The organism is Mesorhizobium sp. WSM3862 (assembly GCF_002294985.1).
GTDB lineage: Bacteria > Pseudomonadota > Alphaproteobacteria > Rhizobiales > Rhizobiaceae > Mesorhizobium.
In genome coordinates this window covers 332,425-423,975 of the sequence record NZ_NSGE01000006.1, presented here as the reverse complement: position 1 = coordinate 423,975, position 91,551 = coordinate 332,425, and the positions used below count along the sequence as shown (strand labels likewise).

The window sequence follows — 91,551 nt, the reverse complement described above, 5'->3', positions numbered from 1 at the left end:
CGAACTGCTTGCAGGATCGACAAAACAAGCCGCACTCGGGCCTCCTCTGCTACGAGAAAGCCTCTCAAGAATCCTTCTTTTGCGGCTTGGCAATAGCCAATCAACTTATCTGCGATTCCCCTGACCATGAAGCCGTCCACGTCCTTCTCCAGGTTCCGCTTCAGGGCTTCATTGCGTTCCGACATGAGGGTACCCCAAAGGGCCTCGTAGTCGATGTCCCTGCCGGTCGCGCGGGCGTCACCTCCGGCCTTGCTGATGTGGTCGGTCATCGAGGCACCCGTGGCGGCCAAGGCTCCCCCGTAGACGGTATCGGCGCGGTCCTTGGTGAAGTTCGCGTAGCCGCCCGAGAAGATTTGCTCCAGGTGCGGGTTGAGGCCGGCCAGGACCTCGGGGTCCGTATCCTCCCCGACATGCTCCTTGAGGAACGTGCCGACGAACTGCTTGAACTTCTCCGGGTCTCCCGAGTTGCGGTCGGGCCACTGGTTGTAGGCCACGTCGAACTGGTCGATGAGCTGGCGGCCTCGGACATCGCCCTGGGTCGCCTTGTACCACTTCATGTAGGTGGTGGACTCGTGCGGAGGTATAAGTCCCCGCTTCACAGCCTCGTCCTGGCCCTCGCCGTTGTTGAGGTATGAGTCCCGGATGGCCCGCTGCTTATCGGCCTCGTCGGTCTTGGCCTTGCGCTTGGCCATGAAGGAGCCCAGGCCGTCATCCAGCCCGGCGAGACCCTCGGCCAACTGGTGGAGGCTGCTCGGGGCCGGATCGGCGGGGCGGACGTATGTGTTGACCGGGGCGGCGATGCCCTGGAGTGCGGAGGGCGCGGAGATTTCGCGCACGGGTGCTCGTGTCATGGTTGGCGTTGTCCTTTCTGGAGGAGAGGCTGGGCGCTGGTTGCGCAAAGTGGTTTCGACGCTGCCGCGTCTTCATCAGCGGGAGGGCGTCACTCCCGGACCGTTTCCGGTCTCCCGTCCGGTTCACCACCGTCCGTTTGTCCTAGCGCTCTTCACGCTTGGGAGGCGGGCGCTTTATCCTTGGCGGCCCATATCCCCCTCGCCGTCTTCATGGCGTGGGGCATCCTTGTACCGTGCCCAAATAGAGGGCGACTCCCCGGACGCTTGTCTGGGGCATATCCTGGAGCCCACCCTGTAAGTGATGGCGGCCCATGAGTATTGTACGAGTTTTGGGAGCGAGGTATTTTGATATACGTCCTTCAAATAGCGAAAGACGCTCGGATGTTCAATATCAAATCATAAATGCCGTTGAATAATTCTAACCAGTGGCAGAGTTACTAGAAGAACTACTTTCTGCGCCGGAATGATTTCAATGGGTTGCCCGGCTGCATTCCGCAAACCATGCCACTGGCTCCGATCTTAGCTCGGGCTAGCGATAAGCGGGAAAAGGGCCTCGTCCACCAGAAGCGAGTACACCTCAGTAGCCGCTAGCTGCCTCCGCCGCATCAGCTCGCCAGCCACGCATTCTGCTGCTGCGCACATACGCCGCTCCTGGAGCAGCCGCACCGTCGCGGCCTCATACTGCCGGTATCGAGCTAGGGTCTCCAGATCGTCGGCCTCTCCATGCTGGGTCTTGATGATCGACACGGCGTCCTCATCGTCATCGATGCCATGAGGTCGGAAGGCGGGGCGGGTGATAGCTCGCCATACGTGCTCATCGGGCCGGCGTGGCTCCAGGCGGCGGTGGACGCACTCCGCCAGGTAACCGGCCAGGGAGACCGCAATGCACTCCTCGGGGGTGGCTGGTCGCATCGGCAACAGTCTCCATCTGGCGGGCGGCCCTAGGCGAAGCTCTTTGATGGACCACCAGTAAAGCAGGGCCACGACCGCTCGGCCCGCGAGGCTGTAGGCGGCATGACGCTCGGCCCTCTCGGCCTCGGCAGCCAGGGTCTCGACCGTGGGGTCCGGCACTGAGGCGATCCCGTGGATCACCATCCAGTCGCCCCTTGAAGCCAGGTTGCGAATGGCCTCGGTCTGGGCGGCCGTCAGTCTGGCAATCGGTATTTTCTCCGCCAGGTTCCAGCGAAGTCTATGCCCTGTAGCCCACTCCAGCCAATGCTTGGGGCAGAGCCCTTCGCGAACCTCCGGGCGCTGGCAACGTCGGCACTTGGTGCGAGGTGGAGGACCTAGGCGTGGAGGAGCGTCAGAAGCCGGGACGGGGGTCGCGGCTACGAGGGCGCGAGATACTTCGGATAGAGGGGCATCGACCGAGAGCTTGGATATGGCACCGAGTTGCCGCTGAGTTAGCTGAGTGCGCGGCAGCTCCCGATGCTATTGGGCAACCTCCAGCCTTTCCGCACACTGAGACGATAGTGGAACTGGCAGTATCCGGTCGGGTCGGGGCGCTGCCGGCATCCCTTGAGGAAGCAGTCACCCCGCCGTCGCCGCATCAGTCCGCCGCCGTTCCTGCCTGTGCCCTGAGTATCCTGAAGACACTCGCTCTGCCGATCCCCAGCTCCTGGGCGATGGCGTCCCCGGTCTTACCCTCTGCCTTGAGCCTGATCACCTCGGCGGCCTTGCGCTTCGCGGTGGGAGCCCTCCCCTTGTACTTCCCCTCGGCCTTGGCCTTGGCGATGCCCTCCCGCTGCCGCTCCAACATCAGCTCCCGCTCGAACTCCGCGATGGAGCCCAGGAGGTTGAGCATGAGCTTGCCTGTGGGGGTTCCGGTGTCGAGGTTCATCGCGAGGATGCGGAGGGCGACCCCCTTGGCCCGGAGCCTGGCGGTGATCTCCACCAAGTCCGCCACGGAGCGGGCCAGCCGGTCGAGCTTGGTGACGATGAGGGTGTCCCCCTCTCGCACGTAGTCCAGGGTCCTCTCCAGCTCCGGTCTGTTGGCGGCCACGGAGGACAGCTCCTCGCGGAAGACCTTGGCGCACCCGGCTCCGGTGAGGTCCCTTAGCTGGGCCTCAAGCCCTGCCTTCTGGTCGGTGGTGGAGGTGCGGGCGTAGCCGACGAGCTGGCCGGCTCCGGTAGGCGTAGTCGCTGGGGTCTTCATCGCGAGGGCTCCTGCTGGGATCACTGGACTCTTTGACCCTCTGATCCAACAGTCTCAAAATGTCAATACCCATTCTTATGATACGCGTTTGCACACAGTCCTCGCGGACTCGCTAGGGCAAGCCCTATTGATACGCACGGAGTGTCGTCCCCTGACGGGTGGCCGCTATTGTATCACAAAGTCTTTGACTTCTATGATCCTATTGGTACTATGAAGCCCTAGACGCAACCAACACACGGAGCCTGAAAATGTCCCATGCCGAAATGCACCGCCTGCCGCCCCGCGCCGCAATCGCCTTTGCGCTCGACCGCCTTCAGGATTGGGAGGTCGCTGAGTTCCTGAGGGAATGGCGCGAGGGGAAGCCGCTGGGGCCGTGGGTTGCGGCGGTAGAGCAGGATCAGCAGATGGCGGCGGCATAGAGCAGGCCCTGGCACAACAAAGGCCCTCAGTGGTGACACTGGGGGCCTTTCCTTTTGGGTCCGCTGGGCTGCTAGATGAGCCGGAGTAGCGCGGCCCCCAGCACCGCAGCGAACGCCACCACGCCGCCGAGAGTGAGCGCCCGCGTTCGGCGCTCAATGGCTTCCCTCAGGCTGGCGATGTCCGCCTTGGTGGCGACTTGATGCATGGCCCCTCCCGGCGTTCCCAGTCCGCTGGCCCTTCGCGGGCGGGAGGAGTGTAGCGGAGTCTGGGTTCCTGTCACCCCCACCGGGGGGAAACCCGCGAGCTGTCTCGTAAATTGGAGCCCTCGCGTGAGCGACCCCTTGGCACGATCCGGCTTCCCACCTTGAAGTGCGAGCGCTCGGCCAATAAGAAAGGTAGATGTCATAGAGGGAGGGGATATGGCAAATCTTGAAGTGACTGGCATCAAGGAAGACACGCCAGCAATCTTGACGCTTACAATTGATACTTATGGCCCAGCAACCGCCGAGCTGGCGGGGGAACTGCTTGTCGATATCTCCAGGGCTTATCGGGCTTTCACTCGGCGTCTATACGGACCCCGCGTCGACAGCCGCCTTGTAGTCGATCGTATACGAGTTAGCTCGATCATCGCCGATCTGATCGCCGTCGCATCCGCGCTCGAAACACTTTGGGACCAGCGTGAACTCTTGGGAGCCTTTGCGGCCCATCTTAGTGATGCGGCGGGGATATTGACCGGGAAGGCGCTCGCGAAGTCACTGGAAAGTGTTCCTAGGGAGACCCAAGCTTTTTTCAAAAGGGTCTCATCCGACATCACGGCGCACAAAATTAAGGGAACAACCATTCAAATCAATGGCGATGTAAACGCGCCGATCACAATAAATATCCAGCAGCCCGAAGCGCAGGACATCAAGAAGACGCTGAAAGCCAGAAAGCGCAAGCTGAAAAAGCCCGGTGACCAAGGCGGGGACAGCACAAAACTGCCGATGTGGGATGACCTACTTCAAAGTGGTCCAAAAATGTTGGTCCCTCGCCCCTCCGGGTTGCCCGTCGCTGCTGATGGGCTGACCTATGCTGGCGGCGGCGGAAAGCTTACCACGTTCTTCGTAGACGGGCGATGGTATGGCCGGCTGGAACATGGATCAGGGACTTTGCTTCCTTTATTCGCCGACAGCTTCTGGCTTGAATGCAAACCGGTCGATGGCCAGGAATACTTGTGGCAAGGAGTCGTTGTCAGTGATCCTCGCGGGTCTCCGGCAGCCGTCCGTGTGACATCGCTGAGAGCTATCTAACCATCTGGAGGGGAGCTTGACGGTCAAAGAGCGTCACCGCTCGCTCCGCCCTGCCGCCTCGATCTCCGACTGTCGCCCCACGCGCCGAACTCTTGTATGCTTACCAGAAAGACGGAGCGATGATGATGCCAATCTACGAGAAAGAGTTCTATCGGAGGGGCCTGGCTTGGGGGAATCATGTAGCTTGGACGTTGCGGTTCGACAGTGATACCGGCGCATTGCGCGTGCTAGTAACGCGGTCCTCAAAAGCTGATTGGAGGAATGACGAATTGACTCCCGGCAAGTTCCTCGCATCTGGCAATGCGCGAGCCCGCATTATGTTCAAGCGCACGTTATCCTCGCTTATCGTTGGGGCTGGCCTAGAGGAAGTTAGCCCTGACGCCTCCCGAGCCTCGCCGACGTAATCGGCAACCATGGCCCCTGCAAAGCGGCCGGAGTAGGCTATGCTGACCTTCATACTGTGAGGGGTGAAATGGATTGGGCCTGGAGCTGGTGGGTTTTTGTCCCCGCCGTCGTTGTCTTTAGTTTTTTCAGCATGTTCTCCCGTGGCGCTATGAACGCGCAGAACGTTTCCCGTCATGGACAGGAAGCCGACTATCGGAACGATGTAGGCGGTGCGATGCTGGGATGCATAGTTGCGGGAACAGTCTATGCCGCAATCCTAACTGCCGTCGTTGGATTCTTCATATAATTTCATCGAGACATTGCCCAGCAGCGGATCGATCTTGCGAATCTCCGCCGCGAGCCCAGGCAGCATGACATCAGAGGAGCCGTATTTGGCGTGGACGGCCTGGGTGGAGTGACCCGCGAGATACTCCGCCGCACTCCCCTCAAGCCCATAGCGACGGGACAGGCCGACGAACAGGTGGCGCAGGCCGTGGTTTGGGGACAGCCCAGGCCTCACCAGACCCACCGCCTTGCTCCGCACCCACCGCCCGATGAGGGAGGTAGCGCCATCCCTGAAGAGCTGGCCTTCAGGAGCCGCCTCCACCCACACCAGGAAGCCCTCGGCCTGCAACGCCGGATGGACTGGGATGCGCCTCTCGCTGTTTGCCGTCTTCAGGGAGCGCTTCCCGGCGCTGGTCACCTTAAAGAACCAGAGGCCCTCCGCCTGAAAGAAATCAGACTTCCGCAGGGTGTTCGCCTCGCTGATCCGCAGGCCGGCATAGAGGCACAGCCAGGGCAGCCACCGCTTGCTTGCGTCCTCCTCCCTCCGAGCCGCCAGCAGAACCGTCCGGGCCTCCTCCATGGTATAGGAGGTCTCGTCTGCCGGCTTCTCCATATAGCTGGGCAACTCCACTTGCCCCGAGATGGTCTCGGCCTGGGCCATGGCGTCCCGGTGGTCGCGCTGCTTCTTGCCCCAGTTGATGATGGTCCCGATGGCCACCAGCCTGTCCGCAATGGTACGGTTTGAGACCCCAGCCTCCTCCTGCATGGAGTCCAGCCAGGCCTCGACCTCCCGCACCGTCACCGTGGCGGCATTCTTTGAGTTGCGATGAGCGGCGAAGGCTTCCGCTATCCGCTTGTACTTCTTGACCGACTTATCGGGCATCGGCTTGGAGCCCTGCCCCGCCTTCTTCTTGGTGACCTGGGCGTCAATGATCGCCTCGAAGGTGACCCCTTTGGCACTCGCCCCCTTCGGTCCCGACGAAGGAGGAGCCGCCTGCTTCGCATCGGCGACCCAAGCCGGTTCGCTAAGGTCCCCCGATAGACGCGCCTCAAGGCTTGCCGCCAACCGCCCCTTAGCACCCATTCCCTCAAGGCCGACCAGGAACCGTGACCATTCATCCGCCGCCGTGATGCCCGCCGCCCCCAGGTCTTCAGATATGGCCGAGCCCCGCGCGTCTTCCATCATGGCGAGTCCGACTGCGCGGAACTCGGGGAAGCACCACGGAAAGCCCGTGCCGTCGCGGACATCTTGTAACGCCTTGGCCCGCTCAATAGGCCCGCCATCAAGCAGCCGCCGAGCACTGGCAATGCCTTCCAGCCGGGCCGCCTCCCGTGCCTCTGGTGACAAGGCTGCGAGATGGATTCTCGTGGTGTCAGATGGAACGAAGACCGGGCGAGAGAAGGAGCCGTGGGCCGCAACGGGGGCATCCAGCGGATTATCCTTAAAGGCCTCCCACCGCCGAGCGGCCCCAAGCGCGGCCACCCTCACCGCGTCCATCTGGCTAAGGCTTTGCGGGCCGTGGTCTAGCAGCGCCTGCCAGGCTTCCAGGAGCCGCTCCCAAGCATCCAGCCGTTCGCGGTAGACGCGTGTTGCTTGGCTTCGATCCCGCTCCCCAAGCGACTTGGTGAACTCCTGGCTTCCGCCGATCCCGGAGGCCCCCAGTTTCAGCAAGTCGTCGCGCCGATCCCAGAGCCGCTGCGGGATTCGGAACTTGCCCTGCCAAACCTCAGAGCCCTTGCGCTTGGATAGACCCCGCATTCTCCACCGACTTCCAGCCATCTCAGAGCATATTCCCATAACAGTCCGCATTGGCGGAAGCCACGGAAAACCCTAAGTTTTTGATGCTGCTTCGGAAAATCTGGTGCTGCGAGAGAGGATTGAACTCTCGACCTCTCCCTTACCAAGGGAGTGCTCTACCACTGAGCTACCGCAGCAACGGGCGTCTGAATAACCGCAGACGCCTTGAATTGCAAGGCGTAGCGGCCCCCTTTCACACCCTGCGCCGTTTCGGCCCGATGTTGCCAATGTGGTTCCAAACGGGCTCGGCACGTGCTCCAGCCTACACCGGTCGGCCGAGAGCTACACCGCTTTTGTTGCCGGATCGTTGCCAATCTGGATGCGAATTGAAATAGAGCCCCGTACAGAGGTTTTTCGCACCCCCGCCCTTCACTCACTACCTGCGAAGGCCTTCGCGCGCGTCCTTGCCCTGTCCCCGTGGCGAATGCATGCGGTTTCGAGAATTGGCCTACCCCTGATTTGTGGCGCGCCGATACAAGGCGTACCTGCGAACGACCTTGTCGAGAGTCCGGCTCGGAGGGGAATAACAAATGTAAATGTGGATGGGGGTGATCTACGCCACAATGAGCCAGGGCCTATCGCAACGCAGTTTGCTGATCATATGGCCCCTTGTCTTCCGACGACCGTCGACACACCCTGGTCCCCCGCCCCGCTCGGCGGTCGTCTTCTTGTTGAGCGACGACGCACCAGCGCTGCTCAGGGCCGGAACCTTTCCGTGTGCCAGACGATCTTGCCGTCGACCTTCATGGGCTTGTGGATCAAAAGATGCTCGGGGTGAACCTCGACCAGGTACCTTGATCTCCGGCTTGCACCGACTGCAGTCGAACCTTAGGCGGAAGCGATTGGCGCCCCCCGCCGTAAACCATCATGAGGTCAGCCGATCGGCGGTAGCGCACGTTTCGGCAGGCGCATTCCACCTTCAAAAGCATGTTGTGCCGAGTCGCTTTGGCCAGCGTCGATCCTCTTCAACTCCCTGGAAACCGGCCGGGGCATCTGAGCCACCTTGTCTGGTCCGAATGGTTTGTTTGTACAGCCAAGAGAGCGCTTTCCGGTGAGCTGTCCGACTATGCCGTCGCGATCTCCTAGGCCACTCTCGCCACCGCTACAGCAAGCGCGATCGGGTCGGGATGGCGGCAGCCTGATAATTGCCGGCTCGGTGTTGTATGCGCCGCTGCGGTGACATGACAAGAGCTCCCTAGATTGCTCGGCCAGTCTGGCGCTCTCGGCAATTGTAGCGCGGGTCTGGTCAATCAGATCTCGGTTCCGCATGTCCTGCTGGCGGAGTTCGCTCAGTAAGCGATGGGTATTTTCCGTCTCCATTGCCTCCATCCGACGGGCACCAACAAGATGAACAGCTACGGCCCGGGCTGGATGTAAGCGGGCAACAGCCTTGCCTGCATTAACCTTTGTGACTTGCGCCTCAAAACCGCAACGGAACGACCTGGGGGATTTCGCGTTGTGGGCGATGCTTCTCCACGACCACATCAGCATGGCGCGACGCCACGTCCGACAGGGCGAGCGGCATATCGCGCTTCAGCACGAGCGGATTGCCTGCCTAAGGACCAGCAGGCTGCCGACGGAGGATGCATTGAGGTTCCTAAGCCTGTTGGAAGAGGTTCACGCATTGCAGAGGGAGCACCTGTCGCGACTGCTATCGAAATCGGCCCCTTCGAAAGCAGTCTCGGAGCTTTCGCCGAAGACGCAGCTGGTGGCGGGCCGGAATGACGTGATTGCGATTCCTGAGCCCATTGTCGGGCTCGGGCTGGACCTGGAGCAAGCGCTTAAAGAAATCTTGAGCGAGTCGGCCGCCAAACCTTCCAAGGTCAAACTTCACTAGCCGCTGGCTCTCTCCTCGGCGTTGCAGAAAGCGGTGCTCGCTTCAGCCTGCCTTCTCAAGTTCTTCGAAAAGCTGGTGACGGTCAGTTACACCACGTCGGAAAATACCTATGACGTTGAGCGCGACCCTTTCGCGTTCAGCCTCGCGTTCGATCAGTGAATTGAGCAGTGATCGCTCACTGCCTTTGCTAGAATGCTGATTTCGGCAGGCTCAATTATGCCGTACGCCAGCATGCCCACGTTCCTGAGCGGGACAGCACTATGAAGGCTCTCACACATTCGTTCACCCTCTACGATGGTGGCCAGGGCCACCCAGGCGTCTCCAAGGCTCTCCCCATTCCAAACGACTTCGAACCGATAATGCGGCATACCCTATCGTGATCTGCGCCAGACCAGCCCGCATTCAAATTTGAGGGTCAGGAGAAGTCCGGCGGTTCCATTTTTGGTGGCCGGTTACGTCCTCTGCGGGGATGGTCTTTCGGGCTGGTGTCGGGCGAATAGGTCAGCGTGATACGCTTGCCGCCGCACTTCGCGGCGTTCATCTTCGGCCGGAGAGCGTCAGGGCCGAGGCGATCGGGGGGCGCCGGATATCAAGCTTCTGATGGCGATAGCAGTCGAGACAGCCGGGCGGTGACGGACATTCGCTCTTCGATCAGCTCTTGCGGCGTCCAGCGGTTGCCCATGCCCAACTGATGTAGGCTGCGACCATCCAGACCTCCAGGGTTAGGTCCTGCTCCGCTTGGAGAGGGAGCGCCATGGGCCTAACGCAAGGTCATGCTGGTACAGCGTACATACATGCCTCAACCCCTAGTGCTGATCCCCCTCAGCGCTGGGGCTTTTCGATTCAGCCTGACCTGATATCAGTTCCCAGTGGGCGACGTGCTCCGCTTGCGTTTTCATGAACTTGCGCAGGAATTCTTCGGCCTCCTCTGTCGGATGCCCATCCCGTGCAAGCTTTTCTATGAGAGCGCGCTGGCGGGCGATTATTGCCTCGCCTTCGACGAGTGCCGCAGCGAAGTCTCGCCGTTGGCTCTCGGGGAGTTTCTTGTCCTTGTGAAACGCTGATTTTAGGATTTCGGCATCCATTGCCGACAAGGATTTTGAATTCGCCATGTTGCCCTCATTGCGGGGGCGAAGACCATTCGCCGCGAACGAGCGGAGTATATGTCTACACGATTAATTTCGCGAGTCCTTATGAAGAGGAAGCGTCGTACCGGCCTGTCCTGATTATATTCCTATCGCACAACCAGATGCTGCCGGGTCGACTTGGCTTTTGAGCCCTGCGGCGTTTGGGCCATGTCCGCGCAGTCCGCTATAAGCGCGCCAAGTCGGCTAGTGGAGCGCTCTTGTTCATGCGTGGCCGGGCAAGGGCTCGAAGGCTTCTGTTCGGGCAAGGGGGATTTCAAGCAGGCACTCCAGGCCGGTGGGCCGGAAGTTCAATTCGACACTCCCCCTCAGCTCGTACTCCAAACTCTGCTGAATGAAGGCGACTCCAAAATTCCTGCGGGATGGTTCTTCCACGGCCGGACCGCCGACTTCTTTCCAGCTGATCGACAGCATGCCCGGCTTCACAACGACCCAGGAGACTTCGACGCGGCCGGTGTCGACGGAAAGCGCGCCATATTTGGCGGCGTTGCTGGCAAGCTCGAAGAACACCATGCCGAGCGCCGCCGCCGTTGCCGCATCGAGATGAAACGGCGCCCCATGCAGGACGAGGTTCTGGCGTTCTGTGCTGTTGTAGGGCGAAAATGTCGCCCTGAGCAGCTGCTCGAGGTCGGCGTCGCCCCAATTGTGGGACGACAGGACCTCATGCGTGCGCGCCATTGCGTGCAGTCGCTCATGGAACGAGGTCGCGGATTCGCCCATTGAGCTTGACGAGCGGATCATGCGCGAGGTCAGTGCGGTGATCGTGGCTAGGATGTTCTTCACACGATGCTGCAGCTCGTGAAGCAGCCTCTCCTGAGCGCGCTCGGCCTCCTTATGGTTCGAGACATCGACCAGGGCCGCAATAGCGCCCCGAACCCTGCCGGACTCGTCAAACAGCGGATTGGCCGACATCATCACGTCGATGCTTGAGCCGTCCCCCTGCGCGATTCGGGCTTCGTAGCCGGGGACGGGCTTGCCCGTTCGCATCGCCTTCTGCAAGGGCTGGTCGTTCGCTTCCACCGCGGCGCCGTTGATCATCAGTGGGAGCCCGGCCGGCACAGTGGTCAGCTTGCCGTCGGCGGCGCGCCGGCCGGCGAGCTCGGCCGCGCGGCGATTGGCGCGGATGGCATCCACGTCGTCGTCTTCGGCGATGAAGATGCCGACAGGCACAAGGTCGAGAACAGTCTCCAGACTTTCGAGGCGGTTGCGCAGGTCGTGCGACAGCGCACCGATTTTTTCTTCCGCCAGCGAAACCCGGGTGACGTCAACGAAGGTGACGACCACGCCGGCAATGACATTGTCGACCGTCCGGTAAGGCATGACGCGCATGATATAACGCTTGCCGCTTTCGGTGCCTTGGACCGGCCTTTCTACTGTTCCCAGCCGCTGCAGCACCTGCTCCATGTCGGGCTGCAGCCCGTCGGCGGCAAAGCGGGGCCGCACATGCGCGAGCGGCCGGCCGACATCGCTTTCGACCAGCCTGAACAGATCGCGCGCCGCCGGAGTGAAGCTCTTGATGCAGAGGTCGCGGTCCACAAACACTGTCGCGATCTGTGTGCTTTCGAGAAGGTTGGACATGTCGTTGTTGGCGCGAGTGAGCTCGTCGACGCGGATGTTGAGCTCGGCATTGATGGTCTGCAGTTCCTCGTTGATCGATTGGAGTTCTTCCTTCGAGGTCTCCAGTTCCTCGTTGGACGACTGCAGCTCCTCGTTGATGGAAGACAGCTCCTCGTTGGAGGATTTCAACTCCTCGTTGGAGGATTCGAGCTCTTCCGTCGTGATCTGCAGCCGTTCCCTGGTTTCCCGCAGCTCTTTTTCGAGCTGACTGACATTGGCGCTTTCGACATCGTCGGTCGTGTGGACAGGCTCGTCTTCTGCCTCCGCCTTGATCCCGCCGATATCGCGGAAGACCAGCATGTAGAGCGGATCCGAATTGCCGTCGACCGGCAGCGGCTGCACGGCGAGGCTGATCGTCTGGCGTCCGCCATTGGTGCCGATGCTGATCTTGTTCTGCACCGCCACCTGTCCGGTGCTGACGGCCTTGTGTAGCGCAGCGCGCAAATCCATGCGCAGCCCACGACGGGCCATTGAGAAGACGTTGTGGTCGGGCGCGCCGGCGGCAAGTTCCAGATATTTGCCTGTCCCGCCCGAGCTGTGCATCAGTTCGCCCGCCGCGCTGACGACCACATAGGCCGGCGCATAGCGCTCGACCAGCAAGCGCTCGGCAATCTCCTGCAGGGTTCCTGTCGTTGCGCGCGGGCGTGTGCTCGGAACAGCCTGCCTGGCCGCGGCGGCAAGCGGGAATTCGGGCAGGCGCTGGCCGACCCCGCTGCGCTTCTGGAAAATGCGGGTCGGCTTGTCGATGGTCGAGAACAGGCGCACATGGCGCGTGACGTTCTCGGACGAGCCGAGGAAGAGATATCCGTTGTTGCGCAGCGCATAATGGAAGATCGGGATGATCTTCTCCTGCAGCTCCGGCCCCATATAGATCAAGAGGTTGCGGCAGGCGATGAGGTCGAGCTTGGAAAACGGCGGGTCGCGCAACAGATTGTGCGCCGAGAACAGACAGGCTTCCCGCAACTCAGCGGAAACGCGATATGTGCCGTCCTCGCGCGAGAAGAATTCCTTCAGGCGCTTGGGGCTCACGTCACTTGCGATCGTTGCCGGATAGCGTCCGGCCCGGGCCACTTCAAGCGCGCGCTCGTCGATGTCGGTGGCAAAGATCTGCAGCTTGGGCGAGGCGGCGCCGCGCGGCGCGTTCTCCCTCAAGAGCATCGCGATCGAATACGCTTCCTCGCCCGTGGCGCAGCCAGGCACCCACACCCTGATCGTCTCGTCCGGCTTGCGGCCCTCGAAAAGCTTCGGAATAACCAAGCTCTCTAGGGTATCGAAGGCCTGCGGGTCCCGGAAGAAGCTGGTCACGCCGATGAGCAGGTCCTGGAACAGGAGATCGACCTGCTGCGGCTCGTCGCGCAGCCGCTCGTAGAAAGCCGTGGGATCGTGGATCTGCAGCACCTGCATGCGGCGCTGGATGCGCCGCAGGATCGTATTGTCCTTGTAGCCGCTGAAGTCATGGCCGGTACGCATGCGCAGCAGTGCCGCGATCCGCGAAAGCTGTTCGGCTACCTCGCGCTTGCGGCGGTCCCGTTCGGTTTCATCGCGGTTGGCGTGGCTGAAATAGCCGACCAGCTTTGCAGCCATCTCCTCGGCCGGCAGCACCACGTCCACCAGCCCGCTCTGCACGGCGCTGCGCATCATGCCGTCATATTCGGCGCCCTGCTGCGCCAGCGTTAGGCCGCCATGTTCCTTTATTGCCCTCAACCCGATCGTGCCGTCGCTGCCGGTCCCGGACAGGATCAGCCCGGCCGCCTGCTCCGACTGCTCCTGCGCCAGCGAGGTGAAGAAATCGTCGATCGGCGTCCGCTTTACGCGCGTGGCGGCCATCTTGGCCATGTTGAAACGCTGTCCCCGGATGGTCACCGAGACGCCCGGCGGGATGACGTAGATGTTGTTCGGCTCGACTTCCGCGCCTTCGATCGCGGTCTGCGTTTCGATCGCGGTGGAGCGCTGGATGATACTCGCGAGCACACTCTCATGCTCGGCATCGAGGTGTTGGATCACGACATAGGCAAAGCCGCTGTCGGCCGGCACTTCCGGAAAGAACTTCTGCAACGCCGCGATGCCGCCGGCCGATGCGCCGATGCCGATGACAGGGAACAGCGCGGGCTCTCTCTCACTCTGGCGCGGGCTAGTCCGTGCCTTCCTTGTGCTTGCCTTCCTCGCCGCCTGCGCCATTGCCTGCTACCTGTGTCCGCCTGCTTTCCAGGATGCGCTCGATGACAGAGGCATCCGCTTCGTATTCCCTCGCCCGCTTGCCGAACTCGCTGGCGAGTTGGGAGCGATGTCGCGTCTTTTCCCGCTCGGCCATGCGCCGGGCAAACTCCGCCCGCTGCTGATGCGACCGCAGCAGGCTCCACAGGATCTCGTCCGCCTCGATCGCCTGCGCCTCCATGATCGCATCGGCGGTGAAAGCGTGCCCGGTATGGCACCGATAGCGCAGCATGTCACCGTCTTCGATCTCCCACAGCGGCCCGTGGCATTCCGGGCATGTAAACATCGACAATTGGCCAAGTCGATCTGCTTTTTGCATGGTCGAATGCTCCTGTGCCGCGATCGCGGCCTCCAGCCTGACCCTTGGCGGGGCCAGCAAGGTTTCGCCCGCCGGCTCGGCCGCCAGCCTCCCCAGCAAGCCGCCAAGCTTGGCGGCGGGTTCGCAAAGATCGATGTCGACATAACGCAGCGCGCTTTCCACCATGGAAGGCACCAGCGCATCCTTGGGATGCTGGATCACCGCAAGGCCGCCGACCGCCTTGATCGCCCTCAGGCCGGCGGTGCCGTCGGAAAGCGAGCCCGACAGCAGCACCCCGATCACGCTGGCGCCATAGCTTAACGCTGCCGAACGGAACAGAGGGTCTACCGCTGGCCGGGCGAGGTTCTCGCGCGGGCCGCGGCGCAGCATCATGTGATCGTCATGCAGAAGAAGATGGAAGCCGGGCGGCGCCACATAGATGTTGCCGGCCTTGAAGGACTCACCGTTCTTGGCGACGGAGACCTTCAGCGCTCCCGCCCGGTCGAGAATTCCCGGCAGATAGCTGACCTGGCCGACATGAAGCACGATAAAGACGGCCGCCGGCAGATCCGCAGGCAAGTCGCTTACGATCTTCTTCAGCGGCTCGACGGCACCCGCCGAGGCGCCGATGACGATGATGCAGCGGTTGCGCGCCTTGGCTCGCCGCGAGTTCATTGCGTTCTCGCGGCCGGGTGACATTTCTTTGCGGAAGTTGGCCATGTCGACCTGGGTTGCGCCCCACCTCCCATAAGTCGGTCAGGCAGACTCGGTTCCATGGGGAGACGCGGTGCGGGGGAATACCGGCCTATTTTCTTCATTAACTCGCTCCGGCATTGATGCAGACGGCGCGCGGGTCTAGCCGCCGGTGTCGATCAAGGCGTTGCCGACGAAATGTCCCAGTGTAGAGCAAGGATCCGGATTCTGTCGCTGAGCTCGGGGTAGCTCTCGATCCGGCTCAATAGGCCGGCGGCTTGTTGCCGGCCGCTTCGCGCAAAGCCCCGCGATTGCCATGAACGGAGAGCCGTTGAGCGTAAAGCGGTGCTTCGCCTTCGGGTATTTCGTTCCGGTGAACTCGAAGAATGCCGATGCCGGCACAAGACAGCGCCTGCTGTTTGCGAATTGTCGCCCCTCCGACCGAAAATTAAACACCGGCCCGAGCGGAGGGCGGCAAGCTGAATGTGATCCAGGCTAGCTCGATTGCATCGCCGGCAACGCGCACTATCGGAGCGGGGTCGTTGATGCGGATATCGTCAGCTGGAGGGAGGTCGAGCTCGGTCTGAAGGCTGGGGACCTGCAAAGCGAGCGACTCCATCATGCGTTCAGCCCAAGCGATGTGCTGCTCGTAATCGTTGCAATACCCAAACGCCGGAACGCTCGCTCTCAGCCGAACTTTCCGTTGTGGCCAGGCAATCGAGGCAGGCCCGCCGTGGCAGACAATGCGCGCGGGTGCTCGGAGTGTCCAGCCGCTACCGAGGCCCGGTGGTTAGACCGGTTGGGCCTCGCCGGGCGCGATCTGACTATCGCGGATTGCTTGGATTTCCAGTCGGACGCGCTGCGCCCGTTCCCGCTCAATCTTGACGGCAGCCAGTATCAGCTGGCGCTCGGCGCGAAGCCGGAGCGTCTCGCTGTAGACAGACAGGAAATAGCCGGTGTCGTCCATTGTCCGAACCCACTTTGGCGACCAACGGATGGAAATGGCCTGTGTTCCACCCAGTTATCCGCCAACGCGGGATGCAGGCCGCTGGCAGTTGTCCGTCATTTTATCAAGACCAAGCCGCATCATCTGGGCTTCGGCAAAGTTAAAGGCTGCCACCCGCTCCCTGAATGAGCTGGTGATCGTGCCTACACCGCATTCCTCTACCACGACGCGCCATCCATCCTTGGTTCCAGATATCGAGACCGCGTTCCCGGTGATAAGGGGGCTTAACCGGTGCGGGTCAATCAGCGGCCTGGTTTCACGCAATTTCTGACGGGAACGGTCGATAGCTTCCCTTGTCTGGGCGACCAGCCAAAAGTCGTTGTTATAGAGTGTGCGCGGGAAGGGATTGACAGGGTCATCGGACATAGCCGCCTCCAGTCGCAGACGGGAGCTGTCTCTCAGCCGCCGATATCCATTGGCTGTTACCGGCGGTGCGCATAAACTTACAGGAACCGCGTTCGGTTCCCGACTATTTTATCAAATTGGCTTGTGAAGACCTGATTGCTGGAAGGGCAAGCGCCCGCTCGCGGGAGGGTCGAGCGGGCTCCGTCGCTGCTTATCAGACGGCTCGGATAGAACTGGGACACCAACCGTGCCGCCGAGTCCATAACCGCTTACACGTCGCGATGTTCCCCGTTCAGACAGAGAAGTCGGAGAGACTGCGCCGGCCCAACCTAGGACAGGGCGGACCCGGCCTATCGCGGGTGGGTGGGGACGTAGGATCAAGCCGGGCCTCTTACCCGTTACGAGCCGGGGCAGAGATGCATTATGCGGCGTCTTTGCAGCGAACTGACATTAATATTCTAAGGCTTAGCTAATAAACAGCCCGCCCCGCCGTTAGATGAGCGCGTTCCACCACAGCCAACTGTGCGCCAAGGTCCCTCCTCGGCAGGCCGGGCACGCCATATCTAGGCTGCATCGTGCCGCTCCGCCTTTGCCAGCAGCCGCGTCAGGTGCTGTTCGTGAAGCTCCTGCATGCTTTCGAGAAGTTCGAGGAATTCAAGCGCCTTGGTGATGGGCGATTCGAGCGTTCCAATTGGTCTATGTGCTCCCGCTGCTGGGCGATGTGTCGTCTACCCAGGCTAACATGCCCGCGCACCATGCGGATGTCATCGGCAAGAGCCATTGACTGTAACGGTATCACGCATGCCGCGTTCTTGCACTGATTCCGGCAAACAAGAGCCCGCTCGCCTGAGGGGGGTCGAACGGGCTCCGGGGGAAATGCCCCCACGCGGCGCGGTGAACCTTGGCCGGGGACACACGCCGCGACACCCAACGGGATGGTTGATGGAATTGTTCCCTTCCGCCTGATGCGACCGAAGTCGGAGGAACTGGCGCTTTAGTCCCTGCCCTAAAACCTTCGCCTCGCTCCATCATCTGATAGAGCCGGCGAACATGTGTCCCTTCGTTTGGCGGCATGAGAGAGTGGATAGATGCCCGCCATTCCGTTGCTTGGGTGACGGGCATCTCTCGTGAGAAACGAGTACCGCGTAATGGCCAAGGACCCCAGCGCTGATCACCGCTCAGTGCTGGGGCCGCTCATTCTGTTCGATGACAACCGGCGCGCCCGATTCAATCTTGATCTTCATAATCGGGTGCCCGCCGACGTCGCGGATTGTGCAGAGCAGATCTCGGCTCTCGTCCGTGGGATCGTGCGTCCCCACAACGAGTCTGGTCGCGATTTCGCAGCCTCGAAGCCCCTGCGGCTCGAGACGTCACCGTCACCCACGGGCCGCACCACGGGCAACTGGTGCGTAGCAATGGCGTCGTTTAGGTAATCCTCGCGCTGTTGCACTTGGCCAAAAACCGGCTAAGAGACTTCAGCTATTGTTGCCGCGATCGGAGATACTGCATGCCCGAAGAGATTGAGAACAGCCGAAGCCAATTGATCGAGCTCACCGCCGACATCGTGTCCGCCTACGTGAGCAATAACCCCGTGCCGGCTGCCTCGCTCCCGGATCTTATCGCGAGCGTGAATTCGTCGCTCTCGAAGATCGGAGGACCGGCTGCACCCGAGACGTCCGTCCAGTCGCCAGCGGTCAACCCGAAGCGGTCGGTGTTTCCCGACTACATCATCTGCCTCGAGGACGGGAAGCAGTTCAAATCGCTGAAGCGGCATCTTGCGCTGCACGGCCTGACGCCAGACGAGTACCGCGAGAAATGGGGTTTGGTGCGCGACTATCCGATGGTGGCGCCGAACTATGCGGAGCAGCGGTCAGCGTTGGCAAAGGCGAGCGGGCTCGGCAGGAAGGCGCCCGCCGAGCCCGTCAAGAAAGGCAGCGCGAAGCGGAAGGCCAGCTAACCAAGAATCAGGGCGGAGGCATCAACCGACGGTGTCAGTACTGTTCAAACTGCACATCCGGATCAACCAGCCTCCTCCAGCCTGGCGCTCAAAGACACTGAGCGACGTGCCGTTGCCAACAGACTCCCCTTCCGAGTAGGCGGCTAGTGTCCAGGCAAGGTTTTCCGAGCTGCCTACTTCGATCACCTGAAGGGTCTTGTTGGGACCGGCATGCTGAACCCAACTGCCGTGCAACGCCTCTATTGCGGGTCGGCCGCGTGCCGGCGGCCCGTACGGTGAATGCACTTCTGCGTCGTCGGTGAAGATAGCAGCGCAGCCGGCAGCATCCCCCGATCGATAGGCGGCAACATATAGGTCCCAAATCTCCTGTAGGTCGTCTCGGATCGACATGGTCTCCTCCTTCGCTGCCCGACGCAGTTTAGCGATAGCTAATGCTTGCGACTAGGGCCGTCGGAAGCCCTCATTCATCCCGCCAGATCACCCGCTTCTCCCGCCAGATCTGCACCAGGCGCCGAAAGCGGATCGTGTGGGCCTGTTCGCCAGTTGGATGGAGTAGCTGCGGGCTCATGCCACTCCCGGCTCTTGCACTGCTGGCAGTGGACCGACCGGAGCGGCGCTTCGTGCGATCATGGATCGTTGTCGCGGATGATCCGCCATACAAATGCTAATAAGGTCGGCAGCGATATCCGCGCCGAGATGTTCTGTCGGAGCAGCCGTCGGCTACCCCGCGCAGGAATTGGGCGCGGTTCCGTGTCATAGTCTGCAATGGCACTGTTTGGGAACTGCCCCAAGGCCAAATTCCTATGCCCTGATTTATTCCGGGAGCCTTAAATCGCTGCTCTCAATCGGCATCTTGCGGATGCGTTGTCCAGTGGCGGCAAAGATCGCATTGGCGACGGCCGGGACGATCGCTGAGGTTCCCGCTTCGCCCATTCCACCTGGCGCTTCGGTGCTGGGAATGATGTAGACCTCCACAGCCGGAGCTTCGTCAATCCGCAGAATTTCATATGCATCGAAGTTGGACTGCTCCACCCTTCCCTGCTTGACGGTTATTTCCCCATGGAGCGCAGCGGTGATGCCGAACATAATGGCACTTTGGATCTGCGCCTCAATCGTGTTGGGATTGACTGGAACTCCACAGTCGACAGCGCACACCACCCGTCTGACTCGGATCTTCCCGTCCTTCGAAACTTCGACTTCCGCCACCTGTGCGAGGTAGCTGGCAAACACATTTTGCACCGAGGCGCCGCGACCGACACGGTCGGGCAGTTTTTCCCCCCAACCCGCCTTTGCTGCTGCCAGTTGCAGCACGGCCTTCGCGCGAGGCGCTTTGTCGAGAAGGGACAGCCTGTAAGCTACGGGGTCCTGTTTCGCGGCAGCGGCAAGCTCATCCATGAAGCTCTCCGTCACGAAGACGTTGTGAGATGGCCCGACGCTACGCCAAAAGGCAGTCGGTATGCCCGGAGGCTCCGCCCGCACGTATTCGACATGGAAATTAGGTAAGTCATAGACGAGATTGATCGCACCTTCGATGGTATCGGGATCGAGCCCGTTCTTGAACGCTGGAGGGGCCCATCTTGCGATGATTGAGGAACCGGCAAAACGATTGTTCCAGGCGATCGGCCTCCCTTTTGCGTCGAGCGCGGCTGACAGCCGGTCGACGAACATTGGACGATACATGTCGTGTTGAATGTCTTCCTCGCGCGTCCAGACGACCTTCACCGGACCATCGACATGTTTGGCGATCTCCACGGCACGAGCGACGCCATCGACTTCGAGCCTGCGGCCGAAACCGCCACCGATCAGGTGATTGTGCACGACGACCTGATCCAGGGGCAGGCCCGCTACCTCCGCGGCGACGGCCTGAGCTCGACCGAGGACCTGACTGCTCACCCAGATTTCACAACCATCATTGCGCAGGTGGACAGTGCAATTCATCGGTTCCATCGTCGCATGCGCCAGAAACGGCACATGGTAGCTCGCTTCGACTTTGACAGCGGCGTTTGCCATCGCGGCATCAATGTCGCCGGCAGTCGCAGCAACTACACCTGGATCTACGACCGCCTGCTTAAGCATGTCAGCGAGTGCTTCCGTAGTCAGAGCGGCGTTGGGTCCGTCATCCCATTCAATCACTAGCGCATCGAGGCCCTTTTTCGCCGCACCCATGTGGTCCGCCACGACCGCGACGGCGTCGGCGAGCCGAACGATTTGTCGTACACCTCTGACCGCCTTTGCCGCGGTGTCTTCCACGCTTTTCACGCGACCGCCGAAGACAGGCGATTGCGATAGCGTCGCAATCTTCACGCCCGGTGGGCGGGCGTCGATGCCGTAAATGGCAGTGCCATCGACTTTCGCCGCCAAGTCCAGTCGCCTGGCCGGCGTGCCGATCAGTTTGAATTCTTGCGGCTTCTTCAGTGTAACGTTTTCCGGAACCGGCATTCGGGCCGCTTCCGAGGCCAATGCACCGTAGCTGAGACGTCGTCCCGTAGCCGCGTGGACCACTTCTCCATGCTCCGCATGGCAACCGGTGGGATCGACGTCCCAGCGCGTTGCCGCCGCCGAAACGATCATTTCACGCGCTGTCGCTCCGGCCTGGCGAAGTGGCTGCCAGGCTCCGCGGATCGCATTGGAGTTGCCTGTTGCCTGCACCCCAATCAGCGGGTTGGCATAGAGCTTCTCATTGGGCGGTGCATGTTCCAGACTCACCTGCTTCAGATCGACTTCCAACTCTTCAGCAATCAGCATCGGAATGGATGTATAGGTCCCCTGGCCCATCTCCACGTAAGGCATCGTCAGTACGATCTGCCCGTTGTTGTTGATACGGATAAAGGCATTGGGCGAGAACGTCCCGGTATCGGCTTGCGCCGCTTCGCCGTTACCCAGCGGGAGACTAAGACTGAGAACTAGGCCTCCGCCCACAGCCGCCGCTGCCCGCAGGAAGTTGCGCCTTGAGATGTCATTTACGTGACCCGATCCAGCGGAAGTTCGGGGTAAGTTGGGACTGATCATGTGAGCGCCCCGTTCAGCTTGCTGCAGCTAGCTTGATTGCATCGCGAATGCGGATGTAAGTGCCGCATCGGCAGATGTTCCCCGACATCGCGTCATTGATGTCGGAATCTGCCGGGTGCGGATTATTCGCGAGCAGTGCGGCTGCGGACATGATTTGCCCAGACTGGCAGTAACCGCATTGCGGCACCTCGAGGTTTAGCCAGGCGCGTTGAACCTTGGCGCCTGCCTCGGTCATGCCGATCGCCTCGATCGTAGTTATCGAGGACTCACCGATACTGTCGATCGTGGTGATGCACGACCGCACTGGCTCGCCGTCGACATGCACGGTGCACGCACCGCAGAGTGCCATGCCGCATCCGAACTTCGTGCCTGTCATGCCGAGTACATCGCGCAGCACCCATAGGATCGGCGTATCACCGTCGACATCGACTTCATGGGACTGGTCGTTGACTTTGACAGTGAACGGCATAGCTGTCTCCCGAGCTTTCGTCGCCAGGGCTGATTGCCTGGCATATGAGAGCATGCAGCGGGAGAGCGTCCTCGATCGATTATACAATGGTGTCGGCGATACGTTGGTCTCATTCCGGCGGGATGCCGTGGGGTGTAGAAGAATTGCGTCGCGCCTTCTGGAGAGAGCTGATGCATCCGCTACGAAAGTTGCGAGAATCTGGTCGGCCTACGCCGGCTCAAGTACGTGAGTTGCTTGCCGACAACATCGTCTTCAACAGTCCGATCCTAGCTCGACCGATCGAGGGGCGCGAAGCCATTGCGGCAATTTTTGCTCAGTCGAGCTCAACGCGCGGATCTGGAGCCTACACGACTGAGTACAAGATTGATGAGCGCACGACCTTCTTGCGCTGGGTAGGAACCATGGATGGCCACAAAATCGAGAGCCTCGAGGTCATCGTGGACGATGAGCAGGGCAAGATTGTAGAGCGCACAATTGCTCTTCGCCCCTACCCGGCGGTGAAGCTGTTCCGCGATGCCATGTATGCAGCGCTGAAGGACAAGCTGCCGGCCGATGTTTGGGACTACCCGTCGCACTGACATGATTGCAGGCCTAGGCGCCATCTTCCTGCGCCGTTGTCGGGGTGGACTGCGGCCTGGCAATCCCGACCCCGAACGTCGTCGGGACTTGAACCTACGTACTCGGACCACCAGCGGTTGACCGAGTCAACGCGACCCTCGGGGTCCGCGGTCCATACCATGGCCGGCAACTCTTCCACGACGCGGTCGAGACCGATTCTCATTCGTATCCCTTCTCGTCAAAGGACTATGAGCCAGTCCAGAACTTCATTCCATTGTGCTTAGGTGTCGGTGGGGCGCAAGATGGCGCTCGGGCCGGTCGAGCGGCACAAAGCTGACGACCCGCACAGGAAAAAGGGAAACTCCGCGACCTGTCCCGCCACGCGCATGTCCCCGCGCAGAAATCGCGGCGATCTAGCGATTGCGCTTCGCGATGTTTGTTCTAGTGCCTGATCTCGAGTTTGGCGGCAATGGTGACAAGGTCGGCAAGCGATCCAGCATTCATCTTTCGCATAACGCGGCCCCGATGCGCCTTAACCGTGATCTCGCTGATACCGAGTTCGAAAGCCACCTGTTTGTTCAAAAGACCCGACACGACAAGAGCCATGACTTCCTGCTCGCGGCGTGACAGCGAGGCGTGCCGGTCCACCAATGAGCGCATTTCTGTTTGCAGTGCGAGCGAAACTCGGCTGCGCTCCAGAGCCTGTTCGATAGCGCTGAACAAAACTTCGTCTGAAAAAGGCTTCGTGAGAAATTCGACGGCGCCAGCCTTCATGGCTCTCACCGTCATCGGCACATCGCCATACCCTGTCAGGAAAATGATGGGCATTTCCGACCGTTCGGTGGACACCATGCTCTGCAGATCGAGACCGTTGAGATCGGGCAGATTGACGTCGAGTATGAGGCAGTTTGGAACAGACGCGCGCGGATGATCCAGGAACTCCTGCGCGGACGCAAAAATTCTCGGTTCCCAACCTGCCGATCGGACTACCAATTCCAGAGATTCACGAACAGAGATGTCGTCGTCGACGACGAACACGATCGGCGTTTCTTGTGCCATCGATGCAGATCTCCCCTCATTTCGCAATGTCTCGGAATACATCGCAACCATCCTCCAATGCTTAGCCGAATCGAGTTCGCATTATCGGAACGCAAGGCTCAAGGCGCTCTTAAGTTCCGTATCGCCGAACGGCTTGAACAGACAGTCGATCGCGCCAAGACCAATCAGGTCCTGGCGCACCGTATCACCTCTCTGCGCTGTAATGAAAATAACAGGAATAGCCCGACCCAGGCCTGCCAATTCCTGGAGCAGCTCGGGTCCTGTCATGCCCGGCATAGCCACGTCAAGGAGCAAACATTCGGCATTGTCCATACCATCCGACGCGAGAAAGCTCTCGGCCGACGAGAAAACTGCCGGTCGATACCCAAGCTCGATGAGCAGGTCAGGTAAGGATTCGCGCACCGACTCGTCGTCGTCGACAACGGCGACAAGCGGACGTGAGGCGCTCATGCGACCTTTACCATCGCTGGGCATAGCCGCCTCCCAGCTCAAGGAAGGCACTCCCCGCGGATAATCGCTCCATTTCCGAGCGACCTCCAAAGGCCAATGCTGGCAAGCACAGTTCGCCCTATGTCCATTACGGATCGGGTATTTCGAGGACCTGGCTGCGAAGCCGGGAGAGCAGAACCATAAAGTTCCCGAATTGGCGAACGAACTCGCGGCTCTTTCACCACCCTACGATCGGACCAGCAGCAGCCAAACTTCATAACCATTGTCGTCCTTTCAGGTACGCATATGCCCCCAACAATGCGCCTTTCCCTCTCCGCGTCTATTGTCCCATAGTGTCGGTTCAGTGGTTTCATGCCTGACCAGGCCGAACCTATACAAAGGCATCGGCGACACCTTTGTGTAATGGCTTTGCCCCCGACTATTTTGTTTATGTCTGACAATCAGCCTAGACGCAAAATCACCGGAGGAAGCCATGCCAAAAAACGATCTTGCGGTAACAATGCCGATATATTCGCGCCCTCCACGGCCCGCAATTTTGGCACGAACTTCTGCGGCGGACGGCGAGGCCATTGAAATGACTGGAACGACCATCGTTCGAGCACCTATCCAGGACATTGATCTTGCCAAATGGTTCCACGGCTCTGTCGAGCATGACAGGCGCGCTGCGGATGATCTGGCGCCCGGTTTCATCAGGGCCCCGGACGGCAAGCTTATGTCGATACAGGTCGAACTGATCGGAGGAAGCTTGATAACGCACTACTATATCGAAACGGACGCCAGCAGAGATAAGCTGGTGCTGGAATCGCGTTCCGACCTCGCCACCGCTCGCGGGCCAGCGTCGGTCTACATCCATTGGGAGGTAAGCGTGACGGCCGTGGACGGCGGAAGGTCCAAGCTCACCAACCGCGTTCGATCGAACGTCTCACAGGCCTTCGTGACGTTCCTCGAAAGGCAGGACATCGAAATCGACGCGTTTCGCTTGCAGCGACTGCCAGCGCCAGGATTGCGAGCGCTGGCAACTAGCATCCGCCAAGCGGCTGTGGGCATCTGAGACGATTTCAGGATTTCCGGCGCGTTTGCCTCTGAGGCTCGTGCGTCCGGTAACCTGTGTGCATGCAGTGAGCCGTCCCAGAGGATTTCCATGAGGCCATGACGGCCCTCTGCCAATCAAAGCTCGGTTGCAACTGGCAACAGCTTTCGAAACATGGAGAATAAGCGCCCTTACCCGCAGCGAGCCGCCTCCGGACAGTTTCCTAGACGAGGATAGGACGACGGAGCATAATGAGCGCCTAATGCGCTGGCGCAGGTCGCACACGCGAGGGGATGACAATGGAAGTGGATCTTGGCAGCGTCTTTGACGCGCTACCGGCCATGATCTGGATCGCTCTTCCCGACGGGTCGCTCGATTTCGTCAATCGACGCTGGTCTGAATACGTTGGCCTTGGATTGAAGGACGTTCGTGGGTCGGAATGGCAGGCTTTCGTCGACCCCGATGACCTTGACCACTTGCTCGATAGATGGCGGACGATCCTGGCATCCGGGGCGACCGGAGAGATGGAGGTGCGTATCAGGCGCTTCGACGAGCAGTTTCGCAGGGTGCTGTTCCAATGCTCTCCAATCCGTGACGCAGCCGGTGGCATCCAGAAATGGTGCGGAACGGCGACGGACGTTGAGGACATTCGACTTGCTGAGGAAAAACTGCGGCGTCGTGAGCTCGATTTTCAGAACATCGTCGACAGCATCCCCATTCCTGTCGCGGTGACTACGCCCTCTGGCGAAGTCGAAGGACTCAATCAGCTCACGCTCGACTATTTCGGCAAATCGTTCGATGAGCTCAAAGGGTGGAGGAGCTCGGACGTAGTGCATCCGGAAGATTTGGAACGAACGGTCACTGCCCAATTGGACGCGCACCACAGAAGTGTTCCCTACAATATCGAGAGCCGGCATCGCCGCGCCGACGGTTTCTACCGCTGGTACAATGTTCTGGGCCTGCCTCTTCGAGATGCGGCAGGCAGTATCGTCCGCTGGCTGCACCTGCTGATCGACATCGAGGACCGAAAGGTGGCCGAGCGAAATTCGAGGCTGATCTTCGATACGATTCCGGCAGGGCTTACCGTCCTATCGCCGAGGGGCGAAGTTTTGGCGATGAACCCTCGGCAGCTCGAATATTTCGGTAAATCGCAAGAGGAAATGAGACATTGGGAAACCGCGAACGTCGTTCACCCAAACGACCTCCAGCGCGTAATTCAAAATCGACAGCGCTTCATCGCCGCCGGGGCTTCCTACGAGACGGAGCAAAGGCTTCTCGGCAAGGACGGAATCTATCGGTGGTTTCGAGTTAGCGGATGGCCTGTCCGAGACGCGGATAACCGGATCATCGGGCGGTACGCCCTCCATATCGATATCGATGAGAAGAAGCGCGCAGAAGAGGCGCTTGCTGCCAGCGAACGCAGTTTGAAGACAACCATCGACACTATTCCCGCATTGGCATGGTCCGCCCGACCTGACGGAAGTGCTGAGTTTTTCAACCAGCACTATCTCGACTATATCGGGATGTCCGCTGATCAGGCTCAGGGCTGGGGCTGGACAGCTGCGGTTCACCCCGATGACATGTTGGGGCTCGCTGGCGCTTGGCAGACAATTTTGGCATCGAGCGCCCCTGGGGAGGCAGAGGCTCGCCTTCGTCGCCATGATGGCAGTTATCGATTGTTCCTCTTCCGCGCCAATCCGCTCCGCGACGACAAGGGTAGCGTCGTCAAATGGTATGGCGTGAACACCGACATCGAAGATCGCAAGCGCAGCGAAGAAGGTTTCCGCACCATCGTTGAGACCACGCCCGAATGCGTCAAGGTGCTTGCCCGTGACGGGACGGTGCTTAGGACAAACCAGGCTGGCGCAACGATGGCTGGAGTGCCCACCCCGGACGATGTGGCGGGGCACAACTTCTTTGATTTTGTCGTGCCGGAGCATCGGCAGCAGTACCGCGAATTTCACGAGCGCGTCTGTGCCGGAGAGAAGGGCTTCCTGGAATTTGATCTCGTAAGCATAAATGGGGTTCGCCGGCATATGGAAACCCATGGCGCTCCCATGTTTGACCGCGACGGATCGATCGTGCAGCTCGGAGTTACCCGCGACATTACGGAGCGGAAGAAGGCTGAGGAGAAATTGCGACGCAGCGAAGCCTTCCTCGCCGAAGGACAGCAATTGGCTCGAATGGGAAATTTTTCGTGGCTGGTAGCCACGGGCGAGATCGTTTGGTCAGACCAACTTCGCCGCATCTTCGCATTCGACACGAATGAATTGGTTACGATAGATCTGATCGCGTCCCGGATACATCCGGACGACTTGCCCCTTATGTCCGATTTTTTGCAACGGGCGCAGCGCGGCGATCGAGACCTGGACTATCAGCATCGGATCCGTATGTCCGACGGGACGGTCAAATACCTGCATTTGATCGCCCATCTGGCAGGAGATTCTCCCGAGCGGCTCGAATACATCGGAGCTGTTTTGGATATTACCCAGCGCAGGTTGGCAGAAGAGGCGCTCAGCAAAGCCCAATCGGAACTCGCTCGTGTCACGAGGGTTACAAGTCTGGGAGTGTTGACCGCCTCTATCGCACATGAAGTCAATCAGCCGCTTTCGGGCATTGTCACAAATGCCAGCACCTGCCTTAGAATGTTGTCTGCTCACCCGCCAAATATAGAAATGGCGCAGGAGACCGCACGTCGCACCATCCGCGACGGCAACCGCGCCGCCGAGATGATCGCACGATTGCGCACGCTGTTCAGCAAGAAGACCATCCAGATCGAACCTGTCGACCTAAACGAGGTGGTGCGCGAGGTTATCGCCCTGGCGCGCAACGACCTGCAGCGGGACCAGGTCGTTTTGCGTACCGAACTCGCGAACGGCATCAGACCCGTTGGCGGCGACCGTGTCCAGCTCCAGCAGGTGATCATGAACTTGCTGCGCAACGCCTCCGATGCAATGATAGGCGTCGACGACCGTCCGAGACGTTTGCTCGTTCAAACGGAGCCCGCCGCAAACGATCAGGTCAAGTTAACAGTTCAGGACGCCGGCGTCGGCTTCGGGCCGGAGGGAACGGCACGTCTCTTCGAAACGTTTTATACCACGAAGAGCGACGGCATGGGGATCGGGCTATCCATCAGTCGATCGATCGTCGAGAGTCTCGGCGGGCGTCTATGGGCTGAACAGAATGTTGGACCCGGAGCCACGTTCTCGTTCTCCATCCCCGAATATTCCGGAGATGGACTTCTGGAAAATCTCACACTGCACCCATCTGTCAAAAAGGCGAGCGGGGCCATGGAATTTCGTGGCAGGCCCCACTGAAACGGGCAGGCACGACCGAGCTGAATAGAGGCTCGATTGTCATGCTGATCGGCGTTGTCGGCAGCGTAGCCTGACTCCCACCAGCCTGTGACACAGGCTGCGTAATCGTCGGCAGCGTCTTCCCATATGAAGTGTCCTGCCTCGACGATGGCGAGAGCACAGTTGGGTAGGCGATCGACAAGGAATTCCTCATTGGCCAGGGGAACAACCTGATCGTATCGCCCAACGATCACACGCACCGGAGTCTGGATCTGTGGGAGCAGGTCTCGAAGGATTGGGAGTTCGCTTGGTACGCCCTGACGAATCCATCGATTGAACAAAGCGAGTGCCTGCGTAGGAAGCCAGGTAGTCCTCGAACGCGGCCTCTGTGAGCGTGTATCGTTCGAGCTTGCTCGTAGCGGCGCGGACAATTTCGCGCTTGGTCCACACAGCCGTGAAGCTTCCAGCCGAGCCACACGCCCCGTCAGATCCGGCTTCGACCATGTCGAGGGTTTCCAATAGCGCAATGCAGTGAGATCCATCGCGACGAACAATGGCGCCAGCAGGCCTCCCGCTGTCACCGGATCCATCACGAGCGACCGGACCGGGATGCCGATAAAAGCAAACCCGCCCCGAAAGCGCCCCTCATGAAGCTGATCAGGAACACCGCGGCAAAGCGACAACGATTGTGTCGGCTGCCAACGCCAAGTGACCCTCCTTCGAAGACCGCCAGGGGTTTCATGCATCGTTACCCCGCACACGACCCCGCCGCAGGAAGACAGAGCACGATATTTGTTCAAGCTCTTGCTGACGTCTGGGTCCGCGAAGGAGACCGAGCACAGGTGGTCCATTTCGGCATGAACCGTTATCAGACCAGCGATTGGGGGAGGGAATGATCTCCATCCGCCGCGCGGATCTGGATGCCCCCTTCGACCTCCTGAGCTTTGTAGACGTTTAGTGGCCTGGTCGCCGGGCCATCGATCACGGCTCCGGTCGTGATATCGAAGCGGGAGCCATGGCATTGGCACATGATCACCTTCCCGGTGATCTGGCCACCCGAGAGGGGACATGCCTGATGGGCGCATGTGCAAAGGTCGTCGAACGCGTAAAGGCGGGCGTCGACACGTGCAATTGCGATTCGTCGCTTGCTGTCTTCCAAGTAGAAGGGAACAACGAAAGCGTTAGGAATCGCGACCTCCGGTCCGACCTGGAGCAAGATATCAGTAGCGGGCGCAGCCATCGCGTTTTCCTTCAGTATGGGTATTCGGGGATGATGTCGGACTTCTTCGCGTCGAGCCTCAACGCGCCGGGGGCGCTCGCTGGGACGCATGGTCGACGCGGCATGACCGGGTCTATGCGCTCGTAGCCGGAACCCAAAGGTGGCCTCCGGTCCACCTCCCCTTTGTTCGGCCAAAGCGACATTGCGCGCTCCGCAAGGGCCGTGATCGTCAGCGATGGGTTCACCCCAGGATTGGCCGGCATCACGCTCCCGTCCATGACATGCAGGCCGGGCTGTCCAAAGACGCGTTGATAGGGATCAACGGCGCCGCTGGTGCCGCTCTCACCAATCGGAATCCCGCCTGTAAAATGGGCAGTGGCAGTGCGGTTTATGACCTCCGTTGCCAACCCACCTTGACCGCTGTCCATTTTCTTCGCCAATCGGTCGGCGAACTCCTCGACCACCGGGATGTGCACCGAGGGAGGACTGCCGGAGCCGCGTCTGCTGCGCAGCAAGCCGTCGTGCCAGAACAGATCGATCGAGGTGTCCGTTGTCTGCATGCATAGCATAATGGCCGCCCGCTCAGCCCATCGGCGTGGATCCGCGACCCCAAGCACTTGGCCCGGGTTTTCGACCAGTTCCTTGACCCAGGACAGCGTCGGATGTTTCTGTTCGCCATGCTGATGGTAGGTGAACATCAAAGCCAGGAGAGTGCTTCCGATCCCATAGTAGACAGGCTCGATGCTCGTCACCGGGTCCGGCCAGACGCCTGAAGTGATTGCCACTGATCCCGGGGTGATGTGGATCTTTTCCGGATTGCGCTTCCACTCTGCATGGGGACGGGTGATCACCAAAAGCTGCTCGGAGTTCGTGCGCGCCCGCTGCCCGAGTTGGTCCGACAAGCCCGTCAGTCGGCGTTTGTGCTGCATGTGCTGAAGGAGTTTGGACGAACCATAGGCATGCGCAGCGACGATCACCTGCTCGGCGGTATATGTGTGACGGTAGAGGTGCGCGGCGCGCTGCGCCCAGCCGGGATGACGCGCATGCACCTCGAATCCCCCTCCATCGAGGGGGGCGAGATTGTACACCTCATGCAATTCATGGATCTCGACGCCGAGCTTTTCCGCCAAGTAGAGATAGTTGGTCGTCACCTTGTTCTTGGCATTGTGGCCGCAGCCTACTTGGCAATTGCCGCATGAAATGCATCCGGTGCGGCGGGGTCCTACCCCGCCGAAATATGGATCATCGGCCTCGACGCCCGGACGGCCGAAGTAGACACCCACGGGGGTCTTGTTGAACGTTTCTCCTCTCCCCATCTCGGTGGCGACCTGCTGCATGTACCGGTCAACATCGGTAGGCATGTATGGATAGCGAACGACACCGAGCATGCGTCTCGCCTGATCGTAACACGGCGCTAGTTCGTCGGCCCAGTCTGTGATGCCCGCCCATCCCGGCGAGTCGAAGAACTGCTTCGGAGGAACGTAGAGCGTGTTGCCATAGACATGCGAGCCGCCGCCAACGCCCGCGCCACAGAGGACGAGCACGTCGTCGAGATACTCGATCCTCTGGATCCCATACATTTCTGCCGCAGGGAACCACAGATAGTGGGGAAGATTCCAATTGGTCTTTGGAATGTCCTCGTCTTTCCAGCGCCGCCCGGCCTCCAAGACGCCCACCCGGTACCCCTTCTCGGCGGCACGAAGCGCGGCGACACTTCCACCGAACCCGGAGCCGATGATCACGACGTCGTAGTCGAAAACCGCCATAACCTTTTTCCTTCCCGGCTGTTGTCAGGCCCACAATCGGCACTGGACCCCGCTCGATATCCGAGCAGATCGAGGACCGCGGCTGGATCTTTTTTCACCATCCGGAGCGCGTTGCGGGTGCTCGGCTCAGAAGAACGCGGCTCACGACCAGAACCCAAAGGAAGAGGAGAATGGGAGAAACGAACCGCGAATATGCACCGTCGGGCGCCCAGATTCCGTCGCTGAGCCAGGTCGTGCCGCCAAGCACTCCGAGCACGACAGTTGCTACGCCCGCTGCGAAGAGTGCATTGGAAATCAGCCTAGCTCGCCAAAGCCCGAAGGCTCCCGACATGATAAGCATCGCGCGCGGGAACGAAGTGAGCACCCCGAGAGTCCACGCAAAGGCGTTCAGCCCTGATATGAGTGTGCGATCCTGTGATCCGGCGACCAAGTACGCAAGTGTAGCACCTACCGATATCTGCAGGAGCAATAGTGCTCCAAGCATTGCACTGGCGGCGGTCGCGGCCGCTCCCCAACCGTCCTGGCCGGCATCAGCCAATGTGGTCCGCAGCGCCGCCACGAACCACAGAAGATTGAGTATTGCCAAGCCGGAGAAAATAGCCGCGATCAGGATACGGGGGCGTTCTCCATCGTAGAACGCGACCACGGTATCGGCCGGGGCAGAGATCTGCGGCTGAAATCCACAAACGACAGAAGCGATGATGAAGAGGCCGATAGACTGAATGCCGCTCGATCGCCACAGACGCTCCCAGAACGCCGGGGTGACATATACGCTTGTCGACGGGGTTATTGGTGCTGTGGCCGTGCTCATGAGTATCTCCGAATGTTTGGGCTGACTGTATTGATGGTAGTGCCGCAGGCGCCCGGGCGGCCTGCAGCACGGGTGCCGAGCCGACTGAATACGGCGGCCTTACCGAGGGTTTGATCGAAGCTCATCGCTAGGTCCCCTGGACTAATCGCGCTGTATGCCCGCCGGAGACTGTGGCGATAGACGATGCTTGCCATTGGATAGCTCATCGGCGTGGCGGCAGCTCGGCCGTGCGCGCCCAGCGCCATGTGTCGGACAAAGAAGCAGGATGATTAATACCTGCATTTCACCGCCATTTTAAGTTTTGTTCCAAGATGTAATCTAGTTATCTAGCAAAGAATTGACAATTATACCTAGGTATCGGCCTAACTCGTAAGAAAATCAACTATGGATATTGCGTCAGATCGGAAGCGTCCCACAGCGAGCTGGCGGGGATCAGCATCCACTATTTCATCGGTCGGCGAAGGACGACAAGCTTGGCTTTGAGCGTCTGCACAACATCGGCACGCTGGTTCAGTGTACGGCTTACGACTGTAACGATGCCGCGATCAGGCCTGGAACGGGATGGTGTGATCTCGACCACTTCGTTTTCCACATGAAGGATGTCGCCGACACGTGTTGGATACGGCCAGTTGATCTCTCCCCCTGCTCCGATAATACCGCCGGCAAACGGCAGGCCGCCCTCCACGTTCAGACGCATCGTAATGGCGGCAGTGTGCCATCCGCTTGCTGCCAGGCCTCTGAAGAAAGTTTCGGCAGCGGCTTCTGTGTCTGTATGAAAAGGTTGCGGATCGAATTGAACCGCGAAGGTCTTGATCTGAGCTTCGTCAATGGCGTGGGTTCCGCTTATGAACGTTTGACCGATATGGAGGTCGTCTAGGAACAAGCGGGCAGGTGCAGGCATTTCACTCACGGCTTCCTCCGAGCTGCTTGCTGACAGGGGTCCCAGTCCACCCTTCCAAACGTCATGCCGACAACCTCGATGCCTCCGCTGCCCTGGATTGTTGCGATTCCCTGATGACGCATCCATCGGCTCGACAGTCAGGAGAGACGGACCGGGTCCGATTGACCCGGTCCGCATCCCTGGGAGGAGAACGGGTGGATGCCCGTTCGCTGCGATTGTCTGCCCTCGCTTAGCATGCATCCAATAGCGGCCGGCCAGCGGAGAAGTGCGACAGAGTTAGCGATTGCTCAAGTCGGGAGCGGCTTGCCGGCGTGCTCGTTGACCATGTATTCGGCGTACCAGTCGGGCCAATTCTGATCATATTGGCCCCCGGTCCGCTTTTCATGGTCGCCATGGGCAACCGATGCTCGTCTCAGCGCGCCGGCGAGATCACCGACGGAAGCGAAGCTGGTAGCGTCAGTATTGATCCTGCCAGGAAGCCGCGCTGTAATCTCCTGCAGAATCCATTCGTTTCCGTCGGGGTCGCTGAACTTTGCAAATGACGAATAACTGTGATGCTCGGGGTCCGGACCGTCGACACGTGGCGTCCCCGGACCGGCGGTGTGAAAGATATCGCTTACTTCTGCGCCACGGCTGATGAGCTCAGTGCGCGCAGCCTCGATATCGGCTACGACGAGATAAATTCCCTTGGCGGAGCCGGGCGTGGCGCTGGTAATCCCAATGCCGAAATGGATCGAGGCGGGCGAGCCAGGTGGCGTGAATTGCACGACGCGGAAGTTGTCACCGACCGGGAAATCCGCATCAAGCCTCCAACCCAGGCCGCCATAGAACCCCTTCGCACGCTCCACGTCCTTTACTGGGATAACGACGACTTCGAGCTTCATGTCGACTGCACGTTCTCGGGCTCCGGTTTCTCTGCTGGTCTGAATAACGTTCATGTCAATCTCCAATTGTGCTGCTCCGGCGACGTTGGTGGGATGATCTGCGGCGCTCAGGATTGAGCTAGCCGCGCTGGCCATTTCACCAATCTGCTCGGACATGGGGGCAAATATCAGGGGTGCGCCGGATCGAATCCATTGCACGATGGTGTCGGCGATACCTTGGTATAGGCAGCCGATCACGGCCTTAATTTCGCGATAGCAAACCTTTCAGCTTCCCAAGATCCGCTACGGAGCCGCGTAGCGTCTCTCCTGGCAGCGCGCCAAACAGGCGAGCGTACTCGCGGCTGAACTGGCTAGGCTTCGTAACTGATGCTGAAGCCGACGCCGGCTCATCGTCAGGCCGCGCAAGCAGGCGTGCGCGCACTTGGCAACTGCTCACTCGCGAAGGAGAGTTGCTGCGGAACGGTAGCGTCGAGTTCTAGCCCGGTCGCTAGGATGCCCCGCCAAAACCATGCCCCGGGCGCTCTTCCGAACGCTCGATGCGCACCAAAAAAGGCCTCATTTCCGCTAGGACTTGGCGGCGTTTCGTCAGCATCGGATCAGGAGACGGGCCGGAGATTCCCGAGAACAGTCGGTATCAGCTCCGAGACTGTCGGATGGATTGGGACAGCCCATTGCAGCTCGGGATAGGAGGAGCCAGTGTTCATGGTGTCGAGGATCCCGTGTATTGCCTCATCGCCATTGACGCCCAGGATTGCAGCTCCCAGGATCTTCTGCGTCTCGGCGTCGGCTACGACCTTCATGAACCCCTTCATTTCACCGCGTTCTACCGCGCGGCCGACACGAGTCATGGGACGGGTGGACACGAGCAACGGCCTCCCGGTTTTGCGAGCCTCGGCTTCTGTCAGCCCGACACGGCCGAGAGGAGGGTCGATATAAAGCGCATAGCCAGGGATGCGATCACTGACGCGACGGTTGGCGCCTTCGAGCAGATTGGCAGCGACAATCTCGAAGTCGTTATAGGCAGTGTGCGTGAAGGCGCCGCGGCCATTGCACTCCCCGAGCGCCCAAATTCCGGGGACGGAGGTCACCAAGCCATCGTCAACGATGATGTACCCACGGGCGTCGGTGGCGACACCGGCCTTTTTGAGACCAAGATCATCCGTATTCGGCCGGCGGCCCACCGCCAGCAGGACGTGGGAACCTACCGCCTGGGGCTGTCCAGAAGTGCAATCGATACGCACCTCGATCCCGTCCGGGCGAGGGCTGAACGCGATGCAGGTGGCGTTTGTCCGCACCGCTATTCCTTCGTCTGTTAGGATCTGCTGTATAGCCTCGGAGATGTCCTCGTCCTCGCGTGCAATCAGCCGCGGTCCCTTTTCGATCACGGTGACCTGGGCACCAAAACGCCGGTACATCTGGGCGAATTCCAACCCGATATAACTTCCACCTACAACGACCAAATGTTCCGGAACGGCGTCGAGTTGGAGGATCGAGGTGTTGGTAAGATAATTGACGGCGTTGATGCCGGGCATGTCGGGTACACTGGCGCGCCCGCCGACATTGATGAAAATGCGAGGCGCTTGCAGCACGCTCTCGCCGACCCGAACGCGATCGGGACCTTCGAAATGCGCATGTCCCTGGAATACGGTCAGGCCGCTCATGCCGCGCAGCCACGTCTCTACGCCCGTGCGCGCATTTGTTGAGACCATATCCGCGCGCGCCCTCGCCCGCTTCATATCGATCTGGATCGGTGGTTCGATCGCGACGCCATATTCGCTCCCCCGCCGCGCCAGATGCGCCGCATAGGCGCTGGCGACGAGCGTCTTCGTCGGCATGCAACCCGTGTTGACGCAAGTTCCTCCAAACAGCTTGCGCTCAACGAGCGCGGCCCTCATCCCGGAAGCTGTCAGCCGCCCAGCCAGCGAAGGGCAGCCTGGCCAGCCCCGATAACTATTGCGTCAAAGCTGTGGTCCATGGGTTCTGGCCGCGTTCAAAGTCGATCGACGTCGAAAACAGCTTTGGCGAATTCCTGCGGCGCCTCCTGCGGTGCATTGTGGCCGATGCCGCCCTTAAACAGCCGATGCTCATACTTGCCGGTGAAGCGCTTGGCATAGGCTGCTGGATCCGGATGCGGCGCGCCGTTGGCATCACCCTCGATGGTGATGGTTGGCACGCCGATGCTGGGGAAGGTCGCGAGCTTCTCCTCGAGCGCATCGAACTGTGGTTCGCCCTGTGCCAGGCCGAGCCGCCAGCGGTAGTTATGGATCGTGATCGCCGCATGATCAGGACTGTCGAAGGCGGTTGCGGAGCGCGCGAAAGTGGCGTCGTCGAACTTCCACTGTGGCGAGGCCAGTTCCCAGATCAGACGCGCGAACTCACGCGTGTATTTGGCGTAGCCGGCCGCGCCTCGTTCCGTGGCGAAGTAGAATTGATACCACCACTGGAGTTCGGCCTTGGGTGGCAGCGGGATCTTGTTGAGCTCCTGATTCCCGATGAGATAACCGCTGACCGAGACCAGCGCTTTGCAGCGCTCGGGCCAGATGGCGGCAATGATGTCGGCGGTCCGCGCTCCCCAATCATAGGCGCCAAGGACCGCCTTATCGATCTTGAGCGCATCCATTAAGTCGACGATGTCGGACGCTAGCGCCGCCTGCTGGCCGTTTCGCGGCGTTTCTGCGGACAAGAATCGGGTGGTGCCGTAGCCGCGCAGATAGGGCACGATCACACGATAGCCGGCCTTGGCCAGGACCGGAGCGACGTCGACATAGCTGTAGATGTCGTAGGGCCAGCCATGCAGCAGGATGACCGCAGGCCCATTTTCAGGGCCGTCCTCAGCATAGCTGATATTCAGCGCGCCGGCGTCGATCTGTTTGAGCGCTGCGAACGAAGTATGCGATCCCGCTTTGGATGTGGCACTCGCCTCTGTTTGTTGTGCTGCTGCCGATGATCTAATCATGCCGAGTTGGGCTGCAGCCAGGCCCGCTGTGGCAGCCGCGAAGAAGCCGCGCCGGCTTTGGCTGATCTGGTCCAGGTTATTGAAGCTGCTCATCGGTTGGTCGTCCCATGTGTTTGATGGTTCCAAATCAGGCTGCGCCTGCCACGGCCCCCGACATTCTACGCCTACTGTCCTTTGGCTGCGTCCTCGATAACCTTCGCGACCGCCGGCGCGTGCGAGATCATCACCACGTGCGATGCGCCTTTGACCACAACCGTCTCGCGCGCGTGGGCTCTCTCGGCCATGAAGGCCAACGCCTTCGGTGGAATTGCGGTGTCGTGGTCACCATAGACGAACCATGACGGAATGGTCTTCCAGGCCGGCTCGCTCGCCGCTTCGCCAAATGCGATGTCAGTGATCGGTCTTTGGGTGGCCGCCGCAAGCTTGGCAGCGGCTTCGGGTAAGTCCGGCGCGAAGGCGTCGCGGAACTTGTCCTGTTGGACATAGAGGTCATGGCCTCCTCCGGACAACGGCACTGGCATCAATGCCGGACCGAGCAAACTGCCCGGGAACTTGCCGTCGAGCGCGCCGGCATTCTCACCGGACTCCGGCGCGAAAGCGGCCACATAGACCAGCGCCTTCACATTTGCCTGGTTGTGCGCGGCGTCGCTGATCACCATGCCGCCATAGGAGTGCCCGACCAGAACGACAGGCGTTGTGATGGTCTTGAGAAGACTGCGCACGCTGTCGGCGTCGCTCTTCACGCTTCGCAACGGGTTGGCGGCCGCAACGACCGTGTAGCCGTCCTTCTCCAGAATGGCTACAACCCGATTCCAACTCGAGGAGTCGGCGAAGGCGCCGTGCACGAGCACCACGGTCGGTTTGGCCGGCTCCGCAGTTGCCGCGAAAGCGGATGTCGCCAAGAAGGTGACGAACATCAAAACAGCTGAGCAGATTTTCATCGGTAGAACTCCTTTCAAGCTCTGTCGTGAAGTTTGTTCGCGCGGCTCTAGGCCGGCTTGCGCAAAGACCGGAATGACGAACGCATTTCCTGGCAAAACAAGTCCGTCTGTTCCCACGCCGCGAAGTGGCCGCCCTTCGGGGCCTTGTTGAAGTGGATCAGCTTGGGGTAGGCCTTTTCGGCCCAGCTCTTCGGCGCCGTGTAGATTTCATCGGGATAGGCTGTCACTGCGACCGGGACCTGGATTCCGCGCACGTCGAAGAACCCACCGGTTGGATGATGCGCATTGTCCCAGTAAAGCCGAGCCGAAGAGATCGCCGTGTTAGTCAGCCAGTAGAGGGTGACGTTGTCCAGCACATCGTCCTTCGATAGGCCTTCCTTCTGGCCGGCAAAAGCCCGGGCGATCATCTTCTGGCTGCTGTCGTCATGGTCGATCATCCACGCCGCAAGGCCGATCGGCGAGTCCGCGATGGCGTATAGCGTCTGCGGGCGGTTGTTCATCTCGATGGCATAGCCCAGGCCATTCTTGTTGAAGGAGTCGAGCTGGTTCCATGCTCTCAACTCGTCGGCGGTAAGATTGGCGGGTGGCGTTCCTTCGCCCAGCGACTTGTTGATTTCGGCCGGCACCGCCGCAGGCATGTTTGTGTGGATGCCCAGCAACCCCGGCGGCCGTTGCAAGGCCATGTGCTCAGTGACGGCATTCCCCCAGTCGCCGCCCTGGGCCACATACTCCTTGTAACCGAGCCTCTGCATCAGAACGGCCCAGGCCCTGGCAATTCGAGGGGGATTCCAGCCGACTCCTGTTGGCTTGCCCGAAAAGCCGTAACCTGGCAGTGATGGGATGACGAGATGGAAGGCGTCTGCGCCTGTCGCGCCGTGAGCGGTAGGATCGGTCAGCGGGCCAATGATCTTGAGTTGCTCGATGATCGAGCCAGGCCAGCCATGTGTCACGATCATCGGGAGCGCGTTCGCGTGCTTCGACCGGACGTGGATGAAGTGAATATCGAGCCCGTCGATCTCCGTGACGAAATTCGGCACCTCGTTCAGCCGGGCTTCGATCTTGCGCCAGTCATGGTGGGTCGCCCAGTGCTGGGCCAACTGCCGCATCGTTTTGAGCTGCACACCTTGCGTGGTGTCCGACACCTGCTCCTTGTCCGGCCACTTCGTCGCGAGGACGCGCCGGCGCAGGTCGGCCAGATCGGATTCCGGGAAACTGATCTTGAGGGGTCTGATGGTGTCATCGGTGGCCGCGCGCAGCGCCCCGGGCAGCAGACTTACGACACTGCCTGCGGCCGCAGCAGCAAGAAGTTGACGACGAGTGGGTGACAGTTTCGACATGATAACCTCCGATGTCGATCCGGCGAAAAGTTCGAAGCGAAGATCGGTGGGAGCCGCGAGAAAATCTATTACACCAAGGTGTCGCCAATACTTTAGGATTGGTGCGAGCGGGAGCTTCCATCAACTCGGCACGGCAGATCGAGCTCGATGCAACGGTGCGACTCTCACTTAGCGAAGAGCTTGGTCGGAGATCAAATGGCCCATAAACGATGAACGGCGGGCCATGCCCGCCGTTCATCTGTCTGAGTCCGGGGCAGATCGTCAATTGCCCCAGGGCCCCTTGTTGAAATCAGGCCACGAATGATGGCTTTGATCACCGCTTGCCTTGGGGACAACTTTGTTTTTGCTGGAGTTATGTCCGCTGATCGACCCGGTGAGCGTCGAGTCGGTAAGGTTCGAACCGTTATCACCGACCGTGCCATAATGGTCACTGCCTGCGAACGCCATGCCCGTCGAAGCGAGGATGACCAAGGTTAACAGCGCTACCTTGGTCATTAATGCCCCCAGATCCCCTGGCCGGGCTCAGGGTCGAAGGGCGAACCGAGGCTGACATGCCGCTTGTGGTGGTCGATCGAAGCCGTGAAGTTGTGGTCGATGTTGGTGCTTACAGGCGCGGTCGGCCTGTAGACATTGTCAGAACCATAGTGATCGCTACCGGCAAACGCGGCGCTTCCGCTGACGAGAAGCGCAGCAGTGGCGAGGGATGCTCTGGTCATTTCAACGTACTCCTTTTCCATCTGTTTCTGTTCATCACGGTGGCGCGCCTTGGGAGGGTACGCTTGCCGGATGATCTCCAGATGGATGGGAGCATCTTAAATTCCAATTATACCAAGGTGTCTTGTGTTGTTATTTTAATAAGAAAATATCGGAATACTTTCTTACATACTTCCTTCTATACTTTCGGTGTACGTCATCAAGATGCAGGCCACGCCGCTTCTCAGCGCCACCGACAGCCCGCCATCGGATTGAGATCGACTCAAGGAAAATCGGCATGGCTTGCAACGAATCGGCAAATACATTTGAGATCTCGCTGCAGTTCAACATTGCCACTCGCAACCATCGCGGCTGTTGTCGCAGCCCAAGCGTCCGCCAACCGGCCTAGAGGACCCACGCCATGCGATACGAAAGTATTGGCGACACTATCGTGCAATAGATTTGCCGCGGCCGTCAGTCGATCTGTATGGCATCTCAACCACGGAGATGCATCATGGGCGACCATCAGATCAACAATCCAAGCGTCTCTGTGATTGTAAGGGCGCCGAAGGAGAACAGCGTCCACCAGGCACGCTGGATCCTCCTTCCCTTGTTCGGATTGTGGATCATATTCTCGGTCGCTGGTGTGATCCTTGGATGATGCTCGAGGATTCCCTGCTATGACCGCGACCACAAGCGCCCTGCCCCTGACTGTCGCTGGATTTCCTCTCCAGTCGTGGGCCTTTGCGGTCCGCATCTGGATTGCTGCGATCGTCGCCTTGCTGGTGAGCTTCTGGCTCCAGCTTTCGACGCCCTCTTCGGCCATGCTTACGGTCATGATCCTGGCGGAGCCGACACGCGGGCAGGCGCTTGAGAAGGCCGGCTATCGCCTAATCGCAACCGTCATAGGGGTGGTCGCTTCGATCGCGATCGTGGGCTCCCTATCCCAGACGAGAGATTTGCTCCTCGTGGCCTTCGCGGCATGGATGGGTCTTTGCATCTATGCCTGTGCGTTGCTTGACGGCTATCGCGCATATGCGGCGGTGCTATCGGGGTACACCGTTGGCTTGGTCGCGCTCCAGCAAATCGACAATCCGCTGCATGTTTTTGAAACGGCCATGGACCGCGGCGCGGCCATTGCTGTGGGCGTGCTGTCGATCACGCTCGTGAACGATCTGTTGTCGGCGCCCGACCGTCATCAGCAGATTGGGGGGCAACTCGCAGTCCTTCACCGGCGAGTACAGAACTATGCGCAAGCCGTTATTCGCGGCGAGCCAACTGGCGCGGAGGCGGTGGCGGCTCTAATCCGAGAGATCGTTGCGCTCCGCCCCGACATCTCGAGTCTCGCCGCCGAATCCAGCAGCGGTCCAATTAGGAGCGCTGCGGCTCGCAGCGCGATCGTGGCGCTTGTCGGCGAGCTGCAATCGGTGCGCGCCTTGGCGGAGCTTCCTGCAATCACCGATCGGGTGCTGTGCGAACGGCTGGCGCACGCCTTCAATGCGGACGCCGAAAAGTCTTTGTCGTTCCCGACCGACGAGGATTCAGCCGGTCTGACCGGCACCGCGCCGACATCCCTCGAGGGGGCGCTACGCGAGTTGCTGCGGCGGGACGCCGAGGTCCACCTTTATCTGTCCTCGCTGAAATCTGAAAAGCGTCTATCGCGCTCTTGGCGAGCGCCGCTCTATCGGTCGCAGCGTGTCGCAATCGAAAGTGGATGGCGGGCGGCAGCATGCATTGCGGTGACGTCGGCTCTGCTCGTCCTGGCGGGCTGGACGAACGCGAGCTTCGCACTATCGCTGATTGTGGTCATTGTCGGACTGGGTGCCACGACCCCCGCGCCTCGAGCCTTTACGGCACTCGGCCTTGTCGGGACACCGATTGCGATCGCTTTGACCGGCATCCTCGAGTTCTTTGTTCTCAATGGCGCCTCCGACTTCCCGCTTCTGGCGATCGGTCTTGCTCCATTTCTGATTGGGGCCGCCCTCGTGGCAACGCTGCCAAACCCGGTGCTGTCGGGCCTAGGGAAAGTCAACCTGATCTTCATCTCGGCCGTCCTCGCGGCGAGCAATCCGCAGACCTATAACCCGCAGGCCTTTCTCTTCACCTCGTTGTTCCTCTGTATCGCCTCCGGTTTGCTACTAGGGGCGCAATATCTCATTCCGCCAGTCTCGGACGCCCAACGCAGACGCTGGCTGCTTGCCTCGGCTCGGCACGAGCTTCTGTCAGGTCGCATCGATCGACACTACGCAGCCGAGGAAGCGACGTTTCGCGATGCCGTTCGGGTCGCGCGGGTCACCGCGGCAGGTCCGACCGATGCAGAGTATCGGGATTCCGTGGAGGAAGCGCTGGCGTACTTCGATCGGGCCGCGGCAATTCGCTTCGGCCGCAACCACACGCAAGGACGCTTGCCATGACACATGATTTTCATGAACTGACGATTGGCGGCGTGCTGTTCGCACCCTTCGTGACTTACGCACTCGGAGCGTTCGCCATCATCCTTGTTCTTCGCCCGATCCTGCACCTGATCGGCTTCGCAAAGATGTTCAGTCACACGTCGATTGCCGAGCTAAGCCTCTACGTGATGGTGCTCGGCACTATCGTGCTTCTTATCTAATGGAGACCGTCATGGAAGCGCAGCTCAAAGACCAGCCGGTTCGGCCAACGCCGTCGACGCCCGAAACGGGGTCGGCCAATCCGACACGAACGGACGATGCGCCGCCACCGGCAAATCTGAAGATCGTGCCGGAGGTCACACCGAAGGATCGCGATCTAATGCCTTTGCCGCCGCAACCGCTCTCCATCCAGAAGCGGCGTCCTATACCGCAAGGGCTGATTGCGTCAGGAAGAACGCTTGCGACTCTCGTGATAGCACTGGCGGCCGTTCTGGTATCGCTCATTGCCTGGGACCAGTACCTGACCACCCCGTGGACCCGCGACGGCCGCGTCCGCGTTCAGGTCGCCAGCGTAGCTCCTGAAGTCTCCGGCCGGATCAAGGAACTGCGCGTTGCCGACAATCAGTTCGTGCGCAAGGGCGATGTCCTGTATGTGATCGATGCCTTCGATTTCAACGTGGCGCTGGACATCAGCAAAGCCGCGCTGCAGCAACGAGCAGCCGACCTCCAGGTAAAGCAGCGGCAGTCTGAGCGACAGGGCAGATTGTCGAGTCTTGCCACTACCCCGGAGCAGCAACAGATCTATGCCGGTAATGCGATCCAGGCTGAGGCTGCGTTCGAAGCTGCGCAAAGCCAACTCACTCAAGCTCAGATAAACCTGGAGCGCACCGAGGTTCGCAGTCCGGTGAACGGATACGTGACGAACCTCCTGCTGCGCGCCGGCGACTTTGCTCGCCAGGGTATCACCAATCTTTCGGTCATCGATTCGGACAGCTTCTGGATAGATGGATACTTCGAAGAGACCAAAATGGCGCGAGTCTGCACTGGAGCCCACGTCGAGGCAAAACTGATGGGCTACTCAGCGCCGATCCTCGGCCACGTCAGCACAATCACCCGCGGTCTCAGCGTTTCCAATGCGGCCGCCGGCACGCAAGGTCTCCCAAACGTGGATCCGATCTACACCTGGGTCCGACTGGCGCAGCGCGTTCCGGTTCGCATCGCAATCGACGAAGTGCCGACCGGTGTACCGCTTGTATCCGGCATGACTGCAACCGTTACGATCCGGGACGACTCTGCCAGCGACCATTACAGCTGGTTCGACAGCGCACGTGCGAGCCTGATCAATGTACTCAGCGGCCCGGCGGCGCGCCCGGACTGTATTTCGCCGGCCACGGCCGCCGTTGCGCCGGCGCAATCAATCCCGGCGTGGACAGCACGAGCAACTCAGGAGCCGGAACAGATCAATCCCAGCCTGGCCACCGGTATAGAGGCGTCGCCGCGCTACGAATAAGTCACCACGACGCGAGCTCTTCGCGTCACAGCATGCTCGAGATCGAACACACGGAAGGATCAGGTCTTCGGCGCCAAAGCGCAGTCCCTGCGACCGGCACGGCGGCTGTGGCCGGTGATAATGCGCGGCTTTCTCGGAAACTGCCCCCGTTGCAGCCATCGTATGCTGTTCGCCACTGGCTCAAGTCGGTGTTTGAATGCCGTCATTGCGGCGAAGCGATCCATCACCACAGCGCCGACGATTTCCGCCCTATCTAGTCATGGTGATCGTCGGACACCTTGTGGTCGGCGGATTCCTTAGCACCGAAACGTTGTTCAAATCGTCCCTCAGGAGCACCTCGCAATGGGCTCCCGCAGCGATCCTGTTAGGCCTGATTCTGCTTCAGTGGGTCAAAGGCGCAGTTATCGGCATGCAATGGGCGCTCGAGGTGCACGGCTTCGGCGGCCGCGACGATGCAATGGAAGCCTGAGCGCTCGGGCGGACTGGGCAGGGCCGAAAATGTTGGACCGGATCTGTCGGGGCAACTGTCGCTGCGCGCCGACAGGATGGCGTCGCTCTTTTTATAGCGGAAGCAGGCACCCGTCCACCTCACCAGGCTTGCCGCACCTAGGAATGGATCGGCTTGAGCAATTCCTGATGGTCCGGATGAACGCTAGGGTCTGGTGTCCGCCTATCGCACCTTCGATGATCGACTTCGAACAATACAAAAGTATTGCGCACACCATCGTATAGTGGATCCTGTCCCGCTCAGGAATAAATGTGAGATGAAGCAATCAAAACTAAGGATAGGACAATGTCTACAATCGACACAAAGTCCGGCGCATCTCGTTTCCCCGTCAACTCCATGTTGGCAAGGCTGGAGTGGCAGTTCGGTAGGCGACGTTCGCGCTCGGCGCTGCTGGATTTAAGCGACGACCTGCTGAAGGACATCGGCGTTTCGCGCCTTGACGCCAATCGCGAGGCGCGCCAGCCGTTCTGGAGATAGAGGTCCGTGCCTGGCCATGAGCCGGCGCGAACTGCTTCCGTACAAGCAAACCCGCGATGTCGGATTCGATGGTGTTGTCTCATAAGCGCCTTGCTGCGTAGAGGGCCGAGTATGTCAGCCGTGATTCTGTATTCGTCCTCCACGTAACGCGGCGAACACCGAACTGCAGCCGGTTGAAAACCCAGCCGAGGATCGTCGTTATTGGAGTGTTGGCGGAGCAACTCGTCGGTTGCGTGGCCGCCCTCACGTGATGGCGTGCCCACGAACTATATGGCCGCCGCTAAAGTCAGATCCCGGCGACATACGAGTTTGTTGGTCAGCTCTGGCCGCGCGGCTCATGTTGAGCCAGCAGTTGAACAGCTTGAGGAGGACCTCGCGTCCGGTCAAAAAGCCACCGCGCTTCGAGGACCGCAAGGTAGCTTGCAAGCCCGATCGAGAACGCGGGCAATACGCAAGTGCTGCCTTTTTCGATCTTGCGCACTCGCCCCCACTCTCCAACGGAGAAAGAGCGAGAGTTCCTCCTCGCTGCTCAAAGGCCACTTTCCGTGCCGGAACTGTTCGCTGCGTTAGGATCGGTCGCGCACAACCGGACGCCCCTGCCTGTGCGACGCCGACGGAGGTAGGTCTGACAACGACGGTTTGCCGTCTTGCCAGGGAAACTCGCTCCAGGACCGTTTCTATGGCTCAGAAGCCTTTCGGAGGTACAAAGAGACAGATCGTGTGGCCGGCATCAATGCCGGCTTGGTGCGCGCACCAATGAAATTCGCCATCTGGCGAGCTTTTCACCCGTTTATCACCATAAGCGACAACCTCGCCGGTGCTCTGGATAACGTAGCCCTGCGGCTTCTCACTGATCGACTTGGCCTCAACTTCCTGGCAATCAATGTTCGCACAACAGGCCCAGGGATATGTCCATCCAGTCGGCGCCTGATGAGCATCAACCGGGAGCGCCGCAAATGTGATTGCGACGAACCAGGACAAAGCTGCGGCATCTGCGCAGGATGCTATTCTTGAGAGGGGCATTGCGGTCTCCAGTTAGCATTTGGTCCAGCTAAGATCCGTGTGACTATCGATGCGGGGTGCGTAGAATTGGCGGAGCGTGCCGCGATTCCACCATCACAGCCCGTCGCGCGAACGCTGGGCCAGGACCGCGCATGTAGTGAAGTTCGGGGCGGTAGCGAGGTGCAACGAACTCGCGAAATGCCGACGTAAGTTGCACGATCGAATTCCAGGTTGTCATAGGTCGTCTCCTACCTTTGTAATGTGGGATACGAGGACATTTTGGTCGAGTTCGACCGCTGGTCCATTACACAAAGGTGTCTTCGATACCTTGGGATCATTCAGGTCGATCGGGCTGAGGTTGTTCTCGCGCGCTATTGGCCGGTGATCTGTTTGTCCTCAGGGTGCAGCGATGAGTCCAGCTTCCGCCACACGCCCCGTCTCCACTTACAGTCCGCAATGTGCCTCCACGTCTGACAAGAGGTTCAACTACCTAAACAATGACTCCGCGCGATAATAAGCAGCTCGCATCCGATCGCCCAGCTTCGGCCCGGCCGTAGAGCGTTATGACGTCTATCTACTCTGTGGCTTCTCCAACACCAAAGTATTGGAGATACATTGGTACTATAGGATCCGCGGATCTCTCATCGCATATTTCGGACAGCAACGCGCTGACCACGGAACGGTCAGGTCAACGCCGCCATTGCGGTCGGTGATCCGGAACGGAGATCCAGGATGCCTTCAGCAGCCGCCATGAAACGGGTCGAGCAGCACAAGCCACTGCCGGCACTGAACAGCTGAAGCCCCTGCTTGTCCAGCCTCGGTGGCCTGGAGATCGCGCGAACAGACGTTTCGTTCAGCACCCTCCGTCCACGCTGATCTCGAACATCGGAGTAAAAGGAATGGAAAACACCAAAGGAAGAGCGGTCATTACCGGCGCATCTAGCGGCATCGGAGTGGTATATGCCGATCGGCTCGCCGCGCAGGGCTATGACTTGGTCTTGGTTGCACGCAGCGCCAACAAGCTGGTGACAGTTGCGGACCGGATTCGCACCAAAACTGGCCGTAGGGTTGATGTACTGCCTGCTGATCTCGCCAATGCGAAGGACCTGTCGCGCATTGAGCATTTTCTGAAGACGGCCCCGGACGTAACACTGCTCGTCAACAATGCAGGTCTGGGCAGCGCACTGAAGTTGGTCGACTCAGATGTCGAGCAGATGACCTTTATGATTTCGCTTAATGTGACTGCGCTCATGCGGCTGACCTACGCCATCGTTCCTATATTCATAGAGCGTGGTGCCGGAACAATTATCAACATCGCGTCGATCGTTGCGATCAACCCGGAGTCGCTGAACGGTGTCTACGGCGGCACGAAGGCCTTTGTCGTCGCGTTCAGTCAGAAATTACGACAGGAATTAGAGGGGACCGGCGTCCGTGTGCAGGTCGTCCTGCCGGGCGCCACGGCTACGGACTTCTGGGCCATCGCGGGCCGGCCGATCGAATTATTGCCAAGCGCAATCGTAATGAGCGGCGAGGATCTGGTGGATGCGGCGCTGATTGGTCTCGACCGCGGCGAGTTCGCGACCATCCCCTCACTCCAGGACGGCAGCCTGTTTGATACATACGAGACCGCACGTCAGGCGATGATCGGCAAGCTGTCGAATTCTATGACCGCGCCCCGCTACCAGACGGCCTAATTCTCTGCGGGTCTTTAGGTAGAGCCGCGTGGAGAACTAACGTTCTCAAAAGCGCACGCTGTGCTGTGGCGCGGGCTGGTAATCCTGTTCCTGCTGGTGCCGATCCTGATCCCGGTGCCGCTGTCCTTCAACAGCGGCTCCTTCTTCATCTTCCCGCTCGAAGGCCTTTCGACGCGCTGGTACGAGGTGGTGCTTGGCACGCAGCGCTGGCAGGCGGCAATCGGCAACAGCCTTATCGTCGCCTTGGGCACGACCGTGATCGCGACGACGCTCGGCACGCTGACGGCGATCGCGCTGTCGGACGAGAAGTTCCCCGGCCGGCGCATTATCATGCCGCTGCTGCTGTCGCCGCTGATCGTGCCGGTTGTGATCACTGCCGTCGGCTCGTACCTGTTTTACGCGCGCGTCGGTCTGGCCAGCACCTATGCCGGCATCATCCTGGCGCACACCGCTCTGGCCAGCCCCTTCGTGGTGGTGACGGTGGGCGCCAGCCTCACCGGTTTCGACCGCAATCTGATGCGGGCCGCGGCGATCTCCGGCGCAAAACCTCTGACATCGTTCTTCCGGGTCATGTTGCCGCTGATCCTGCCAGGCGTGCTCTCGGGCGCCGCCTTTGCCTTTGTCCCGTCCTTCGACGAGGTTGTCGTCATGCAGTTCCTGGCCAGCGACCCTGATGATGGCGCTGTCAATCGTTCTGTTGGTGGTTGCCAATCTGTTGACGCGACGGGACCAACGGCCCTGAATGAATAGCTGCGCAGCGCAACGCGTCGGGTGTTGGTTCCACAATGGGACCGTATGTTAAGTCTCGTCCGCGGTGCGCTCCGCGATGGCGAAAGCCTGAAGATTTCTGGCCTTCCCCTGATCTTCATCGGCACGCGCTATGATCGAGTAGAAAGCGGCCCTGGCTATGTCTTTCTTGGAGGCGTTCGGGTGCTGCTTCTTGACGGCCTTGACCAGCTGTTTCGGCTTCATCTCAGGGGTCACTAAGCGCATCAAAGTGTCCGCAATGGCCTGCATCTCATTTGTGTCCATGTCCTCTCTCCGACTTTCCCGACATAGCTATTGTGCATGGGAGTGCGACAAGGTTGCGGCATAGGCCCACCGTAGTTGTCAGACTTAATCACACTTGAACGCTCGGCCGGTTTGCGCGATGCTCACTCGCCCCCCCACAAGCAAGGTGAACGATGAAGCGTAGGCAGAAGGCGTCTCCTTTTGTGCCGACTGAAATCCATGTCGCCACCGTGAAGGACGACGCAGGCGCTCTAGGCATCCTGTCCATCCATACGACCGAAGGCCTTTTGGACATCGCGCTCGACCGACAGGCCGCGGAGGCGATCATAAATGCGATCGGCTCGATAAGGGCCAAACTAGCCGAGGTCTGAAAGGCGAGCGCGAGGCAGGCTGCATTCTAGCCTATCTGCCTTTTTTGGTGGGCCTTGGAGCTTACGATCCCCTTCGGTGCACTGGCCGTTCTTATGATCCTAAGAGTTTCGTCTCGGGTAAGACCGCACCTGCGGGCATAATAGTCCGCCTCGCGCGCTAAGTCGTGATCCAACGGGATGCTTTGAATTGCATGTTTTGCCTTCTTTGCCATGCGGCGAAACTCAAGGGCGAAGGATTTGTTCCGCGCACATCCCGGTCCGATCAAGCTGGCCGTCTTTGAAGCAAAAAAATGCCCGGACGAAACCGGGCACGAGGCCTTTGTAGGAGCCGATGATGGGACATTCGGCTTCGCTAATGTATTCGCAATTAATGACGGGCTCATGAAGGCCGCCTTCGTCGAGGAACAAAGCCCCGACTGGCGCGTAAAGGCTAACAGTCACGCCGGGTCCAGAGGGCACATGTCCGTTCGCAAGAAGCTTCACTCGCAAAATGTATCTTCGCTTTACGGAGACCTTATGCTGGCGCCGGCCGTCGTGGCGATGCGCCTTCCGCTAATCGCTTTGGATGCAAGCAGCAGCGCCCCAAAAGGGGTTGAGGTGATGCTTGCGATCAACGAGAAGGCGTTGGCTTACGCAGAAGGCTTAGCCGGTGCGCAATTGGCCATCGTACGATCGGCCTTAAGGTTTTGGCCTGAAGTTCTCTCCGGTCAGAGTCCGTCTTTTCTGAACGGAGGCGCGGCAAGGGAGTCCCTGGTCGCGGCACTAAAGCCTTCGGGCCGTCGCGTCCGTGCCAACTTCACTCGACTGCTGAAGCCGGGCTGATTGCGGCCGGAATGCTCTAGCTGCCTGACCGAGCACGTCGCCGCCTCACCCGCCGCCTTGACGGTGTGCTGGGGGCATATCGTGCCATCTGTCGACGTAGGCGCCCTAAGCGACGAGCCTCATGTTGCCACCAGATGGCTACACCTCACGGGATCGACCGCCTCGAGAACGGATAGAAGGAACATTATCGCCTCATCAGTCTTTCCTTTAGTCCGGAGAGAGGAGGAGAACCATGGCGGATGACAAAAGCAAACGCGACTCGCGCGACCGCGACCGCGTGTCCGGGGATCAGGAATATGAGGTCGGCTACTTCGCCAGCAAATTCGGACTCTCGATCCCTCAGGTCCGCGAGCTGATCGCCAGGCATGGAAATGACCGTGAGACTCTAGAGCGTGAGGCAAAGGCGCTGGGCACTCGATGAGCCGCTATTTCTTTGACATGTTCGGTGGCTCAGCTCATGTGACCGATGAAACCGGCGCGGAACTGAGTGACATCCAGGCAGTAAGGCGACAAGCATCGATGGCGTTGGCCGAGATTGCGGCCGAGGTTGTTCCAATTGAAGACCGGCTCGAACTCTTCGTCGATGTTCGGGATGAAGCGGGTGCCCGGGTTCTTAAAGCTCGCGCGATTTTCGAAATGTTCCAGTGAACTGGCTGCATGCTCAAGGCATGACGCTCGCCGCCTCTGGTTGCGGTGAGTCCGGTGTAGCTACCCTTGTAGGTCGGCGATTCGACAACGAGGACGACCGCGGCGACAACGTGAGCAACTAGGAGCTGGGCCTGCGCTCGAGGTCGCGCCAAGGTATGGCATCGCCGTGCCAAGGAACATTCCTGATGCAAAGTGGTTCGGGCGGATCCCAACCTGGAGAACCCTCATGTTCATGCACAATAAGCGACTGCAATACACCGTCCGTGTGTCGGAGCCGAATCCGAAACTGGCATGCATGATAATGGAGCAATTCGGCGGAGCCGATGGCGAGCTGGCCGCCGCTATGCGCTATTTCACCCAAGGGCTGGGTGAGGACGATGTCGGCCGGAAAGACATGCTGCTCGACATCGCGACCGAAGAACTAAGCCATCTCGAGGTGGTCGGGTCAATTGTCACAATGCTGAACAAGGGCCTCAAGGCACAGCTTGCAGAGGGACAGATGAAGGAAGCCGAGCTGTATTTGATGGTTGGCGCCAGCGGCACAACGGCCAAAGAGTCAATCCTGTTTGGCGGCGGACCCGCATTGTGCGACTCGGCCGGAGTGCCTTGGACCGCCGCCTATATCGATTCTCGCGGCGAACCAACGGTGGACCTGCGCTCCAACATCGCGGCCGAAGCTCGTGCCAAGATCGTGTACGAGCGACTGATCAACATCACCGATGATCCCGGCGTCAAGGATGCCCTCGGCTTTCTGATGACGCGCGAAGTCGCCCACCAGAAGTCCTTCGAGAAAGCGCTGTACGCGATAGAGAACAACTTCCCGACGGGCAAACTACCGGGCATCGAGAAATATGCCAGCATGTACGTCAACACCTCGCAGGGCGAAGGAGACGCCACGGGACCCTGGAATTCGGGAGGCGAATGGGACCGCATCGATAATCTCGAAGAGGTGATGCCTGCCGACGGCGGTGACGGGATGGCGACTGTCAAGCTAAATGCCAAGGACAAGAAGCTCGCGGCCAATATGGCGGAGCGGACACTCTCGGACCCCGCTTCCGATCCGATGACGGGCGCCGATATTGGAGCAGGACCGGGGGCGGGCCGTACCAAGAATGGTGACATGGGCGGCGCCGCCAACATCCAGGAGGCGCCGGCGCGGGCAGCTGCCGCTCGCAAAAGTAGGTAGAATTAGGCGGCATGCAACGACGGAAAGCCGGTGAGAACGTTTTTGCCGTGCCGAAGCCAAAAGAAACACCTGTCGCGACCGAGCATGGGAGCTCCCCTGCCCCGTCGGCGCGACCAACTTCAGAAAGTCTGAAACTCTTTGGGCGAGTTGCCTTCGCGCCTCGCGGCCGCCATTCCCGGCCGCCTTCGGTCGGGGCGAGCCGGCGCCACAGACAGGGGCCTGGAATGGCCCGATTACTTGGAAAACTGTTTCAGGTAAGCGATGACGTTGGCCACGTCCTGATCGTTCTTGAGGCCGGGAAACGCCATCTTCGTTCCTTTGATCATCCCCCTCGGGTCCTGAAGATACTTTGTCAGCGTGGGCTCATCCCATTTGATGCCGGATTTTCCGGCCTCGGCCATGGCCATGGAATAAGTGAAACCGGGATGCGTGCCCGCGGTGCGCCCGATGACACCGTGCAGAGAGGGGCCGACCTTGTTCTGGTCCTGGTCGGCAATGTGGCAGACCTTGCACTTGGTGAAGACCTTCTCGCCTGCGGCGGCGTCCTGCGCCCGCGAAGGGCTTGCAATGAAGATCGTGGCCGACGAGGCGATGAAAAATGCGATTGCGCGCATGGCGGCATTCCTCTCTGATCGATCGTCATCTGCTGGATCCGCTTCTTAGTCAAGCTGGCCGGCTGTCTTGGGTTCCATCCTTAAAATCCTGAAATGTCGCATGACGCAGCGTGTGCTCCCCGCGAAGGAACTTCACCCTGCCCGTGATGCCGGGTTTAACCCACTCGCGAAGGCGCTCGGCACCCGCTGCGCAGGCTTGGATACCCTGGCCGCTTCGACACGTTTCCAAAGCCGCTCCCTGAGGCCGCTGGGCAGCGTTATGAACGCCGTGCCGGCATATCGGCCACCGCGCGCCACGATCGCCGCAGCGGGCTTTCCAGGCTTTCGCTTGATGCCCAGCAGTTCGAAGTCGCCGACCTCCCAGCATTTCGTCTTCACCCAGAAATCCTGCTTGCCACTGCGATAGGAGCTCGTACGGCGCTTCGACACGATGCCCTCAAGGCCCCTCTTTTCGACGGCTTCGAAGAAGGAGGCGCCGTTGCCTTCGACATGATCCGAATACTGGATTATGCCCTCAGCCGGCTTGATCAGGTTCCAGAGCTTCGCCTTGCGTTCGATCAGCGGCAGCACCCGAACGTGCTCGCCGTTGAGATAGAGTAGGTCGAAGGCGACGAAGGCGAGCAGCTCGGCGTTCCAAGTCATACGCGAATGGATGGCGTGGAAGTTCGGCCGCCCGTCCGGCTCCGGCGCGATCACCTCGCCGTCGATGATGAAGGACTCCGCTGGCAGCTTTTCTGCCGCGTTGACGATCGGCCAATAGCGGCTCGACCAGTCGTGGCCGTTGCGGGAGAACGCGCGCACGCCGGCCCAGTCGCGGACGAGCTGGGTGCGGAAGCCATCGTATTTGATCTCATGCAGCCAGTCGTCGCTGACCGGCGGTGTTTCGACCTGGATAGGCTCCAGCGGCTTGATGAACTTCAGCCGCTCTCTGGCGTTACGCATGCACATACCCCAACGGCGATAAAAGCCGCGCAGCGGCCTTCCGGTTCCGGGCATTTTAGCAAAACTGTATAGAGAAGAGGTAATGCAGAACGATCCTGAGTGCCGCGCCGCGCTCCAGCTGATCACGGCGACGATCGAGGAGCACTGTCCGCCGGCCTAAAAACCCGCCGGCCGGAGCCAGCGGGCCTATCAAGAATCGTCCGAAGTCCGCTAGCATGGTGCACGAGCGGCACGGAGACGCAGGTGCTACCTTCATCGGGACTCGAACGGCTGAACGCATTTTCCGATGGCGTGTTCGCCGTATTGATCACAGTTCTGGTTTTGGATTTGCGCCCGCCCGAGGCGCCGACCTTCAAAGCCCTTCTGGCATCATGGGAGACGTGGCTTAGCTACGGTGTGAGTTATCTCTTCATTGCGATCGTCTGGGCGAATCATCATCACCTCCTGCGGCACGCGAAACAGAGCTCGGCAACTTTAATGTGGCTCAATTTCGCGCATCTTTTCTCAGTTTCGTTGCTCCCCTTAGCGACCGCTTGGATGGCCGTCAGCGAGTTAGCACCTCAACCGGTCGCCTTCTATGCGGCCGTGTTTTTTCTGGTCAACCTGACATATCTCTTCTTGATCCGCGAACTTATTGACCCGATGCCAGACAACGAGGTGTCACCACAGGCGCGGAGGAAGATGCGTCTCCGTGCGCTGGTCACGCTCTTGCTTTTCGGGCTCGCTGCTATCTTAGCACTGAAATACCCGGTGGTCGGATTGGGGATTTGTATCTGTTGCCTCGTCGTCTATCTCAGGCCACAGGCGCGGGGCTGACGACACCAAAGCGCCGCGCCGGAAGTTCAGCCGTCGTCACCCGCCGGCACCAATTCGAGCTCCGAAGGCGATATTCCTGCGCGCAGCTGGCTCAGCCGTAATTCATCGGCCCAATAAACCTCGCCGTCGACCAGCACCCGAGCTTCGTAGGTGCCGCCTGAGAAGCGCTGCGCGGTGATGTAGACTTTGTGGCGGTCGAGCGCCTTGCGGACTGCGGCGCGCTTTGAATTCTGGCTGGTGACGGGACTGCTCATAAACGCGGAACTCTTGACGCAAACACACGGCGATTCAATTTGCTCGCGCTCGAATCGTTCCCACCGTGAGCAGTGTTTCGCCGGCAGCAGAAAAGCCCGGTAATGTCGAAGTCTGGCGGCGAAGTCGATCCGCTTGTTACTGGAGGCACAAACCGCTTACATTTGACGGGGCAAAGCTGCGAGAGGGCCGAATTTGGGGAAGTTGGTGGAAGGTGATGATGGACTACCCGTCGAAGAAGTCGGCGCGTGGTCGAAGGAAAAGATCGCCTTACTCTGCAAGTACGTCTCGATCTCGCGTGGCGTAAGGGCAAAGTGGATCGGTCCAGGGAATGCTGGCGCTACCTACATCGATCTGTTTTGCGGGCCTGGTCGCGCCAAAATTCGCCGCACCGGTGAATTTATAGAGGGCGGGTGCGTAGCAGCATGGAATGAGAGCGTCCAGTCAAAAACGCCCTTTAGTTCGGTTTACATTGCTGACGCAGACCCAGATCGGCTTGAATTCGCCAGAAAGCGTCTGACCCTGGCCGGTGCGCCCGTCGAGGCATTCCATGGGGAGGCAGTCGACACCGCGAAGACGATCCGAGCCAAACTGGACCAGTATGCTTTGCATTTCGCATTCGTTGATCCCTACAATCTGGGGGCGTTCGATTTTTCAGTGATTGAGACACTGTCAAAGCGGAAGCGCATCGACATGATGGTGCACATCAGCAAGATGGATCTGCAGCGCAACACCGGGCTCAACGTCCGAGCGCAGAAATCGGCCTTCGACAAGTTCGTCCCTGGCTGGCGATTGGTTGTTGATACCAATCAGCCATTTACGACCGTCCGGCGCGCTGTTTTTGACCTCTGGAAGGCGAAGGTGATCAAGCTCGGCATGGCGGCATCAACCGACATGCGACTGATCACCGGAAGCCGAGGTCAGCACCTGTATTGGTTGACGTTGGCCGCTCGCCACAAACTCGCGCTTGCCTTTTGGAAAGCGGCGACCGATAGCGGCCAAGGGCAGCTATTCTAAACTGTCGCTGGCATCTCGTCATAGGTTTGACCATTCAACACGCGCCCAGCTGCCTTCTTGTTGCGGCCGCCCCATTGCTTGAAGAAGAATGCCGTTCGGCTCCGCCTGCACATGGCCTCGATCTCGTCGACCCACCGCGGATTCATCTCCCGGGCGCCAGGCCCCGACTCGCCACCGACGATCGCCCAATGAATATCGACAAGGTCGGCGCCAGCTACGGAACTGATCAAGGGCTCAAATGAGATGAAGCGGATGGCCGCAGGAACACGTCGCAAATCGTCGAGACGATGTAGCACGCGGCCATCCTCAACGCTGGTCCCCAGCCACACGTTTGAAAGCACAGGAAAGTCACCTCGCGACAGGACTTCTGCCATCACCTCTGGCCGCTTCGTGAGGATTTGATAGGTATGCCGGGGCGTTTGCTCCATCACCGCCCAGACTTCGCGGATGAAATCCGGTGGCACATCAACATGGAATAGGTCTGACATAGAATTCACAAACACCCGGCGCGGCTTTGACCAGGTTGCCGGTATCGCGAGCGACTTCGGGTCAGTTACCACTTTGCCGGTCCACTTCGCACGACCCCCACTTTTGCGGGTCAGGCCATGGTACTTCTCCATTCCCATGGCTTCCAGCCTGGCGGCCATTCTCATGGCATAGCAATTCGTGCAGCCTGCGGTAAGGATCGTACACCCGGCTACCGGGTTCCAAGTGGCGTCGGTCCATTCGATCGTGGTGTCAGCCATATGAAGTCCTCCTGGGCGGCACTGCGCGTCATGATTGCGCACAATAGCTGATAAAAACCTTCAGATGAATCCCGGCCGGCGCGGCTAGGCCGAGAATGCAAAAGAGACCCCATCGGCCGAAGCCGATGGGGAGACTGAAAGTGATGAGAAGGGAATTACAGGGTGAGCGCCTGTGCTATCTGCAGGTAGAGCAACACCCCGAGAGCCCCGGCCAAGAGGAAAATCAGACCGGTCAGAACTTCGGAAGCGGTGCGCGGCAGCCTCACAGCTTGGATCCCTTCAACTGGTCGATGATCTGGGTCAACGCCAGCAACAACCCCGCAACCGTCAAAATGATCCACATCGATGTGGACCCCAGCCAGCGTAGCCGCGTCCAGAGCTTCACCACCGCGAACCCCGCCTGGAAGTGATCCTCGTCCATATCGAGGAAATCATCGAGCCGATCCCGCTGTTCGGGCTTGAGGCGGCCAGCCCAGATAAGGGCCTCACGCTGCTTGCTGTCGAGGCGATCAAGCCAGAGGATGGTTTCCGGGTCGAGTTCGCGAAGACGTTGAGGCACTGCACCACCGCTCATTTCACGAGCGCCTTGATGGTGTCGCCCTTGGCGTGGTCGAGGCGTTTGCAATCGCCAAGCGATGCCCGATCCTTCGCCCAAAGGAGGATCGCCTGATCATATGGGATGAAGGTGTGCGGGACATCGACGACACCTCGGCATTCTTGCATCACACTCGGATCGATGTGAGCGGTAGGCTTCGGCGCCAGGCTATCGACCGATGGCGTCGAGGCGCTCTGACACCCCTGCAGAGATGCCATCAGGCTTGCAGCCAGAAGGGTTCGTCGAAACGGGCGGTGCATTGTCTTGGTCCTTCTGCGCGCGCACCAGGTCGGCAATGCGGCCGGCGTCGCTATGCTGCTTGTCGATGTAGGCTTGTGCCGCGGCGTCGATGTCCTGCTGCCGCGTCTTGGTGTCGGCCGCTTCGGCGATGGCGGCGAGCTTGATCTTTTCCTGCCACAGCGCGTCCTCGGCCTTTTGGCCGTCGGCATATGCTCGACCGACGCGACCCCCGACGAGACTGGTCAGCTCCGGACCGACATAGGGGATGTCGCGCAGCGGGCCGAGCGGCAGTCCCTCGTAAAAGAGAATGATGCCGCCGGCGACGACGAGCGGCAGGCCGACGCGGCTGGTGCAGAAGGTCCGGATCGGGCCGAGGACGGCCAGAACCGGTGCTAGGAAAGCGAGCATCATCGGCTTGCGCCTATCATGCAAAGCGCCTTTTCCTGCTGGCGCCGTTCCCACAGGCCGCGAAGCACCCTGTGGCCGGCCTCATCGAACCAGGTCAGCGCCTGACAGCCGCCCACGACGTTACCAGCGTTGAGGCGGCGCGTTGCCGTGCTCTTGCCCGCGCCGGCAGGACCGACGTTGAACGCCAACGAGGTGTAGGCCGCGTCACGCGTGGCAGGCAGGCGGATGTCGATCGTCGCCGGTGTGAAATATCGGTGCAGCCCGGTGCGGTGCGAGGCGACGTCCTGGCGTAGCATGTCGAGCGCCTGCTGGTGCGTGATCACCATGCCCATATGCACACCGGCGGTATGGCCAAAGCCGATGGTCGGGACCCCAACGGAGTCCCTATAGGCGACCAGCTTTTCGCCTTCCTTCCTGGCGATGAACGGCACGGCGATGTCGAGCGTCTGTGCCTCGGTCGCCGGACTGCCACCCAAAGGGCTTGCGCCGGAGGGCCATGCGAGCAGGAGCGCCAAAGCGAAGGCGATCGCCGCCACGGCAATGATGCGGATCCATTCCTTCCATGCCGACAGTCCCTGCTGGTAGACCCGGCCAACAATGCCGGCGAGCAGCAGGAGCACGCCGAGCCACCATGCGACGTTTGGGTCGTAGTCCTGGCCGGTCACGCGATACCAGAGTTCAGGCAGGACGAGCACGGCGAGGCCGAACACCTGCATCCAGAAACTCAGGGACAACAGCACCACGCGGCGCACGTCAGCGACGAGACGCATAACAGTTCCTTTCGGGAATAGGGGGTCGGTGGGCGGCCGTCAGAGCAGGGCGGCGGCCGTGAAAAACGCGTCGATCTGATCGGAGGTGTAGCCGAGCGCCGCGAAACCGGTTTCCATCATCGGCTCGCTGCGCACGAAGCTGCCGCTGTATTCGTAGGCGTCTTGCACCTCGACAGGCTGCGTTCCGATCCAGGCGGTGACCTGGGCGCGCAAACCGGCAACGCTTAGTTGGAGGTGGAATTGCCGAGCCGACACGCTTTCCGGCACAACGGGAGGCGGTGTCGGGGGAGAGCTGAACGCGCCATTGATATAGGTGCCGCCGATATAGCCCGGCTCCGCGAGCGGGACGATCGTGAAGCCGTCGAGCGTGAAGGTCGGGTCGCCCTCGATGATGTTGACGACGTCGGTGCCTTGGATGACTGCCAGTTGCATGAAATGCGATCCTTATTTGAACTCGAGTATGAGAACGACGCCGGGCGCGCCAGCGCCGCCAGCGCCAGCGCTGTACGAACCGCCGCCGCCGCCAGCGCCGTATGCCTGCGCGGCCGCGCCGGCATTGTGGCTGTTAGCGGTCTGGCCGCCCGCGCCACCGCCGCCCCAAAAGCTGGCGCCGCCCTCGCCGCCTTGGGAGTTGCCGGTCGCATTGGTGCCGGAGCCACCGTCGCCGCCGCCGAGGTTGAGTGTGCCGTTGACTGCCGTGCCGCCCCGGCCACCGAGGCTCTGAGAGGCTGCGGCAGAGCCACCGTTCGCAGTGATAGTGCCGAATGCGGATGATCCACCTGCGGCGCCGGCAGCGCCGCCCGAACCAATTGTAACGGTCTGTGCCGAGACACCGTTCATGAAGAAGATGGCCGTGGCGCCAGCGCCACCGCCGCTTTCACTGCCGCTGCCCGTGCCGGTCGTGCCGCCAGCGCCGCCGCCCGTCACGAAGACGATTGCACGGCTTGCGCCTGCGGTCGGCGTATAGGTGCCCGAGGCAGTCTTTACCTGGACGTTGACGAGCGTGCCGGCAGCTGCGGTCGCCGCAAATGCCGTGCTGGCGATCTGCGCGCTGCTCGTGCCTGCCGCTGCAGTCGGAGCTGTGGGCACGCCGCTGAGTGCCGGACTCACCAGCGTCTTGTTGGAGAGCGACTGCGCCGAGGACAGGTCAGTGACGATCGTCGTGTCGATCGCGAACTGTGTGCCCGCCAAGGTGAGGCCATTGCCGGCAGTGTAGGAACCGACGCCCGCCGTCTGGGCGAACGTGATCGGGTCGGTGCCAATGACCGGGTTTTCCTTGGCATTCTGCGTCCAGGTCGTGGCGCCCTGCGTCGCTCCACCCGTTACGAACGTCTGGTCGCCAAGATCGATGTCGGCGGAGAGATTGTAGTAGGTCGCACGCGTCAGGACGAAAGGCGCGCCCGCGCTACCGGTGGCCGTTACCGTGTAGATGCCGTTCTGGAACGACGAGGCCTGGTTCTTGACCAGGATCACGTCGTTGAGGTTCGCGGCCACGCCATCTACCGTCAAAGCACCGTTAGCAGAGGCGGTAAGCGTGGCACCGACGCCGGATGCTCCGTTGGCATAGGTGACCGCCGGAAGCGCGGTGGTCGTGGCAAGCCGGGTCGCCGGCAGCGTCGTGGTGGCGAAGATCGCTGCCTGCACATAGGCGGTCGTCGCCAGCTTGGTCGAGTTGTCGCCGGGCGTCTGCGTGACGGCGGTCGAGGCCGTTCCGAGAGCAATGGTGGGGCCCGTGGCGAAGACAAGCGGACCGCTGCCTGTCTCGTCGACCATCGCCGCGGCGAGCTGGGCGCTCGTGCCGCCGGCAAGAAAGGCCAGCATGTTCGCGGCAAGGCCCGAGACGTCGCCGATCGCCGGCTGAGCGAACGTCGGGTTGCCGCTGGTGTCGACTCCGGTCCCGAACTGATGGGGTGGAGCCGCCGCAGATTTTACGCCACCAAGGGCCACGGGCTGCGGCGTAGGTAGATCAGCCCCGATCAGCGCTCGGAACGCGGGCACTCCGCTTCCGAAGGCTGGAGTAGCCAGGATGAGGTTGGGGAGCTGCGAAGCGAGCGAGATCCCGCTGTCGGTAAGGGCAGTGCCGCCGGTCGTGGAGAAAACGGGAATATCGCCCACCACGGAGTTCGAAGGCCCAACGATGGTGCCGTTGGCGATCGGACCGATCGTTTTCCCGCCGATCTGGAAGAAGAGCCCAAAGATGGTCATCCAGATCTGGCCATCGACGGGTACTCCCGGAGCCGCGCCAGGAGGGATGCTGAATCCAGCGCCGTCGGACGTAGAAGCCTGGGTGTTGAGCGGCCCTTGCATCGTGTCGCCGCCCCGGTTCACCGGGGTATAGCCGAGCGCGTCCTGCTTCTGCGAGAACAGATAGCTCCACTGGCCAGCGGTCAGGACATTGCCGTAGCTGAAGGGATTCATTTGTCCCAATCCGAATGTGTGTGAGTGGTTGGCTTACGCGAGCGCGACGATGCTACGATCAGTCGAATTCGAAGATGACGACCACACCGTTGCCGCCGGCCCCGCCGGGCCCGCCGCCGTCGCCACCACCACCGCCGCCGCCGAGAGAGCCCGGACCGCCGGGTACCTGGACCCCGGTCGAAGGAGTTGCGCCGCCGTAGCCGCCGCCACCCCAAAACGAGGTGCCACCGCAACCGCCTTCATGGCCGGAACCGGGCGATCCGCCGCCGCCGTGGATCAAGAGGGTCCCGGCGGTTCCGGTCCCCACCCCTTGGCCGCCCGCGCCAAATGAATTGGTGCCGCTGGAAGAACCGCCAATGCCGCCGGTAGCGACGGCAAGAGCGCCGAAAGAGGTTGTCCCGCCGGAACCGCCGATGAGATCGGAACCAGACGATGGATTGGGGACGCCGCCGGCCCCGATGGTGACGGTCTGCTGCGATACCGCGCCGAAATAGACCGCCGTTCCGCCCGCGCTTCCGCCGCCGCCAGTGAAGCCGTTCGCCGTGGCATTACCGCCACCAGCACCGCCTGCGCCCGTGGCAAAGACGAGCATGCTCTTGGCACCGACCGTCGGCACGTAGGTTCCGCTCGCCGTCATGACGCGCATGGCCTTCATCGCGCCGGGGAGAATAGCGGCGAGCGCCGAAAGGGTGACCTCGCGGTCCGCACCGTCCGCCACCACGTGCAGCGGAAGGCTGTCGTTCAAGGAAAGTGCGCCGGTGGGTGCCGGCAAACTCGTGATGCTCAGCGAAAGGACCTGCTGATCGGTCGCGGCAAGGCCCGCGTTGGCGGCTACTGTCACAGCCGGGTTGAGCAGACGGAACGACGTCGTCGCGTTGTTGAACTCGAGGATGCCCGTGGCGCTCGCTGGCCATTGCTTTGCCGTCAGCGCGGTCCCGTCCATGTTGACGATAGGATGTGTACCGAGCCCGTCAATGTTGCCCGTCATGGCGCCGTTGTTGTCGAACGCGGCCTTCTGGACGACGAAGATCTGGCCGTCGACATAAGCGCCCGGCGCCGGCAGGACCGTGGCGGTGCAGACATTGGCCGAGCCCGCATCGGTACCGACCATGATGGGCGCGGATGCGGCTCCGATGTTGACCCAATTCGCGCCGCTCGTATCAGGGTCGGACGTATTGTCGTCGGCCGTGCTCAGCCAAACGACGCCGGTCGCCGCGCCGGCCAGCAACGCGCTCTTGGGATACCCGCCGATCGCTGCCGAGAAGGCCGGATCGTAGGGGACCAGACCGCCTGCATTCTGCCACTGCGACCATTGCGTGATCTGCTGCAGAATGCCGTTCATGTCCTGGCCGAACGGCGGCACGCCGCCCGACCCGACCGGCAGGAAGTTGAGTGGCGGAAAGCCGTCGGTCAGGGAGGCCGCGCCATTCACAATCCCGATCTGCGAGCCGAGCGGGATGGAGCGGATGTAGCTCGGGCTCGCCGAAGCTCCCCAAGCGACGGGGAACTTGGCAGGCAAGGCGGAAAGCTTCATGGAGGGATCCTTAGATGATGACGACCGACGCCTTGACGCCGGTTGGCTTCGGCAAGACGCCGGAGTTCTGGACGATCGCGAGTTCGACAGGGGTCAGCTGGAACGCGAAGGTGTAGGTCATCGTCATCGTCTCGATCGACGAGCCCGCGTAGAACGATGCCTGGTTGAAGCCGACGGAGTTCAGCGACTCCTCGAACCCGAACCATGTCCCGTAATTGCCGCCCTCGGTAACGTAGGCGTTGCCTCTATTGGGGAAGAGGCTGAGCAGGATCTGGTTGATCGCGGGGATCGAGCCGTTAGTGATGTTGGCTGCCGCCTTGGCGAAAATGAGCCGGCGGTATGCCTCGTCCGACAGCGCGAAATTCGAGGTCAGCGGAGCGCCGGAATAGAACGCGCCTTGGCCGAACGGATCGGCTCCTGGCCTCGCCTCATCGAAGCCGAACCAGTCCCCGGTCGTGACCTGCAAAACCCGGCTGACGCCGACGATGCGCCCCCAGACGTCGAGCCCATAGCCCTGCGCCGTGTCGACGTTCCAGATGTAGTCGAAGAACGCATCGAAGTTGGCCGTCTGGTCGAGATACGAGAACAGGTTCCCGATCAGCTGCGTCAGCGTGGGCGCATTCGCATACTGGCTGATGACAGTGCGCCAAACGTCAAAAGGCGGGAAATCGCCGATGGGGCTGATGCCAATGGCGAATTGGCCAAAGCCGTTCGGTATCCCGGAAGGCGGCCTGGGATAGGGAGGTCCTGTGTCTTCCATGATCAGGTCAGGGTGACGAAGATGTCGTTGGGGGAGATTGTCGGCACCTGGTCGATGTTGACGCCGATGTCGAAGCGATTGGGGATCGCGGCCGTCATGGTCTCGATCGAAACATTCTTGTTGTTGGAGACGACATAGGTACCGGTGCCGTCCGTGCCGGTGCCGAGCGCCGTGATGGTGGTGCCGACGGTCAGCGCGCCGGTGGTGTCGGAAATGATCTGCCCGACCGCCAGCTCCCCCGACGCAACGGCGGAGACCGTCAGTATCGTTCCGGCGATCTGGCCCGTGAAGACGGCGCTGGGGTTGTTGTTCGAGCCTACCTCGATCGAGATGATCTGCGCCCACGAGCCAAGGGCAGCCACGGGCGCGTAGAAGCGGCTCGCAAATAGCGTGGTGCCGATCTTCGCGCGCGGCCCACCATCGCCGCCAGCAAAGGCGCTGACGATGGCATTCTGGATTTGCGTCGCGGCATCGGCGGGGACGAGATGCGTGTTGACGATGTTGACCGCGAACAGGATCGCCAACGGATCGGGGATCTCGAAGCTCACCCGATAGGCAGGGTACGGCGGGACATAGCCGGGGCTCTGGTCGTAGACCGTGACCGTCGTATTGCCGTTGTATGCGCAGCCGGGCGCTTTGCGCGACCAGATCGCTTGCGCGACATCGTCAGCGTCGCCGCCGACCACCGCGACATAGAGCGAGTTCGGATAGATCGAGATGCCGCCAATGGTCTGGACGTCATTGCTGGCGTTCTCTGTCACGAACGCGTCGATGACGTTCGGCACCGCCAGCACGGCCCCCAGGACCGACGGAAGCGAGCCCTGCGAATTCAACGCGACGGAGGCAGCACGGCGCGCCTCGAAAGCCGACCGGCTCTCGACATTGTTGCCCAGCACGCCGTCATCCGGGTTCGTGATCGAATCCCATCCGGGGATCGCTCGAAAAATCTGGTCGAGGCTTCCGGCAGGGCATGGGATCGGCCCGACCACCAGGCACTCGAACGGCAAGGTGACAGTGCCGTCGCCGCCGATGACGCCATCCTCAGTGCACAGATACTGGTTGCCATCTTCGGCAAGGGCCAACGAGCCCGTCGGGATGGCGACGCCCGGCAAGCCACTGCAGAGCGCCTGCACGACCGTCGGCTGGGCCGGGTTGCGCTCGATGAAGTAGATGCGCGCGATCGCATCCTGCATCCGGCCGGTCGCATAGGCGGGATCGACCTGGTTGGTGAAATAGAGGAACGTCGAGTTGACCTCGTCGATTACCGCCGTCTCGCTGCTGGCGAGCTGCCCCTGCGGCGTGTTCAGCGCGGGATTGAGGACGCCACCGAACGCGCCGTTGATGTCCTCGGTCACGCCCGCCAGCACCTCCGCGGCCGACGGGATCAGGAACCCCGTGTCCGTCCATTGCGGCGGGGGAACGTTGGTGGTGTCGACCATGTGCTAGAAGCTCGCTGCGGTGGTGTTGCCGGCCGCGTCCGTCACCTGCACCTGGCCGGTGACAGTCCGATCGGTCCAGGACTGGATGAAGGTCTGCGCCGAGACCACGCCGGGCACCGTCAAGGCGGCACGATTGAAGTACGCCTTCATGAGCGAGACCGGCGGCGCCTTGCCCAGGATCTGGTCGAAGTAGGGAATGCCCTGCGTGGTGTCGTAGTAGAGCTCGCCCGCGAACAGCCTGATCGCGCTCGCCGCGTCCTGCGCCAGCGCGTAGGGCTCGTCGGCGACAGCGATGTTGCCCGACGCGTCCGCCACTAAGTCCCAGGTGTCGGTGTCGAGAAGGAGCGTCTTCATGTTCCGGGCTCCGGTGGGCCTGACGTGCCGCCGCCGGGCTGGACGTTGGTGTGAAGATGGTTGAGCACGCTGATGTTCTCGCCACCGGCGCCGGCGATGACGTCGCCCGTCACCCGCAGCTGCGCGGTGGTGATGGTGATGGAGCCGGCCGCGAACTCGATGATCTGCCCGTTCTTGTCGAAGAGCTTGATTCCGCCCTCGGTGAACTGGACGGCCTGGTCCTGGTTGGCCGGATTGGCGATGGCCCCCTGATAGATGCCGTCCGACATGTTGCCGCGCCGGAAGCTGCCCGGGTTTGACTGCGCTCCGCCGTTGGCTTTCAGCGCCGAGATGTCGCGGTCCGAGATCGTCATGTGGCCGATGTCGCCGACCTTCGGATCGTTGATGATGCCGTTGGTGCCGCCCTGGTTGCGCATCGTGGCGATGCCGTAGATGAGGCCGTGGGGCGTCTGGTTGCCTTGCCCGTCCGTCTGATTGATCAGCGGCATCACATCCACCGTGGGCGGCGCGCCGACGCCGCCACCATGCACCGCGACGACCTTGACCGGGATGCCGGTGCGCGCCTGCGCCAGCTCCTGGCGAATGAGGAAGCGCAGCCGGTTGATCTCGGCGGTGTCGTCAGATGTGGTCTGCTGACCGAAATAGCCTTGGCCGCTCATGCCGGCGCCGAGGCATCAACGGCGATGCATTCGAGGAGCATGAACCACTTTCCGTGGGGCATCATTGCCTCCAACTGATACTCGAGGCGGTTGACCTTCCATGTGCCGTTGGCCGGCGTCAGGTCGCTCTGGATCTGCACCTTGCCCTGATACTTCACCGCCGGATTGTAGAGCGCGCGGACCAGCACGAAGGCCTGCTGGAAGAACGGGTAACCGACCATGCCGGTGTCTTTCGAAATCAGCACCGTGTCACTGTTTCGCGCCTTGCCGGGCGGCGTGATGACCATCGTGCCGCGATCGATGCCGACGTCGAAGCCGCCGTCGCGCGCGATCGCCAGCATCTGCGTCCACGCCGTGCCCGGATAGTAGGGGTTGGCGAACTTGACCTTGACGCCGGCGTCTTCGAACGCCAGGCCCATCTGACCCGCGAGAGATTTCATCATCTGCGAGGCGTCGCCGGAGCCCTTGATGCTCAGCGGTGGGATCGGCTTTGCGGCATGGAAGACGCCCGGGAGCGAGCTGATCCGGAAGCACACGTCTGGCATCGCCTGCGCGTCGACATAGGCGTAAACGATGGTGCCGGTCCACACGACGTTCTGGCCGGTCTCGTCATCTCCAGCGAGCACCGAAATGCCGTTCTTGTACATCTGGAGATACTGTGAACCGACGGTGGATAGCTGGTTCATCAGAGCCAGCGGCAGGCCCCAGATCGAAATTTCCGCTTGCCCCGAGCCTTGCCCGGCGTTGACGATGTTGCAGGCGACGCGCAGCCCGAATACCTCCGCGGTGTTGCCGCCGCCTTCAAACTGACCGTTTGCCAGCTCGAACTCGACGGAAATTCGCTTCTGGCTAAACGCCATCTCGATCACCGCCTCACATGAAGAAAGTCACGCCCATGCCGAAAGTCCTTGCCGCCGCGAGCGCCGCCCTTCTGCTTTTCACCGTCGCGCCGGCGCTGGCGAAGCCGAACAAGGCCGCGCTCGAAAAGACTTATCTCGACCTGAATGAGCAGTGCCGCGGCGGCTCGGGCGATGATCCCGACACCATCAAGGCGTGCGATCAGCGCGAGGCGGTAGCGGCGCAGCTGAAAGAACTGCACACCTGCTTTGCCGGCGACCGGTTCAAGCGCTGCAAGTGATCAGCCGACGCCCGCCGGGAGCTCGCTCGCCGACACATAGGCGAGGCTGTAGCGCGTGCCGAGCCCGGTATAGTACGGGTCGGTGTCGCCCTGGTTGTCGATGAAGAGCAGATCGCCCGAGAAGCCAAGGTAAAGCGACCGGACGATCCGGTTGAGGTTCTGGCAGATCACGCCGCCGATCACGAGCACGTTGTCGACATAGAGGTCGATAAACAGGCCCGTGTTCTTCTGATAGAGGCTGATCTGCGAGACCTGCCCGTCCAGCGTCACGCCGACCGCCTGGTTCGACACCGCCTGCAGAGGAATGATGACCATCAGAAGCCCCCGGCTGGCAGGCCAGACGATGTCTTGAATTGCTCGAGCTGCGCGCTGCTCGCCGGCGCGGTCTGCACAGTGCCGCCGTTGACCTGAGAAGCGCCGCTCGGATCCTGGGTGTTCGACATGGCGGCGCTGACGGCCTGCCGCACTTCGATCAGCCAGATATCAACCGAGAGAAGCCCCATCCCCTCATTCGAGCGCCGGCTGTAGTCGTAGTGGGTGATGTTGCAGGAGAGGTAGACAGCCTCCGGCGTGACCACGTCATAGAGGTTGGTGTCGCCGGCGACGGCCGCGATCGACGCCAGCATCGCGGCGCGGTTTGCGGCCGATCCGCCGGCGGTGAAGCGCAGCCGAGCGTCGTAGGGTATCTGGACCTTGTCGTAGCTCTGGAAGGCCCCCTGTTCGACCGGGAAGTCAGAGATCGACCATTGCTGGCGATACTGCACCTCCACGATGTTGTCGGCGATGATCACCGGCACTCCGCCGAAGTAGATACCCCATGGCTGCAGGCCGAAAGCGCTCGACAGCAATCCGAAGGCGTCCTGCGTCAGAAGTTCAAGAATGCCGGCCATCACGCCAATCCACTATTTGCCTGCGCGGTGAACAGACGCCGGCTGAGCGCGTCGTTGATGTCGGCCGCAACGCCGTTGGCATCGGTGGCCTGGCTGTGAACTTCGACCTTGCCGATGTGGGCCTCCACCGAGCTGTTCGACGTCGTGGCCGTGTGCGTACTCGAGATGTTCGACAGCGCCGCCGATGCGGCGCCGGTGTTGATCCCCTTCATGCCCCGGTAGGTCCGGCCGGTATAGGCGTCCATGCCGCTCCAGGCATTGTAGCCCTCGGCGCGCTCGAACATCGATGCACCGGTAGCGCCCTGCGCGTCGGTCTTGGCATTGCGCAACATGCTGCCGGCCCGGCTCTCGGGGCCGTTCAGCTCCGACAGGACGAACTGATACTGCGTGTCGGCATCGTTCCAGTCTTTGCCGCGCGCCTTCGCAAAGGCCATGAGGCGCGCCTTACGCGAGCCCAGCCATTGCGCCACGCCAGACGCGCCGATGCTGTTGACGGTCGAGGGACCGCCGGACGCCTCGACATTCATCCAGCGCGAGATGAGGCCGCGGGCGCCTGCATCTGACAGGCCGCCGCCCGTGAGGGTCTGGTAAGCCTGCGCTTGCCGCTCGGGCGTCCACCAGCCTCGCGTGCCACCAGAGGCCCGTTGCGGGCCGCTAGGACCGGTGCTGCCCACAATGCCGCCGACGAGCCCGCCGAGCTTAGAGGAGGCACCGCCGCCGCCGCCGAACGCGGCGCCGATTCCGCTGAGGAGATTGCTCCAGAACCCGCCGCCCGAGTTGCTCTGCTCGGCCATCGTGACCGGTACGGGATTGCTCCTCGAGATCGGCTTGCCGTCGACGGCGATCTTGTCGTCGGCATCCTTGCCGGGATGGCTTCCCGGCGCCTTGCGCAGATGAGCCATGACCCAATTGCCTATGGTGCCATGGTCGCGGTTGTCGAGGTCGTGGCGCACATGCGCGCCGCCCCATTTGACGGCGGCCGCGCCGGCGAGAAGCATTCCAACGCCCGTTGAGATGGTGCCGAGAAAGCCCAGGCCCGCACGAGCACCGCCAGCGGCGACGCCGCCGGCACCTCCCGCAGCGAGCATGCGCATATTGGCGAGAACGCGCAGAAACTTCGCGCCGAGCCACAGGCCGAACAGGATCTCGGTGGCATGGACGATGCCGCCGACCCCGTCGACCACCTCTTTCGCGCCGCGCGCGAAATTTTGCATGCCGGTCTCGACGGCGTTCCAGTCGATCTTTTCGAGCCAGTCGATGAATTTCTTCACCGCGTCGACAATGCCGGTCCGGATCCAGTCCTGGTTCTTTTCGATCCAGGTCGTCATTCTGTCGGCCGCGTCGACCAGGACCGGGCCGAGCTTGTCATAGATAGCGTTGGCGAGCGCGATGATGTGCTGGAGCAATTCGTTCCAGCTAGCCTGGAGCTTTTGCGCCGCCTCGATCGCCTGATTGCTGGGCGAAAGGCTCTTCTCCAGTTTCCCGAGATAGACGTCGATGCCTGAGCCCATCTTGTACATGAGCTGCTCGGTCGCCGGGTCGATTCCCAGCGCCTGCGCGACATTGTGAGCCGCGCCGGCGTCGATCTGGTGCAACCTCTGCAAAGCCGCGGCGACATCGGAAAGGTAGCGATCGAGCCCATGGTTGGGGTCGATCCGCATGCCGGTCCAGGCCTGCAACTGCGAGAACTCGCGAGGCAGCGCCTCACCGTTCTTGTTGAGGTTGTAGAGCTGCTTGTTGACGCGCTCCAGGGTCGACGCGGTGGCGTCGGCCGAGCCGCCGAAGCGTTCGGCTGCATTCTCCCAGGCCGCGATGCGCTGGGGCGATTCACCGAGACTCGAGGCGAAGCGGCCAAGCGAGGCGTCTGCATTGGTGAGCTTGCGCACAAACTCGCTGAGCGCCTGGCTGCCGGTGATGACGGCGAAGAGTTCGAGCACGCGCCGCGTGATCAGGTTGACGGTCTCGGCGGCCTTCTTCGAACTTTCCTCGACGTCCTTGCCGCCCTTCCGGAAAGCGTTGACGGTCTTGAGCCAGCTCTCGGACGTCTTCTTCTGCTGATCGGTGAAGTCCTTGGGATCGAGGCCGAGCGTGACGATCAGGCTGTCAATGACCGTTGGCATTCTCGTCCCTTTTCCTCAGCAGCATCAGGTTGTGGGCGTCGACCATCGCCACTTCGAGAAGGTCGTGGACGTCCTCGATCGACAGCCACTCGTCTAGCTCGCGGAGCGAGGTTTTGCCCTTTGAGAGAACCTGACCGATGGCTCGGGAGACATTGCCGTATTCGAGGAGGTGGACGCCGGCGACTGTGTCGAGATCGATTTCGACTGGTCGCCTTTGGTAAAAAAACCGACGTGAAGGTTGATGACCTCCTGCCGGAGCTGGATCAGCGTCGCGATCTCCTCGACGTCACCCTCGATCAGCGGGCGCTGGATGGCCGGGTTGCGGGGATCGGGCTTGATGGTGACGCATTCCATCATCTCGTCGAGCAGCGGCTCGGCATCCTCGAACGCGATCTTGGTGATCGCTCGTATGCCCACGATGGCGATGCCCTGCATGCCCATGCCGGCGAAGTCGTCGGGGAGCTCGACGCCGGAGCGCGCCACGGCGAGCAGCGCGCGCATCGCCCATTTCTCCGCGCGCGTCGCTGGCATCTCGCGGATGTGAAAGGTCTTGCCCTGGTCACGGCCGTCATCGGCGATCGTGACGTCGATCTCTTTACGCATGGATTACCTCAGTTCGGGACGCTTTGGACGCTCTGCCAGCGGATCGCGAAACGGCGCGGCTGCAGGATCTTGGCCGCCGCCGGCATCGGCGGCAGGCTCACCAGGAAGCCCTTGGTCGAGATGTAGGAGCGGCCGAGCGACGGGAGCGTGGTCGAGCCGTTGGCCGTGTAGACGTCCTTGGCCTGCACCTGCGTCGCAGCCCAGGTCTCGAAGAAGGCGATCGATGGGGAATCGGCCTGCAACACGAACGTCTGGTTGATCGGGTTGTAGACGAAGCCGCCCGACAGGATGCCGTCGACGCCCATGGCGGTCTCCACCTGGTCGACACTGTCCATGTCGTAGATGTTGTCAGTGGCGAAGCCCTGCAGTTGAACCGGGGTCGGAAAGAGGTTCGGCACGGCAAGGGTAATGACCGCGTTCGCGGCGGTTAGGGTCGACATGGTCTGGCTCCTGACGGGTGGATTGGTTGCCGCTTACTGGACGAGGGTCGAGGTCAGCTCGATCTGCTGCACGGACTCGGCGTCCATGTACCAGAAGTTGATCGGCGGGCTCTGGCGGGCCTGGCGCACCTGCGGGGTGGCGTCCTTGACCTGGAGATACCAGCCTTGCAGCTGGAGGGTGTCGCTCGCCTTGACGCCGGCGGCCGAGTTGATCTGCGCGATCTGGAGCGCCGACAGCGTCACGCCGGCGCGGATGGCACCGAAATTCAGCGCCTGGTTGATCGGGTCGAGGCAGGCCGCCTTGATCAGCTCATAGCCGGCCGCGTTATACGGAACCGAGTTGATGTTCTGGAGCAGCTCCATGAGGGAGAGCTGGAGCTGGTTGTTCAGCCAAATCTGGTTGATATAGCTGTCCAGCCATTCGAACTCGCCCGACACCGTGCCGTTCTGGAACTCCAGGAACTGCTGCGCGGCCGTCGCGTAGGCGCCGTAGAAGTTATAGCCGTTGGCGATGAGGTTGCTCGCCACAGTCGCGGTGGTGACGCCTGCCACCAGGCCATCCTGCCCCCGGAATGCGAAGGTGATGCGGCCGTTGGTCTGCTGGAAGTCGATCGAGGCCGCCGCGCCGCAGATGAAGGCCGCGATCTGCGCGGGCGTCGTGATGCCGCCGGCGGGATGGTAGATGGCGCAGGTGCCGTCGAGATTGGCGCTCGAGATGATGTTGCCGAAGCTCGACGTCGCATCGTTGCCTTCGGTGGGCGTGATGTCGGTGTCCCAGGCGATGTAGGCATAGCGCTTATTGGTGTTGTTGACCCATTCGGCAAAGGCCTGCTTCTGCGCACTGCCCGAGCCGCCATCGGGGTCGAAGATCGTCATGAACGTCGCCCAATTCTGGGTGAGCTGGGTGATCGCAGCCATGAAGGCGGCAGGCGTCGTTCCATCGGCGCCCTGAGAGAGCGTCGCGCCGGTCGCCTGGGTCAGGAAGAGACCGGCCGCGACCGAGCCGGTGGCGAAGGCGACGGACGACGCCGCGCCGACAACGGCCGAGGTGATGACGAAGCCGCCGGAGACGGAGTCATAGGTGACGTCCAGCGGCGTGGCCGACGCCGTGATAGCGCCGCTCGCCACCGTCTGGGTCTTGTCGACGAAGTATGTGCCGGTAAGGCCCTCGCCGCTGCCAAGCTGCACGATGCGCGTGCCAGCCGTCACCCCTGCACCGGCAAGCGTCTGGCCGACCGCCAAGGTGCCGCTTGCGAGCGCAGTGACCGTGAGGGTGCCATACGCTGCCGAGACGGCGGTGCTGGCGACCACCTGCCCGATCGACACGGCATATTCGCCGATGCCGCCGGGCGTTCCCGACAGCTGGTCGGTGATCTGCGTGCCGGCCGACACGCCAGCGCCGGAGAGCGCCGCCCCTGCGACCAGAACGCCCGACGTCACGCCGGTCACATACATGACACTGCCGGCGATGGAAGCGGTCACGGCTGCCGTTGCAGGGGCGATGGCGCCCGTCACGGTGGCCGCTTGCGGAGGAGCGGAGTTCAGGTCGGTCTGGATCAGCGCCGCGGCGGCCGAGAAGCTGTTTGCGCTCGACAGATCGATCGCGTTCGCGGTGCGCACATATCCGTCGACATTGACGCTGAGCGTGCCGCTCAAAGCCTGGAGCTGCGCCAGCGAGAGCTGGTCGGCCTTGCCGCCTTGCAGATAGGCCGCGACCGACGCGGACGCATACTGCGCGAACAGGATCGTAGCCGGCTTCTGGGTCGAGTTGTTGAAGCCGTCGAAATAGACCGCCGCGATCTCGGCCTCTTCCGAGGACGGGCCGAAGAAGTTCGACACCGACACACCGTCGTTCGGAAACGAGAGCACCTGCCCAATCGGGACGCGGGTGTTTTGGGTCAGCACGAGGCCGTTCATCACGAGCGCGTTGCCGCCCGCGTTGAGAACGTTCGGAATGACGTTCACAAGCTGCGAGGCCGGGATGGTCGTCATGGACCAGGTCCTTTCTGTTTGAGGGTCAGGCCGGGAAAGTCGTTTCGACGTTGGCGACGTCGATCACGGCTTGGTCGGCGAATTGCTGTGGCAGGCCAATTGCCTGGTTGGCCTGCAGGTGCACGTCGACGACGTAGCGGGTCTCGAATTGCTGCTCGCCGTTGAAGAACGGGACCTGCTTGGGATCGTCAGCATAGAGCGGCGCGCCATCCATGCCGGCATCCGCGAAATACCGGGTCGCCCGCTCATCGCGGATCAGGGTGGCGATCGTCTGCGCCATGTCGGACGCGCTGCCATCCGACGCGCTGTGCACGTCAAGCTGGATGACGACGTCGGTCGGCTGCACGATGGTCTCGGCACCGCTCGATAGGATCTGCGCCGGCACGGTCTGTGCCGGCGTGATGGTATAGGTTCCGACGCCGCCCGGCGTACCGCCGGTCTGCTCGCTGATCACCGTGCCTGCTGTCACCGGCGTTCCGAAGACGCTCGCCCCTACCAGGAGCGCGCCGAAGGAGACCTGAGTGACCGTCATCACCGCATCGGCGATGGAGGCCTCAAAAGCGCAGTCCTGATAGGTGTCGACGTTGGTCGAGAGGCGACCGCGGCGGCTCACCGTCATGGTGACGAAATCGCCAGCCGGCTCCGGGACGCGGTTGTCCTGCGCCGATATCACCTCGACGCCGGCGGGCAGGATTTGCAGCAGAAAGCTGCGCAGGACCGTCTGGATGCCAGACTGGCTGGGGACCGGGCCGCTCATCAGACGCTGGTGCCGATCCCGCGCACCGTGGCCTCGCTGGCGCCGACCGGCAGGCACCAGACCTGGTCGCCGGCGGCGAGCGGGAACGGAACGAAGCTCTGGGAGAGCAGGACGCCGTTCGAGGCACCCTCCGCAGGCTGGCTGTCGGCGATCGCTGCCAGCACGCCGCCTATGCTTGTCACCTGCAACAGAGCCGATGAATAGTTGGCCCCGTCGGCGACCTTAGTCCACTGGCCGGCGGGGCATGGCACCATGAAGGTTCCGTTCGCCATATCAGGCTCCATCCATTTGCAGGGTCAGGGCGCACTTGCACCAGTCGGGCCACGACTCGAGCACGAGTGCTACGAGCCAGGTGTCGCCTTCCGGGAAAGTGCCGGCGGGGAAGACAAAGAGATCGCCGCCGACTTGCAGCTCTCGCACCACGCCGAGGGCCGAACCGTTGAGGTAGACGGCGCGGCGCACGCCCTGAATGTTGAGCCCGTCGAGCAGCTGCAGATCGTTGTAGGTAAGCGACTGCGCCTGCAGAGAGACGCCGGGCACGTCGACAAAGCTCGGGGTGCGCGTGCCGTCGGCCGCCGTGGTGTAGCCGCTGGACCGTTTCAGCGTGGCGGTCACGAACGGGTTCACCGTCCCGATCGCCGCCGAGACGATCCCGTGCAGGTTCATGGTCGATCAGCCGACGCGGTAGACCGTGAAGGTGCCGGCGCCCGTGTTGCGGAAGCGCAGGATGCCGCTCGACGGGATCGTGGCGCTGCTATGCGCCGGGAAGTCCATCGAACCGACCAGCGTCATGCCGGCGTTGGTGGTGATGGTGGCATCCTCGGCATCGACGATGGAGGTGTTGATCACCGAGACGTCGAAGGAGTCGTTGGCCTCAAAGTCGGCCGGCAGCGCTGCCTGGAGCGCTGCACCGGTCGGGAGCTGCTGCACTGAGGCAGCGCCGGCGCCCTGCTGGATGGTGATGATGCGCGTGAGCAGATCGGCGGGCGTGAGCGTGCCGGAGACGGTGTGCGCTGCCGGGGCGCCCTGCGTGCTGCCGACCTGTGCGGTGGCCGTCCAGATGGCCGCGCCAGGCGTCGCATCGACGCAGACAAACGCGGTGTCGGTCGCGGTGTTCACCCAGGCCGAGCCGACCTGATAACCCTCGCTCGAGTCGTTAGCGGCGGCCGGATCGGTCACGGCCGCGAAGTTGTTCTTGAATGCAAGGTCGGCTGGAATGTCGCCGAGGTTGCTCGAAAAAAGGACGGCCCTCATCGTATGGTCTCCGGGTTCAGGATTTCTTGACGGCATAGTCGACCGACGCCAGCATGTGGCCGGTGTCGACGAGCTGCTTGTCGTTGCCCTTGCGGGCGATGGTGGTGGGCTGCAGCGGCGGGCCGTCATAGGCGGTGATCGCCGCCTGCAACTGGCCCTTGATGGCCTCGCCCGTCTGGCCCAGCGTCTTTTCGGCGTCGTAGCCGTTCGCGACCAGGAGGTTGCCCACGGCGTCGGGCCATTCGGGGCTCTTGTCGTCGATCATGCCTCGGAAGAACGGGCGGGGCGGCGTGTCGCGGGTGCCAAACTCATTCAGCGCCGCGACCAGCGGGACGGAGGTGCCGTCGGGATAGGTCGCGCCCTCCAGGAAGCCGACGTCGACCGATACGGCCTTCTGCAGGCTCTTCGCGATCTCGGCCAGCTTGGCGGCGAGCTTGTCGCCGCCGGAGAGCTCGACCATCGCCTTACGCCTTTGCCTTGGCCTTCGGATCAGCGGCAGGATCGGGCGCGCCGGTTGCTCCCGTGGCGCCAGTCGCGCCGGCCGCTGCACCGGTCGCTCCGCCAACAGCCGCCCCCGTGGCACCGGTTGCGCCCGTGGTGTCGGCCGCGCCGGTAGCGCCGGTTGCGCCCGCATCGGCCGCGCCGTTCGTGCCGTTCGTGCCGGTTGTGCCATTTGTGCCATCGGTGACAGCCGCGGCGGTGGCGGCCGTCTCAGGCTGATCCACGGGAGGCGGCGGGGAAGCGAGGCGCAGGCTGCGCTCAAGGGTCTGAATGCGATCTTCGGCGTGCTTGCGGAAGGCGCGAAACTCGCGCTGCAATTGAGCAAGAATGTCCACGAGAATGGTCCTTTCACTTTATTCGGGAACTAAACGACCCGTTGCCGAGTTGGGGGTTACCTTGGGGATCGCCTCACAGGTGACCTTGGGGATCCCTCACATGAGCAGTGGCGCTGTTCTGGTCGTTGAAGACGAGACAATGATCTTGCTCGATCTTGAAACAGGGCTGGAGGAAGCGGGCTTCGAGGTGGTCGGCGTTCGCAGCGCATCTGCTGCTATGGCGGCATTTGATGAAGCGCCGGATGCATTCAAAGCGCTACTTTCTGACATACGTCTTGGCCCCGGTCCCTCCGGCTGGGAGGTCGCTCGCCATGTACGTCAGGTCAAGTCCACGATCCCCGTTGTTTATGTCAGCGGCGATAGCGCCAGCCAGTGGGGCGCCGAAGGCGTTCCGAACAGCATCATGATCACCAAACCGTTCTTCATCCCGCAGATTATCACGGCGATATCCACGTTGATGAATGAACAGCTCCCAACCGACACACCGACTCAACCCGCTAGCGATTAGGCCAGGGATTGTAGACGCGGCGCGGTCCAGGCATGTAGCGCATGGTCCGGTAGGCGGCAGTGGCCTGCCAGTAGGCCGCGCCGAATGGGGTTTGCATGAACCAGGCGTTATTTGGCGTCACGGGGAAGTCGGCCTGCACCGACACGCTGCCCTCGGCAGCATTCGAGACGCGTCCCACAATCCCGGCCGGCGCCTGACCGTTGGCGCCGTACATGAGCTGGCAGATGTGCGCGACCATCAGGTTGAGCAGCGTGGTCTGCGTCTCGGCCGTTGTGACGGGTCCGCCGCCGTCATTGCGGCAGTAGAGCGTCGCGACCGGGAGCGCGCCTTGCAGAACCTGTGGCTGGCTGAGCGTCGCGAACTGCGGGTAGACGGCCACGAAGTTCGCGAGGCTGAACTCGACGATGACGCCCATGGCGAAACCTCCCTGGGCGTTACGCGTCAGGCCGCAGCATCCGCCTTGTAGGCCTGGATTCCACGCGGCAGGTTGTGGGGATCGATCGGCTCGAGGCCCGATTTCTGCGCCTCATGCTCCGCGATGAAGCCCTCGACCATGTCGGTCTCGGTATGCGCCCAGATGAGATTGTTCCTAACCGCGTCGAGGTCCTTGTTCTGCTCGAGCCACTTCTTCAAGAAGTCGGCATCGACGCCATAGGTCAGGGCGTAGTCGCTGTCTTGCGCCATCGGGGCGGGCTCTTTGCGGCGGTCGAACCGGCGCAGATAGCCTTTCAGGACGACCGGCTCGCCGATCACCTGGGCGCGTTTCACCTTGCGGAAGCTGCCGCCGGCGGTCGGTTCGTTCTGCTCGACCATCTCGTGAAGGCGCAGGATTAGGCCGTGCGGCAGCTTGCAGGCAACGGTGACAGTGGTGGACATCGATTTGCTCCGGTTGGTGGAAAGCGGTTCAAGTCGCCGATGCCGGCCCCTATCTTGAGAGGGCGGCACGGGAGAGGTTTCAGACTGGTGGCCTGACGCTTTAGCTGGCCGATCAGCGCGCTGCTGGTAGGCGTGTGGAAGATCATCAAGATCAAGTTCGGATAGCGAGATTGGAGCGGATGCCGGTGTCACGCCTGGCTCAGGGCCTGTGGAACAGGCACCCTCGCAAGCAGCATCCGCAAACTGCTATCCGTGAAGAGCTAAGTGGATGGCCATTATATTCTCGCGACCACTAGCCCAGCGATAGAAGGCGTGCGAGCGCTCGGGTGTCGATCGGCTTCTCGATGCGCGGCACTTCGGCGTACGCTTCAGGAATGGACGAGGCATCGTAACCCGTCGCAAAGATGAAGGGCACTTCACGTTGGCGCAGCGCGTCCGCGATAGGGAAGGCGCGTTCGCCGCGCAGGTTGAGGTCGAGCACGGCGCCGTCGATCCGGTCCTCCGCCCCGAGCAGCTCAAGCGCATCCTCGATTGAGCCCACCGGGCCGATTACGTTCGCGCCTCTGTCTTCCAGATCGCGGGCGAGGTCAGCAGCGATCATGTACTCGTCCTCAACCACAAGAAGACGGCGGCCCCGCAGGGCATCGGGTTGCGGCTCATCCATGTTGCTTCTCATCCTTCGTCACCGGCACGACGATCTCGCAGCGCACCCCGTCCGATCCGAACTCGAACTTCGTCTTAGCGCCGAGCTGGTAGGGAAGCGCCCGCTCGATCAGTTCGCTGCCGTAGCCCCTCCGCGTGGGTCCGCCCTCCGGCATGGTGACGCCGCTCTCGCGCCATTCAAGTCTCGCGCGTGGCTTCGACCCATCGTGCTCTATGTTCCACCTAACGGTGAGCCGGCCCGACGGTTGGTGAAGAGCGCCGTACTTCACCGCGTTCGTCGCGAGTTCGTGCAGCGCGAGCGCTACGGATTGCGCGGAGATCGCCGGCAACGAGGTCGCCGGGCCTTCGATCGTGACGTTGCCCCCGTCCACGCTTCCGTCGCCGTGCGCGTGGAGCTCGCCTTGGATCAGTTCGCGCAGGTCGATCGGCTGATGGTCGGCGCGCGCGAGCAATCCTTGGACGCGCGAAAGCGCGCGTAACCGGCTCTCGTAATCCTCCGCAAACTCCTCCAGCGACGCGCTTGACCGCATCGTCTGCCGTGCGAGTGATTGGACGACCGCAATCAGGTTGCGCGTGCGGTGCTGAAGCTCGGCCAAAAGCACCTTCTGCTGGTCTTTGAGCGTGCGTAGGTCATGGATGTCGGAGGAGGTTCCGACCCATTCGAGTGCGGCTCCGCCGGCGTCGTCCAGGGGGGCGGCACGGGTCTGGTGCCAGCGATACTCGCCATCGGCCGATCGGCGGATGCGGTGCTCGCAATAGTATTCGCCTTTGCTCGGCGCCTCAGCCCATGCCGTCATCGTCGCGTCGTGATCCTCAGGATGGACGGCATCGAGCCAGCCGAAGCCGACGCTCTCGGCAAAGGCCAAGCCCGTGAAGACACTCCACTGTGGACTACCCCACGTCCGGTCACCGTTCACCTTCGAGCGGAAGACTAGCTGCGGGATATTGGTCGCGAGGAGCCGGAATAACTCTTCGCTCTGCTGAAGCTGCACTTCAGCACGGTGCTGGGTGGTCCGGTCGCGTAGGATTTTGACGTAACCTCGGGTTCTGTCCCCGAGCGGCATCATCAGCCCCGACGCCCAGAACCGCGTGCCGTCCTTCTTCATCTGCCAGCGCTCGTCCTCGGCTCGCCCTTCCGCGAGTGCGATCCGGCGCTCCTCCGCGGCTGCGCTCGTTCCGCCCTCCTCGGGAGGAAAGGCTACATCGGCAGACTTCCCGATGATCTCCTCATCGGCATAGCCGAGCACGCGCTCGGCACCCACGTTCCAGCTCGTGGTGATGCCGTTGGGATCCATGGTGAAGATCGCAAAGTCGGTCGCGCTGTCAAAGATGAGCTGCACCAGGTCGCTGTCACTGAGCGGCCGCTGACCTTCGCCTTTTTCGTCTTGTTTGTCACCGTTTTTCACGCGTCGCCTCCGGCACATGGCCGGCACGCACCCGCGGCCCAAACAACCGACCTTCAGCATGGGTGAACGGTAAACCGCCGAATGCCCGCATGGTTCCCGTCTTCCTAGCCGTGGCCGAGTTTCGCGCAGCCTGGGGTCCGATTCGACCAGGCGGGCTACCGGGCTGCTCCACCCCGCTTCACGCTTTGGTGCCAGAACGGTTACGATCCGGCACTAAGCGTTGTAGGATCTTTAGACGCCCAGCATCTGAGAGATGCCCATCGGCTGGCGGATGATCGCACCCCAGGTGCCGCTGGACATTTTCTTCTTCCATGAGGAGAGCGCGCGCACGATTGGATGAGTGCGGAGCTTTTCGTTGAACGCACAATAGCCGGTCTGCTGACCATCGATGCCGTCGGCAATGAACTGAACCACGTTGCCGGCTGAGATGCCCGTCGGGTTGATCGCTGTCTCCGCCCTATATTGCACCGCTGAAACGACACGAAGGTTCGGGAAGTTTTTCTTGAGCAGGTCCTCGACATTGACGTTGAACGAATTGGTCGCGGTCATGGCAAGCTGCGATTCCGGCGACATGGCCAGTGTCATCTTGGTGTTCTGGTCGACCAGGCCGGCTGTCTGGGTAACGAGCTGCAGCCACAGTGACTGGAGGTCGGAATAGATCTCATTCGCGGTGGCGACGATCTGGCCGTTGTTGATCCATTTCACACCGCCGTAAGCCTTCGGCGCCGGGGTGATCGGAGCCGCCAGGTTCGGGTCGTTGAGAAGGCCATAGTTCTGCAAGCCCTGCACGCCCTTGAAGTAGGTCGTGTTGAGGAATCGTGCGAGCACGGTGACGCCGGCGCCATCCACCTCGCCAACCCAATTGACGCGGCCAAGGCCGGCGCGCTCGATCTCCAGTTCGCCATACTCGGAAATCGTCTGGAACAGATAGGACTGGCGCTGCGGCCAATTCATGTTGGCGCCGGCTCGGCCGTTGTCGTTGTAGTCGCCATAGCTCGACACTTCGCCGGTCTGCTCGACGACGGGGAACATCGCCGTCTGGTCGATCCAGGTGCCTTTTCGAATTTCGCCGAAGATTTCGGCAGCTTTGGTTGGGGCGAAAAGGATGCGGTAGACCTCAGGATCCACAAGCGTGGTGAGGAACGCCGGGATACCGGCGTTCGGTGCTGTCGCTAGCTGAGGCTGTGCATCCATCGCGAGATGATTGGTGCGGAACGCCTCGACGATGTAGGCGCGTGCATCGGGAAGGTAGATACCCGCCTGCTCGAACATCGAGCGATGCTGAGCCCACGCCGCAGCGGCCTGATCGAAGTCGTGAAATTTCATGGTGGTTATCCTCACAGATCGCCGACTTGCGGCGCATGGTTTCGAGATTGACGGCGGGTTTAGCCCTGAGGCCAAGAGCTGATCTTCATCAGCTCGCCGGGCTGCGCGAAGGAACGCACGGTCCACTTAGTTTCAACATTGGTGGCCGCGGTGAGCGCAGCCGCGTTGACTATGGTGTTGACATCGACCGCATAGGTGCCAGCGCCACCGGCTGGGCCAGTGAGCTGCTGGGTAATAGTGGTGACGGCGGTGATGCCAGCGCCGGTCAGCGTGTCGCCGACGCCGAAGACGCCAACGATCGTGCCGCCCGCGGTGAACACGCCATAGGTGCCGGAAATCTCTGTACCGGGGTCGACGTCCTGGTCGGGGATGTTGACCGCATACGTGCCCACACCGCCCGGGGTACCAGTGAGTTGCTGTATGATCTTGGTGCCGGAGACGACGTCGATGCCCGAGATCGTGGTGCCGGGGCAGATCGTGCCCGAGTTGACCGTCGTGACCGTCAGCACATTGCCGACGATGGAGCCCAGGAAGCCGCTGGTCGCGGCTGCGATGGAGCCGGCCGAAGTGGTCGCGCCATTCGGCGAGCCTGACGGAGCAGCGGTCGCCGTGCCATCGGCATAGGTGGCGTAGACCTTCTGGCCGACCAGGGCAGGCGTCGCGCCGGCGTTCTTCACCCAGAAATCGCCTCCATCGAAGACGGTGATGGGGAAGCCGGCCGGGACCAGCATCGTCGATTCCTGCAGGTATTGCTCGATCAGGCCCTGCTGCTCGCGATGGACGAAGCCCGCGACCGGGCCGGTGCCGAAGGTGTTGACCACGGCCGGCGCATTGTCGCTGTCGGCTTGGACATAACTCAGCCAGGCGAAGCGGCCGATGACAGCACCTAGCGCGCCGCAGACCAGCGCGCCAGCGGCGGCAAGGACTGTAGAGCGGGGATTGGTGGAAGCGAAATCGCCCTCGACAGCGGGGGCGGGATTGTAGGCAACCTGCGTCTGAAACCCAGACATGGGCGATCTCCTAAATGAAAAGAGCCGGCTTGCTGGCCGGCTCGACGGGCTTGGAAGGGGAAGCCGCTCGCCTTAGAGCGACTTGACGATGTGGGTCTTGGCGGCTGGGAAAAGCTCGTAGAACGAGTTCACCCCGGCAGCGTCCAGGGCGACGGCCGGCTTCTTCGGTGCGCCGACGCTAGGTAGCGGCTGGGCCTTGAGAATGGCCGGCAGTGCCGAGGGATGGACACCGTCGATGTTGACGCCGAGTGAGGTGAGCGCGGTGCGATAGACGGCATCCGCGCTATCATGGGCCATGGCGAGCTTGCCGATGTAGGGACGAACGGCCTCCTCGGCGGCGCGCACTTCGGCGGCCGATTTGAGCATCTCGGCGCGGACCTCGGTCTTGGCCTGCGCCACAGCCGCGGCGATTGCCGCGTCCATGGCCTTCTTGTCGACCTTGTCATCATCGTCCTCGTCGCCGTCTTCGGCCTTTTTCTTCTTCTCGTCCTCGTCCTCCTCCTGTTCGGAGTCCTCGGCTTTCTTTTTCTTGCCGTCCTCCTCCTCGTCTTCGTCCATGGCTTCCTGGACCTCGACCTCGTCGAGCGCGACGAGAACCGCCTCGAGACCGTCGAGCTTCTCGTCGGCGGCGAGCTTGCCCTCGGCGGCCTTGCCGACGGCCTTGAGGATGGCCGGGCGCTTGGCCTTGAAGTTTTCGGCGGTGACGCCCGCGAGAGCCGCGCTGACATCGATCTTCTGATCGGCGGCGAGCTTCGGCATGACGTGGGCAAGGATCGCGCCGTGGGCGACGGACGCCATGCGCGACAGCAGTGCTGTTTTCTTCATCGTGATGATCTCCATTTTGCTGTCGCCGACAACAACATCAGGCCCGGCGCGGCCTTCCTCAACCAAGGCAACGTGATTGGCGGAAATGTCCCGCATCACGCCGTCGTAGGATTCTCCAGCCAGCGTGCCAGGCGTCATGTCGGCCCGGTAGCGATAGCTGCTTGAAAGTTCTTTCTGCCGATCGGATTCGATCAGCGCGATTGCAGCGCCGTCCCAGATGCTGAGCGGCGCCATGAGGTACGGGGCATGGAACTCGACGGCATCGCCGAGCGCGCCGACCACGGCTTCGCGCGGGTGCTCCTTGGCGCTGATCGGAATGTGCTTCAGCAAGAGCGGCTTGCCGACAAAGGTCGGGGCTGCTTTCGCGAGCTCGTCCGCATCGCGGTAGAGGCGATAGATGCGCTCGGGGTCGAGCCCCAGCGCCTCGAAGTCGGGGATCTCGCGGCCATAGTAGGGGCAGATGTTGGCCTTCGAGATCGGCGTCATCTCGACGCGCAGATGGCCGTCCTGGTCGAACGAGCGCACGCTGTTGCGATCCATGGCGAGCGCGTCGTTGGCCTGTGCCACCGCGCCCTTGCCGCGGCATTCGTCGCACACGATCCCAGGTCCAGCGACTTCGCCGGAGCCACCGCAAATCGGGCAGGCGCCCTCGATCACGATGTCTTCGCCCCTTGTCCACTTCACGAAGTTGGAGCGCAGCGAGTCCCATGCCTCGGGCGACATGTCGGCGGCGATGCCAAGCCGCTCGCCCAGCATGTCGCGCAGGCCCGGATGCAGCGGCTCGGGCAGCGAGCGCAGGGGAGCCCAGGCATAGCCGGAATGCTCGTCGGTCAGCACCGGCGCGAATTTCGTCTCGACGCACTGAGCGAAGGTGTGATGCACCCAGCCATTCGGCGTGCCGCGCGTGTCGATGAGCTGGCGCGCGCCAGACGGCAGCGTGCCGATCTCCTCGATGGTCTCGCGCGCCGCCGTCGCCTCGGCGTCTTCGCCTTCATCCGACTTGCCACCGGGCCAGCACCAATGGCCGGGCCAGCTGGTATCAGTCGAAGAGCGCCGGAGCACGAGGACATCGCCATCGGGTGCGACCAGCATCAGCGAGGCCGCCTGGCTCGCGCTGTCCTTGCCGACGAACTCTTCGCCGACCGCCTTCGGGATGCCGAGCACGCCCCGGCCCTCGGCCGCTGCGTACATGGCGCGGCGCTGGGCCTCAGATTTCGCAGGCATCGAAAATCGCTCCTGAAATGTAAAGCTTGACCTTACATTTTTGTTGACTTATGTAAGGTGTTGCCTTACACTCTAAGCATGATCAAGACGTTCCGAAACAAAGCCCTGCAACGCTTCTTCGAAACCGGCAAAGCGCGCGGTCTTAGCGTTCAGGACGACAAGCGTGTCGCTCGCATCCTGCGGGCCTTGGAAGCGGCGGCACGGCCACAGGACATGGACCTGCCCGGCTATCACTTTCACGGCCTCGTCGGTCAAGACAAAGGCCGATATTCGGTCCGCGTCACCGGCAACTACCGGATCACATTCGGGTGGGATGGCGAGGACGCCATCGACGTAGAAATGGAGGATTACCACTGATGAACACGAAAGCCATCAAGCGCGGTTTACCCGCCATGCACCCCGGCGAACTGCTCCGCGAAGACGTCATCCCGGCGCTCGACAAGTCGAAGACCGAGATCGCCAAGCTGCTCGGCATTTCGCGCAAGACGCTCTACGACATCATCGACGAGAAGCAGCCCATCACGGTCCCGATGGCTCTCCGAATTGGAAAGCTGGTCGGCAACGGCCCGGTGCTCTGGCTCAACCTCCAGCGCAACTATGATCTGGAGCAGGCCGAGAAGGCACTCAGCGCCGAGATCAAGGCCATCCCGACGCTGCATGCTGCCGCCTGAGCGGTCGAGGAACTTTATTGGTTTGCCGCACGTTTTTCCCGCCGAACCAATTTCGGTTCTAGGAAAGGGGAAACATGGAAAATCCAGGTGTCGGTTGGATCGCTGCTATTGTGATCGGCGGCATCGCCGGCTGGCTCGCCGAGATGTTCATGAAGAGCAATATGGGCGTGCTCATGAACATCCTTTTGGGGGTTGTCGGCGCCATCGTCGCTAACCTCCTTCTCGGATTGCTGGGCATATCCTTGACCGGATGGCTTGGCTATCTTGTGGCCGGCTTTATCGGCGCATGTATTTTGATCGCTGTTGCCCGGATGTTCAGACGCTGAACCGGCAAACTGGGCGCACTGAAGCGCGTGATCCCATACGATCACGCGCTTTTCCTTAGGAGAAGCCCTTGATGATCGGCTTCCCGACGCATCGGCAACCGGGTTCCTCGCCCGGCCGGATGAAACGCTTGACGGCAGGGTCGTACCAGCCGGTCGAAATCTTGTAGCGGACCCTTTCGCGGCCGGCCTGGACATGCGTGGGGCGAGGTTCCTTGCCGCCGCCGCTATGGTGCCACTCAGCTTCATCGATACCGAGTTCGAGCTGGCGCGCGGTGTTGAAGGCCGACGTCGCCTTGTTGTTCTGGTCGAGCGCGATGAAAGCGGCCCGGCGCCGCGTGATGCCGGAATATCGCTCGAGATCCTGCACCAGGCCGGAGAGGTCGCGGCCGGTCTGCACCGACCGCATCACCGCGCCCTCGACCTGGTCGAAATACTGCGACGGGATCGACTTGATCAGCGCCACATTGGCGTGAATCGTCGCGTCGACGACGTCGCGCATCGCCGCCGTCATCTTGAACTCGACCGAGATGCCGCCATCGCGCAGGATCTTGCGCAGCGCCGCACTCGAACGTTGCTCGACCGAGAGCGCGAAATAGTCGCCGAGCTTCACCGCGGCGACGTCGAAGCGCTTGGTCCACTGCGCGGCAAGCTTGCGGATCGATCGGCGCAGCGCATCCGCTGGCGTCTCATCCTGCGCTATGCGGGGCGTATTGGCACGGGCTTTCAGCCAGTAGATCACGCTGTCGCTCATGGCGTCGATCAAGCGCGTCAGACGGCCCCTATAGGCCGTCTCGATCCCGACGTTGGGTCGGACCGGGCGAAGCACCTTTTCGTTGCGCTTGGCCGTCCGACGACTTTGCAGGCTGGACATCACGATCCCTCAGCGTCTCGGCGATCTCGCGATCGTCGGGCGTCTGTGCTTTGAGGAGTTCCCAGAGGTGGAGCGTGATCAAGCGGTGCCGGCGTTGTCCGTGACGGGAGCCGCACTATCTGCCGGCTCCCCGGGCTTGGCAACACCCGCCTCCCAGACAAACCGTTCTAAGGCAAGAACGGTTTCAACGATGTTGTCGCCGGTGACACTGACGTCACGCCCCACGATTTCGAGCAGCCGAAGCCGGATTTCGCGCGTCTCGTTCATGCCGCGTCTCACCCAACGAAGCCGAAAATTCGAAGCCACCGCACCGCAAGATTGGACCTTTCCAGCTTTCAGGTCCATAGTGTCCCATCACCGGCAACAGCATGCGTTGGGCGTCGGTGGCTGAGAGATATTGAGCTCCCGCCTAGAGACGGAGAGCCTCGATGACGGATTTTCAATCTCGAATTGCGTTGGCAGAAAAGCACGTCGCGAAAGGGCGCGAGCTTGTGGAACGGCAACGCCAACAGATCAGACGCATAGGAGCGCAGGGACGGCAAAGCGCGGAGGCTGAACATTTGCTCACCCTATTCGAGCAAACCCTTGCGATTTTTGAGGATGACCTAGCCGCCATCCTTCTGCGAAATCAGGGCCAAGAGCCGTAGGCGGTTGCGATCGGGGCGGAATTCAACCTGACCCACTACCCCGGCGCCCTCGATATCCTTGGCCGGAGAGCCACCATTCGGCACCAGCCCATCCTCTTCCTCTTCGAGGAGGTCGGGCAGGTCCTCGACGTCGATCGAAGAGAAGTCAGAGTCCGGATCGCCGCCAACGCGGTGACGCGATTCCTCGGGCGAGATCACGCCGCCGTCGATGAGGATCACGTCGCGCTCGGCCTTGATCTTTTCAACCTCGGCCGCTTCCTTCTCATTGGTCTCTTCGAGCTTCTCAAACTCGAAGTCGATGCCTGGGTCGGGCTCGCCCCAAAGCGAGGTCATCACCAGGCCGAGCAGGCGGTGGATGGGCTGGCGAAACAGGTGCTCCTGGAAGGAATGCACGTAGTCGTAGAACACCTGGATTTCGCCCTCCGAGGAGGCGTTCAAGCCGGCCGGCTGGACGCCGAGCAGCTTGACCAACGGAATGTGGCTCACCGACGCCATGTGCTCTTGCGCCTGGGCCTGGAGCACGTCGAGCCCGGAGAGCGGAGCCGCGACGTTCTTGAAGTCCTCGCTATCCTTGTCGATCATCATCAGGCCGCGATTGGACCTGACCAAATTGAAAAGTTCAGCACGGCGGAAGAGCTGGTCGCCGTCGGCTTGCAGCGTCTCGCCCAGGTTGGTGGCGAGCAGGAAGACGCTGAACATCGAGATGATGTCGTTCACCGACTGGCGCGTCTCCAGCCAGTTGTCGACATACGGCTTGCACATCTGCGACAGCGACAAGCCGCCGAACGAATAGGTCGGCTTCAACAGGTCGGGCACCTCGCGCCCGATCAGCGTGATCAGCCGCGTGGTGTGGACGATCTTGGCCTGCACATACCAGCTGTCGGGCCGATACCAGTTGTCCTTGAGCGGATCGCTCGAGTTGTAGTTGGTCGGATAGCACCAGACCGCCTCGACGGTGCGCAGCGCCTGGATGGGCTTGTTGGCGAACTTGGTGACGCTCAGCTTGTCCCAGCCGGTGCCGATCGGCTTTTGCAGCTCGTCGACATCGTCGGTGTCGCCGGTGTCGATGTAGATGTGACCGCGGCCGAAGAAGCCATCCTGCTCGGCGGCGCGGCAGAAGATGTCGCGCACGTTGAGGCGCTTGAACTCGGCCTCCAGCTCCGCGATCCTGTCGGCCTTGTCTTCACCGTCGTTCGAGGTGAAGCGGATCCATTTGCGCGTCATCTCGGTCGCGATGGTCTCGGAGATCACCCGGTATTCCGGGCGCTGAGCCAGCTCCGAGAGGTAGGCGTAGCCGAGGAAGGTGATCCCCTCCGAGAAGTAGCCACTCAGCGCGAAGCCGTTCGCCCAGCTCTGAACCGCGCCGACGGCGCTGTCCATGGCAAGCCCGGTGTTGCCCGACGGGAGCACGCCATCCGGGTGCTTGGGCAGGGTGAAGACCGGCACCGGCTGCTTCGGTGCGGCCGCTTGCGCGCGGATCGCCGACAGCATCGCATCCGAGATGCGCGTGGGAGGACGCGCTCCTGGAGGAACTGCTGCCGGCGGCGCCGACGCAGGGACGTCGGCGACTGGTCCGCGTGTCCAACGACGGCGCAATGCGCCCCAAAGTTTCTTGATCATCGCGGCCCCGGCTGGGCAGCGCGCCGAAGAACGTCGTCGCTGATCACCATGGCCCCCTTGATGTTGAGCAGCCTCGTAAAGGCGCCGGATGAAGCATCGACCTGGTCCATCAGCTTGGAGGCTGGGAACAGGCAGAGTTCGTCGAGGTAGAGCGTGTTCCACTCGCCTTCGACGATGTGGACGTTGCCGTGCTCGCATTGCGCCGCGAACGGCTCGGCGCGCGTGATCTTGTCGCCGGTCTCGCCCTCGGCATGCACTTTGTAGCCGGCGAGCTGCGCGACGAAATCCTGCACCTGCGCCTTGCCGGCCTGACCGGGATCCTGCGGCAGGCTGATGTGGACCGCCTTGCCGTCGAGCGCGGCCTGCGTCTCGATCGTCTTACGGACCGACTTGCCTTCCTCCCGAAGCGTCACGACATGGCCGACATAGTAGCGGCCTTCGGGATCGCGGCCGAGTTTGACGCCTGCGGTGCGCGCGCCAGTGCCGCCGCGCGTGCCGGCCAAGTCCCAATGGCGGACCCAGATGGTGCCCTTCGGCGCTGCCCTGACGATGCGACCCTCGAACCATGCGCGCTGGAACATGCCGCCGGCGCGCGGCGCTGGCCGCTGCTGATACTGGCCCGCGACGGCATACGACGTCATGTCGTTGTAGAGCTGTTTCAGCTCATCGGGCGGGAAGCGGATCGGATCGAGGATCTCGCCGTCGACGGTGCGAGGATCCTGCCGCCAGACGAGCTGGAGCTTGATCGCCTCGATCTCGGCGCGACGCTCGTCCGGCAGATTGTCGTTCTCGCCGTACCAGTGCTGCTTGCTCGCGTCATAGCGCGCCAGGATCGGCTCGCCGACGGAGCTGGAAACCTTGACCGGGGTGTAGCAGCAGCGGTCGGGCTCGAACTGCATCGGCAGGCACAGATGGACGTAATCCATCTTGCCGTCGAGGATGACGCCTGTGACGTCAGCCTCATGCAGGCGCTGCATGATGACGATGATCACGCTGCGCTTCTGGTCGTTCAGGCGGTTTTGCGCGCCCTCGCGAAACTTGCGGGTTGTGGCGGTGCGCTCGGTCGCCGATTCCGCCGTCTCGGTCGAGTGCGGATCGTCGATGATCAGGCGATCGCCACGCTGCGAGGTGAGCGAGCCGAACGCCACGCCCTCGCGGGTGCCGGTGCTGTTGTTGGCAAACGAGGTCTCGGCCCTGCGGCTGAGATGAACCTCGGGCCAGCGGTCCTGGTACCAGCGCGACAGGATCAGATCGCGGCATTTGCGGGTGTCGCGATTGACCGGCCCGTCGTTATACGCCGTCGACAGATACCGCATGCCGGGCCGGCCGGCCGGTCCCCACTCCCAGGCCTGCAACAGCACCGAGACGAGCAGCGATTTCGATGTGCCAGGCGGCACGTTGATGACGAGGCGGTTGCGCAGGCCCAGCTCGAGAAACTTGCCCTCGACCAGCGCTTGCAGATGGTCGCAAACCACCTGCATGTGCCAGTTCCAGACCAGCGGCGTCTCCGGCTCAAGTTCGAGCCACGCCATCTTGACGAACTCGGCGAACGATCCCTTGGCCTTGCGCCGGTCTCGCTCGATCAGCAGGTCTTCGAGGTCGGGGGCATTGAGCGGCGCGCGGGCGGCGGCAGACTTCTGCGCCATTCAAATCACCCTTGCGCTTCGGCGGCCTTCCGTCGTTGCGCTGCCGCAATCAGGACGTCCAACTCCTCGTCGGTGTAGTCTTTCGGGTTCGCCCTTGCTTGCGTCTCGACCGGACCGCCATTCTTGCCGGTCTGCTCGACGCGGCGCACATAGCCCCGGTCCTTGCCTTTGAGCTCCAGGTACCAGCGCACGGTCTGCAAATCGCCAGAGCGAAGCGCGATCACCACCTGCCCCTCGGCAACGTCGAGCAACTCGTCGGCGATCTCGGAATCGGCCTCCTGGATTTCAGGATGCTCGTTCAGGAAGGCGTAGAGCGTGGTGCGGCCGACGTTCAGCTTCTCCGCCGCGACCGTCTTGATGCCGCCGCACTGGCGCAGCATCGCGATCACGCGCGGCACGTCGCGCTCGGTCAGTTTCGGCGATGCCCCGCCCCGGTTGCCTTCCGCCGGCTTCGGCTGTGGTGCCGGCTCAGGCTTGGGAGCAGGCTTCGGCGCCACAGGAGGCGATGCCTTGCTGGCCGGCTTCTTCTTGCCGCGCGCCGGCTTTTTTTTCGGCTCGGCTTTCGGCTTCGTTGTGGCCGTTTCAGCCTTGGCCTTGGCCTTCGGCTTCGATGTCGCCACGGTGGTCTTGGTCTTGATCACCGGACGACTCGCGCGTGCGAGTGTTCGGAATGTTCGGGATGGCTCTTTTTTTTGCCACCCATCCCGCAACCCATGGACATCATGCCGCGAGCCGAACCGAATGCGATTGTGCTGGTCAAATCGGGCCGCAAAGCGTTGCTGGGCATAAGGTCTGCAAACATGCGCCGAAATGCAAACTGACCCATAATGCTTGACGCTGCGGCCACGCTAACCACCGGCACTACGTTACACACACACGAATGCATCTGGATCACGGAAGGAGGACGCGTGCGAGGCACACGGCGAAGGTGAACGACAGGATGGCGAGCACCACGATAAACGGGGTGCCGAATGGCGGGCCGGCGATGGGCGCTTCGGGCTTGGGAAACGAGCCGGGCAAGCTGGGCAGTTCATGCCGCATCGGATTTGTCCTCCGCTTCCGCTTCGAGTTGATCCAGCCGCTCGCCGGCAAGGCGCGCCATGACCGAGAGGGCGATGCCCGAATTGACGATGTTGAGCTGGCTCTTGGTGCGCACGATGGCGTCGAAGAACTCGTCGAACTTCGACTGTGGCGCGGCATGGATGCGGAAGCGCTTCGCCCTTTTGGCGAGAGCCTCCAGCTCGACCTCGAACCGCACGCGGTCTTCCGGCAGGAAGGAGAACAGCAGCTCGTCGTATTTGATGTTCGCTCCGCCGAGTGCTGTCGCACCTGGTCCCTTGTCGCCAGAGAGCACGCTGTCGTCGAGACCGGAGAACTTCTTCGCATCGATGTCGAGCGAGGCGTAGAGCTGGGCAAGCAGCGACTGGTCGTCTTCGCCGTTGATTGAATTGTGGCTCAACTGGATCGCCACCTTGCGCTTTTCCGTCAACGGGGTGGTGATGACGAGCGCGTCAACCAGCGGCAGGCCAGCCTCGATCGCGGCGGCCGTGCGATGATGTCCGGACAGGATCTCGAGGGAGCCGTCTTTGTTCTGGCACACCAGGACCGTGGTGGTGAGGCGGCCATCGATTTTGACGTTCTCGACAAGGCGCTTGAACATGGCCGGTGCCATGTAGTGCGCGTTCTTCTCGCGGCGGCGAAGCGTGTTCGGATCAACCTGGCGCGCCTCGATATCGAGGGCCTTCCAGTCAACGCTTGAAGTGCTTGCCATACCACCACTCGAACGCTTGTTGCGGCGTCTCGTCGATGCGGGCGCCGACGTAATGCAGGCGGAACTTGCCTTCCGGCCCGTCGATCTCCTCGCGCTTGGTCTGCTCGAAGATGCCGCGATATTTCATCGATACCGGATGGTCCGAGAACGCCGAGGTTTGCACCTTGTCGAAACGGTCGATGAAGCGCTTGCCCATGTCGCGCAGCAGCTCGCCGTTGCAGGCGAGCCTGGTGACGAGCTTCGACAGTCTGCCCTCGCGCGAGATGGCGAAGTCGGACAGCAGGTAAATCGACCGCTTCGCGAATTTGTCGAGGTTGTAGATCAGGCCGCCGACCAGCATGTCGTCGACGCGCACCAGGTAGTTCACCATGCCGGGTGTGTGGGTGATGCCCTTCTTGAGGTAGACGTCCTTGAGGAACGTCATCTGGGCAGCGTCGGCCCGGCCAATCGTCACGACCGAATCCGGCTTGATCTTGTCGAGGTCGATTGGCTTGTAGCGGAACGGGGCCGACCGCGGCACGAGCTGCAGGTAGGACGACTTGCCGGTCGACACGTAGCAGTAGTGCGGGTGGCCCCGGCCGGAGACGAATTCCAACTCCGGTTTCAGATCGTCGTAAATCTGGTCCGAGAGGATGCAATAGGGGACGCCCGCCTGCCGCACGCGCTCGATGAGACCGCGCAGCGCCTTGGGGTCGAACAGCTCATATCGGGGAGCTTCCCATCTGATGTTCTCGGCCAGGAACTCGAACATCTTTTCGTAGCCGCCCTTGTAGAACGGCGGGTAGGAGAAGATCGCGGCCTTGCGGTCGATCGCCTCCTCGAGATGCAGGATCCAGTCGCGCGGCGAATAGCTCTTGATCGGGATCATGCCCGGAAGCTTGCGGACCTTGTCCAGGGTGCGCTCGACATAGCTGGCGAAGTTCGCAACCAGGTGCTCGCGATGGCTGGTCTTGTAGGCGTTCGCCTTGCCGCCAGCGAAGCGGCCGAGATTGAAGCCGACGGCCAGCGCGGCGAGGCGCTGATCGGGCTCCCGAAAGTCGAACTCGTTCACGAAGTCGAGCGCGCCGTGAAACTCATAGTCTATCGGCTTGCCCAGCACGTAACCGGCGATGGCTGACGAGTAGAGGCTGACGTCGTTGGAGTGCATCTCAACGCCGGGGAAAGTGGCGAGGGTGATCTGCTCGAACCGGAACGTTCCGGAGCAGCAATTATAGACCCGGCCCCACTTGTCGACCTCAGACACGCGAAGGATTTGCGCGATGCATTCCTTCG

97 protein-coding genes, 1 tRNA gene and 3 pseudogenes are annotated in these 91,551 nt (G+C 61.6%); 27 read left to right on the top strand and 74 right to left on the bottom strand.

Annotated elements, in window-relative coordinates; translation table 11 throughout:
* The 3 genes from CK224_RS21315 to CK224_RS21305 all read right to left on the bottom strand — a co-directional run.
* Positions 1-851 (bottom strand): hypothetical protein (locus CK224_RS21315; RefSeq protein WP_141245846.1); only part of this gene is annotated, 851 nt, incomplete at its 3' end.
* Positions 852-1,370: 519 nt separating this feature from the next.
* Complete coding sequence (locus CK224_RS21310; protein WP_095783106.1) at positions 1,371-1,946, bottom strand: hypothetical protein; 576 nt, start codon at positions 1,944-1,946, stop codon at positions 1,371-1,373.
* A 454-nt stretch (positions 1,947-2,400) separates the two neighbouring features.
* A complete protein-coding gene (locus tag CK224_RS21305; RefSeq protein WP_095783105.1) occupies positions 2,401-3,006 on the bottom strand; it encodes a recombinase family protein in 606 nt (201 codons plus the stop codon).
* Between the two features lie 248 nt (positions 3,007-3,254).
* Here CK224_RS21305 and CK224_RS31410 point away from each other — a divergent pair, with 248 nt between their 5' ends.
* Positions 3,255-3,425, top strand: a complete 171-nt coding sequence (locus tag CK224_RS31410; RefSeq protein WP_176477978.1) for a hypothetical protein — start codon at positions 3,255-3,257, stop codon at positions 3,423-3,425.
* A 71-nt stretch (positions 3,426-3,496) separates the two neighbouring features.
* Here CK224_RS31410 and CK224_RS32380 read toward each other — a convergent pair whose 3' ends face one another.
* A complete protein-coding gene (locus CK224_RS32380) occupies positions 3,497-3,631 on the bottom strand; it encodes a hypothetical protein (protein ID WP_280952271.1) in 135 nt (44 codons plus the stop codon).
* Positions 3,632-3,845: 214 nt separating this feature from the next.
* On the opposite strand from CK224_RS32380, the gene CK224_RS21300 reads away from it, so the two are divergent.
* Positions 3,846-4,715: a hypothetical protein gene (locus CK224_RS21300; RefSeq protein WP_095783104.1), complete on the top strand. Its 870-nt coding sequence runs from the start codon at positions 3,846-3,848 to the stop codon at positions 4,713-4,715.
* 661 nt (positions 4,716-5,376) lie between these two features.
* Here the strand turns inward: CK224_RS21300 and CK224_RS21290 are convergent.
* Both CK224_RS21290 and CK224_RS21285 read right to left on the bottom strand, forming a co-directional pair.
* Positions 5,377-7,143 (bottom strand): hypothetical protein, encoded by a 1,767-nt coding sequence (locus CK224_RS21290; protein WP_095783102.1) that lies wholly within the window; start codon positions 7,141-7,143, stop codon positions 5,377-5,379.
* A gap of 101 nt (positions 7,144-7,244) precedes the next feature.
* A tRNA-Thr gene (locus CK224_RS21285) sits at positions 7,245-7,319 on the bottom strand.
* Between the two features lie 1,253 nt (positions 7,320-8,572).
* Between CK224_RS21285 and CK224_RS21275 the strand changes: the two genes are divergently transcribed.
* Positions 8,573-9,019, top strand: coding sequence for a hypothetical protein (locus tag CK224_RS21275; protein WP_141245231.1), 447 nt, complete (start codon positions 8,573-8,575; stop codon positions 9,017-9,019).
* An 806-nt stretch (positions 9,020-9,825) separates the two neighbouring features.
* On the opposite strand, the gene CK224_RS21265 is transcribed toward CK224_RS21275, so the two are convergent.
* The 6 genes and pseudogenes from CK224_RS21265 to CK224_RS21245 form a co-directional block, all read right to left on the bottom strand.
* The gene (locus CK224_RS21265; protein ID WP_141245845.1) at positions 9,826-10,131 is read right to left on the bottom strand and encodes a hypothetical protein; all 306 of its coding nucleotides are present in this window, start codon (positions 10,129-10,131) and stop codon (positions 9,826-9,828) included.
* Positions 10,132-10,368: 237 nt separating this feature from the next.
* Positions 10,369-13,959, bottom strand: coding sequence for a CheR family methyltransferase (locus CK224_RS21260; protein WP_095783099.1), 3,591 nt, complete (start codon positions 13,957-13,959; stop codon positions 10,369-10,371).
* Complete coding sequence (locus tag CK224_RS21255) at positions 13,913-14,968, bottom strand: chemotaxis protein CheB (protein ID WP_245426072.1); 1,056 nt, start codon at positions 14,966-14,968, stop codon at positions 13,913-13,915. Before CK224_RS21255 ends, CK224_RS21260 begins: the two co-directional genes overlap by 47 nt.
* Before the next feature lie 283 nt (positions 14,969-15,251).
* Positions 15,252-15,608: pseudogene (locus tag CK224_RS31995) on the bottom strand (SOS response-associated peptidase family protein); the annotation flags it as partial.
* 168 nt (positions 15,609-15,776) lie between these two features.
* On the bottom strand, positions 15,777-15,953 hold the full coding sequence (locus CK224_RS31405; protein WP_176477977.1) for a hypothetical protein: 177 nt from the start codon (positions 15,951-15,953) through the stop codon (positions 15,777-15,779).
* A gap of 54 nt (positions 15,954-16,007) precedes the next feature.
* Positions 16,008-16,358 carry a hypothetical protein gene (locus tag CK224_RS21245; RefSeq protein WP_095783097.1) on the bottom strand — a complete coding sequence of 117 codons (351 nt, stop codon included), beginning with the start codon at positions 16,356-16,358 and terminating at the stop codon, positions 16,008-16,010.
* A 1,486-nt stretch (positions 16,359-17,844) separates the two neighbouring features.
* On the opposite strand from CK224_RS21245, the gene CK224_RS21235 reads away from it, so the two are divergent.
* A complete protein-coding gene (locus CK224_RS21235; RefSeq protein ID WP_095783095.1) occupies positions 17,845-18,294 on the top strand; it encodes a MucR family transcriptional regulator in 450 nt (149 codons plus the stop codon).
* 21 nt (positions 18,295-18,315) lie between these two features.
* Here the strand turns inward: CK224_RS21235 and CK224_RS21230 are convergent, their stop codons facing one another.
* The 3 genes from CK224_RS21230 to CK224_RS21220 form a co-directional block, all read right to left on the bottom strand.
* Positions 18,316-18,684: a nuclear transport factor 2 family protein gene (locus CK224_RS21230; RefSeq protein ID WP_095783094.1), complete on the bottom strand. Its 369-nt coding sequence runs from the start codon at positions 18,682-18,684 to the stop codon at positions 18,316-18,318.
* 423 nt (positions 18,685-19,107) lie between these two features.
* Positions 19,108-21,303, bottom strand: a complete 2,196-nt coding sequence (locus CK224_RS21225; protein ID WP_095783093.1) for a xanthine dehydrogenase family protein molybdopterin-binding subunit — start codon at positions 21,301-21,303, stop codon at positions 19,108-19,110.
* A 13-nt stretch (positions 21,304-21,316) separates the two neighbouring features.
* The gene (locus tag CK224_RS21220) at positions 21,317-21,772 is read right to left on the bottom strand and encodes a (2Fe-2S)-binding protein (protein ID WP_095783092.1); all 456 of its coding nucleotides are present in this window, start codon (positions 21,770-21,772) and stop codon (positions 21,317-21,319) included.
* Positions 21,773-21,942: 170 nt separating this feature from the next.
* Between CK224_RS21220 and CK224_RS21215 the strand changes: the two genes are divergently transcribed.
* Positions 21,943-22,350 (top strand): hypothetical protein, encoded by a 408-nt coding sequence (locus CK224_RS21215; protein WP_095783091.1) that lies wholly within the window; start codon positions 21,943-21,945, stop codon positions 22,348-22,350.
* Here CK224_RS21215 and CK224_RS21210 read toward each other — a convergent pair.
* From CK224_RS21210 to CK224_RS21200, 3 genes are all read right to left on the bottom strand, one after another.
* Positions 22,335-22,553: a PAS domain-containing protein gene (locus tag CK224_RS21210; RefSeq protein ID WP_095783090.1), complete on the bottom strand. Its 219-nt coding sequence runs from the start codon at positions 22,551-22,553 to the stop codon at positions 22,335-22,337. The two genes, CK224_RS21215 and CK224_RS21210, sit on opposite strands and share 16 nt — an antisense overlap.
* Positions 22,554-22,771: 218 nt before the next feature.
* On the bottom strand, positions 22,772-23,389 hold the full coding sequence (locus CK224_RS21205) for a response regulator (protein WP_095783089.1): 618 nt from the start codon (positions 23,387-23,389) through the stop codon (positions 22,772-22,774).
* An 81-nt stretch (positions 23,390-23,470) separates the two neighbouring features.
* The gene (locus CK224_RS21200; RefSeq protein WP_245426069.1) at positions 23,471-23,863 is read right to left on the bottom strand and encodes a response regulator; all 393 of its coding nucleotides are present in this window, start codon (positions 23,861-23,863) and stop codon (positions 23,471-23,473) included.
* A 448-nt stretch (positions 23,864-24,311) separates the two neighbouring features.
* Between CK224_RS21200 and CK224_RS21195 the strand changes: the two genes are divergently transcribed.
* A complete protein-coding gene (locus CK224_RS21195; RefSeq protein WP_095783088.1) occupies positions 24,312-24,890 on the top strand; it encodes a hypothetical protein in 579 nt (192 codons plus the stop codon).
* 278 nt (positions 24,891-25,168) lie between these two features.
* A complete protein-coding gene (locus CK224_RS21190; protein ID WP_176477976.1) occupies positions 25,169-28,186 on the top strand; it encodes a PAS domain S-box protein in 3,018 nt (1,005 codons plus the stop codon).
* 464 nt (positions 28,187-28,650) lie between these two features.
* Here CK224_RS21190 and CK224_RS31990 read toward each other — a convergent pair.
* The 12 genes and pseudogenes from CK224_RS31990 to CK224_RS21130 form a co-directional block, all read right to left on the bottom strand.
* A pseudogene (locus tag CK224_RS31990) lies at positions 28,651-28,873 on the bottom strand (sulfite exporter TauE/SafE family protein); the annotation flags it as partial.
* A 160-nt stretch (positions 28,874-29,033) separates the two neighbouring features.
* Entirely contained in the window at positions 29,034-29,405 is a 372-nt protein-coding gene (locus CK224_RS21180) for a Rieske (2Fe-2S) protein (protein ID WP_210199667.1), read from the bottom strand.
* An 11-nt stretch (positions 29,406-29,416) separates the two neighbouring features.
* Positions 29,417-31,150 carry a GMC family oxidoreductase gene (locus CK224_RS21175; protein WP_095783085.1) on the bottom strand — a complete coding sequence of 578 codons (1,734 nt, stop codon included), beginning with the start codon at positions 31,148-31,150 and terminating at the stop codon, positions 29,417-29,419.
* A 94-nt stretch (positions 31,151-31,244) separates the two neighbouring features.
* Complete coding sequence (locus CK224_RS21170) at positions 31,245-31,961, bottom strand: hypothetical protein (protein WP_095783084.1); 717 nt, start codon at positions 31,959-31,961, stop codon at positions 31,245-31,247.
* Positions 31,962-32,403: 442 nt separating this feature from the next.
* Positions 32,404-32,862, bottom strand: coding sequence for a MaoC family dehydratase (locus CK224_RS21165; protein ID WP_095783083.1), 459 nt, complete (start codon positions 32,860-32,862; stop codon positions 32,404-32,406).
* 287 nt (positions 32,863-33,149) lie between these two features.
* Entirely contained in the window at positions 33,150-33,800 is a 651-nt protein-coding gene (locus tag CK224_RS21160) for a VOC family protein (protein WP_095783140.1), read from the bottom strand.
* 542 nt (positions 33,801-34,342) lie between these two features.
* A pseudogene (locus CK224_RS21155) lies at positions 34,343-35,721 on the bottom strand (FAD-containing oxidoreductase).
* A gap of 15 nt (positions 35,722-35,736) precedes the next feature.
* A complete protein-coding gene (locus tag CK224_RS21150) occupies positions 35,737-36,795 on the bottom strand; it encodes an alpha/beta hydrolase (protein ID WP_095783082.1) in 1,059 nt (352 codons plus the stop codon).
* A gap of 71 nt (positions 36,796-36,866) precedes the next feature.
* Complete coding sequence (locus tag CK224_RS21145; protein WP_210199669.1) at positions 36,867-37,619, bottom strand: alpha/beta hydrolase; 753 nt, start codon at positions 37,617-37,619, stop codon at positions 36,867-36,869.
* Positions 37,620-37,690: 71 nt separating this feature from the next.
* Positions 37,691-38,980: an epoxide hydrolase family protein gene (locus CK224_RS21140; RefSeq protein WP_095783080.1), complete on the bottom strand. Its 1,290-nt coding sequence runs from the start codon at positions 38,978-38,980 to the stop codon at positions 37,691-37,693.
* Between the two features lie 261 nt (positions 38,981-39,241).
* Positions 39,242-39,475, bottom strand: a complete 234-nt coding sequence (locus CK224_RS21135) for a DUF680 domain-containing protein (RefSeq protein ID WP_095783079.1) — start codon at positions 39,473-39,475, stop codon at positions 39,242-39,244.
* Complete coding sequence (locus CK224_RS21130; RefSeq protein ID WP_095783139.1) at positions 39,475-39,696, bottom strand: DUF680 domain-containing protein; 222 nt, start codon at positions 39,694-39,696, stop codon at positions 39,475-39,477. Before CK224_RS21130 ends, CK224_RS21135 begins: the two co-directional genes overlap by 1 nt.
* Before the next feature lie 491 nt (positions 39,697-40,187).
* Between CK224_RS21130 and CK224_RS31400 the strand changes: the two genes are divergently transcribed.
* The 6 genes from CK224_RS31400 (at position 40,188) to CK224_RS21105 (ending at position 44,561) form a co-directional block, all read left to right on the top strand.
* Positions 40,188-40,334 (top strand): hypothetical protein, encoded by a 147-nt coding sequence (locus CK224_RS31400; protein ID WP_176477975.1) that lies wholly within the window; start codon positions 40,188-40,190, stop codon positions 40,332-40,334.
* A gap of 19 nt (positions 40,335-40,353) precedes the next feature.
* Positions 40,354-42,087: an FUSC family protein gene (locus CK224_RS21125; protein WP_095783078.1), complete on the top strand. Its 1,734-nt coding sequence runs from the start codon at positions 40,354-40,356 to the stop codon at positions 42,085-42,087.
* Positions 42,084-42,287, top strand: coding sequence for a DUF1656 domain-containing protein (locus CK224_RS21120; protein ID WP_095783077.1), 204 nt, complete (start codon positions 42,084-42,086; stop codon positions 42,285-42,287). The genes CK224_RS21125 and CK224_RS21120 overlap by 4 nt, the downstream gene beginning before the upstream one ends.
* 11 nt (positions 42,288-42,298) lie before the next feature.
* Entirely contained in the window at positions 42,299-43,576 is a 1,278-nt protein-coding gene (locus CK224_RS21115; RefSeq protein ID WP_095783076.1) for an HlyD family secretion protein, read from the top strand.
* A 196-nt stretch (positions 43,577-43,772) separates the two neighbouring features.
* The gene (locus CK224_RS21110; RefSeq protein WP_348628403.1) at positions 43,773-44,045 is read left to right on the top strand and encodes a DUF983 domain-containing protein; all 273 of its coding nucleotides are present in this window, start codon (positions 43,773-43,775) and stop codon (positions 44,043-44,045) included.
* 324 nt (positions 44,046-44,369) lie between these two features.
* Complete coding sequence (locus CK224_RS21105) at positions 44,370-44,561, top strand: DUF1127 domain-containing protein (protein WP_095783075.1); 192 nt, start codon at positions 44,370-44,372, stop codon at positions 44,559-44,561.
* Between the two features lie 684 nt (positions 44,562-45,245).
* On the opposite strand, the gene CK224_RS21100 is transcribed toward CK224_RS21105, so the two are convergent.
* Positions 45,246-45,584: a hypothetical protein gene (locus CK224_RS21100; RefSeq protein ID WP_095783074.1), complete on the bottom strand. Its 339-nt coding sequence runs from the start codon at positions 45,582-45,584 to the stop codon at positions 45,246-45,248.
* Positions 45,585-46,462: 878 nt separating this feature from the next.
* On the opposite strand from CK224_RS21100, the gene CK224_RS21095 reads away from it, so the two are divergent.
* Positions 46,463-47,257 (top strand): SDR family oxidoreductase, encoded by a 795-nt coding sequence (locus CK224_RS21095; protein WP_095783073.1) that lies wholly within the window; start codon positions 46,463-46,465, stop codon positions 47,255-47,257.
* Between the two features lie 60 nt (positions 47,258-47,317).
* The gene (locus tag CK224_RS21090) at positions 47,318-48,007 is read left to right on the top strand and encodes an ABC transporter permease (RefSeq protein ID WP_245426067.1); all 690 of its coding nucleotides are present in this window, start codon (positions 47,318-47,320) and stop codon (positions 48,005-48,007) included.
* Positions 48,008-48,055: 48 nt separating this feature from the next.
* On the opposite strand, the gene CK224_RS21085 is transcribed toward CK224_RS21090, so the two are convergent.
* Positions 48,056-48,289, bottom strand: a complete 234-nt coding sequence (locus tag CK224_RS21085) for a hypothetical protein (protein WP_095783072.1) — start codon at positions 48,287-48,289, stop codon at positions 48,056-48,058.
* Positions 48,290-48,471: 182 nt separating this feature from the next.
* Between CK224_RS21085 and CK224_RS21080 the strand changes: the two genes are divergently transcribed.
* The 5 genes from CK224_RS21080 to CK224_RS21055 all read left to right on the top strand — a co-directional run bounded on the left by CK224_RS21080 (position 48,472) and on the right by CK224_RS21055 (position 51,295).
* Positions 48,472-48,639, top strand: a complete 168-nt coding sequence (locus CK224_RS21080; protein ID WP_245426061.1) for a hypothetical protein — start codon at positions 48,472-48,474, stop codon at positions 48,637-48,639.
* Between the two features lie 237 nt (positions 48,640-48,876).
* A complete protein-coding gene (locus CK224_RS31985) occupies positions 48,877-49,461 on the top strand; it encodes a hypothetical protein (protein ID WP_245426058.1) in 585 nt (194 codons plus the stop codon).
* A 232-nt stretch (positions 49,462-49,693) separates the two neighbouring features.
* On the top strand, positions 49,694-49,882 hold the full coding sequence (locus CK224_RS21065) for a DUF3606 domain-containing protein (protein WP_095780255.1): 189 nt from the start codon (positions 49,694-49,696) through the stop codon (positions 49,880-49,882).
* On the top strand, positions 49,879-50,109 hold the full coding sequence (locus tag CK224_RS21060) for a hypothetical protein (protein ID WP_095783069.1): 231 nt from the start codon (positions 49,879-49,881) through the stop codon (positions 50,107-50,109). The genes CK224_RS21065 and CK224_RS21060 overlap by 4 nt, the downstream gene beginning before the upstream one ends.
* Positions 50,110-50,335: 226 nt before the next feature.
* The gene (locus CK224_RS21055; protein ID WP_095783068.1) at positions 50,336-51,295 is read left to right on the top strand and encodes a manganese catalase family protein; all 960 of its coding nucleotides are present in this window, start codon (positions 50,336-50,338) and stop codon (positions 51,293-51,295) included.
* Between the two features lie 233 nt (positions 51,296-51,528).
* Here CK224_RS21055 and CK224_RS21050 read toward each other — a convergent pair whose 3' ends face one another.
* Both CK224_RS21050 and CK224_RS21045 read right to left on the bottom strand, forming a co-directional pair.
* Positions 51,529-51,909 carry a cytochrome c family protein gene (locus CK224_RS21050; protein ID WP_095779549.1) on the bottom strand — a complete coding sequence of 127 codons (381 nt, stop codon included), beginning with the start codon at positions 51,907-51,909 and terminating at the stop codon, positions 51,529-51,531.
* Between the two features lie 132 nt (positions 51,910-52,041).
* Positions 52,042-52,851: an RNA ligase family protein gene (locus CK224_RS21045; RefSeq protein WP_245426055.1), complete on the bottom strand. Its 810-nt coding sequence runs from the start codon at positions 52,849-52,851 to the stop codon at positions 52,042-52,044.
* A gap of 243 nt (positions 52,852-53,094) precedes the next feature.
* Here CK224_RS21045 and CK224_RS21035 point away from each other — a divergent pair, with 243 nt between their 5' ends.
* The gene (locus tag CK224_RS21035; RefSeq protein ID WP_095783066.1) at positions 53,095-53,667 is read left to right on the top strand and encodes a TMEM175 family protein; all 573 of its coding nucleotides are present in this window, start codon (positions 53,095-53,097) and stop codon (positions 53,665-53,667) included.
* Positions 53,668-53,693: 26 nt separating this feature from the next.
* On the opposite strand, the gene CK224_RS21030 is transcribed toward CK224_RS21035, so the two are convergent.
* The gene (locus CK224_RS21030; RefSeq protein WP_095783065.1) at positions 53,694-53,921 is read right to left on the bottom strand and encodes a hypothetical protein; all 228 of its coding nucleotides are present in this window, start codon (positions 53,919-53,921) and stop codon (positions 53,694-53,696) included.
* Between the two features lie 205 nt (positions 53,922-54,126).
* On the opposite strand from CK224_RS21030, the gene CK224_RS21025 reads away from it, so the two are divergent.
* Entirely contained in the window at positions 54,127-54,936 is an 810-nt protein-coding gene (locus CK224_RS21025) for a three-Cys-motif partner protein TcmP (RefSeq protein ID WP_095783137.1), read from the top strand.
* Here the strand turns inward: CK224_RS21025 and CK224_RS21020 are convergent.
* The 12 genes from CK224_RS21020 to CK224_RS20965 all read right to left on the bottom strand — a co-directional run bounded on the left by CK224_RS21020 (position 54,933) and on the right by CK224_RS20965 (position 65,719).
* Positions 54,933-55,682 (bottom strand): DUF5131 family protein, encoded by a 750-nt coding sequence (locus CK224_RS21020; protein ID WP_095783064.1) that lies wholly within the window; start codon positions 55,680-55,682, stop codon positions 54,933-54,935. The two genes, CK224_RS21025 and CK224_RS21020, sit on opposite strands and share 4 nt — an antisense overlap.
* Before the next feature lie 262 nt (positions 55,683-55,944).
* Positions 55,945-56,256 (bottom strand): hypothetical protein, encoded by a 312-nt coding sequence (locus tag CK224_RS21015; RefSeq protein ID WP_095783063.1) that lies wholly within the window; start codon positions 56,254-56,256, stop codon positions 55,945-55,947.
* A 189-nt stretch (positions 56,257-56,445) separates the two neighbouring features.
* Positions 56,446-56,928 (bottom strand): hypothetical protein, encoded by a 483-nt coding sequence (locus tag CK224_RS21010; protein ID WP_095783062.1) that lies wholly within the window; start codon positions 56,926-56,928, stop codon positions 56,446-56,448.
* Complete coding sequence (locus tag CK224_RS21005; RefSeq protein WP_095783061.1) at positions 56,925-57,695, bottom strand: lysozyme; 771 nt, start codon at positions 57,693-57,695, stop codon at positions 56,925-56,927. Before CK224_RS21005 ends, CK224_RS21010 begins: the two co-directional genes overlap by 4 nt.
* Before the next feature lie 39 nt (positions 57,696-57,734).
* Entirely contained in the window at positions 57,735-58,127 is a 393-nt protein-coding gene (locus tag CK224_RS21000) for a hypothetical protein (protein ID WP_245426052.1), read from the bottom strand.
* Positions 58,128-58,139: 12 nt separating this feature from the next.
* On the bottom strand, positions 58,140-60,113 hold the full coding sequence (locus tag CK224_RS30865) for a hypothetical protein (protein ID WP_141245844.1): 1,974 nt from the start codon (positions 60,111-60,113) through the stop codon (positions 58,140-58,142).
* 58 nt (positions 60,114-60,171) lie between these two features.
* Positions 60,172-61,647, bottom strand: coding sequence for a hypothetical protein (locus CK224_RS32375; RefSeq protein WP_095783060.1), 1,476 nt, complete (start codon positions 61,645-61,647; stop codon positions 60,172-60,174).
* 10 nt (positions 61,648-61,657) lie between these two features.
* On the bottom strand, positions 61,658-62,407 hold the full coding sequence (locus tag CK224_RS20985) for a DUF2612 domain-containing protein (RefSeq protein ID WP_095783059.1): 750 nt from the start codon (positions 62,405-62,407) through the stop codon (positions 61,658-61,660).
* A 2-nt stretch (positions 62,408-62,409) separates the two neighbouring features.
* Positions 62,410-63,846 (bottom strand): baseplate J/gp47 family protein, encoded by a 1,437-nt coding sequence (locus tag CK224_RS20980; RefSeq protein WP_095783058.1) that lies wholly within the window; start codon positions 63,844-63,846, stop codon positions 62,410-62,412.
* 3 nt (positions 63,847-63,849) lie between these two features.
* The gene (locus tag CK224_RS20975; protein WP_095783057.1) at positions 63,850-64,200 is read right to left on the bottom strand and encodes a hypothetical protein; all 351 of its coding nucleotides are present in this window, start codon (positions 64,198-64,200) and stop codon (positions 63,850-63,852) included.
* Positions 64,197-64,859, bottom strand: a complete 663-nt coding sequence (locus tag CK224_RS20970) for a hypothetical protein (protein WP_095783056.1) — start codon at positions 64,857-64,859, stop codon at positions 64,197-64,199. Before CK224_RS20970 ends, CK224_RS20975 begins: the two co-directional genes overlap by 4 nt.
* A complete protein-coding gene (locus CK224_RS20965; protein WP_095813910.1) occupies positions 64,856-65,719 on the bottom strand; it encodes a hypothetical protein in 864 nt (287 codons plus the stop codon). The genes CK224_RS20970 and CK224_RS20965 overlap by 4 nt, the downstream gene beginning before the upstream one ends.
* Positions 65,720-65,754: 35 nt before the next feature.
* Between CK224_RS20965 and CK224_RS20960 the strand changes: the two genes are divergently transcribed.
* Complete coding sequence (locus CK224_RS20960) at positions 65,755-65,997, top strand: hypothetical protein (protein WP_141245843.1); 243 nt, start codon at positions 65,755-65,757, stop codon at positions 65,995-65,997.
* Here the strand turns inward: CK224_RS20960 and CK224_RS20955 are convergent, their stop codons facing one another.
* From CK224_RS20955 to CK224_RS30860, 12 genes are all read right to left on the bottom strand, one after another.
* Positions 65,998-66,312: a hypothetical protein gene (locus CK224_RS20955; RefSeq protein ID WP_095783053.1), complete on the bottom strand. Its 315-nt coding sequence runs from the start codon at positions 66,310-66,312 to the stop codon at positions 65,998-66,000.
* Positions 66,312-66,887, bottom strand: a complete 576-nt coding sequence (locus CK224_RS20950) for a phage baseplate protein (RefSeq protein ID WP_095783052.1) — start codon at positions 66,885-66,887, stop codon at positions 66,312-66,314. Before CK224_RS20950 ends, CK224_RS20955 begins: the two co-directional genes overlap by 1 nt.
* Entirely contained in the window at positions 66,887-69,007 is a 2,121-nt protein-coding gene (locus CK224_RS20945) for a phage tail tip lysozyme (protein WP_095783051.1), read from the bottom strand. Before CK224_RS20945 ends, CK224_RS20950 begins: the two co-directional genes overlap by 1 nt.
* 93 nt (positions 69,008-69,100) lie before the next feature.
* A complete protein-coding gene (locus CK224_RS20940; RefSeq protein WP_067328706.1) occupies positions 69,101-69,610 on the bottom strand; it encodes a hypothetical protein in 510 nt (169 codons plus the stop codon).
* 8 nt (positions 69,611-69,618) lie between these two features.
* Complete coding sequence (locus CK224_RS20935; RefSeq protein ID WP_067328704.1) at positions 69,619-70,050, bottom strand: hypothetical protein; 432 nt, start codon at positions 70,048-70,050, stop codon at positions 69,619-69,621.
* 33 nt (positions 70,051-70,083) lie between these two features.
* Positions 70,084-72,042 (bottom strand): DUF3383 family protein, encoded by a 1,959-nt coding sequence (locus CK224_RS20930; protein WP_095783050.1) that lies wholly within the window; start codon positions 72,040-72,042, stop codon positions 70,084-70,086.
* Positions 72,043-72,067: 25 nt separating this feature from the next.
* Positions 72,068-72,799, bottom strand: a complete 732-nt coding sequence (locus CK224_RS20925) for a hypothetical protein (RefSeq protein WP_095783049.1) — start codon at positions 72,797-72,799, stop codon at positions 72,068-72,070.
* A complete protein-coding gene (locus tag CK224_RS20920) occupies positions 72,799-73,071 on the bottom strand; it encodes a hypothetical protein (protein ID WP_095783048.1) in 273 nt (90 codons plus the stop codon). Before CK224_RS20920 ends, CK224_RS20925 begins: the two co-directional genes overlap by 1 nt.
* 1 nt (position 73,072) lies before the next feature.
* Positions 73,073-73,465, bottom strand: a complete 393-nt coding sequence (locus CK224_RS20915; RefSeq protein ID WP_066993605.1) for a hypothetical protein — start codon at positions 73,463-73,465, stop codon at positions 73,073-73,075.
* A 6-nt stretch (positions 73,466-73,471) separates the two neighbouring features.
* Complete coding sequence (locus CK224_RS20910) at positions 73,472-74,053, bottom strand: hypothetical protein (RefSeq protein WP_066993607.1); 582 nt, start codon at positions 74,051-74,053, stop codon at positions 73,472-73,474.
* Positions 74,054-74,069: 16 nt separating this feature from the next.
* Positions 74,070-74,513 carry a hypothetical protein gene (locus CK224_RS20905; RefSeq protein WP_095783047.1) on the bottom strand — a complete coding sequence of 148 codons (444 nt, stop codon included), beginning with the start codon at positions 74,511-74,513 and terminating at the stop codon, positions 74,070-74,072.
* A gap of 4 nt (positions 74,514-74,517) precedes the next feature.
* On the bottom strand, positions 74,518-74,889 hold the full coding sequence (locus CK224_RS30860; protein ID WP_141245842.1) for a hypothetical protein: 372 nt from the start codon (positions 74,887-74,889) through the stop codon (positions 74,518-74,520).
* 100 nt (positions 74,890-74,989) lie between these two features.
* Between CK224_RS30860 and CK224_RS20895 the strand changes: the two genes are divergently transcribed.
* Positions 74,990-75,397, top strand: coding sequence for a response regulator (locus CK224_RS20895; protein WP_095783135.1), 408 nt, complete (start codon positions 74,990-74,992; stop codon positions 75,395-75,397).
* Here the strand turns inward: CK224_RS20895 and CK224_RS20890 are convergent.
* The 7 genes from CK224_RS20890 to CK224_RS20860 all read right to left on the bottom strand — a co-directional run bounded on the left by CK224_RS20890 (position 75,387) and on the right by CK224_RS20860 (position 82,727).
* The gene (locus CK224_RS20890) at positions 75,387-75,812 is read right to left on the bottom strand and encodes a DUF4054 domain-containing protein (RefSeq protein WP_095783046.1); all 426 of its coding nucleotides are present in this window, start codon (positions 75,810-75,812) and stop codon (positions 75,387-75,389) included. The genes CK224_RS20895 and CK224_RS20890 overlap by 11 nt on opposite strands.
* A gap of 26 nt (positions 75,813-75,838) precedes the next feature.
* The gene (locus CK224_RS20885) at positions 75,839-76,273 is read right to left on the bottom strand and encodes a hypothetical protein (RefSeq protein ID WP_095783045.1); all 435 of its coding nucleotides are present in this window, start codon (positions 76,271-76,273) and stop codon (positions 75,839-75,841) included.
* A gap of 292 nt (positions 76,274-76,565) precedes the next feature.
* Positions 76,566-76,937, bottom strand: a complete 372-nt coding sequence (locus CK224_RS20880) for a response regulator (protein ID WP_095783044.1) — start codon at positions 76,935-76,937, stop codon at positions 76,566-76,568.
* On the bottom strand, positions 76,930-78,342 hold the full coding sequence (locus CK224_RS20875) for a PAS domain S-box protein (protein ID WP_176477973.1): 1,413 nt from the start codon (positions 78,340-78,342) through the stop codon (positions 76,930-76,932). Before CK224_RS20875 ends, CK224_RS20880 begins: the two co-directional genes overlap by 8 nt.
* Positions 78,343-78,573: 231 nt before the next feature.
* Complete coding sequence (locus CK224_RS20870) at positions 78,574-79,668, bottom strand: hypothetical protein (protein WP_210199666.1); 1,095 nt, start codon at positions 79,666-79,668, stop codon at positions 78,574-78,576.
* A 59-nt stretch (positions 79,669-79,727) separates the two neighbouring features.
* On the bottom strand, positions 79,728-80,678 hold the full coding sequence (locus tag CK224_RS20865) for a hypothetical protein (RefSeq protein ID WP_095783042.1): 951 nt from the start codon (positions 80,676-80,678) through the stop codon (positions 79,728-79,730).
* Between the two features lie 72 nt (positions 80,679-80,750).
* On the bottom strand, positions 80,751-82,727 hold the full coding sequence (locus CK224_RS20860; protein WP_095783041.1) for a DUF2213 domain-containing protein: 1,977 nt from the start codon (positions 82,725-82,727) through the stop codon (positions 80,751-80,753).
* 78 nt (positions 82,728-82,805) lie between these two features.
* On the opposite strand from CK224_RS20860, the gene CK224_RS20855 reads away from it, so the two are divergent.
* The 3 genes from CK224_RS20855 to CK224_RS20845 all read left to right on the top strand — a co-directional run bounded on the left by CK224_RS20855 (position 82,806) and on the right by CK224_RS20845 (position 83,724).
* Positions 82,806-83,084: a type II toxin-antitoxin system RelE/ParE family toxin gene (locus CK224_RS20855; protein ID WP_095783040.1), complete on the top strand. Its 279-nt coding sequence runs from the start codon at positions 82,806-82,808 to the stop codon at positions 83,082-83,084.
* Positions 83,084-83,398: a HigA family addiction module antitoxin gene (locus CK224_RS20850; RefSeq protein WP_095783039.1), complete on the top strand. Its 315-nt coding sequence runs from the start codon at positions 83,084-83,086 to the stop codon at positions 83,396-83,398. The genes CK224_RS20855 and CK224_RS20850 overlap by 1 nt, the downstream gene beginning before the upstream one ends.
* Positions 83,399-83,472: 74 nt before the next feature.
* Entirely contained in the window at positions 83,473-83,724 is a 252-nt protein-coding gene (locus CK224_RS20845; protein WP_095783038.1) for a GlsB/YeaQ/YmgE family stress response membrane protein, read from the top strand.
* Positions 83,725-83,779: 55 nt separating this feature from the next.
* On the opposite strand, the gene CK224_RS20840 is transcribed toward CK224_RS20845, so the two are convergent.
* The 8 genes from CK224_RS20840 to CK224_RS20810 all read right to left on the bottom strand — a co-directional run bounded on the left by CK224_RS20840 (position 83,780) and on the right by CK224_RS20810 (position 91,522).
* Positions 83,780-84,595, bottom strand: coding sequence for a phage minor head protein (locus CK224_RS20840; protein WP_210199665.1), 816 nt, complete (start codon positions 84,593-84,595; stop codon positions 83,780-83,782).
* 78 nt (positions 84,596-84,673) lie between these two features.
* Positions 84,674-84,862 (bottom strand): hypothetical protein, encoded by a 189-nt coding sequence (locus CK224_RS20835; RefSeq protein ID WP_095783037.1) that lies wholly within the window; start codon positions 84,860-84,862, stop codon positions 84,674-84,676.
* A 338-nt stretch (positions 84,863-85,200) separates the two neighbouring features.
* Positions 85,201-86,733, bottom strand: coding sequence for a DUF1073 domain-containing protein (locus CK224_RS20830; RefSeq protein WP_095783036.1), 1,533 nt, complete (start codon positions 86,731-86,733; stop codon positions 85,201-85,203).
* A gap of 125 nt (positions 86,734-86,858) precedes the next feature.
* On the bottom strand, positions 86,859-88,508 hold the full coding sequence (gene terL / locus CK224_RS31980; RefSeq protein WP_245426049.1) for a phage terminase large subunit: 1,650 nt from the start codon (positions 88,506-88,508) through the stop codon (positions 86,859-86,861).
* Between the two features lie 5 nt (positions 88,509-88,513).
* Positions 88,514-89,149: a helix-turn-helix domain-containing protein gene (locus tag CK224_RS20820; RefSeq protein WP_095783035.1), complete on the bottom strand. Its 636-nt coding sequence runs from the start codon at positions 89,147-89,149 to the stop codon at positions 88,514-88,516.
* A 250-nt stretch (positions 89,150-89,399) separates the two neighbouring features.
* On the bottom strand, positions 89,400-89,549 hold the full coding sequence (locus CK224_RS31395; protein WP_176477972.1) for a hypothetical protein: 150 nt from the start codon (positions 89,547-89,549) through the stop codon (positions 89,400-89,402).
* Positions 89,539-90,279, bottom strand: a complete 741-nt coding sequence (locus CK224_RS20815) for a ParB/RepB/Spo0J family partition protein (protein ID WP_095783034.1) — start codon at positions 90,277-90,279, stop codon at positions 89,539-89,541. Before CK224_RS20815 ends, CK224_RS31395 begins: the two co-directional genes overlap by 11 nt.
* On the bottom strand, positions 90,257-91,522 hold the full coding sequence (locus CK224_RS20810) for a hypothetical protein (RefSeq protein WP_141245841.1): 1,266 nt from the start codon (positions 91,520-91,522) through the stop codon (positions 90,257-90,259). Before CK224_RS20810 ends, CK224_RS20815 begins: the two co-directional genes overlap by 23 nt.
* Positions 91,523-91,551 lie beyond the last annotated feature (29 nt).

Bases quoted from the DNA above. Each gene is read 5' to 3' on its own strand.
- CK224_RS20980 (WP_095783058.1), bottom strand. From the start codon at position 63,846: ATGGTCGACACCACCAACGTTCCCCCGCCGCAATGGACGGACACGGGG.
- CK224_RS20985 (WP_095783059.1), bottom strand. From the start codon at position 62,407: ATGGAAGACACAGGACCTCCCTATCCCAGGCCGCCTTCCGGGATACCG.
- CK224_RS21145 (WP_210199669.1), bottom strand. From the start codon at position 37,619: ATGTTCGTCACCTTCTTGGCGACATCCGCTTTCGCGGCAACTGCGGAG.
- CK224_RS21060 (WP_095783069.1), top strand. From the start codon at position 49,879: ATGAGCCGCTATTTCTTTGACATGTTCGGTGGCTCAGCTCATGTGACC.
- CK224_RS20960 (WP_141245843.1), top strand. From the start codon at position 65,755: ATGCCGAAAGTCCTTGCCGCCGCGAGCGCCGCCCTTCTGCTTTTCACC.
- CK224_RS21290 (WP_095783102.1), bottom strand. From the start codon at position 7,143: ATGCGGGGTCTATCCAAGCGCAAGGGCTCTGAGGTTTGGCAGGGCAAG.
- CK224_RS21000 (WP_245426052.1), bottom strand. From the start codon at position 58,127: ATGCAACTGGCAGTCATCCAAGGCACCGACGTCGTCAACATCATCGAG.
- CK224_RS32375 (WP_095783060.1), bottom strand. From the start codon at position 61,647: ATGAAGCTTTCCGCCTTGCCTGCCAAGTTCCCCGTCGCTTGGGGAGCT.
- CK224_RS21235 (WP_095783095.1), top strand. From the start codon at position 17,845: ATGCCCGAAGAGATTGAGAACAGCCGAAGCCAATTGATCGAGCTCACC.
- CK224_RS31410 (WP_176477978.1), top strand. From the start codon at position 3,255: ATGTCCCATGCCGAAATGCACCGCCTGCCGCCCCGCGCCGCAATCGCC.
- CK224_RS20965 (WP_095813910.1), bottom strand. From the start codon at position 65,719: ATGGCGTTTAGCCAGAAGCGAATTTCCGTCGAGTTCGAGCTGGCAAAC.
- CK224_RS21210 (WP_095783090.1), bottom strand. From the start codon at position 22,553: ATGAGAATCGGTCTCGACCGCGTCGTGGAAGAGTTGCCGGCCATGGTA.
- CK224_RS20915 (WP_066993605.1), bottom strand. From the start codon at position 73,465: ATGAACCTGCACGGGATCGTCTCGGCGGCGATCGGGACGGTGAACCCG.
- CK224_RS20840 (WP_210199665.1), bottom strand. From the start codon at position 84,595: ATGTCCAGCCTGCAAAGTCGTCGGACGGCCAAGCGCAACGAAAAGGTG.
- CK224_RS20880 (WP_095783044.1), bottom strand. From the start codon at position 76,937: ATGGATGAGCCGCAACCCGATGCCCTGCGGGGCCGCCGTCTTCTTGTG.
- CK224_RS20815 (WP_095783034.1), bottom strand. From the start codon at position 90,279: ATGGCAAGCACTTCAAGCGTTGACTGGAAGGCCCTCGATATCGAGGCG.
- CK224_RS20970 (WP_095783056.1), bottom strand. From the start codon at position 64,859: ATGAGCGGCCAAGGCTATTTCGGTCAGCAGACCACATCTGACGACACC.
- CK224_RS20955 (WP_095783053.1), bottom strand. From the start codon at position 66,312: ATGGTCATCATTCCTCTGCAGGCGGTGTCGAACCAGGCGGTCGGCGTG.
- CK224_RS20935 (WP_067328704.1), bottom strand. From the start codon at position 70,050: ATGTCGACCCTAACCGCCGCGAACGCGGTCATTACCCTTGCCGTGCCG.
- CK224_RS20940 (WP_067328706.1), bottom strand. From the start codon at position 69,610: ATGCGTAAAGAGATCGACGTCACGATCGCCGATGACGGCCGTGACCAG.
- CK224_RS20835 (WP_095783037.1), bottom strand. From the start codon at position 84,862: ATGAACGAGACGCGCGAAATCCGGCTTCGGCTGCTCGAAATCGTGGGG.
- CK224_RS21125 (WP_095783078.1), top strand. From the start codon at position 40,354: ATGACCGCGACCACAAGCGCCCTGCCCCTGACTGTCGCTGGATTTCCT.
- CK224_RS21055 (WP_095783068.1), top strand. From the start codon at position 50,336: ATGTTCATGCACAATAAGCGACTGCAATACACCGTCCGTGTGTCGGAG.
- CK224_RS21255 (WP_245426072.1), bottom strand. From the start codon at position 14,968: ATGAACTCGCGGCGAGCCAAGGCGCGCAACCGCTGCATCATCGTCATC.
- CK224_RS30865 (WP_141245844.1), bottom strand. From the start codon at position 60,113: ATGAATCCCTTCAGCTACGGCAATGTCCTGACCGCTGGCCAGTGGAGC.
- CK224_RS21050 (WP_095779549.1), bottom strand. From the start codon at position 51,909: ATGCGCGCAATCGCATTTTTCATCGCCTCGTCGGCCACGATCTTCATT.
- CK224_RS20920 (WP_095783048.1), bottom strand. From the start codon at position 73,071: ATGGCGAACGGAACCTTCATGGTGCCATGCCCCGCCGGCCAGTGGACT.
- CK224_RS21085 (WP_095783072.1), bottom strand. From the start codon at position 48,289: ATGGACACAAATGAGATGCAGGCCATTGCGGACACTTTGATGCGCTTA.
- CK224_RS21150 (WP_095783082.1), bottom strand. From the start codon at position 36,795: ATGAGCAGCTTCAATAACCTGGACCAGATCAGCCAAAGCCGGCGCGGC.
- CK224_RS21230 (WP_095783094.1), bottom strand. From the start codon at position 18,684: ATGTCGATCCGAGACGACCTACAGGAGATTTGGGACCTATATGTTGCC.
- CK224_RS21220 (WP_095783092.1), bottom strand. From the start codon at position 21,772: ATGCCGTTCACTGTCAAAGTCAACGACCAGTCCCATGAAGTCGATGTC.
- CK224_RS21195 (WP_095783088.1), top strand. From the start codon at position 24,312: ATGCCAAAAAACGATCTTGCGGTAACAATGCCGATATATTCGCGCCCT.
- CK224_RS21045 (WP_245426055.1), bottom strand. From the start codon at position 52,851: ATGCGTAACGCCAGAGAGCGGCTGAAGTTCATCAAGCCGCTGGAGCCT.
- CK224_RS20905 (WP_095783047.1), bottom strand. From the start codon at position 74,513: ATGGTCGAGCTCTCCGGCGGCGACAAGCTCGCCGCCAAGCTGGCCGAG.
- CK224_RS20945 (WP_095783051.1), bottom strand. From the start codon at position 69,007: ATGCCAACGGTCATTGACAGCCTGATCGTCACGCTCGGCCTCGATCCC.
- CK224_RS21140 (WP_095783080.1), bottom strand. From the start codon at position 38,980: ATGTCGAAACTGTCACCCACTCGTCGTCAACTTCTTGCTGCTGCGGCC.
- CK224_RS21190 (WP_176477976.1), top strand. From the start codon at position 25,169: ATGGAAGTGGATCTTGGCAGCGTCTTTGACGCGCTACCGGCCATGATC.
- CK224_RS20845 (WP_095783038.1), top strand. From the start codon at position 83,473: ATGGAAAATCCAGGTGTCGGTTGGATCGCTGCTATTGTGATCGGCGGC.
- CK224_RS20910 (WP_066993607.1), bottom strand. From the start codon at position 74,053: ATGAGGGCCGTCCTTTTTTCGAGCAACCTCGGCGACATTCCAGCCGAC.
- CK224_RS21200 (WP_245426069.1), bottom strand. From the start codon at position 23,863: ATGCCCAGCGATGGTAAAGGTCGCATGAGCGCCTCACGTCCGCTTGTC.
- CK224_RS21115 (WP_095783076.1), top strand. From the start codon at position 42,299: ATGGAAGCGCAGCTCAAAGACCAGCCGGTTCGGCCAACGCCGTCGACG.
- CK224_RS21015 (WP_095783063.1), bottom strand. From the start codon at position 56,256: ATGAGCGGTGGTGCAGTGCCTCAACGTCTTCGCGAACTCGACCCGGAA.
- CK224_RS21135 (WP_095783079.1), bottom strand. From the start codon at position 39,475: ATGACCAAGGTAGCGCTGTTAACCTTGGTCATCCTCGCTTCGACGGGC.
- CK224_RS20855 (WP_095783040.1), top strand. From the start codon at position 82,806: ATGATCAAGACGTTCCGAAACAAAGCCCTGCAACGCTTCTTCGAAACC.
- CK224_RS20930 (WP_095783050.1), bottom strand. From the start codon at position 72,042: ATGACGACCATCCCGGCCTCGCAGCTTGTGAACGTCATTCCGAACGTT.
- CK224_RS21010 (WP_095783062.1), bottom strand. From the start codon at position 56,928: ATGATGCTCGCTTTCCTAGCACCGGTTCTGGCCGTCCTCGGCCCGATC.
- CK224_RS20885 (WP_095783045.1), bottom strand. From the start codon at position 76,273: ATGTCCACCACTGTCACCGTTGCCTGCAAGCTGCCGCACGGCCTAATC.
- CK224_RS21265 (WP_141245845.1), bottom strand. From the start codon at position 10,131: ATGGCGAATTCAAAATCCTTGTCGGCAATGGATGCCGAAATCCTAAAA.
- CK224_RS32380 (WP_280952271.1), bottom strand. From the start codon at position 3,631: ATGCATCAAGTCGCCACCAAGGCGGACATCGCCAGCCTGAGGGAAGCC.
- CK224_RS21205 (WP_095783089.1), bottom strand. From the start codon at position 23,389: ATGGCACAAGAAACGCCGATCGTGTTCGTCGTCGACGACGACATCTCT.
- CK224_RS20925 (WP_095783049.1), bottom strand. From the start codon at position 72,799: ATGAGCGGCCCGGTCCCCAGCCAGTCTGGCATCCAGACGGTCCTGCGC.
- CK224_RS21095 (WP_095783073.1), top strand. From the start codon at position 46,463: ATGGAAAACACCAAAGGAAGAGCGGTCATTACCGGCGCATCTAGCGGC.
- CK224_RS21030 (WP_095783065.1), bottom strand. From the start codon at position 53,921: ATGAGCAGTCCCGTCACCAGCCAGAATTCAAAGCGCGCCGCAGTCCGC.
- CK224_RS20860 (WP_095783041.1), bottom strand. From the start codon at position 82,727: ATGCCTGCGAAATCTGAGGCCCAGCGCCGCGCCATGTACGCAGCGGCC.
- CK224_RS21180 (WP_210199667.1), bottom strand. From the start codon at position 29,405: ATGGCTGCGCCCGCTACTGATATCTTGCTCCAGGTCGGACCGGAGGTC.
- CK224_RS20950 (WP_095783052.1), bottom strand. From the start codon at position 66,887: ATGGCCGGCATTCTTGAACTTCTGACGCAGGACGCCTTCGGATTGCTG.
- CK224_RS21020 (WP_095783064.1), bottom strand. From the start codon at position 55,682: ATGGCTGACACCACGATCGAATGGACCGACGCCACTTGGAACCCGGTA.
- CK224_RS21005 (WP_095783061.1), bottom strand. From the start codon at position 57,695: ATGCGTCTCGTCGCTGACGTGCGCCGCGTGGTGCTGTTGTCCCTGAGT.
- CK224_RS20830 (WP_095783036.1), bottom strand. From the start codon at position 86,733: ATGCTGTCGGCGATCCGCGCGCAAGCGGCCGCACCGAAGCAGCCGGTG.
- CK224_RS21300 (WP_095783104.1), top strand. From the start codon at position 3,846: ATGGCAAATCTTGAAGTGACTGGCATCAAGGAAGACACGCCAGCAATC.
- CK224_RS31395 (WP_176477972.1), bottom strand. From the start codon at position 89,549: ATGCGGCATGAACTGCCCAGCTTGCCCGGCTCGTTTCCCAAGCCCGAA.
- CK224_RS20865 (WP_095783042.1), bottom strand. From the start codon at position 80,678: ATGTCTGGGTTTCAGACGCAGGTTGCCTACAATCCCGCCCCCGCTGTC.
- CK224_RS21170 (WP_095783084.1), bottom strand. From the start codon at position 31,961: ATGAGCACGGCCACAGCACCAATAACCCCGTCGACAAGCGTATATGTC.
- CK224_RS21120 (WP_095783077.1), top strand. From the start codon at position 42,084: ATGACACATGATTTTCATGAACTGACGATTGGCGGCGTGCTGTTCGCA.
- CK224_RS21110 (WP_348628403.1), top strand. From the start codon at position 43,773: ATGCCGTCATTGCGGCGAAGCGATCCATCACCACAGCGCCGACGATTT.
- CK224_RS21305 (WP_095783105.1), bottom strand. From the start codon at position 3,006: ATGAAGACCCCAGCGACTACGCCTACCGGAGCCGGCCAGCTCGTCGGC.
- CK224_RS20850 (WP_095783039.1), top strand. From the start codon at position 83,084: ATGAACACGAAAGCCATCAAGCGCGGTTTACCCGCCATGCACCCCGGC.
- CK224_RS21310 (WP_095783106.1), bottom strand. From the start codon at position 1,946: ATGGTGATCCACGGGATCGCCTCAGTGCCGGACCCCACGGTCGAGACC.
- CK224_RS21215 (WP_095783091.1), top strand. From the start codon at position 21,943: ATGCATCCGCTACGAAAGTTGCGAGAATCTGGTCGGCCTACGCCGGCT.
- CK224_RS31400 (WP_176477975.1), top strand. From the start codon at position 40,188: ATGGGCGACCATCAGATCAACAATCCAAGCGTCTCTGTGATTGTAAGG.
- CK224_RS21245 (WP_095783097.1), bottom strand. From the start codon at position 16,358: ATGTCCGATGACCCTGTCAATCCCTTCCCGCGCACACTCTATAACAAC.
- CK224_RS21225 (WP_095783093.1), bottom strand. From the start codon at position 21,303: ATGATCAGTCCCAACTTACCCCGAACTTCCGCTGGATCGGGTCACGTA.
- CK224_RS20975 (WP_095783057.1), bottom strand. From the start codon at position 64,200: ATGAAGACGCTCCTTCTCGACACCGACACCTGGGACTTAGTGGCGGAC.
- CK224_RS20890 (WP_095783046.1), bottom strand. From the start codon at position 75,812: ATGGGCGTCATCGTCGAGTTCAGCCTCGCGAACTTCGTGGCCGTCTAC.
- CK224_RS21100 (WP_095783074.1), bottom strand. From the start codon at position 45,584: ATGCCCCTCTCAAGAATAGCATCCTGCGCAGATGCCGCAGCTTTGTCC.
- CK224_RS20870 (WP_210199666.1), bottom strand. From the start codon at position 79,668: ATGAAATTTCACGACTTCGATCAGGCCGCTGCGGCGTGGGCTCAGCAT.
- CK224_RS21105 (WP_095783075.1), top strand. From the start codon at position 44,370: ATGTCTACAATCGACACAAAGTCCGGCGCATCTCGTTTCCCCGTCAAC.
- terL (WP_245426049.1), bottom strand. From the start codon at position 88,508: ATGGCGCAGAAGTCTGCCGCCGCCCGCGCGCCGCTCAATGCCCCCGAC.
- CK224_RS21175 (WP_095783085.1), bottom strand. From the start codon at position 31,150: ATGGCGGTTTTCGACTACGACGTCGTGATCATCGGCTCCGGGTTCGGT.
- CK224_RS21065 (WP_095780255.1), top strand. From the start codon at position 49,694: ATGGCGGATGACAAAAGCAAACGCGACTCGCGCGACCGCGACCGCGTG.
- CK224_RS21160 (WP_095783140.1), bottom strand. From the start codon at position 33,800: ATGAACGTTATTCAGACCAGCAGAGAAACCGGAGCCCGAGAACGTGCA.
- CK224_RS21130 (WP_095783139.1), bottom strand. From the start codon at position 39,696: ATGACCAGAGCATCCCTCGCCACTGCTGCGCTTCTCGTCAGCGGAAGC.
- CK224_RS21260 (WP_095783099.1), bottom strand. From the start codon at position 13,959: ATGGCGCAGGCGGCGAGGAAGGCAAGCACAAGGAAGGCACGGACTAGC.
- CK224_RS31405 (WP_176477977.1), bottom strand. From the start codon at position 15,953: ATGGACGACACCGGCTATTTCCTGTCTGTCTACAGCGAGACGCTCCGG.
- CK224_RS21165 (WP_095783083.1), bottom strand. From the start codon at position 32,862: ATGCCTGCACCTGCCCGCTTGTTCCTAGACGACCTCCATATCGGTCAA.
- CK224_RS20895 (WP_095783135.1), top strand. From the start codon at position 74,990: ATGAGCAGTGGCGCTGTTCTGGTCGTTGAAGACGAGACAATGATCTTG.